The organism is Rhodoflexus caldus (genome assembly GCF_021206925.1).
Lineage (GTDB): Bacteria > Bacteroidota > Bacteroidia > Cytophagales > Thermoflexibacteraceae > Rhodoflexus > Rhodoflexus caldus.
Window position 1 is genome coordinate 286452 of sequence record NZ_JAJPRF010000003.1, and the last position, 115343, is coordinate 401794.

General features: G+C 48.3%; 103 protein-coding genes and 1 tRNA gene (2 of these 104 cut by a window edge). 59 read left to right on the forward strand and 45 right to left on the reverse strand.

The annotated features are described in order from the left end of the window. Window positions 1-52, forward strand: the 3' portion of a protein-coding gene (locus tag NDK19_RS05540) for a hypothetical protein (RefSeq protein WP_250630857.1). The gene continues 215 nt to the left of window position 1, outside the view; the window shows 52 of its 267 coding nt (coding positions 216-267); the start codon falls outside the window, past its left edge; its stop codon occupies window positions 50-52. Window positions 53-126: 74 nt separating this feature from the next. Here the strand turns inward: NDK19_RS05540 and NDK19_RS05545 are convergent, their stop codons facing one another. Beyond that, the gene (locus NDK19_RS05545; RefSeq protein WP_250630858.1) at window positions 127-663 is read right to left on the reverse strand and encodes a 3-hydroxyanthranilate 3,4-dioxygenase; all 537 of its coding nucleotides are present in this window, start codon (window positions 661-663) and stop codon (window positions 127-129) included. Window positions 664-746: 83 nt separating this feature from the next. Here NDK19_RS05545 and NDK19_RS05550 point away from each other — a divergent pair, with 83 nt between their 5' ends. Together NDK19_RS05550 and NDK19_RS05555 are read left to right on the forward strand one after the other, a co-directional pair. Continuing rightward, window positions 747-2117 carry an ATP-dependent DNA helicase gene (locus tag NDK19_RS05550; protein ID WP_250630859.1) on the forward strand — a complete coding sequence of 457 codons (1371 nt, stop codon included), beginning with the start codon at window positions 747-749 and terminating at the stop codon, window positions 2115-2117. 46 nt (window positions 2118-2163) lie between these two features. Next, window positions 2164-3759 (forward strand): two-component regulator propeller domain-containing protein, encoded by a 1596-nt coding sequence (locus NDK19_RS05555; RefSeq protein ID WP_250630860.1) that lies wholly within the window; start codon window positions 2164-2166, stop codon window positions 3757-3759. On the opposite strand, the gene NDK19_RS05560 is transcribed toward NDK19_RS05555, so the two are convergent. From NDK19_RS05560 to NDK19_RS05575, 4 genes are all read right to left on the reverse strand, one after another. Continuing rightward, the gene (locus NDK19_RS05560; RefSeq protein ID WP_250630861.1) at window positions 3749-5383 is read right to left on the reverse strand and encodes an NADP-dependent glyceraldehyde-3-phosphate dehydrogenase; all 1635 of its coding nucleotides are present in this window, start codon (window positions 5381-5383) and stop codon (window positions 3749-3751) included. The two genes, NDK19_RS05555 and NDK19_RS05560, sit on opposite strands and share 11 nt — an antisense overlap. Window positions 5384-5476: 93 nt before the next feature. After that, a complete protein-coding gene (locus NDK19_RS05565; RefSeq protein ID WP_250630862.1) occupies window positions 5477-6442 on the reverse strand; it encodes a DUF3137 domain-containing protein in 966 nt (321 codons plus the stop codon). A gap of 15 nt (window positions 6443-6457) precedes the next feature. Further along, a complete protein-coding gene (locus NDK19_RS05570) occupies window positions 6458-7222 on the reverse strand; it encodes an SDR family NAD(P)-dependent oxidoreductase (RefSeq protein ID WP_250630863.1) in 765 nt (254 codons plus the stop codon). Between the two features lie 57 nt (window positions 7223-7279). After that, complete coding sequence (locus NDK19_RS05575) at window positions 7280-7948, reverse strand: hypothetical protein (protein WP_250630864.1); 669 nt, start codon at window positions 7946-7948, stop codon at window positions 7280-7282. A 362-nt stretch (window positions 7949-8310) separates the two neighbouring features. On the opposite strand from NDK19_RS05575, the gene NDK19_RS05580 reads away from it, so the two are divergent. The 3 genes from NDK19_RS05580 to NDK19_RS05590 all read left to right on the forward strand — a co-directional run bounded on the left by NDK19_RS05580 (window position 8311) and on the right by NDK19_RS05590 (window position 10732). Further along, window positions 8311-9513 (forward strand): CHASE2 domain-containing protein, encoded by a 1203-nt coding sequence (locus tag NDK19_RS05580; protein ID WP_250630865.1) that lies wholly within the window; start codon window positions 8311-8313, stop codon window positions 9511-9513. A 60-nt stretch (window positions 9514-9573) separates the two neighbouring features. Then, entirely contained in the window at window positions 9574-10536 is a 963-nt protein-coding gene (locus NDK19_RS05585) for a hypothetical protein (protein WP_250630866.1), read from the forward strand. Window positions 10537-10659: 123 nt separating this feature from the next. Then, a tRNA-Thr gene (locus NDK19_RS05590) sits at window positions 10660-10732 on the forward strand. Between the two features lie 225 nt (window positions 10733-10957). Here the strand turns inward: NDK19_RS05590 and NDK19_RS05595 are convergent. After that, entirely contained in the window at window positions 10958-11947 is a 990-nt protein-coding gene (locus NDK19_RS05595; protein ID WP_250630867.1) for an aspartate-semialdehyde dehydrogenase, read from the reverse strand. A 102-nt stretch (window positions 11948-12049) separates the two neighbouring features. Between NDK19_RS05595 and NDK19_RS05600 the strand changes: the two genes are divergently transcribed. Both NDK19_RS05600 and NDK19_RS05605 read left to right on the forward strand, forming a co-directional pair. After that, entirely contained in the window at window positions 12050-12523 is a 474-nt protein-coding gene (locus NDK19_RS05600) for a LysM peptidoglycan-binding domain-containing protein (protein ID WP_250630868.1), read from the forward strand. A 5-nt stretch (window positions 12524-12528) separates the two neighbouring features. Beyond that, window positions 12529-13533 (forward strand): ligase-associated DNA damage response exonuclease, encoded by a 1005-nt coding sequence (locus NDK19_RS05605; protein WP_250630869.1) that lies wholly within the window; start codon window positions 12529-12531, stop codon window positions 13531-13533. A gap of 14 nt (window positions 13534-13547) precedes the next feature. Here NDK19_RS05605 and NDK19_RS05610 read toward each other — a convergent pair whose 3' ends face one another. Then, window positions 13548-15509, reverse strand: coding sequence for a peptidylprolyl isomerase (locus NDK19_RS05610; RefSeq protein WP_250630870.1), 1962 nt, complete (start codon window positions 15507-15509; stop codon window positions 13548-13550). A 98-nt stretch (window positions 15510-15607) separates the two neighbouring features. Between NDK19_RS05610 and NDK19_RS05615 the strand changes: the two genes are divergently transcribed. Further along, window positions 15608-16588, forward strand: a complete 981-nt coding sequence (locus tag NDK19_RS05615) for a polyprenyl synthetase family protein (protein ID WP_250630871.1) — start codon at window positions 15608-15610, stop codon at window positions 16586-16588. Window positions 16589-16597: 9 nt separating this feature from the next. Next, window positions 16598-17227 carry a rhomboid family intramembrane serine protease gene (locus tag NDK19_RS05620; protein WP_250630872.1) on the forward strand — a complete coding sequence of 210 codons (630 nt, stop codon included), beginning with the start codon at window positions 16598-16600 and terminating at the stop codon, window positions 17225-17227. Here NDK19_RS05620 and NDK19_RS05625 read toward each other — a convergent pair. From NDK19_RS05625 to NDK19_RS05640, 4 genes are all read right to left on the reverse strand, one after another. Next, window positions 17224-17550, reverse strand: a complete 327-nt coding sequence (locus tag NDK19_RS05625) for a PD-(D/E)XK nuclease domain-containing protein (RefSeq protein ID WP_317207160.1) — start codon at window positions 17548-17550, stop codon at window positions 17224-17226. The genes NDK19_RS05620 and NDK19_RS05625 overlap by 4 nt on opposite strands. Further along, window positions 17487-18833, reverse strand: a complete 1347-nt coding sequence (locus NDK19_RS05630) for an ATP-binding protein (RefSeq protein ID WP_250630873.1) — start codon at window positions 18831-18833, stop codon at window positions 17487-17489. Before NDK19_RS05630 ends, NDK19_RS05625 begins: the two co-directional genes overlap by 64 nt. A 72-nt stretch (window positions 18834-18905) precedes the next feature. Continuing rightward, window positions 18906-22091, reverse strand: coding sequence for a S41 family peptidase (locus NDK19_RS05635; protein WP_250630874.1), 3186 nt, complete (start codon window positions 22089-22091; stop codon window positions 18906-18908). A gap of 292 nt (window positions 22092-22383) precedes the next feature. Then, complete coding sequence (locus NDK19_RS05640; RefSeq protein WP_250630875.1) at window positions 22384-23742, reverse strand: MBL fold metallo-hydrolase; 1359 nt, start codon at window positions 23740-23742, stop codon at window positions 22384-22386. A 435-nt stretch (window positions 23743-24177) separates the two neighbouring features. Here NDK19_RS05640 and pdhA point away from each other — a divergent pair, with 435 nt between their 5' ends. Next, the gene (gene pdhA, locus NDK19_RS05645; RefSeq protein ID WP_250630876.1) at window positions 24178-25209 is read left to right on the forward strand and encodes a pyruvate dehydrogenase (acetyl-transferring) E1 component subunit alpha; all 1032 of its coding nucleotides are present in this window, start codon (window positions 24178-24180) and stop codon (window positions 25207-25209) included. Window positions 25210-25309: 100 nt separating this feature from the next. Here pdhA and msrB read toward each other — a convergent pair whose 3' ends face one another. Continuing rightward, on the reverse strand, window positions 25310-25843 hold the full coding sequence (gene msrB / locus NDK19_RS05650) for a peptide-methionine (R)-S-oxide reductase MsrB (RefSeq protein ID WP_250630877.1): 534 nt from the start codon (window positions 25841-25843) through the stop codon (window positions 25310-25312). Between the two features lie 134 nt (window positions 25844-25977). Here msrB and miaE point away from each other — a divergent pair, with 134 nt between their 5' ends. Together miaE and NDK19_RS05660 are read left to right on the forward strand one after the other, a co-directional pair. After that, on the forward strand, window positions 25978-26559 hold the full coding sequence (miaE, locus tag NDK19_RS05655; RefSeq protein WP_250630878.1) for a tRNA-(ms[2]io[6]A)-hydroxylase: 582 nt from the start codon (window positions 25978-25980) through the stop codon (window positions 26557-26559). Window positions 26560-26670: 111 nt separating this feature from the next. Next, window positions 26671-27933, forward strand: a complete 1263-nt coding sequence (locus NDK19_RS05660; protein ID WP_250630879.1) for a replication-associated recombination protein A — start codon at window positions 26671-26673, stop codon at window positions 27931-27933. Between the two features lie 63 nt (window positions 27934-27996). On the opposite strand, the gene NDK19_RS05665 is transcribed toward NDK19_RS05660, so the two are convergent. The 5 genes from NDK19_RS05665 to NDK19_RS05685 form a co-directional block, all read right to left on the reverse strand. Further along, window positions 27997-28560: a hypothetical protein gene (locus tag NDK19_RS05665; protein WP_250630880.1), complete on the reverse strand. Its 564-nt coding sequence runs from the start codon at window positions 28558-28560 to the stop codon at window positions 27997-27999. A 29-nt stretch (window positions 28561-28589) separates the two neighbouring features. Next, a complete protein-coding gene (locus NDK19_RS05670) occupies window positions 28590-30890 on the reverse strand; it encodes a TonB-dependent receptor (protein WP_250630881.1) in 2301 nt (766 codons plus the stop codon). A gap of 83 nt (window positions 30891-30973) precedes the next feature. Then, complete coding sequence (locus NDK19_RS05675; protein ID WP_250630882.1) at window positions 30974-31519, reverse strand: hypothetical protein; 546 nt, start codon at window positions 31517-31519, stop codon at window positions 30974-30976. A gap of 130 nt (window positions 31520-31649) precedes the next feature. Beyond that, window positions 31650-32327, reverse strand: coding sequence for a zinc metallopeptidase (locus NDK19_RS05680; RefSeq protein ID WP_250630883.1), 678 nt, complete (start codon window positions 32325-32327; stop codon window positions 31650-31652). Between the two features lie 55 nt (window positions 32328-32382). Beyond that, entirely contained in the window at window positions 32383-33402 is a 1020-nt protein-coding gene (locus tag NDK19_RS05685; RefSeq protein ID WP_250630884.1) for a lysylphosphatidylglycerol synthase transmembrane domain-containing protein, read from the reverse strand. A 215-nt stretch (window positions 33403-33617) separates the two neighbouring features. Between NDK19_RS05685 and NDK19_RS05690 the strand changes: the two genes are divergently transcribed. Then, complete coding sequence (locus tag NDK19_RS05690) at window positions 33618-34169, forward strand: hypothetical protein (RefSeq protein WP_250630885.1); 552 nt, start codon at window positions 33618-33620, stop codon at window positions 34167-34169. On the opposite strand, the gene NDK19_RS05695 is transcribed toward NDK19_RS05690, so the two are convergent. Both NDK19_RS05695 and NDK19_RS05700 read right to left on the reverse strand, forming a co-directional pair. Beyond that, window positions 34158-34898 carry a hypothetical protein gene (locus tag NDK19_RS05695; RefSeq protein WP_250630886.1) on the reverse strand — a complete coding sequence of 247 codons (741 nt, stop codon included), beginning with the start codon at window positions 34896-34898 and terminating at the stop codon, window positions 34158-34160. The two genes, NDK19_RS05690 and NDK19_RS05695, sit on opposite strands and share 12 nt — an antisense overlap. Then, window positions 34895-36148: a 3-deoxy-D-manno-octulosonic acid transferase gene (locus NDK19_RS05700; protein ID WP_250630887.1), complete on the reverse strand. Its 1254-nt coding sequence runs from the start codon at window positions 36146-36148 to the stop codon at window positions 34895-34897. Before NDK19_RS05700 ends, NDK19_RS05695 begins: the two co-directional genes overlap by 4 nt. 94 nt (window positions 36149-36242) lie before the next feature. On the opposite strand from NDK19_RS05700, the gene NDK19_RS05705 reads away from it, so the two are divergent. Continuing rightward, window positions 36243-36770, forward strand: coding sequence for a DUF1573 domain-containing protein (locus NDK19_RS05705; RefSeq protein WP_250630888.1), 528 nt, complete (start codon window positions 36243-36245; stop codon window positions 36768-36770). Between the two features lie 18 nt (window positions 36771-36788). After that, the gene (gene pth / locus NDK19_RS05710; RefSeq protein ID WP_250630889.1) at window positions 36789-37349 is read left to right on the forward strand and encodes an aminoacyl-tRNA hydrolase; all 561 of its coding nucleotides are present in this window, start codon (window positions 36789-36791) and stop codon (window positions 37347-37349) included. A 23-nt stretch (window positions 37350-37372) separates the two neighbouring features. On the opposite strand, the gene NDK19_RS05715 is transcribed toward pth, so the two are convergent. Genes NDK19_RS05715 through NDK19_RS05725 form a run of 3 tightly spaced genes read right to left on the reverse strand, consistent with a single transcriptional unit; the run spans window position 37373 to window position 38997 of the window. Further along, a complete protein-coding gene (locus tag NDK19_RS05715) occupies window positions 37373-37900 on the reverse strand; it encodes a YceI family protein (protein WP_250630890.1) in 528 nt (175 codons plus the stop codon). A 4-nt stretch (window positions 37901-37904) separates the two neighbouring features. Further along, window positions 37905-38345, reverse strand: a complete 441-nt coding sequence (locus NDK19_RS05720; protein WP_250630891.1) for a QcrA and Rieske domain-containing protein — start codon at window positions 38343-38345, stop codon at window positions 37905-37907. 28 nt (window positions 38346-38373) lie between these two features. Beyond that, the gene (locus NDK19_RS05725; protein WP_250630892.1) at window positions 38374-38997 is read right to left on the reverse strand and encodes a hypothetical protein; all 624 of its coding nucleotides are present in this window, start codon (window positions 38995-38997) and stop codon (window positions 38374-38376) included. Window positions 38998-39165: 168 nt separating this feature from the next. Here NDK19_RS05725 and NDK19_RS05730 point away from each other — a divergent pair, with 168 nt between their 5' ends. From NDK19_RS05730 to ilvN, 11 genes are all read left to right on the forward strand, one after another. Continuing rightward, on the forward strand, window positions 39166-40305 hold the full coding sequence (locus tag NDK19_RS05730; protein WP_250630893.1) for a cytochrome-c peroxidase: 1140 nt from the start codon (window positions 39166-39168) through the stop codon (window positions 40303-40305). A 545-nt stretch (window positions 40306-40850) separates the two neighbouring features. Further along, window positions 40851-42254 (forward strand): 3-isopropylmalate dehydratase large subunit, encoded by a 1404-nt coding sequence (gene leuC, locus NDK19_RS05735; RefSeq protein ID WP_250630894.1) that lies wholly within the window; start codon window positions 40851-40853, stop codon window positions 42252-42254. Window positions 42255-42286: 32 nt separating this feature from the next. Next, the gene (locus NDK19_RS05740) at window positions 42287-42868 is read left to right on the forward strand and encodes a Uma2 family endonuclease (protein ID WP_250630895.1); all 582 of its coding nucleotides are present in this window, start codon (window positions 42287-42289) and stop codon (window positions 42866-42868) included. 59 nt (window positions 42869-42927) lie between these two features. Beyond that, window positions 42928-43344, forward strand: a complete 417-nt coding sequence (locus NDK19_RS05745) for a hypothetical protein (RefSeq protein ID WP_250630896.1) — start codon at window positions 42928-42930, stop codon at window positions 43342-43344. Further along, window positions 43341-43937, forward strand: coding sequence for a 3-isopropylmalate dehydratase small subunit (gene leuD / locus NDK19_RS05750; RefSeq protein WP_250631003.1), 597 nt, complete (start codon window positions 43341-43343; stop codon window positions 43935-43937). Before NDK19_RS05745 ends, leuD begins: the two co-directional genes overlap by 4 nt. A 247-nt stretch (window positions 43938-44184) precedes the next feature. After that, window positions 44185-45288, forward strand: coding sequence for a 3-isopropylmalate dehydrogenase (leuB, locus tag NDK19_RS05755; RefSeq protein ID WP_250630897.1), 1104 nt, complete (start codon window positions 44185-44187; stop codon window positions 45286-45288). Window positions 45289-45336: 48 nt separating this feature from the next. Then, window positions 45337-46500, forward strand: a complete 1164-nt coding sequence (locus tag NDK19_RS05760) for a 2-isopropylmalate synthase (protein ID WP_250630898.1) — start codon at window positions 45337-45339, stop codon at window positions 46498-46500. Between the two features lie 233 nt (window positions 46501-46733). Beyond that, complete coding sequence (locus NDK19_RS05765) at window positions 46734-47624, forward strand: aminotransferase class IV (RefSeq protein ID WP_250630899.1); 891 nt, start codon at window positions 46734-46736, stop codon at window positions 47622-47624. Next, window positions 47624-49315, forward strand: a complete 1692-nt coding sequence (ilvD, locus tag NDK19_RS05770) for a dihydroxy-acid dehydratase (protein ID WP_250630900.1) — start codon at window positions 47624-47626, stop codon at window positions 49313-49315. The genes NDK19_RS05765 and ilvD overlap by 1 nt, the downstream gene beginning before the upstream one ends. Window positions 49316-49478: 163 nt before the next feature. Continuing rightward, window positions 49479-51173: a biosynthetic-type acetolactate synthase large subunit gene (gene ilvB, locus NDK19_RS05775; protein ID WP_250631004.1), complete on the forward strand. Its 1695-nt coding sequence runs from the start codon at window positions 49479-49481 to the stop codon at window positions 51171-51173. Between the two features lie 92 nt (window positions 51174-51265). Then, a complete protein-coding gene (gene ilvN / locus NDK19_RS05780; protein WP_250630901.1) occupies window positions 51266-51817 on the forward strand; it encodes an acetolactate synthase small subunit in 552 nt (183 codons plus the stop codon). Here the strand turns inward: ilvN and NDK19_RS05785 are convergent. Next, window positions 51814-52566 carry an alpha/beta hydrolase gene (locus NDK19_RS05785; RefSeq protein WP_250630902.1) on the reverse strand — a complete coding sequence of 251 codons (753 nt, stop codon included), beginning with the start codon at window positions 52564-52566 and terminating at the stop codon, window positions 51814-51816. The two genes, ilvN and NDK19_RS05785, sit on opposite strands and share 4 nt — an antisense overlap. A 1-nt stretch (window position 52567) precedes the next feature. Further along, entirely contained in the window at window positions 52568-53848 is a 1281-nt protein-coding gene (locus NDK19_RS05790) for an alpha-hydroxy-acid oxidizing protein (RefSeq protein ID WP_250630903.1), read from the reverse strand. A gap of 174 nt (window positions 53849-54022) precedes the next feature. Between NDK19_RS05790 and NDK19_RS05795 the strand changes: the two genes are divergently transcribed. Then, a complete protein-coding gene (locus NDK19_RS05795; RefSeq protein WP_250630904.1) occupies window positions 54023-56221 on the forward strand; it encodes a sodium-translocating pyrophosphatase in 2199 nt (732 codons plus the stop codon). 407 nt (window positions 56222-56628) lie between these two features. Beyond that, window positions 56629-57096: a sterol desaturase family protein gene (locus tag NDK19_RS05800; protein ID WP_250630905.1), complete on the forward strand. Its 468-nt coding sequence runs from the start codon at window positions 56629-56631 to the stop codon at window positions 57094-57096. Window positions 57097-57153: 57 nt separating this feature from the next. Here the strand turns inward: NDK19_RS05800 and mazG are convergent, their stop codons facing one another. Continuing rightward, window positions 57154-57966: a nucleoside triphosphate pyrophosphohydrolase gene (gene mazG / locus NDK19_RS05805; protein ID WP_250630906.1), complete on the reverse strand. Its 813-nt coding sequence runs from the start codon at window positions 57964-57966 to the stop codon at window positions 57154-57156. A 117-nt stretch (window positions 57967-58083) separates the two neighbouring features. On the opposite strand from mazG, the gene NDK19_RS05810 reads away from it, so the two are divergent. Beyond that, window positions 58084-58722, forward strand: a complete 639-nt coding sequence (locus NDK19_RS05810; protein ID WP_250630907.1) for a hypothetical protein — start codon at window positions 58084-58086, stop codon at window positions 58720-58722. Window positions 58723-58724: 2 nt separating this feature from the next. Here the strand turns inward: NDK19_RS05810 and NDK19_RS05815 are convergent, their stop codons facing one another. The 12 genes from NDK19_RS05815 to NDK19_RS05870 form a co-directional block, all read right to left on the reverse strand. Continuing rightward, window positions 58725-59459, reverse strand: a complete 735-nt coding sequence (locus NDK19_RS05815; protein WP_250630908.1) for a carboxypeptidase-like regulatory domain-containing protein — start codon at window positions 59457-59459, stop codon at window positions 58725-58727. A 205-nt stretch (window positions 59460-59664) separates the two neighbouring features. Beyond that, window positions 59665-62721, reverse strand: coding sequence for a protein translocase subunit SecDF (secDF, locus tag NDK19_RS05820; RefSeq protein ID WP_250630909.1), 3057 nt, complete (start codon window positions 62719-62721; stop codon window positions 59665-59667). Window positions 62722-62859: 138 nt separating this feature from the next. Further along, on the reverse strand, window positions 62860-63261 hold the full coding sequence (locus NDK19_RS05825) for a hypothetical protein (protein WP_250630910.1): 402 nt from the start codon (window positions 63259-63261) through the stop codon (window positions 62860-62862). A 74-nt stretch (window positions 63262-63335) separates the two neighbouring features. Continuing rightward, window positions 63336-64064, reverse strand: coding sequence for a tRNA1(Val) (adenine(37)-N6)-methyltransferase (locus NDK19_RS05830; protein ID WP_250630911.1), 729 nt, complete (start codon window positions 64062-64064; stop codon window positions 63336-63338). Between the two features lie 137 nt (window positions 64065-64201). Then, window positions 64202-64648 (reverse strand): DUF6691 family protein, encoded by a 447-nt coding sequence (locus NDK19_RS05835; protein WP_250631005.1) that lies wholly within the window; start codon window positions 64646-64648, stop codon window positions 64202-64204. Window positions 64649-64750: 102 nt separating this feature from the next. After that, a complete protein-coding gene (locus NDK19_RS05840; RefSeq protein ID WP_250630912.1) occupies window positions 64751-65320 on the reverse strand; it encodes a YeeE/YedE family protein in 570 nt (189 codons plus the stop codon). A 23-nt stretch (window positions 65321-65343) separates the two neighbouring features. Further along, entirely contained in the window at window positions 65344-65637 is a 294-nt protein-coding gene (trxA, locus tag NDK19_RS05845) for a thioredoxin (RefSeq protein ID WP_250630913.1), read from the reverse strand. Between the two features lie 18 nt (window positions 65638-65655). Further along, window positions 65656-65970 carry a rhodanese-like domain-containing protein gene (locus NDK19_RS05850; RefSeq protein WP_250630914.1) on the reverse strand — a complete coding sequence of 105 codons (315 nt, stop codon included), beginning with the start codon at window positions 65968-65970 and terminating at the stop codon, window positions 65656-65658. A 120-nt stretch (window positions 65971-66090) separates the two neighbouring features. Beyond that, the gene (locus NDK19_RS05855) at window positions 66091-66891 is read right to left on the reverse strand and encodes a sulfite exporter TauE/SafE family protein (RefSeq protein WP_250631006.1); all 801 of its coding nucleotides are present in this window, start codon (window positions 66889-66891) and stop codon (window positions 66091-66093) included. A gap of 60 nt (window positions 66892-66951) precedes the next feature. After that, window positions 66952-67575, reverse strand: coding sequence for a Crp/Fnr family transcriptional regulator (locus NDK19_RS05860; RefSeq protein ID WP_250630915.1), 624 nt, complete (start codon window positions 67573-67575; stop codon window positions 66952-66954). A 27-nt stretch (window positions 67576-67602) separates the two neighbouring features. Continuing rightward, window positions 67603-68607 carry a type II TA system antitoxin MqsA family protein gene (locus tag NDK19_RS05865; RefSeq protein ID WP_250630916.1) on the reverse strand — a complete coding sequence of 335 codons (1005 nt, stop codon included), beginning with the start codon at window positions 68605-68607 and terminating at the stop codon, window positions 67603-67605. 6 nt (window positions 68608-68613) lie between these two features. Next, complete coding sequence (locus NDK19_RS05870) at window positions 68614-68961, reverse strand: hypothetical protein (RefSeq protein WP_250630917.1); 348 nt, start codon at window positions 68959-68961, stop codon at window positions 68614-68616. A gap of 222 nt (window positions 68962-69183) precedes the next feature. Here NDK19_RS05870 and NDK19_RS05875 point away from each other — a divergent pair, with 222 nt between their 5' ends. The 5 genes from NDK19_RS05875 to NDK19_RS05895 all read left to right on the forward strand — a co-directional run bounded on the left by NDK19_RS05875 (window position 69184) and on the right by NDK19_RS05895 (window position 72229). Further along, the gene (locus tag NDK19_RS05875; protein ID WP_250630918.1) at window positions 69184-69966 is read left to right on the forward strand and encodes a DUF3050 domain-containing protein; all 783 of its coding nucleotides are present in this window, start codon (window positions 69184-69186) and stop codon (window positions 69964-69966) included. 121 nt (window positions 69967-70087) lie between these two features. Continuing rightward, window positions 70088-70339, forward strand: a complete 252-nt coding sequence (locus tag NDK19_RS05880) for a hypothetical protein (RefSeq protein WP_250630919.1) — start codon at window positions 70088-70090, stop codon at window positions 70337-70339. After that, complete coding sequence (locus NDK19_RS05885; protein WP_250630920.1) at window positions 70336-70959, forward strand: hypothetical protein; 624 nt, start codon at window positions 70336-70338, stop codon at window positions 70957-70959. Before NDK19_RS05880 ends, NDK19_RS05885 begins: the two co-directional genes overlap by 4 nt. Before the next feature lie 9 nt (window positions 70960-70968). Beyond that, window positions 70969-71871: a UbiA-like protein EboC gene (eboC, locus tag NDK19_RS05890; protein ID WP_250630921.1), complete on the forward strand. Its 903-nt coding sequence runs from the start codon at window positions 70969-70971 to the stop codon at window positions 71869-71871. 22 nt (window positions 71872-71893) lie between these two features. Next, entirely contained in the window at window positions 71894-72229 is a 336-nt protein-coding gene (locus tag NDK19_RS05895; protein ID WP_250630922.1) for a DMT family protein, read from the forward strand. A gap of 124 nt (window positions 72230-72353) precedes the next feature. Here NDK19_RS05895 and NDK19_RS05900 read toward each other — a convergent pair whose 3' ends face one another. Together NDK19_RS05900 and NDK19_RS05905 are read right to left on the reverse strand one after the other, a co-directional pair. Continuing rightward, a complete protein-coding gene (locus NDK19_RS05900) occupies window positions 72354-73784 on the reverse strand; it encodes a DASH family cryptochrome (RefSeq protein ID WP_250630923.1) in 1431 nt (476 codons plus the stop codon). 48 nt (window positions 73785-73832) lie between these two features. Then, window positions 73833-74300: a hypothetical protein gene (locus NDK19_RS05905; RefSeq protein ID WP_250630924.1), complete on the reverse strand. Its 468-nt coding sequence runs from the start codon at window positions 74298-74300 to the stop codon at window positions 73833-73835. A gap of 163 nt (window positions 74301-74463) precedes the next feature. Between NDK19_RS05905 and NDK19_RS05910 the strand changes: the two genes are divergently transcribed. Next, window positions 74464-76155 carry a glycerol-3-phosphate dehydrogenase/oxidase gene (locus NDK19_RS05910; RefSeq protein ID WP_250630925.1) on the forward strand — a complete coding sequence of 564 codons (1692 nt, stop codon included), beginning with the start codon at window positions 74464-74466 and terminating at the stop codon, window positions 76153-76155. A gap of 296 nt (window positions 76156-76451) precedes the next feature. Then, window positions 76452-77618 carry an iron-containing alcohol dehydrogenase gene (locus NDK19_RS05915; protein ID WP_250630926.1) on the forward strand — a complete coding sequence of 389 codons (1167 nt, stop codon included), beginning with the start codon at window positions 76452-76454 and terminating at the stop codon, window positions 77616-77618. Here the strand turns inward: NDK19_RS05915 and NDK19_RS05920 are convergent. Together NDK19_RS05920 and NDK19_RS05925 are read right to left on the reverse strand one after the other, a co-directional pair. Next, window positions 77612-79480, reverse strand: coding sequence for a tetratricopeptide repeat-containing sensor histidine kinase (locus NDK19_RS05920; protein ID WP_250630927.1), 1869 nt, complete (start codon window positions 79478-79480; stop codon window positions 77612-77614). The genes NDK19_RS05915 and NDK19_RS05920 overlap by 7 nt on opposite strands. A gap of 172 nt (window positions 79481-79652) precedes the next feature. Next, entirely contained in the window at window positions 79653-82097 is a 2445-nt protein-coding gene (locus NDK19_RS05925) for a heavy metal translocating P-type ATPase (protein WP_250630928.1), read from the reverse strand. 264 nt (window positions 82098-82361) lie between these two features. Here NDK19_RS05925 and glgP point away from each other — a divergent pair, with 264 nt between their 5' ends. Continuing rightward, complete coding sequence (gene glgP / locus NDK19_RS05930) at window positions 82362-84041, forward strand: alpha-glucan family phosphorylase (protein ID WP_250630929.1); 1680 nt, start codon at window positions 82362-82364, stop codon at window positions 84039-84041. A 138-nt stretch (window positions 84042-84179) separates the two neighbouring features. Here glgP and NDK19_RS05935 read toward each other — a convergent pair whose 3' ends face one another. Then, on the reverse strand, window positions 84180-86750 hold the full coding sequence (locus NDK19_RS05935) for a TonB-dependent receptor (RefSeq protein ID WP_250630930.1): 2571 nt from the start codon (window positions 86748-86750) through the stop codon (window positions 84180-84182). A 115-nt stretch (window positions 86751-86865) separates the two neighbouring features. Next, complete coding sequence (locus NDK19_RS05940; RefSeq protein WP_250630931.1) at window positions 86866-87249, reverse strand: RDD family protein; 384 nt, start codon at window positions 87247-87249, stop codon at window positions 86866-86868. A 378-nt stretch (window positions 87250-87627) separates the two neighbouring features. Between NDK19_RS05940 and NDK19_RS05945 the strand changes: the two genes are divergently transcribed. Further along, window positions 87628-88932: a neutral/alkaline non-lysosomal ceramidase N-terminal domain-containing protein gene (locus tag NDK19_RS05945; protein ID WP_250630932.1), complete on the forward strand. Its 1305-nt coding sequence runs from the start codon at window positions 87628-87630 to the stop codon at window positions 88930-88932. Here the strand turns inward: NDK19_RS05945 and NDK19_RS05950 are convergent. Next, window positions 88929-90455: an ATP-binding protein gene (locus tag NDK19_RS05950; protein WP_250630933.1), complete on the reverse strand. Its 1527-nt coding sequence runs from the start codon at window positions 90453-90455 to the stop codon at window positions 88929-88931. The genes NDK19_RS05945 and NDK19_RS05950 overlap by 4 nt on opposite strands. 107 nt (window positions 90456-90562) lie before the next feature. On the opposite strand from NDK19_RS05950, the gene NDK19_RS05955 reads away from it, so the two are divergent. From NDK19_RS05955 to NDK19_RS06035, 17 genes are all read left to right on the forward strand, one after another. Next, complete coding sequence (locus NDK19_RS05955; RefSeq protein WP_250630934.1) at window positions 90563-93160, forward strand: M14 family zinc carboxypeptidase; 2598 nt, start codon at window positions 90563-90565, stop codon at window positions 93158-93160. A gap of 27 nt (window positions 93161-93187) precedes the next feature. Further along, window positions 93188-93628: a peptidylprolyl isomerase gene (locus NDK19_RS05960; RefSeq protein WP_250630935.1), complete on the forward strand. Its 441-nt coding sequence runs from the start codon at window positions 93188-93190 to the stop codon at window positions 93626-93628. Window positions 93629-93712: 84 nt separating this feature from the next. Then, complete coding sequence (locus tag NDK19_RS05965; RefSeq protein ID WP_250630936.1) at window positions 93713-96142, forward strand: penicillin acylase family protein; 2430 nt, start codon at window positions 93713-93715, stop codon at window positions 96140-96142. A 17-nt stretch (window positions 96143-96159) separates the two neighbouring features. Continuing rightward, window positions 96160-96510: a hypothetical protein gene (locus tag NDK19_RS05970; protein ID WP_250630937.1), complete on the forward strand. Its 351-nt coding sequence runs from the start codon at window positions 96160-96162 to the stop codon at window positions 96508-96510. A gap of 147 nt (window positions 96511-96657) precedes the next feature. Continuing rightward, a complete protein-coding gene (locus tag NDK19_RS05975; RefSeq protein ID WP_250630938.1) occupies window positions 96658-97596 on the forward strand; it encodes a phosphoribosylaminoimidazolesuccinocarboxamide synthase in 939 nt (312 codons plus the stop codon). Between the two features lie 27 nt (window positions 97597-97623). Then, window positions 97624-98004 carry an STAS domain-containing protein gene (locus tag NDK19_RS05980; RefSeq protein ID WP_250630939.1) on the forward strand — a complete coding sequence of 127 codons (381 nt, stop codon included), beginning with the start codon at window positions 97624-97626 and terminating at the stop codon, window positions 98002-98004. 74 nt (window positions 98005-98078) lie between these two features. Continuing rightward, on the forward strand, window positions 98079-99137 hold the full coding sequence (locus NDK19_RS05985; RefSeq protein ID WP_250630940.1) for a potassium channel family protein: 1059 nt from the start codon (window positions 98079-98081) through the stop codon (window positions 99135-99137). A gap of 309 nt (window positions 99138-99446) precedes the next feature. Further along, on the forward strand, window positions 99447-100712 hold the full coding sequence (locus tag NDK19_RS05990) for a cytochrome c3 family protein (RefSeq protein ID WP_250630941.1): 1266 nt from the start codon (window positions 99447-99449) through the stop codon (window positions 100710-100712). Window positions 100713-100772: 60 nt separating this feature from the next. After that, window positions 100773-103982, forward strand: coding sequence for a TAT-variant-translocated molybdopterin oxidoreductase (locus tag NDK19_RS05995; protein WP_250630942.1), 3210 nt, complete (start codon window positions 100773-100775; stop codon window positions 103980-103982). Between the two features lie 32 nt (window positions 103983-104014). Further along, window positions 104015-105445 carry an NrfD/PsrC family molybdoenzyme membrane anchor subunit gene (nrfD, locus tag NDK19_RS06000; RefSeq protein ID WP_250630943.1) on the forward strand — a complete coding sequence of 477 codons (1431 nt, stop codon included), beginning with the start codon at window positions 104015-104017 and terminating at the stop codon, window positions 105443-105445. A 14-nt stretch (window positions 105446-105459) separates the two neighbouring features. Further along, window positions 105460-106083, forward strand: a complete 624-nt coding sequence (locus tag NDK19_RS06005) for a DUF3341 domain-containing protein (protein WP_394801674.1) — start codon at window positions 105460-105462, stop codon at window positions 106081-106083. Window positions 106084-106103: 20 nt separating this feature from the next. Continuing rightward, complete coding sequence (locus tag NDK19_RS06010) at window positions 106104-106754, forward strand: c-type cytochrome (RefSeq protein ID WP_250630944.1); 651 nt, start codon at window positions 106104-106106, stop codon at window positions 106752-106754. Between the two features lie 39 nt (window positions 106755-106793). Beyond that, on the forward strand, window positions 106794-108119 hold the full coding sequence (locus NDK19_RS06015) for a quinol:cytochrome C oxidoreductase (RefSeq protein WP_250630945.1): 1326 nt from the start codon (window positions 106794-106796) through the stop codon (window positions 108117-108119). A gap of 84 nt (window positions 108120-108203) precedes the next feature. After that, the gene (locus NDK19_RS06020; RefSeq protein ID WP_250630946.1) at window positions 108204-109238 is read left to right on the forward strand and encodes a cytochrome c oxidase subunit II; all 1035 of its coding nucleotides are present in this window, start codon (window positions 108204-108206) and stop codon (window positions 109236-109238) included. A gap of 28 nt (window positions 109239-109266) precedes the next feature. After that, a complete protein-coding gene (locus NDK19_RS06025) occupies window positions 109267-111135 on the forward strand; it encodes a cytochrome c oxidase subunit I (RefSeq protein WP_250630947.1) in 1869 nt (622 codons plus the stop codon). A gap of 57 nt (window positions 111136-111192) precedes the next feature. After that, the gene (locus NDK19_RS06030) at window positions 111193-111564 is read left to right on the forward strand and encodes a VOC family protein (RefSeq protein WP_250630948.1); all 372 of its coding nucleotides are present in this window, start codon (window positions 111193-111195) and stop codon (window positions 111562-111564) included. Window positions 111565-111659: 95 nt separating this feature from the next. Further along, a complete protein-coding gene (locus NDK19_RS06035) occupies window positions 111660-111908 on the forward strand; it encodes a type B 50S ribosomal protein L31 (RefSeq protein WP_250630949.1) in 249 nt (82 codons plus the stop codon). Between the two features lie 134 nt (window positions 111909-112042). Here NDK19_RS06035 and NDK19_RS06040 read toward each other — a convergent pair whose 3' ends face one another. Then, window positions 112043-112477, reverse strand: coding sequence for an OsmC family protein (locus tag NDK19_RS06040; RefSeq protein ID WP_250630950.1), 435 nt, complete (start codon window positions 112475-112477; stop codon window positions 112043-112045). 53 nt (window positions 112478-112530) lie between these two features. On the opposite strand from NDK19_RS06040, the gene NDK19_RS06045 reads away from it, so the two are divergent. From NDK19_RS06045 to NDK19_RS06055, 3 genes are all read left to right on the forward strand, one after another. Next, window positions 112531-113325, forward strand: a complete 795-nt coding sequence (locus NDK19_RS06045; protein WP_250630951.1) for a PhzF family phenazine biosynthesis protein — start codon at window positions 112531-112533, stop codon at window positions 113323-113325. Between the two features lie 41 nt (window positions 113326-113366). Then, complete coding sequence (locus tag NDK19_RS06050) at window positions 113367-113948, forward strand: DUF4136 domain-containing protein (RefSeq protein WP_250630952.1); 582 nt, start codon at window positions 113367-113369, stop codon at window positions 113946-113948. A gap of 143 nt (window positions 113949-114091) precedes the next feature. Beyond that, a protein-coding gene (locus NDK19_RS06055; protein WP_250630953.1) for a glutamine synthetase III family protein crosses the window boundary here: on the forward strand, window positions 114092-115343 show its 5' portion. The gene runs 932 nt beyond the window's last position; 1252 of the gene's 2184 nt are visible here — the first part of the coding sequence; it begins with the start codon at window positions 114092-114094; the stop codon falls past the right edge of the window.

Genomic DNA, 115343 nt, shown 5'->3' on the forward strand with positions numbered 1-115343 from the left:
CGTTGCCAAAAAATTGCTCGACGACTTGGAGGCCGCTTTGGCTGACAAGTAATTACTGACCAATTATTAAGGAAGAATGTGAATAATGAAAACATATGAAGGGCTGTTTGAGGCAGCCCTTCTCTTTTATGATTCAACAGGTTGCGGTATCGGGCGGTGCATAACGGTTCCGCACTTTTTGCAGGTGCAAAGCGCCTGTGAATCGTAAAACTTATTCATCAGTGGCGGCAATTGTTTTACAATATCGGTCAGTTCAAAATATTCTTCGTAGAGCAAATTGCCGCAGTTTTCGCAAAACCACAGAAACCCGTCTTTTTCTCCCGGGCGGCGGTAGCGCTCAATTACCAACCCGATTGTATTGGGCTTTCGCTGTGGGCAATGTGGTACACGCGCCGGCAGCAGAAAAATCTCCCCCTCGCGAATGGGGATATCTACCGGTTTGCCGTCTTCTATCACGCGCAGGTTCATATCGCCTTCTAATTGGTAAAAGAACTCCTCACTTTCGTTGTAGTGAAAATCTTTGCGGGCGTTTGGGCCGCCTACTACCATAACAATGTAGTCTTCATTGTCGGTAAAAACTTGCTGATTGCCCACAGGCGGTTTGAGCAGATGACGGTGCTCGTCTATCCATTGCTTGAGGTTGAAAGGTCTGGCAAGAGGCATAACACATGATTTTAATGGTGTGCAAAATACACTATCCTTTTATAAAAGAAAAGAAAATCCGTTAATTTTGGGCAAAACAGACTGTGTTGAAACAAGACGAGCCTCACAATCGCGAACTTTCGTATGCGCACACCCTGCTGAAGCATACCGACCACCCGTTCTTTTTGACGGGCAAGGCCGGTACAGGCAAATCTACTTTCCTGCGCGATTCGGTCAGGCACATCAATAAAGAGTTTGTAGTAGCTGCACCTACGGGTATTGCGGCCATGAATGTGGGCGGTATGACCCTCCACTCCTTATTCAAGTTGCCCACGCGCCCGCTGATGCCCGAAGACAAGGGCATTGTCAGGTTTCATGCCGACTCATGGCGCTACAAGGTGCTAAAGCGGATGCAAACCCTCATCATAGACGAGGTAAGCATGATTCGGGCGGATGTGATGGATGCGGTGGATGTGGCTTTGCGCCGAAATTTGGGCAACCCTTTGCCTTTTGGTGGCAAACAAGTGCTGCTCATTGGCGATTTGTTCCAGTTAGGCCCCGTTGTTTCTTCTGTTAAAAATGAAAGGGAACTGCTGGAGCGGTTTTACGATTCGCCGTATTTTTTTGATGCACAGGTTTTTCGCCGGATGGCATCTTCCGGTATGGGGCTTCCTGCCATTGAATTGCAGCAGGTCTATCGGCAGCGCGATATGACTTTTATCCGTTTGTTGGACAGAATCAGGCAGGGCACGGTAGAATGGGACGACCTCGCCGAGCTTAACCTCCGCTATATCGGCAACCACTCGCCACTGGAACCACAGCACTTTCAAATTACCTTGTGCGCAACCAATGCACAGGCAGACCAAATCAATGCGAGGATGCTTGCCCGCTTGTCGGGGCAGTCCTTTGAATATGTGGCGACCACCGAGGGGGAGTTTGAGCAGAAATTATACCCGACCGACCAGCCCTTGGTGCTTAAAGTAGGTGCGCAGGTAATGTTTATTCGCAACGATTCGGAAGGCAGATGGGTAAACGGCACCATTGGTGAGGTATATGCCGTGGACAAAGACGTAATTCAGGTAGTACTGGAAGACGGGGAAGTGCATGAGGTTACGCGCGTTACTTGGGAAAATATCCGCTACACCTACGACAAAGAAAAAGATTGTATTGCAGCCGAGGTGCTCGGTAGCTTTACGCAATACCCCTTGCGGCTGGCTTGGGCAGTTACCATTCATAAAAGTCAGGGGCTTACTTTTGACAATGTGAATATCAATTTGGGTACGGGGGCTTTTGCGGCAGGGCAGTTGTATGTAGCCCTTAGCCGCTGCCGCACACTGGAAGGCATTACCCTCAGTCAGAAAGTAAGAATGCGCGATGTGATTGTCAGCCCCGATGTGCAGCGGTTTGCGCAAACTTTCAATGACGTGCATACTATTGAGCAATTAATCGCCCAAAAAAACATCAAGCCCGAATAGTGCATGGTTCTTGCGCTGTAACTGTTGGGTTTTTCTATCCTGTCGTATGAAAAAATATTTGTATTGGCTGCTGTTGGTGCTGTTTGGTTACGGTCAGGCAGTGGCGCAAACTTTTATGCAATTTACTACCGAATTGCCCTCCGTTAAGGTCAATGCCTTACTCAACGATACACAAGGCAGGCTTTGGGTAGGTACAGATGCGGGGCTTGTTGTGCGCAATGCCGCCGGCGAATGGAAAAAGGTTTCACAGGAAGCAGCCCAATGGCTAACGACCATCAGCGCCATTCAGCAAGATGAACAAGGGCATTTTTGGATAGGCGTAAGTAAACCGGAAGTGCGACTGGTACATTTGGACGAACAAGGCAATTATATCCGCCATTTTGACGTACCTAATTTTCAAAATAAAAATCAGTACATCAACGGCATTGCCATTGACCGCGTCGGGCGCAAGTGGCTTGCCACGGAAAACGGCGGCGTATGGATGATTGATACCAACGGCAAATGGTTTTGCTACGATACTTCCACCGAAGAATATATGCCCAGCAATAAAATCAGGGCGATAGTGGTAGATGAGGAAGATATCAAATGGGTGGGCACCGACCAAGGACTCATCAGCACGATGGATGGCAAACAATGGACGCTGTATGATGTGATTGATGATGTGAACGCCTTGACAGCCGATGGCAAAGGCAACGTTTGCGTGAGCGTGGTGGAGCGCAATAAAAAACAGCGCCTGTATTGCAACAACGAAGTATTCAAAATTATGGGCAAACAGCAGCGCGACAATCTGTTCCGCATCAAAAGCCTGTTGATTGACCCGGAGGATAAAATTGTATGGGCTGCCGGAACAGGACTTGCCCGCTATGCCAAATCCGAAAAGATGCTGTTTGACTGGGACAATTCCGCTTTCAGCAGCAACGCCGCCACTTGTATGGCACTGGGCAGCGGCGAAAACGGGCGCGTATTGTGGATTGGAACTGCCGACCAAGGACTGTTTCAGTTGAGTTTTCCGCCGCAGGCAGTGGCTGCCGCTCAGCCGGAACCCGAACCAATTGTACCGAAGCCCGAGCCTGAACCGCAAAAAGTAGAAACTGCCCCCGTAGTATCGGCTAAGTTGCAGGAGGTTGCCGTACAGCCAACCATCAAAGCTCCCGAAATGAAGAAGGCAGAAGAGGTAAAAATCGTGGCAGAGCTACCCAAAGACGAGGACGAGGTTAAACCTGCCAAAACAGCAGAGCCGGTAGAGGAGAAAACCGTCGTATTGCAAAATCAAACCATTAAGAAAGGCGATTTGGTCAAGTTGCAAAATATCAACTTTGCCAAAGGCAGTTTTAAACTGACCGACTATCGCGGCGCAGACTTGGTTCTGAATTTTCTGCGCGACAACCCCGGCGTAAACATTGCACTTATCGGGCACTCTGATAAAAACCCCGACCCTTCGCATCCGGAATATGAAAAAATTAAAAAAGCACACTACGAATTATCGCTCAATCGGGTGCAAATGGTTGCCGATTATCTGATTGGCATGGGAATCGCCCCCGAAAGAATCACGCTGGAAGCCTACGGGGGCGAGAGACCATTGGTTAATAAAAGCTCCCCCGACAATATGCGGGTGGAGCTGAAAATTCTTTCTATAAAATAAAGCGGGTTGCCAAAAATTTAGATTTGTGTTCTTTCACAATCTCATTGATAATGTGCTTGTTTTCTTCGGTCAGTTTGGTGGCAACTAACGAGCGGATAGAGAAAGACCGCAGCGCATCGCTGACAGAGAGCGTTCCTTCGGCTGAGTCTTTTCTGCCCGTAAACGGAAAGGTATCGGGGCCGCGCTGGCACTGGCTGTTGATATTTACGCGGCATACCTGATTTACCAAGGGGTCTATCAGGTGCGCAATCTGGTCGGTATCGGTGCCAAAAATGCTTACCTGCTGCCCGTGGTCAGACTCTTCCAGATAGCGGATTGGTTCTTCCACATCATCAAAAGGAATTACCGGAATCACAGGGCCGAATTGTTCTTCGCGGTACAATTTCATAGCACTGTTTACGGGATACACAACGGCAGGATAGAAGAGCGATTTGAAATGCGTACCGCCGTTAGGGTTAATCACTCTTGCTCCGTGTGCAATGGCATCATCTATACATTCCTGCAAATAGGCAGGTTTATGCGGTTCGGGGAGCGGAGTAAGCGTTACACCTTCTACCCAAGGCATTCCCATTTTCAGTTTGCCTACCTCTTCGGAAAAACGCTCGAGGAAACGGTCGGCAATTTTCCGATGGACGAATATAACTTTAATAGCTGTGCAACGCTGCCCGTTGAACGATAAAGACCCCAGTATGCACTCTTTAACGGCAGACTCCAAGTCGGCATTTTCCAGTACGACCCCTGCATTTTTGGCATCCAACCCCAAAATGGCTTTCAGGCGGTTTACTTTCGGGTGCTGTTTTTTAAGCGAATCGGCTACGCGGCTCGAGCCAATCAGAGTCAGCACATTGATTTTGCCCGACTGCATTAAGGCCGGTACTACCGCATTGCCTCTGCCGTAAATTGTATTGACTACCCCTGGCGGAAAGGCTTCTTTAAATGCTTCCAGCAACGGAAAATGCAACAAAGTGCCGAATTTAGGCGGTTTGAAAAGTACGGCATTGCCCATAATGATGGCGGGCAACAACGTAGTAAAAGTTTCGTTCAGCGGATAGTTGAAAGGCCCCATGCAAAGCACCACGCCCAAGGGGGCGCGTCGTATCTGACCGACGATTCCTTGTTCAATAACAAATCGGGAGTTGGCGCGGTCGAGGTCTTTCAGAGCATCTATTGTATTGTAGATGTACTCTACGGTGCGGTCAAACTCTTTTACGGAGTCTGCATGTGATTTACCTATTTCCCACATCAGCAACTTAACCACCTCTGCTTTTCGGGCAATCATCAGGCGGGTAAAATGTTCTACGCATTGGATGCGCTCCTCTACCGACATGGTAGGCCAAAGTCCTCTGCCGTTGTTGTAGGCCGCACAGGCAGCTTCCAGCGCTTCCATGGCCTCTGTTTCACCTGTCAGCGGATAGCTGCCAATCAGTTGAGGCACCAACTCGCCGTCAGCCGTGCGAGTATGTACGGGCGAGTATACATCGTGCGTAGTGCCGTTCCATGGCTTCATTTGACCATTTACCAAAAAAGAACGTTGATGCAACGGTTCGATGCGGAACTGTTCGGGAATTTCTTCCGCATGGGGGAACAGCCTGCCAAGCTGTTCCACAAAGGGTTGAGTGTTCATAGTAAAAATTTATAATATGGCAAAAGCAGAACGTTTTAGTTGGCTATATTACAAAAAATAGGCGTTTCGTTGCAAACTTTTCAATGAAATAACTCAAATATCCCAACTGGGCGGTGCTTTGGGCGGAATCAGTTTTTGATTGATGGCACTCACTAACCTGACAGGGAAAGTAAACTTCATCGCCATTTCGTCAATGTAAGACAGGTCGGTGCAGGGCTTGCGCATGGAAAACCGAACAGGCGGGCAATTGTGCAGACCTATGTAAATTTTTCGCCCGATAAATGACATGTAAATGTCTGCCCCTGTCGCTGCCTGAAAGTCTAAGAGTTGTTCCCGTAAATCTTCCGTGATGGTTTGCTGGGCATAGCGGGTGTTTTCACAATAAACGGAAAATTCATTTTCAAATGCTTCATCGAACAACTTGGCGGCAGTACCTCTGAACATGCTGTGCCGTCTGATTTGTTTGCCAATCAGCCCTAATTTTTTTTGCAGGCGGTTGGGTACTATCACAATCGGCGGGTTGTAGTCGCCAAAAGCGCTGAAAACATAGAACATACCGTCAAACACGGCTATCTCCCCGACGGCATCACCTACGTAGGCCTCTATTTCCGAGTACAGGAAGGTGGATTCAAGCGTGCCGCCTTTAACGGCATTGGCACCACCAAAACTGGAAGGAAAATGTAAAAACAACTTACTGTCCTGAAAATACTTAAAAGCGACATGCCGCGCAGGTTCGAACATGGGCGGCAGCGGCAGCATTACGGGTACAAGCGATTTAAAGAGTTGGTCTTTTAATTCCAGTGCCAGCGCTTTGTCGGTAAAAAGTCTGTTGTACATCTGCGAGGCAACTATTGCTGCCAGTGCAGAGGAAATCACGATGTAATAAAATGGTTGTTTAAAAATGATGATAACGGACAAGTGCGTCGCCAGAAATACCACCAAAAAAATGAGCGTGTATTTGATGAACGCAAAAGCACGCTTGCGCCTTTCCTCCAACGGTTCGAGCAAAGGCACAATCGTACCGGCGCGGCTTAGAATGTCTTCTTGGGAAGGAATCAAAGTAATCCTGAAAATTTAAACAGCTCTCATACCGCCGTCAATGCGGTGCTCTGTTCCTGTGATGTAGCGGCTGTCATCACTAAGCAAAAACATGGCTAAGCGAGCAACTTCTTCTGCCGTTCCGTAGCGGCGCATGGGAATCGCATGTTCCAGCCGTTCTTTTCCTTTGGCTGCATCTTTGGGGCTGAGTGCCTGTTCCAGCATACGCACCATATCGGTTTCAATCGGGCCGGGGTGGATGGTGTTCACGCGCACACCATAGCGGGCTGCCTCTATGGCCGCTGATTTGGCAAGCCCGATAACAGCGTGCTTGCTTGCCGAATAGGCTGCGCCTTTGGGCATACCTGCCAAACCGGCTACCGAAGAAGTAATGACGATGCTGCCGCCTTGTTTCATGAGTGCCGGCATGGCAACCTGCATGGTGTAAAGTACGCCCATAAGGTTGATGTCTATTACCGAAGCAAAATCTTGCGCCGGATACTCCCAGAAATTGTATGAATGGCCGCCAATACCCGCGTTACAGAAAACGCCGTCTATTTTGCCGAAAGTTTCCAGCACTTCATCGGCAATTGCTTGAATCTCATCTTTTTGGGTAACGTTGGCTTTGGCGTAAAGTGCGTTATCGGTGCCGAGGCGGTGCATGGCATCTCTGAGGTTGTCGGCATTAATATCGGTGAGAGCTACCTGCGCGCCTTCTGCCAGAAGAAGTTCGGCAGTTGCCAAACCTATGCCGCGCGCCGCACCTGTAATAAGGATGGTTTTATTTTTCATTCGGTCCATGTCCGTGTCCTGTTTTTTTATGGAAATGAAAGATAGAACGGAATGGACAATTATAAGCTATTGCCCTCTGATTTTCTTTTTCAGTTCGGCAATTTTTTTGAGTTTGAGTTGTTTGAGGCGAAGTTCTTGCTCCTCTATCCAGCGTATTTCGTTGTACTTCCCGTCCGGATGTATGTCGCTGTAATATTGGTATTCAACACCAAAGTTGGCAAACTCGTCTTTGAGGGCATCTTCTATCAAAACAAAATTTTCAAATACGTTTCGTTTGAGTTCCGCGATATCGTTGCGTTCCTGCATTATCATGGCTTCTAATTGCGCCAGTTGCTTCATGTCCGACTCGCTGACGGTCTTTGCTTTGGCAAGACTTTTCGGAGAGGCGTAACCGACAAAAAGTGCCTCACCTTTGGCGCTGGCCGTTGGTTGGGCGGCCGTATTATCCAACTCACCAATAATAGATTCCTGTTCGGCAATCGATTGAATATAGAGTTCTTGCCGAATGCGTGCAATATTCTCTTTCTCCTTAGGGGTCATGGCCTTCCATGTTTTCCCTGTATATTTTACCCAAAGGGACGAGTCGTTAGGGTTAGCCTTGATTTTTTTCCATAAATCAGGCTTTTTGTAAGGGTCATCTTTGGTAAAATCAACCTGAGGTTGTGCATAAACGCTGCCAATTGCTGCCAAAAGAAGCAACAGAGAGAGCAACAGCAACTTTTTGTACAGGTTCATCACAAATTCAAAAGTTTAAAATGCAATCGTTTGGGGCAAGTGTTACAAATCGAGCTAAACTAATCAGACTCAAATTTATTACCAAACTTATAACGGTGATTATCAGGCAGGGAACAAATTTGAGAACGGCAGTTGAGTATCTGCTCTATTCTACGCTTAAAAACAGAAATGGGTGGCTAATTATTGTGTGAAAATGCCGATTTAGACAAATTTTTTTCGTCCCTACGTTGTTAAGGGTTTGTTTCTTATATGGTTCGTATAATTTTTTGCACTTTTCCTTGATGAGCTTTCAATCCGCAGCGGAACGGCGTATCTTGTAACCCTATTCAACTACCTGCTGTTCACTATTAGCTACTACGGCTATGCGAAAGATTTTCAACTGGTTCAATATCGGAGGTACGGTATTTATCTTCCTTGTGATATGGCTGCTGCAACAAATTGCCGTCAGTTTGGACTTTTTGAACGTATTTGAGGAAGTGCTCAACGATTACAGCGTTACAGACCTCGCCTTTTCCGACCTGAGAAACCCTCCGGAGGCCGATACAACCATAGTTGTAGTAAATATCGGCAATCTGAGCCGCGAGGGCATTGCCGAGGAACTTTCCATTATTAACCGCTATCAGCCACGGGTTGTAGGGATAGACGTAGAATTTACCAAAGCAAAAGAAGAACCTGTTGATTCTTTGTTGGAGGCTGTATTTGCACAAACAAAAAATTTGGTGCTTTGGAGCAAAGTAGAAGGCGGCCGACGGCAAGAAGATGGCACGGTTGTATGGGATACGCTTCGGAAAGTACTCCCCCGATTTGCACGCCATGCACACACGGGTTATACCAATGCGCTGACAGAGGGCGACAGCCAGTTTGAATCGTGGCGCGAGACCACTGCCGCCGAGAAAATAGCCGACGGCACTACCGAATACAGCTTTGCGACACAAATAGCAATGCTGTACGATTCGGCAAAGGCGCAAAAGTTCATCAATCGCCGCAACGAATATGAGATTATCAATTATCGGGGCAATGTTCCCGATAAGTTTCATGCACTGGACGTAAGCGATGTTTTTGAAGAAAATTTTACTCCCGATTTGCTGAAAGATAAAATCGTGATTATGTGCTACATGGGCGGTGAATATACCAATACAACATGGGATGCCGATAAATATTACACGCCCTTGAACAGCAAGCAAATCGGTCGCAACCCTCCCGATATGTACGGAGGGGTAGCCCATGCCAACATCGTATCTATGATTCTACACGAAAACTACATTGACGAAGCCCCCGAATGGTTGGCCTATGTGCTGGCCGTAGCCCTTTGTTTGCTTAATGTTGCTGCTTTTGCTGCCATTAACGAACACTCTTTCTGGGGGCTGTGGTACGATATTGTTTCCAAGCTCATTCAGTTGCTGGAAGTTGTTCTGTTGGTTTATATCTTATTGTTGGTGTTCATCAATTACAGCCTCAAACTGGATTTTACGGCTACCATTGCGGTAGTGCTGCTTTCCGGCGACATCTTCGAAATCTACAACGCATTGATTGGAAATATTTTTGCTGCTAAAAAAGCTGAATGATATCCTCAACTTTCCCGCACTAATTCCGTTAAATTTTTACAGCACAACTTTCAGATACATATGAACTATCGAAGTAGCATTAAGGCAGGTTTCTTTTTATTCTTCTTTTGCACATGCAGTGTGTTTGCGCAGGATTATGCGTTTAAAGTATTGGCCAGCAAGGGCAATAATACCATAGACGGGCAGACTGTTAAAGTAGGTGCAAAAATTTCCGATAACCAGACCATTAAAGTTTCGGAAGGTGCTTATTTAAGTCTGGCGCATCATTCGGGTAAAGCCATAGAAGTTGCCGCCGGTTCGTACAAGGCAAAAGACCTGAGCAGCAAAATCGGGCAGAATACTTCCATGACAAGTAAGTATGCCAAGTTTGTAGTGAATGAGCTTACGCAGGATGAACAATCAGTAGCTGCCGCACGCAACCGATTTCAGCACATGAATAAGACCGGTTCGGTAGAGCGCGATTTAAGCGTGTCATCGGTAAAAGTATGGTTGCCGCTTAACTCAATGATTATAGGAGAACAACTACTGCTTAAATGGTCTGATGCCAAAGCCGATGACCCAGCTACCGCCTATCAGGTGCAAATTTCCGATTTGAGCGACCAAGTTCTTTTCAGCAGCCAAACCAAAGAGCGGCAACTGTTAGTGAACTTGACAGCGGAGCAACTGGTCGGTCAGCCTCACTTCATTGTAAAAGTATTGCCGATAGATGCGGCTTCAGGCAAGTTGAAAATTGCGCCCGAGCAGATAGACGGTAGCATACTGATTAAACCCGAAGGCACTGCCTTGACGGAACTTTCCAAAGAACTGGCAGACATACGCAAAGAGTTTGGCAATACCTCCGCCATCGGTAAATTGGCCGAAGCTAATTTCTTTGAAGAAAAAGGATTGATTGCGGATGCAGTCGCTGCATATGAAACTGCCATTAAAATATCCGGCAATGCACCGCAGTATCAGGAACTCTACACGGCATTTTTGGTGCGCAATGCCTTTCAGGCCATTAATACGGCAAATTTGAATAAATAGCAACTATTTGAAAATCAATAACAAGGTGCATCCCCGCAAAAGGTGCACCTTATTTTTTTAAAAAAATTTCAAGGAAGGTATTGCATGATATTTTGCGGCATACTACTTTTGCATCACGATTAAGCCTTTGTAGCTCAGCTGGTAGAGCAACTGACTTGTAATCAGTAGGTCGGGGGTTCGAATCCCTCCGGGGGCTCTTAATCAACGAAACCTGTTTAGAAATAATTCTAAGCAGGTTTTTTGTTTTATTCGCCTCAACAACCAAAATAAACCCTGACGGCATGATATTCGGTCAGGGTTTTATTTTTCATGCGCTTATACGGAAGCGCGCAAGATTCTGCAAAAAATGTTTTGTGTAAATTATTGAAAAACAAGTATTTAAACCTGACAAGCCTACAAGGCCTGTCAGGTTTGCGTATATCTATACTAAGTGATGCGCCAGCAAATATTCAGCGATTTGCACGGCATTTGTTGCTGCTCCTTTGCGTAAATTATCAGCTACAATCCACATATTCAGCGTATTGGGCTGGCTTTCATCGCGGCGTATCCGACCTACGAAGGTGTCGTCTTTGCCGTGCGAAATAATCGGCATTGGATAAACATTGTTTTTGGGGTCATCCATTACGACTACACCCGGTGCATGGCTGAGGATTTGTCGTACTTCTTCCAAATCAAAATCATTGGCAAACTCAACATTGACCGATTCGGAGTGGCCGCCGATGGTAGGTACGCGCACGGTAGTAGCCGTTACGCGGATGCTGTCATCGCCCATAATTTTTTTGGTTTCATTGACCATTTTCATCTCCTCTTTGGTGTAGCCGTTATCCAGAAATACATCAATATGAGGCAGAATATTTAAATCTATCGGATGCGGATAGGCTTTGGGGCCGTCTATGCCGGCGCGCTCGTTCATCAATTGGTCAACGGCTTTCTTGCCGGTGCCTGTAACGGACTGGTAGGTGCTCACTACTACGCGCTTTACACCGTAGCGCTTGTGCAGCGGGTTGAGCACTACTACCATTTGAATGGTAGAGCAGTTGGGGTTAGCAATAATCTTATCGTCTTTGGTAAGCGTATGGGCGTTAATCTCAGGCACAATGAGCTTTTTGGAAGGATCCATACGCCAAGCAGAGGAATTATCAATCACGGTGATGCCTGCTTCGGCAAATCGGGGGGCATGTTGCAACGAAGTGCCGCCGCCTGCCGAAAAGATGGCAATTTGAGGGCGCATGGCAATGGCATCGTCCATGCTGCGAACGGTATATGCCTTACCCTTAAAAGTAACTTCGGAACCTACGGATTTTTCGGAAGCTACCGGGATGAGCTCATCTACCGGGAATTGGCGCTCTGCCAATACTTTTAGAATTTCGCCGCCAACCAGTCCGGTTGCGCCTACTACTGCAACTTTCATTCGTTTTACGATTTTTTTATTACTACGTGCGCAAGTTACTATACCCTTGTGAAAACCCGTAACTTAGCCGTAACTTTACACTGCTGCTAACAGGGTACTCTTATGGATAATCGCAAAAAAATATTGTTGCTAATGTCGGCTGTTTTTATGGGTGTGCTGGTTTATTTTACCATAGATATTATGTCGCGAACAACCCCGCCGTGGATGCGGAAGAAAAAACAGGCAGATTCGCTGCTTTCTCCGACAGTAACGGACTCTGTGATTGTTTTTGTTGATACGCTTTACGGGGAGTATAAAGTGCCGGCGGGGCAGGCACTTAGTCAGATTGCCGAACTGTTCCATTTTTCAATGGACTCCATTATGTTGGTCAATGGTCTTACTTCCGACCGGATTCGGGAGGGGCAAAAGTTAAAAGTGCGTATCCGCGCCCGCCATCAGATTAAAGCCGGCGAAGTAGCAGGCAAGGTTGCTATTCGCTATGGCATCAGCGAACAGGCGTTGCTGAAAGCCAACAACATAACCAATCCGGCCAGAGAATTCAGGGAAGGGCGCGTTATTCTTATTCCAAGACCTTAGCAGGTATGCCGCTGCTCGAGTTTTCGCCGAATGGCATCTACTGCCCGCAAGGGGATTTCTACATAGACCCGTGGAAACCCGTAAGAACGGCATTAATTACACATGCGCACTCCGACCATGCCCGATGGGGCAGCAGTTTTTATTTGGCACACAAACGCTCCGAAGCAGTATTGCGCCTGCGGCTGGGGCAGGATATTTCGCTGACAACCGTTGAATTTGGCCAAAAACTGACCAAAAACGGGGTGGAAGTATCTTTCCATCCGGCAGGGCATATCATAGGCTCTGCGCAGATTCGGGTGGCATATCGCGGAGAGGTTTGGGTAGTTTCAGGCGATTACAAAACCCGCGATGACGGCATTAGTGGCGCATTTGAGCCTGTGCGCTGCCACACCTTTATTACCGAATCTACTTTCGGCCTGCCTGTGTTTAAGTGGAAACCGCAGCAGGAAGTTTACGAAGCCATCAATCGGTGGTGGCAGCAAAACCGCAGCGAAGGTCGCGTAAGCGTGCTTTGCGGTTACGCTCTTGGCAAGGCACAGCGACTGATGCACGGGCTGGATGCTTCTATCGGGCGCATATATGCACATGGGGCGATTGCCAACACGAATGAGGTGCTGGAAAGTGCAGGGCTTAAACTGCCGCCATGGCAGCGCGTGGAAACTGTCGGCAACAAGAAGGATTTTGAAGGCAGTATTGTCATTGCGCCGCCTTCGGCTATTCATACGCCATGGATGCGTCGTTTTCAGCCTTACACCACGGCGGTAGCCTCCGGATGGATGCAACTGCGCGGCAATAAGCGCCGCGAAGCCATAGACCGCGGTTTTGTGCTTTCTGACCATGCCGACTGGGACGAGCTGCTCAGTGCAATAGAAGCCACCGGAGCCGAGCGGGTATTGGTTACGCACGGCTACACACACATTTTCAGCAGATACCTGCGCGAAGAAGGAATGGATGCGCAAGCTGTGGAAACCCTGTTTGAAGGGGAACAAATGACGGCAGAGGCAGAATAAACCCTTGTTGCAGCCTATTGCAAAACTACTTCCAGCATCTTATCCCCAACGCCCAGTTTGTGTACGGTTTCCATACCCGATTTTACTTCGGCAAAAATGGTATAGCGCCCGTCTAAGTGGGGTGTGGGAATATGGGAAATGAACCACTGGCAACTTTCGGTGTCTTTTCCGGCAGATGCCAGCCCGACTGCTCCGGCATGGTAGTGCAGCGGTGCAAATTCTGAGCGCAGCGTATAATCCATGCCGCCGTAGCCATCGCCGCGGGGGCAGCCTCCCTGCACGACAAAATCGGGCACTACCCGATGGAACGTTTTGCCGTTGTAGTAGCCTTGTTGCACTAATTTTATAAAACTCACCACCGAGCCGGGGGCTTGTTCGGGCAGCAATCGGAATACGATATCGCCTTGTGTGGTTTTAATGAGCACCTCTTGTCCTTGTTTAATGCTTGCAAGGGTTTTTCGGTCAATCGGATGATTCCAGCCTAATTGGGGTGCTTTGGGAGCAGGGCGGCCTGTAATGTGGGCAATAGCTTTTTCTATCTCAATCAGCGTTTCTATATCGCGGGGCAGTGGCAAACCTTGCTTTGCCTGATATAGCAGGGTAGTATCGCCTTTGAGATATTGTGCGTAGCCGTTGGCAGGGTTTGCAATAGCACCCGCCGCAAGGGCAATCAGTGCTGCATCTTTGCTGCCAAGCGCTGCCGTAATTTGCTGCCTTACAAAATCTTTGTCGGGCAGCGTGGCAAAATCGGCACGGCTTTGTATTTGCAGCAGTCCTTCCAGCGCTGATGTGCGCACAAAAGGGTGGTTGCTGTCTGCCGAAAGATATTTTGCCAGCAGTTGATTGTTTTTGGTATCTTCTGCCAGTGCTTTGAGTAAAAATCCCTGCTCATAAGGGTCTGTGCTTTTTTTGAGCAGGTCTTCTACAAACGACTGTCCGCCGCTGGGGTGAAATTTCATCACTGTTCCCATGACCAAAGCCCTTGCACGCGGGTTGCGCACGCTGTCTATGATGCTGTAAAAGTATTTGATATTGACTTTGTCGGCTTTGTTGCGCACTGCTTCGGCGGCTGTAACGGCAATATTGGGTTGCGTGCTGCACAGCGACCGTCCGATAATTTCTTGTATGGGTTCTAACGAAGCAGGATTTTTCTGCGAACCGATGGCACGGAGTGCCGCCACCCGTACTTCATAGGCTGCATCCTTTTGGATGATTTCCAGTAATTTTTGTTGTACTTCTGCCAAAGCTGAGTTGCCAAGTGCCAGTGCGATGTTCAGCCGCACGTGCGGATGATTGTCGCTAAGGGCTGATAAAAGCTCGCGAGTGATGGGGTCGTAGGCTTTGTCGGGGTTGCGGGCAAAATAGTTGGCAGCCATCACGCGCAGCGAATCGGGATAATTTGCCGCAAGAAAACTCAGTGCTTTGCTGTCTCCCGCCGGAAGGCGCAGGCGTTTCCACGTAAGCGCACGATAAAGCCCCGTCATCTGCCCGTAGCGCTGCGGTGCCTGTTCGGGTGCGTCGTAGCGCAGGGCTGCCAATACTTGCAAGGCTGCCGAATCTGCACATTTGCCCAATGCTTCCGCCGCCGCTGCCGTAACCTCCGCCGCTTTGTCTTTCTGAATGGCAAAAATCAGATGAGCGGCAGATTGTGTGCTGCCTGTTTGCCCGATAGCATACGCTGCCATTTTTCTGACGCGGGGTTCGGTATCGTTCAACAGCCGATAGAGTGCGGAAAGTGCTGCCGTATCTTGCACCGAAGCCAGTGCCAATGCCACCGCCTCGCGGTAAGTTGCCGAAGGATGCTGATGGAGCGCGACGAGCGAATCGGTTGCGCGGTGGTCTTGTAAATCGGTAATCAGCCACAGGGTATCATCGGCAGCCAAGCGATTGGCGGCCTGTTGCTGCACAGCCCCTGTACCACAACCGATAACAGACAGAAAAAGGCAAAAAACAGCGAAAAGCAGTAAGGAGCGCATAGGCAAAACGGGCTAAGGAACTGCACTAAGTTATCAAAAAACTGCCGATTTAGGCTTTTGCAGTTTATATTTGCTTTTGTCCCCCAATTAATGAACGTATGGAATTTGACTTTTTAACCGCTCAGGCTGCTATTGAAAAAGCGATACAACAATTCAATCCGGGCGAAAATCCGGCAGAGTTATATGCCCCGATTCGCTATATCATGTCGCTGGGTGGCAAGCGGATGCGCCCCATGCTGATGCTGTTAGGCAAATATGCTGTTGCCAATGACTGGCAAAAAGAGGTGCAGGCTGCCATTGCGGTTGAAATGTTCCATAGTTTTACGTTGTTGCACGATGATATCATGGACAAAGCGCCTCTGCGACGCGGTCAGCCTACGGTACACGAAAAGTGGAACGACAACATCGCGCTTCTTTCCGGTGATGCAATGCTGGTGAAAACCTATGACCACCTGCTGGAACATACACCTCCTGCTCTTTTGCCGACAATCCTGCACCGATTTGGCAAAACCGCAGTAGAAGTATGCGAAGGCCAGCAAATGGATATGAACTTTGAACAACGCAAACGGGTGGAAATGGAGGAGTATATAACCATGATTCGCCTCAAAACAGCTGTTCTTCTGGGTTTTAGCCTCGAGATGGGCGCGCTGCTTGGCGGGGCATCTCCTGCAACAGTTGCTAATCTTTACGAATTTGGCCTCCAACTTGGCATAGGCTTCCAATTGAAAGATGATATTCTGGATGTGTACGGCGAACCCGATAAGTTCGGCAAGCAGGTAGGCGGCGATATCATTGCCAACAAGAAAACTTTCCTGTTGATTCGGGCATTGGAACTCGCCAACCCCATGCAAACCCGCGAATTAGACTATTGGCTGAGCGTTGACGATTTTGACCCTCAAAACAAAGTAGATGCGGTAAAAGAAATTTATGACCAACTGCATATACGCCAACAGGCAGAGGAAGCCATGAACAGCTATTTTGACAAGGGTTTTGCCGCATTGGCTGCTGCAAACTTAGCACCTGAACGCTTTGAAACGCTCCGTGCTTTTGCTCAATCTGTTATTGAACGCGAAAAATAATCGGCAACCATGCAGCTTTCCCTGACGACCATTTTGCTGTTGATTACATGTGTGGTAAGTATCTACGTTTTTACCCGCCCCGATTTGCAGGAGCGCCTGATGCTTAATCCTTACCGCGTAAACCGCAAAGGTGAATGGTATCGGTTTATCAGTTCGGGGCTGATTCATCAGGGATGGGTGCATTTGCTGTTCAATATGTTCACCTTCTACTTTTTCGGTCGGTGGATTGAGCGCTATTTTGTGATTATACACGGGCAGGAATTGGGCTATTTCTATTTTCTGTTGTTGTACATCGGCGGCATCGTTGTTGCCGATATACCGACGTATTTGAAATACAAAGACAGCCCCTACTACAATTCGCTGGGTGCTTCCGGCGGTGTTTCGGCTATCATTTTTGCCGCTATTTTCTACAATCCTACCGAAGAAGTATGCCTGTATGCATTTTTATGCTTGCCCGGATTTATCTGGGGAGGTATCTATCTGGCATATTCCTACTTCTACGACCGTCAGGGCTCCGACAGTGTGAACCACTCAGCGCATTTCTATGGCGCACTTTATGGCTTTTTATTGGCCGTACTGATTCGCCCTTCGGCTATTGTGCATTTCTTTGATGCGGTTATACATTGGAGTATGTTTTAGCTCAGCTTTTCGGTCTTCATCTCGGCAATGCTTTTGGTTGCCCCCGAAAAACTGATGCCTATTAGGTACACCTCTTTGCCCTGTCCTAAAAACTGCTTGTAATAACCGTGCTCGTGGATTTGCTGCATGGCAACATCTGCCGATTCGTTGAGTTTGAATTCAAAAATGTAAACCTTGTTATCTATCTGCAACAGCGCATCAATGCGCCCCGTTGAGGTAGATACTTCCGAAGTGATGTGATACCCGCAGAGTTTGAAGGTTAAAAAGAAAATGGCATGAAAATATTTTTCCTGATGCCGGTCAAATACTTGGTAAGGGATGATGCAAACAGTGTATTGAAGATGTCCGGTATTGTATCCAAACTATTGGTTTTTAAGGCACGAAGCAGACTTGTTGGTACAGACATGCTCCTCGGGTTTTCCGAGAATCCCGATAAAATGTGCCTAAACATGGATTCGCGCACCTCTTTGTTGGGATAGTCCAGTATATAGTCGCCAAACTCATCTATTTTGCTTACAGTCAGGTAGCCGGTCTGAAAAAATAAAGGCACGAAGTTCACATGCTGAATATCCAGATTTTCGGCCTCTAAGGCACTTACCTCAATCCCCGAAAGGTCATAGACTTCCTCTTTTTTCAACAATTCAATCAAAAACTTTGGCGTGCCGCTTTCAAACCAGAAGTTCTGAAATTCGCCTGCCGTTAAAAAACTCAGGATGGAGTAAGGGTTGTAGAGAGTATCTCTACCGTTCCATGAAAATCCGTTGTACCATTCTTTAACCTGCACAAGCAATTCTTCAAGGCTGATGTTTTTTTCTTGGGCAATGAAATTCAGGTGTTCCGGAAAATATTGCAGCAATTCTTCTTGCGTATAGCCTAAAAAATTGTGGTAGTATTTGTTTTTGGACAAATCCGTCAGATTATTCAAATCTGAAAAAAGCGAAACTTTGGAGAAACGCGCGATGCCCGTCAGAAAGAACAAACGGATATGTGCGGAATTGCCTTTTACTACGCTGTAAAAAGTGCGCAAGATTTCCCGATGTTCGTATGCTTTTTTGTTTTCGCCCACTTCCAGCACATCGGTAATCGGCTTGTCGTATTCGTCTATCAAAATCACGACCTGCTTGCCTGTCTTTTCGTGCAGTTTTTGCATCAGGTCATTAAATTTACTGTCTATGCCGGCTTGCTTGAATTGTACATCATACGCAGCGGCTATTTCGTCTAAGCGGTTGCTGATTGCCTGTTCAAGCCCTTGTGTTCGGAATTGCATTTGGCTGAAGTCCAAATGAATGACGGGGTGCTTCTCCCACTCAATTTTGTCTTCAATGTAAAGCCCTGTAAAGAGGTCTTGCCTGCCTGAAAACAATTCTTTCAAAGTGCTGACAAGCAGCGACTTACCAAAACGGCGCGGGCGGGGAAAAAAGATGAATTTCTGCTGTTCAATAAACAGCAGGCGCTCAATGAAAGGTGTTTTATCTACATAAATGCAATTCTTTTTTCTCAGCTCCTCAAAAGACTGCTCGCCCGTAGAAAGTCGTGGCAGGTGATGCATATGCGCTTTGTTTTCCGTAAAGATAAAAAATGCCTGCCCCAAACGTAATGTTTCCATGGGACAGGCATTCTTAATATTTCAGGCACTAATGTTCCTGAAGAACTGTTAGTGCCTAAGGTTAGAATCTGCTTACTTCAACTCTTTCAGCAAGGTTTCCACTGCTTTTTCCAATTGCTGGTCACGGCCTTGGGCAACTGTTCCGTATTCATTGGCAATTTCAATGTCGGGATATAGTTGCGTATTTTCTAACCAGTTGCCTCTGGGGTCAGCTACGCCAAGGTTGGGGATACCAAACGTAATGGTAGGGTCTTGCATGTTTTCCCACCAGACAAAAGTACAAGTGCCCGGCACCGGCATACCTATCAACTTTCCGATGCCTAATTCTTTGTAGGCAAAGGGGAAGCAGTGCGCATCGGAGTAATTGCTCTCTCCTGCCAGTACTACGCTCGGCTTTGTCCAGCGGCTGGAAGGCTCCAGACCAATGCTGCGTTCTTCGGTGGCATAGTCCATAAACTTGCGTCCGCTGAGGAAAGTAGCAAGGTCGCTTACTAAGTCGCCACCGCCGTTGAAGCGCGTATCAATAACAACCGCCTGTTTCGTAGCCAGTCTGCCCAGTACTTCTTCATATACGGTGCGATAGCTTGGGTCATTCATGCCGCGCACATGCACATAGCCGATTTTTCCGCCCGATAATTTCTCTACCTCATTGCGGTTATTGGTTACCCAGCGGCGATAGAGCAGTTCGTTCTCATCATTCATGGAAATGGGCTTAACGGTTTCCTCATAGCGGGTGTTGGTGGCAGGGTCAAGCATGGAAAGCAGGGTGTATTTGCCTGCTTTGCGGTTGAGCAGTTGTGCATAGTCCATCTGCGGCGTAATTGCCACACCGTCTATCTGTTCAATGATATGGCCGACTTTTATTTTACTGCCTGCACTGATGAGCGGGCTTTTTTCCATGATTTCAACAATTTTCAAACCGTTGCCGTTGTAGCTTTGGTCATAAAAAGCCCCCAGAGAGGCTGTTGCATCGGCATTGGTCATAACGGCACCGCCATAGCGTGCGCCTGTGTGAGAGGCGTTCAGTTCGCCAAGTAACTCGCTGAACATTTCGCTCAGTTCATAATTATTGCTGATGTGCGGCAGATAGGCGGCATAATCCTTGCCCAACGATTCCCAATCTGCACCGTGTAAATCCGATTTGTAGAATTTTTTCTTCACTTGGCGGTGCAGGTGCTCAAACAGGTATTGGCGCTCGGCAGTCAGATTCAGATTCATTTCACCATTGAACGAAATGCCTTCGCGCTTGCCTGCTTCAGGGTCAATTTTTGCCAACTTGCCGTCAGAGAGCAGGAACAGGTTTTTCTGTTCTTTGTCCCACTGCAACTGTCCGCCGTTGTTGGCATCCAATTTCAGCACCATTTTGGTTTCACGGGTGCGCAGGTTAGTACTCCAAAGGTCATAGCCTTTTTCAAAGCGGGTGATGTAGTACAGTTTTTCGCCGTCTTTGGAAAGCACCGCATCCGACAGGCGGGAAGAGTGAATCGTGAGTTTGGCTTTGCGTTCCTGTAAGCCGTCCCAGTCAAAGCGGAGTGGGGCAGTGGCCGCTGTTTCTTTGCTGTCTTTTTTGTCCTTCTCCTCCTTTTCTTTGAGCAGGGCAAATTCTTCTTTGCTCAAACGGAAGCGGTCGTATGCCTCTTGTGTAAAAAACATGCCGTACACATCGGCTTCCTGTGTGCCGCTGGTAGCATAGCTGCGCAAACCGTCGCGGTTAGAAAACCACAGCATCATTTTGCCGCCGTTTACCCACTTAGGACGGCTGTCGTCATAGCCGCTTTGGGTCAGGTTGATAACAGCGCCTTTGCCGTCGGCACTTACCAGCCCTACTTCGCGAATCCAATAGCCCGGATTCAGGAAATTAACTAACAGCCACTTGCCATCGGGCGACCATTGGAAATACTGGTCGCCATCGGTGTGGGAATAGGTGTACGACGAAGGCAATACTACGCGGCTTGCTTTGGTGGCCGTGTTGTACACTTTCAGCGTGGTGCGTTCTTCCAAATAAGCAATTTCTTTGCCGTCGGGTGAATAGGCAGGCTGGAAGGTTTCTTTATCGGTAGCGATAATGGCTTCCTCTTTAATCAGTGTGGCATGGAAAAAATAGCTCTCTTCTTTGCGGGCAATGCTGCTCTGGTAAATTTTCCATGAGCCATCGCGCTCGGCGGCATAGAGGATGCTGCGCCCGTCGGGACTGAAACTGATGCTGCGCTCCTGCGTGGGAGTATTGGTAATGCGCTTAGTGATACCCCCATCTACGGACGTTACGAATACTTCGCCGCGCACCACAAAAGCAATCTCCTTGCCCGAAGGCGAAACGGCAAATTCACGCGCACCGTCGGTAATGCTCAAGGTGTGCTCCGTATTGGCAGTTGCTTCGGTAATGATGCTGATATTGACTTTCTGAGGGTTGCCGCCCGGTTTCAGGGTATAAATTTCACCGTTGAAACCAAAGCACAGCGTGCCATCGTTGGCGGCGCTCAGGAAGCGCACAGGGTGTTTGCTAAACTGCGTAACCTTAGTGTTAGCACCCGGCGCGGCCAGACTCATGCGGTGTACGTTGAAGGTGCCGCTTTCTTCGCTCAAATAATACAATTCATTGCCCACAGGCACAGGGTTGCGGTCTTCACCTTTGAATGTAGTCAGTTTGGTGTGAGTGCCCGCTGCCATATCATACACCCAAATATCGCGGGTGATGCTGGATGTGTGATGTTTGCGCCATTGGTCTTCGCCACCTTTTTTGTCGTGGTAAAATAAACGACTGCCTACAATGCGCACATCTTCGGCAGGTGTGGTGAGCAGTTGGGTTATTTTACCGCCTGTTGCAGGTACGCTGTAGAGTTCGGTCAGCACGCGTGAAGGAAACTGACGGTTAGTAGCTGCATCCATCCGCGCTGCCCCAAAGACAACTTGTTTGCCGTCGGGAGTAAAGCAGTAAGGCAACTCATTGGCCGAATGAGCCGTCAGCCTTTTGGCTTCACCGCCTTGTGCAGGCATCAGGAAAACGTCAAAGTTGCCGAAACGGTCGGAAGCAAAGGCAATTTGCGAACCATCGGGCGACCACACGGGCATGTAGTCATGTGCTTCGTGGAAAGTGAGCGGCATCGCCTGCCCGCCTGACGACGGTACTACATACAGATTGCCTTTGTAGGTAAATGCAATGCGGCTGCCATCGGGCGAAACCGAAGGATAGCGCATCCAACTTTGCGCCTGCACAGCCCAGCCGGACAGGCACAGCAAAAGGGTAGCAAGTATTCTCATGTAATTGGGAATAAATATTGGGATACAATAAAAATGTAAAGACAGGTTGATGCCGCAATATCGCTATTCTCCGTTGCTTTGCAATCAGTATGGGCAGGCGGTTTTTATACACACACCTGAAAGGTTTCTAAGACCTTTCAGGTTTAAGTGCTTGTTCCTCAGCAATTTAAACAAAGCATTTTTCGCAAATCACTTGCACTTTTGTATACATGAGGAGGGACGCACATATAATAAAAAAACAGCCTACCCATTACAGGCAGGCCGTTTTTTCAACCTATCAATCAACTATCAACTAAAACGTGTTAATCGCTTCGCTCAGGTCATAAACCGTAACGCCTTCTTTTGCCAGCAGGTTAGAAATGATACTTGCACCTGCCGCTGAACGATAGCCACCTGCACAGTGTACTACAACGGGCTTATTCTTAGGAATTTCAGCGATACGCTCGCGAAGTTCGGGCAGAGGCACTGCAAGGCTGCCGTCAAAAATTTTCTTCGTATTGATTTCTGACCAGTTGCGGATATCCACAATCGCATAGTCTGAAGGATGCTTGCGGAATGCTTCCACATCAATTTCAGGCGAAGTCAGTTCAGAGTATCCTTCCAATACGAACGCACCTTTGATAGCTTCTTCATAACCGATTTTAGCAGCTTTGGCAATCAGTTCGTTGAGTGTTGCTTCATCGGCTGCCACCAAATAGTACGGCTCTTCCGGATTAACGATGCTACCCAACCATGTTTCAAACTTGCCGCCGTTCATCAGGTTGATTGAGTTGCGCAAATGTCCTTTACGGAAATCTACCTGCGGACGTGCGTCAATAATCAGTACGCTGCGGTCTAATTGCTCCGCATCGGCTGCGCTGCGAACAGGCTTCAAGCGAGGCACTTTGCTGATGTTAGTGCTGTAAGCAGGAGCGCCTTTTTTGTTCATGTTTACGTCAAAGCCGAAATATTTAGGAATAAACGGCTGGTCGGCAATCAGTTCTTTCACAAATTCGTCTTCGCTCATCGGACGCAGGGCGTAGTTGCTCATTTTTTCGGCGCCGATGGTGCTGGAATTAGCACCGCTCAAAGCCTTACCGCAAAGTGAACCCGCGCCGTGTGCAGGGTATACCAGCACGTCATCATCTAACTTCATCAGTTTTTCGCGAGTGCTGTGATACATTTGACGGGCTAATTGTTCGCGCTGAGCAGTCAGGTTGCCTACGTTTTCGCGCAGGTCGGGGCGGCCTACGTCGCCGATAAACAATGTGTCGCCGGTGAATACTGCATGGTCTTTGCCGTTCACGCTCAACACGATGCTGATGCTGTCAGGCGAGTGACCGGGGGTGTTCATAGAACGCAGCGTGAAGTCGCCTAAGGTAATGGTTGCGCCTTCGTCAAATGCAACATGCTCATATTCAGCACCTAACAGTTTGCTTGCATACACCTTCGCACCTGTTTGCTGTGCAATTTCCAAGTGAGAACTTACAAAGTCGGCGTGTGGGTGGGTTTCAATAACGCCCACAATTTTAGCCCCGTGAGCTGCGGCAAAATCATAGTAAGGTTGAGGATTGCGAGCCGGGTCAATCAATACTACTGCTTTGTCCGATTCGCTCAAAATGGCATACGCATAGTGCGCAAGTCCTTTGTCTTCAAACTGTTCTATTTTCATAACTTTAAAAGTGATTGTGTGTGGTTTTCGTTTTTTTGATGATGCAAAGGTAGAAAGTATTTTTTAATAAAACAACATATGTTCATATATATTTTTTTTCATATGTTTTTCTGCCGATTTACGCTTGCTGCTGAGCCGCGATTGGCATACTCCCTGCGCGTTGAACGGTGGGCAAATACATTGGCATCAAACCAACCGAAGCGGGTTTTCTATCGGTGCGATAGCTCATTCTCATATCCCGATATCAGACTTTTCAACGCAACACACGGCAAAAAACCGAGCATTAATTTACGAAATCCGCGAAAAATCCGTATCCGCATCATCGGGAATAATTTACGGGCTATTTAAGTTCATGCGTTTTTACCTATTTTTGCCCGTAGTGTCGGGCTTTTGATGACTGCCTGATTTTCAACGGGAAACTTACGATTAATGAATATGGAACTTGTTTTGACCCCACCTACCAACGTGGTTGATGCCGAAGGAAACTTCACTAAGGATACGTATATGTACTGGTACGAAAGCATGTATCTGATGCGGAAGTTTGAAGAAAAGGCAGGGCAACTCTACGGACAACAAAAAATCAGAGGCTTTTGCCACTTATATATCGGTCAGGAGGCCTGTGCAGCCGGCGCTATTACCGCCCTGACCAAAAACGACAAATGGATTACGGCTTACCGCGACCATGCCCACCCGCTGGGATTAGGTACAAGTGCCCGAGCCGTCATGGCAGAACTCTACGGCAAGGCAACGGGCTGTTCCAAAGGCAAGGGCGGCTCTATGCACATGTTTGATAAAAACGTGAATTTCATCGGTGGGCACGGCATTGTAGGTGCGCAAGTGCCTATGGGGGCAGGCATTGCCTTTGCCGAAAAGTACAACAAAACAGGTAACGTTTGCATTTGCTACATGGGCGATGGTGCCGTGCGTCAGGGTGCATTCCACGAAGCCCTGAACATGGCGATGACTTGGAAACTGCCCGTCATTTTTGTGATTGAAAACAACGGCTATGCTATGGGTACTTCCGTACAGCGCACTTCTAACGTTACCGATTTGTACATCTTGGGTGAGGCTTACGAAATGCCCTCTATGCCCGTAGACGGCATGGACGTAGAAGCCGTGCATCATGCAGTAGCAAAAGCGGCAGAACGCGCCCGCGCCGGCGAAGGTCCCACGCTGTTGGAATTCCGCACCTATCGCTACCGCGGCCACTCTATGTCTGACCCGCAGAAATATCGCACCAAAGAAGAGGTAGAAGAGTACAAAAAGTTAGACCCGGTAGAGCAAGTGCGCGCTACCATTTTGAGAAAAGGGCTGGCAACCGAAGAGGATTTGGCAGCTATTGATGCCCGTGTAAAAGCTATTGTGGAAGATTCGGTTCAGTTTGCCGAGGAGTCGCCCTTCCCTGACCCTTCGGAGGCTTTTACCGATATATATTTGCAGCCGGACTATCCGTTTATCATGGACTAATCAATTATACCACAGAAAACAATAAAGCCTTCGCACTTACCGAAGGCTTTATTTATTATCAAGACTTCATGCCGACAACCGTTTTGCTGCTTGTCGGCGACTATTCCTCTTGCTTGCTTTTGGTATTATCTGCCTTTTTGAAATCAATGGAAACCGAATTTACGCAATAACGCAGCCCTGTCGGGTTAGGGCCGTCGTCAAAAACGTGCCCGAGGTGGCCATCGCAGCGGGCGCACATAATTTCGGTGCGCACCATGCCGTGCGAAGTATCGGTTCTGTACTTGATTCTGCCCTTGCCTATTTCATCAAAAAAACTTGGCCATCCACAGCCCGAATCAAACTTTTGGTCAGAACTGAACAGTTCGTAGCCACAAGCTGCGCAGGTGTAGATGCCCTTTTCTTTGTGCAGGTAAAATTTGCCAGAAAAAGGACGTTCTGTGCCTTTTTCCCGCAAGATGTAATACTGCTCAGGCGTGAGCGACTTGCGCCACTCTTCCTCTGTTTTGACTACTTTTTCTACGTTTGCCAAAGCCTTTTCATCTGCTTTGAGCTTTTTTGAGGTCATGTCCATATTTTGTCCGTTTGTGCAGTTGGCAAAAAGCAATGCCAGAGATGCAATAATCCAATATTTCATGTGCCGTTTTTCTTGATGAAAACGTTTGCGCGTCGGCTTTTGTTTGTAAGAGAGGTGGCTTTAACATCCATTAATATAGGCCTGAATATAGCCAATTCTAACGAAATTTGCCCCATAAATCCCAAATCACTCATATGTTGCACCTCAAACTGCCAACCGACCCGCGCTGGGCTGACATCGCCGAGAAAACGCTGGAAGACATTCTGACCGACCACGCCTATTGCGAGCAAAAGGCTGCCTCTACCTGCATTTCCCTGATTGTGGAATACCCTGATTATGAGAAAATTGTGGAAACGCTTACGCCTGTTGTAACCGAAGAATGGCAACATTTTGAGCAGGTGCTGGCACAAATCAGGAAGCGCGGCTTTAAATTGGGCAAACAGCGCAAAGATGAATACGTAGTTGCCCTAAACCAACTCATCACCAAAGGCGGTTCGCGCGAACAGCGGTTGGTGGATAAGTTGCTCATTTGTGCATTGATTGAAGCCCGCAGTTGCGAGCGATTTAAGATGCTGTGGCAAAACATCGCCGACGAAGAACTTTCCCGGTTCTACTACGAACTCATGGCTTCCGAAGCAGGGCATTATGTCAATTTTATTGAACTTGCCCGCGAAATCATGCCGCGCCCTGTGGTAGATGCCCGCTGGCAGGAATTCCTCAAAGCTGAGGCCGAAATTATTGAAACCTTGGGCGTGCGAGAAGGGAAGATGCACTAAGCCAGCGCACTAAACGCATACAGGAAAAAAAGCGCCAGCAAAACAACCGGAAGGGCAATTTTCTTTGCCCAAACTTTTACATTCGCACCACTGACCCCAAGCCGCCCAATCATGGAACGAACCGTGCCGCTGGCAGAAAGAATGCGCCCCAAGAGTCTGGAAGAATACGTCGGACAAGCCCACTTAACGGGCAAAGACGGCATTTTCAGCAAGATGATTCGCAACAAAAACATTCCTTCGTGTATTTTATGGGGACCGCCCGGGTCGGGAAAAACAACGCTGGCGCTGCTGTTGGCGCAAACCCTGCGTTTCCCGTTCTTTACCCTGAGCGCAATCAGTTCAGGTGTTAAAGAAATCAGAGACATTATTGACAAAGCAAAATTTCAGCCAAAAGCGATTTTGTTCATCGACGAAATTCATCGCTTCAACAAAGCACAGCAGGATGCCTTGTTAGGTGCGGTGGAAAACGGCACGCTGACGCTCATCGGTGCTACGACCGAAAACCCGTCGTTTGAGGTCAATGCCGCTTTACTTTCCCGCTGTCAGGTGTTTGTTTTAAAGCCTTTGAGCGAAGCGGATTTGCTCAATTTGCTGCAACGAGCCGTCGCCCGCGAAAGTGCCGATAAAAAAATCAACATCAGGCTTGCCCAGACCGATGCGCTGATTTCGCTAAGCGGCGGCGATGCCCGCAAAATGCTAAACCTGTTGGAAATGACCGTCAATAGCGCCGATGCCGATGCGGACGAAATTACGATTACCGACCGTGCCGTTGTGGAAGTTGCCCGACAGCGCACCGCCCGCTACGACAAAAGCGGCGAACAGCACTACGATATTATTTCGGCTTTCATCAAATCCATACGCGGCAGCGACCCCGACGCGGCGCTTTATTGGCTTGCCCGTATGCTTGCCGGCGGCGAAGACCCGCAGTTTATCGCCCGCCGTTTGCTCATTTTGGCTTCGGAAGACATCGGCAATGCCAACCCCAATGCGCTGTTGCTTGCCAACACCTGCTTTCAGGCAGTTTCTGCCGTAGGGATGCCCGAATCGGACTTGATTCTGTCGCAAACAACCATTTATCTGGCATGTTCGCCGAAGAGCAACAGCGCCTATAAAGCCATCCGCAAAGCACAGGAAGCCGTTGAAAAATTCGGCGATTTGCCCGTGCCGCTGCATTTGCGCAATGCTCCTACGCAATTGATGAAAAAATTGGGCTACGGCGCAGACTACCTCTATCCGCACGACTACCCCGAAAACTTCACCGAACAGCAATACCTGCCCTATGAGTTAAAAGAGCAGGTATTCTATCAGCCCGCCGACAACGAACGCGAGCAGGAAATGGCAAAACGCCAGAAAAAGCGTTGGAAAAATAAATGATGGATTGAATATGTTTTCCATAGCAAACGGTTTGTAAATCATTTGCTATGGAACGACGGAAGATTACTGCACCGTAACGGGGAAAGTTACGTCAATATCCGTTTCGCCGCCTGCTTGTTGGAAGTTGCTGCTGTTCAAGCCTGCAAATGCCTTGTTCAGGTCGTGGCGCAGTACAATGCGAAGCGAGCCGCTGCCTGCCGCCTGTGTTTCCATCACATTGCGCAAACCCAGCGGGCGATTGTTCTTATCCGCGTCGTCATAGCGATGCGTCATCAGCGTAGGGGGGGTGATGATGAAAAAGAACTGATGCTCATCGGCTTCGGTGCGGATTTCCGCCGTTTTGTCTTCGCGTTTGTTGCCTTCGTCTTTGGCAAGCGTCAGCGTTACGTTGTAGGCAGTGCGGGCGCGAAGCGGCGGCGCGGTAATGGTAGGCGGATTGCCGCCGTCACCGTCGGGGTCGCTGAACAGGAAAGTAACCGAAGCCCCGCCCGTAACGGGCGTAAACACCACTTCCATGCGGTTGATGGACTCTTTTTCATTTTCGGGTTCAGGGTCTTTGCGATTGCAACCGCTCAAAACAACAACAGTAAACAGCAAGGCATACAAGCCTGTACGCAAATTGAACATGGTTAAAATGGGTTTTAAGTGAATAAAATTTACAAACTGTATTTCAGGTAGAGTTGAAAATTTCGTCCCTGTTCGTCGGCGAAATAGCGGAATCGGTTCATATAGTCGCGGTAGGCAAGGTTGGCGAGGTTATGCACCGAAAAACCGATGTGCAACGCCTGCCTGCCGTGTTCGTAGCGGATGCCGCCGTCAAAGTTGAGCAGCGTATAACCTTTGGGTGGCGGGGCAAAGTCGCGTTCCGTTTCCGTGCGCCGTTGTTGCGCCGTTAAAAGGCAGCTAAGCGCGGCGTAAGCGCCCTTCCAGCAGCTTTCCGAAGGCATCGCAAGGTTGCGCCGCAGGGTTGCCGAGGCTTGGTCGGGCGGAATCCACGGCAGAAATGCGCCATTGGTCAGGTCGCGGGCGCGCACCATCGTGCCTTTCAGCAAGGTTTCCCACGCGGCGGAAGGCTGCCAGCGCAGGGTAAAATCCGCACCCGCAAGTTGTGCGTCGGTTTGTTCAAAATAAAAAACGGGAAATGCGCCGCGAATGGTCAGCCGCGTTTCGGCTTGCGGGGCAAGGTAGATGTAGTTGCCGATGTATTGGGCAAAGCCGCTGATTTCCAGACTGATGTTGTCGGTTTTTAGGCTTATGCCGTTTGTCCATTTCCACGATTGTTCCGATTTGAGGCTGTCGCTGCCAAACTCTAAGGCTGCCGCGCCGTGGTGCAGTCCTTCGCTGTAAAGTTCGTTGGGCGCGGGCGGTCGCCATGCAGAGGCTAATTGCGAGCGCAAGGTTAGTTTTTCGTTGATGTAATAAGCCGCGCCAATGGTTGCCGAAACGTTGTTGAACAGCCTTTCGGTGCGCTGCAAAACGTTATTGCGGTCAAATCGGCGCACTTCCATGTGGCGCAGGTCGTAGCGAATGCCTGCTTCGGCATCCCAACGGGCTGCCGAGTATTTCCAAATGGCAAAAGCACCTGCCGCCGTTACCCAATAGTTCGGCACTAAGGGGCGGATGCCCGTGCCGGGCGTGTTCAGGTTGCTTTGCAAAAGTCCGTTGAAACCGAATTTCCGATGCAAGGCAGTGCCTTTGCCTGATTCATAAACCGCGTCCAAAGTATGCGTGAACAAATTCAGGTCGAGGGCGGGGATGTTGTCGCGACCGCCGCGGCGGATGTCAAACTCTTGCCGTCGGTTGTGCTGAAAGCCGTATTGCCACTGCCATTCGCCTTGCGTTTGTTTAAGATATCCGTTGATTTTCAGTAAATTATGTGCAACTGCCTGCCGCGGGTTGCTGATTTGATAGCTGAAATCGGCACTGACGACGGGCCGCGGGCTGCTCATGGCAAATTGCAAATCGGTTAGGTTGCCGATGTGCGCACCTCTGAAAATACCCAAGTCGGTATTGAAACGGCTGAAAAATACTTCCGCGCCGTAGCGTTCTTTTTGGTAGCCTGCTGCCAGCGAAAAGTTGATTTCGCTTGCGCCCGTGTTGGCAAGAAAATAATCGGGTGTGTGCACATTGCCGCTGCGTTTGCCCGTCAGTTGCGCCCGCCAACCGATGCCGCCATGGTAGCCGCTCACTTGCCCCGAGGCAATGCCCTGCCTGCCGTTGCTTGCCCCTTGCAAGTGCCATTCGCTGCGGATGCCTGCCTGCACAGGCAACTTCGGCGGATTGACCAGCACCACGCCGCCCATCGCTTCGGCGCCGTATTGTACGGCTGCCGCACCTTTTACTACGGTCAGTTGCGATGCCGTGAACGGGTCTATTTCGGGGGCATGGTCTAAGCCCCATTGCTGCCCTTCCTGTCGGATGCCGTTGTTCAAAATCAGGATGCGATTGCCGTGCAAACCCTGAATAACGGGCTTGGCGATGGTTGCGCCGTTGCGCAACACCTGCACCCCGCTGATGTCGCCAAGGGCTTCGGCAAGTCCTTTGCCCTGCGTGCGTGCAAGTGCTTCATCGGAAACCGTGGCAAGCGTTGCTGTAGCCTTCCCGATGCCGATTTTTTCGTCTGTTACGGTAAGCGTTGCAAGTTCCAGCGTTTCGGGAATCAGCGGCAGCACTTTTTCCTCACCTGCGGGCAGCGTATAAACGGCATCTTTGAAACCTTCCTTGCTGATAATGATTTGTACGAATCGCTCACACCCGTTAAAGGCAAACGTTCCGTCGGCATCGGTTGTCAGGGCTTTGCCGCCGTCGTTCATCCGTTGCACCGATGCGCCCGCTACGGGTTGTTGCGTGTAGCCGTTGATTACCCTGCCTGCAATACGCCCGCTGCAAGGCGACTGCTGCGCCTGCACATGTAGGACAAGTATTTGTGTAAGTAGCAGGGAGAACAGTAAGCGCATCTATTTTTGCAATTGAGTTGCAAAAATAAATAAATGCAACTCAATTGCAAATAGCAATTAAAAATATCGGGTGAAGCCTTGCTTTACCATTTAACAATGTAGGTACATTCCATCGCACCGTTTTTTCGCGTAGGCTTATGATGGTCAAGCGATACGTTTACAATGGAAAAAGCAGGTTTAAATTTTCGTGCCATTGCCGTAATAATACCGCGGTCAAATTCGCTTGGATAAGGGTTGCGACATTCCATAACGGCTGTTTTGCTTTTTTCATCAAAAGAAACCAGTTTGTAGTAGCCGATTTCGCCGTTGCGGTGATTCATGTGGTAGGCAACATCAATAGAAGCCAAGGCACTTTTTAAATCGTTGATTTCGGGCGGGAAAGCAGCATTTTCAGGGATGGCTTTACCTACCGAAAACAGGGTGTTATCGCCAAAATTTTCGCCAATAGTGCGAAAGGCGTTCAACCAGTAAATCTGCGGATACCATCCATTTGGTTCAACATTGGGTAATTGATGCTGTGCCAAAATGGATAACATTGTGTCCCGATAAGCAGGAATCGCATTTACGAAGGCAAGAATTGTACGACCATTTACTTCTACAGCAGGGTCAAAAGGAATGTATTGAGCCATACCTGATACAATAAGGCGGAAAACAAAAAAGAACCCATGCGAAGTGTTTGTCAGGTATGGTGTTAAATTTCTAAAAAAAAAGGCAAACAGCCAATAAGCCGTTCGCCTTTTTTAGATATACTAAGTCTGATTAGTCGTCGTTTCTGCCGCCGAAGAGCATCATTATGTAGTAAAGCAGTGTAGCTATGGAACCGATAGCGGCAACTACGTAGGTCATGGCTGCCCACCAAAGAGCATCCTTAGCCATTCCATACTCTTCTCTGTTGACAATGCGGGCATTGTTTAACCATTGCACGGCGCGATTGCTTGCGTCAAATTCTACGGGCAGCGTGATGACGCTGAACAAGGTAATCATGGCAAACAAGCCTACACCAATGTACAATGGCAGAGGTGTTACCTGCATCAGGAAGATGCCTGCCAGCAAAATCCATGTTACCCAGTTGGAAGCAAAGCTTACCACGGGAACGAGCTTAGAGCGCATCTCGAGGAAACTGTATGCGGTTGCATGTTGCACGGCGTGCCCTGTTTCGTGAGCAGCTACGGCAGCGGCAGCAGCATTGCGGCCATAGAATACCTCCTCGCTCAGGTTGATGGTTTTATCGGCCGGATTATAGTGGTCGGTCAGTTGACCGGGTACGCAAGTGATTTCTACATCATAAATGCGGTTGTCTATCAGCATTTTGTGCGCAATTTCAGCGCCGCTCATGCCGGAACTGAGCGGGGTCATGGCATAGGTGCGGAATCTGTTTTTCAGCCTTGCCTGTACTGCCCAGCTAACCGCCATAATAATTAACGAAAGTATCAACATAGCTTTTTCTCCTTGTTTAACTGTAATAATATACAACGCAAATCAAATGCGCAAGTTACGATGCTGCCATTTTGTCATTTTTTGCCGCTGGTTTGAAAAGCAGGCTTGCACCCAGTGCCAACACGCCAAAAACAATGTAAGACAGCAATTGTGAGCTGTGTGCCATAAAAGCAAACTCCTGCGCAGGGGGTTGTGCAATGCCATAAGCTGACAGTGTGGCAGTTACAAACAAATGGTAAACTCCGATGCCTCCCTGCACGGGTGCTACAATGCTAATGCCACTCATCATTAAAATGGCAAGTGCGCAGTGCCAGTCTAATTGCTCGGTGGCCGGCATGGCAAAAAACAGCACATACGAAGTCAGGTAATAACAAGCCCAGATAACGACTGTATGCAGCAAAAAGCCGATGCGTTGGGCTGTGGAAAGTTGCAGCACGGATAGTACGCCGTCTTTCAGCCCTTTGAGAAAACCAATGATTTTTTGTGCCCACATGAGTTGCATCCAGTAGGAGCGGGTAGCATATGCAACTGCAATACCGCCAAGGGCAACCAATGCCACACCTCCGAGCAAGAGGCCTTTGTTGAGTGCATTACCTTGTGCATTACCACCGAAAATTTGCGTGAGAAAATCGCTGAGGCGGTCAAATTCCAGCCATAACGCCCCGAGCGTAAACAGCACAAGCATAAATAAGTCAAAAACGCGCTCGGCAATGACCGCACCGAAAGATACTTGGAAGGGAATGCCTCTCATGCGTTGGAGTACGGCACTGCGGCTCACCTCGCCCATCCTCGGCACAACTAAGTTGGCCAGATAACCTATCATCACGGCAATAAAGGCAGGCACGGCACCGGCGTTATAACCCAAAGGTTTGAGCATGATAGCCCAGCGAATGCCCCTGCTCAGGTGTGCAGTCAGCGACAAGATGATGGATACGGCAATCCACTCCCAGCGGGCTTGTGAGAGGTTGCGCCAAAGTTCGCCGAAGTCCTGATTGCGGTAAAGCATCCAGAACAACCCAATGGCTATGGCAAGTGTGAGAATATATTTAAGTGCCGAAATGGCTTTTTCTTTCATAAAGCAAGCAGATGTGAAGCAGCAAAATTCGCGGATTTTATATCACTGCCCAAATCATGGCGGGTTATAAAAAAGTTGCGCAAAAATTAGCTTTTTTCGTTTTTTGTTTGTACTTTAATCACATGGGGCTGTTTTTCTGTTTGATTTGCCCGTAACTCATTTTTAGCCTTAACGCACTTGCCTGCTTTTTTCACTAAACAACCTTTAATTATACCATGGAGTCATTGCTTTTTCCTTTTCCCTTTTTATTGTGGATTGCGCTGGCAGCAATCTTCGGTGCAGTTTTAACCTATTTTTTTACGCAACAGCGTTTGGCAAAGTTGGAGAATGATTATGAACAATTGCAAATGGAAGCCGATGAGTTGGAGGATGATGCCAATCGCAAAATTCGCGAATCATCGCAGCAGGTGTCTGTTATGAGCCGCAAATTGGAAGAGGCACAGCAGGAATTGCTGATGTACAAACTCAATGCGGAAAAAGAAAAGCAAAGTATGGCCAACGAAATCAGACAGTTGAATATTCAGTTGGATGCCGGTGAGAACGAAATGGAAGTGATGCGTGTTTATTGGGCACGCAAAGAACAGGAGTGGAAATCGGTACAGGAGGGGCTAAATGCTCTTTTGTCCGAAAAAGACCAAATCATAGCAGATTTGCACGCATCTTTGGCACGGCTTGCCGCCGGTCAGGCACAGCAATCGCTGCAACGCAAAGAAGAAAAAGCCGTTATCGGGCAATCGGCCGAAGATATTCAGTCTTCATTGTTGTAAACCGTAACATTCCTCAAACGACAAGCCTTCATTGAGGCATTGGCAAAGCATTAGCAATCCTTGTTGCTGTTGTTTGGCATACCAGCTATTTACTTCGTGGCGTGCGGTCAGGTAATTCAGGTATACGTGGTGCGGGTTGCCGAAAAAATGGCGGTTACTGCTGATGGTATGCAGCGGCGGCGCGTATCGGCCGTTTTGGGTGAATGATTCCCACTCGGCTTCTGCTTCGGGAAAACGCTCGTCGAGCAACATAGCAAGCCCTTCATCAAACCAAGCGGGTACTTCAAATGTGCGATTCCACCAGCCCACCCGTGCCATCAGTTCGGCGTGGCAAAGTTCGTGCGCCAGAACGTCCGTATTGATACCGTCCGGTTCTAACACGATGTAAGCCCCCGTAACGGCTAAATGTGTAAGTCCGGTGCGTGCATTCACTGCGCCAAAGTAGCGGATGGCCTGCAAGTCATGCCCGGCAATGACCACGGGCTGTGCTTGCTGCGAGCCAAAGAAATCGCTGATTCGCTTGCTTGCTTTTTGCAAATGCAGCAACAGCGTATCGCGCATTTCCATCGGCATCTGCGGCGTAACGTACACGTTGGGTGCAATCATTTCCACTTTTTCACGGCTGATATTCAGGCAGCGGAAATAGCCGGGTCTTAGCACAATGTAAATGCCTATTGCTGTCAGCAACAGCAGGAAAAGCAACAACAATATGCGAAAAAACCATTTCAAGGCTGTAATGAGTGATTCAGACAGGCTTGTATGCTTGCCATTACTTTCTGCGTAGCACCTGCATTTCGCTTGACATAAGCCTCACATGTCGCAGATGCTTTTTGGTAGGCATCTGCATCATTCAACCATTTGCTGATGATGGCGGCGAGCTCGCCTGTGCCGGCAATGGTGAAGGCGCCTCCTTGTGCCAGCAATTCATTGGCTTCGCGAAACTGTCGGTATTTGCGGTTGCCAAATACGACGGGTACACCAAAAGCAGCCGGTTCCAGAATATTGTGCAGGCCGTCTTTAAAGCCACCGCCAACATAGGCAACGGTGCCGTATATGTACAGGCGGTTCAGTAAACCTACGTTGTCAATCAACAAGGCGCGGGTGTGGTGCAGACCTTCTGCGCCTGTTTGCAACAAGGCCGAATAGCGGACAGCGCCTCCCTGCCCGAATACTTTTTCTATGTCTTGCAGGAAACTTTCGCTGATTTCATGCGGTGCAATAATGAACTTACAACGGGTAATCAGTTGCTGCACGTCCTTGCTAATAACGTCCCAGTCATCAGGCCAGAGGCTGCCAATAACTACGACCTTGCTTTCATAGGCAAAGTGTGCGGCAATACTTACCGGTGCTGCTGCATCCGCAATTTGTGCCACGCGGTCTATGCGCGTATCGCCCGATACCGTTACATGGTTGATGTGGATGGATTGCAGCAATTGCTGCGAAGTATCGTCCTGCACGTGTATTTCGCGGAAGAAATGCAGCATTTGCCTGTAAAATCCGCCATAGGGCTTAAAAAACAATTGTGAGGGGCGAAAGATGGCGGCAAAAAGCAATACAGGGACATTTTGGCGGCTCAATTCACGCAGGTAGTAATACCAAAACTCGTATTTTACGAACAGCACCAACTCAGGGCGAACCAGATTGACCAATCGCCGTGCCTGTTGGGGAGAATCGAGCGGCAGGTAGAGCACCCAGTCTGCCTGTTCATAGTCTTTTCGTATGTGGTAGCCGCTTGGCGAAAAAAAAGTGAGCAGTACCTTGTGGTTCGGATATGCTTTGCGAAAAGCCTCAATAACAGGTCTGCCTTGTTCAAACTCTCCCAGCGATGCACAGTGAAACCATACAACCCGATGGGAGTGATTGGCAAAAATTTCTTCCCATAGACAAGTCTGTTGTTTGCGGCCTTCCAAAAAATCCGATGCTTTTTGGTTAAACAGCGCAGCAATCCGCAAACCGATGCGATAAATAAGCAAAAACAAATTGTAAAGCAGCAATGAGCAGGATAATTTTGTGAAGTGTACAAAATTAGCACAAGCTCAACAACTTGAAAATCGGATTAATCAATCATTGCATATGAAAACTCAAGCAATTATCTGCCTGCTTGCCGGCGCAATTGCATTGGCACAAGCAGGCTGTTCGCCTAAGGCAGAAGAACAACAAAGCGAGGCCGCTGCTGCAACGGAAGCATCGGTAGGCCAGCCGGTAGCCACCGAAACTACTGCGCCGGCAACTTCGGAGGCTGTCGCTCAGCCCGCTGAGTTTGCTCAGTTTCAGTTTGAAACGCAGGAGTACAATTTCGGCACAATTGAGCAGGGTAAGAAAGTTCGCTATACCTATCAGTTCACCAACACAGGAAAAATTCCGTTGGTGATTTCGCAAGTGCAACCGCAATGCGGCTGTACGGCGGCAGATTATACCAAAGACCCTGTTCCTCCGGGCGGCAAAGGTCAAATTGTATTGGAATTTGACAGTAGCGGCAAAGAAGGGCAACAAAATAAAATTACCACCGTGTTTGCCAATGTGCAGGGTGGCAGCACTATTTTGGGTATGACAGGGGTCGTGCAACCGCTCGGCGATGGTCGCCCGTTGAGAAGAAACTAACCTCCGTTTTTTTTGGTCATGAAATACCTGATAGCAGGTTTGGGCAACATTGGCCCTGAATATCATGAAACGCGCCACAATATCGGCTTCATGGTGGTTGATGCGCTGGCTAAGTACCATGAAGCCTCTTTTTCCTTTGAAAAGTTGGCTTATACTTCCGAATTCAAACAAAAAGGGCGCGCCATTTACCTCATCAAGCCTACAACCTACATGAACCTAAGCGGCAAAGCCGTGAACTATTGGTTGCAGCAATACAAAGTGCCTGTGGAAAATCTGCTGGTGATTGTGGACGATTTGGCACTGCCTTTCGGCAAGATGCGTCTGCGGCCTTCGGGCAGCAGCGCCGGGCACAATGGGTTGAAGGATATAGAAGCCGTTTTAGGTACGCAACAGTATGCCCGCTTGCGATTCGGCATTGGCAACAACTACCCCAAAGGCCGTCAGGCCGACTATGTATTGAGTAAGTTCAATGCCGAAGAAATGGCAGAGATGCCGCTGCTGCTACAACGGGCGCAGGATATAGTATTGTCGTTCTGTACAGTAGGCATTACACCTACCATGAACCAATACAACCAGTAACGGTAGCGGTTTGATTGCCAAGATTAAATCGCGAACTCCATATAAAACTCCAAATCCATGCGGTCATCAATCGGGACGAGCATAAATGAAGGCCGTTCTACCCGATAATCCGTTAGTTGTATGGAGAAGTTGCCTTTTACTTGCAGGTTTTTGCCATTCCGCACAAGCGCCACAGGGAAACTGACCGAGCGGGTGATACCGTGGAAAGTCAGGCTGCCCTGCACCTCTGCCAGAGTGTCGGAACTGTACGTAATTGCATTGCTCACAAAAGTTACTTTGGGATATTTCAGGGCTTCCAATACTTCCAGTGCGTGGCTGTCGCGGTTAGAGTTGCCGCTGTCAAAATCGGCAATTTTGGCGGCAACCGCTACTTTCTCTATACGCCCGATGCCGTCGTTATAGACGATGATACAATCAGCCTGCTTGTTTTTCCCTTCCCATGCGTGGAGCGCATGAACAGCTTTGTAGGAAATATAAGAACCGGCCTTGTCTGCCCTAATGGTGCGATTGGTTGTGGCAAACAGCATCAGCCACACAGATAGCCAGAGCATACGCTTAGTTATTTCGGATGGTCAGTCGGTCGCCGGTGGCATTAATTTCAGTTCGGTAGGTGCGTAAACCACCCGAGCCAAATGAGTTCAGCCCTCTGCCGTTGGTGTCAAATTGGGCACCGTGTACATCGCAGAAGAAAATATTCTGTGTCGGGTTGAATGACACCCGTTCATTGCCCTCATGGCTGCAAATGCGCGTAACGGCAACATACGCACCTTGATTGGTGCGTGCCACTACTATTTTTTGTGCTTGCAGAATAACAAAGCCTCCGTTGTTTCGCAAAACATTGTAGGAGGCAGTGGTCAGGTCAAGTGTAAGTCCGTCTGCCGGCAACGATGTAGGCTCAGGGGCATTCTTGTTACTGCTGCAACTGCCAAGGCATACGGTTGCCAACAGGGCAGCGCCGCTCAATCCCAGCGATTTGAGAAATTCGGTTCTGTTCATAGTAGTGGTGTGTTTAAAGAAACAGGTATTAAAATTTCATGATAACCATAGACACCGCCAATCCGCCAAAAGCAGTAAAAGCAGCAGCGCGATGATAGGGTTTATACTCAGGAAGTGAGGCTTTTTCGGCGAGCGCCAGCGTGGCAATCATGCCTGCCATATGCAAAAACGCCAACCGTTTATGCCATTGGGTCGTGCTGTTGCGGTCTTTTTTTCGGTTAATCATTGGCGGCGGTGCAAGCAAGGAAAGCGCCGCAGTAGAAAAATATGTTACCGTAATGCCCGTGGCAAGTCCTTCGTGTGCATTGCGCAGTTCTCTGCTGTAATTGTTGTATAGTCGCTGCCCTACAATACCCTGCGCAACCATGCCGCCCAGCGTAGCATACCCCAGCGCTTGATGTAAAACAAGCATGGTGCGACGTGCTTTCAGTTCGCGGGTGCGTGCGGCTTCTGTCAATGGAGCAATACCGGAAATGCGCAACAATCCCTTTTTACCCCAAAGCAGCCCTTGCGTCAGCATCATTCGTTCGGGCAGCAAAACTGTGGCTGTATCTTCTTGTTCCAGCAGATTTAACAGCGAATCGGTTTGGGCATGGGCAGCGGGCAGCCCCCAACACAGCAACCAGACAACAATCAGGCAAAATTGTTTCATAAAATGCACCCCTAAACATGTAACTTAAAGTCTGCAATGCATGTTTTATTAAGAGAACAAGCCGATTATCCGGTTTAGATATTAAGCCGTTACATCTTCCCGGCGTATAATAACCTAAGTACGCTGTTAAATATTTGTTGGTTGCATGGCCTTTTTAATTTTGAAGCAATGAAACACGGTCGTTTTCTGATTTTTTTTGTAGGCATCATTGCCATGTCTTGTAGCAAAGGCAATTTGCAAGAAGACCCGCAGGCTGACTTAAATGCCCCCCTTCGTCCGTACAATCTGCAAATTCCGGACTATTTCAGCCGTAATTTTCAGATGCCGGCCGACAATCCTCTCACCGAACAGGGGGTAGAACTTGGCCGCATGTTGTTTTATGACACCCGTCTTTCATCCGACAATCGCGTTTCCTGTGCTTCTTGTCATCAGCAAAGCGCTGCTTTTTCCGACAATAACCGTTTCAGCCGTGGCGTACAAGGGCGCATAGGCGTGCGCAACAGCATGTCGCTGGCCAACCTGATGTGGGTCAATCGCCTGTTTTGGGACGGGCGCGCAACCTCGCTGGAGCAGCAGGCACTTGTTCCCATCGGCCATCCCGATGAGATGAATTTGCCACCCGACCAAGCCGCAGCTAAGTTACAGACGATTCCCGAATATCCGCCGAGGTTCAAGCAGGTTTTTGGCTCTGAACAAATTACTCCGATGAATATTGCCAAAGCACTGGCACAGTTCCAGCGTACACTTATCAGCGCTAACTCGCGCTACGACCGCTATCTGCGCGGCGAATATCGCCCTACCTCATTAGAGTTGCAAGGTATTCAACTGTTTTTCACTCACCCGATTCCTGAAATCGGGCTGCGTGGCGGCAACTGCGGCGATTGCCACGTGGGGCCGCTTGTGCAGGGCGACCCGGCGGCTTTCAGAGGGTTTCACAACAACGGGTTAGATACCGATGCTACGCTGTCTCCGGGTTTGCAGGCTGTAACCAATAACCCTAACGACCGCGGTAAATTTCGCGCCGTATCGCTGCGCAATATTGCCTTGACAGCGCCTTACATGCACGACGGCAGATTTCGCACACTTGAAGAGGTATTGGAACATTATGACCAACACGTGCAAATGAGCCGAACCTTAGACCCGCTGATTATTGAAGCAAGCAATGAAATTCGGACAGATGACAATGCGCCCGTGAAACTGCATTTGACCGCACAGGAAAAACGCGCCATTCTGGCGTTCCTCCACATGCTCACCGACAGCACCTTTATTCAAGACAGACGTTTCAGTAATCCTTTTGTAGGCAGGTAAGCATTGCAATAGGTGTTTCGGAAGCCCGATTTGCAACTTCAGAATTAAACAAACAAGGCGATATGTGGCGCGTGCAACGGCGCGTGCAACGGCGCGTGCAACGGCGCGTGCAACCTTCTGAACGAAAGAATAGAAAATTTACACGGCTGCTTATTTAGATTAAGTCTTAATTGATACTATCTTTGCGCCGCAATTTTTTTACAAACCATGTTAAAGCCTCAGCAAGTTTCTCCTCAGGTAATCCCTGCCGACATATTTTGCCCGTTCAGTTGTCATGAAAGCATTTGTCAGGGTAAAGACAAGTGTTGCAAAAAATACAAAAAAGGCAAGCGCTGCAAAAAGTGCCCTGATGCATAGCCCTATCAGGCTCTTTTGAAACTCATTGTACGCTTTTGAATTATCTTTCAAAAGTTTGTAATTTTTTTGCCTTGTTTTTACTACATTGCGAAAATCACTGCATGAATGTTGTCATTCTTACAGAAAATAGTTAATGAGGTTAACTATTTGTCGCACTCAGACGTTTTCGCCTGTTGTAAAAACTGATTATGAAGCCGCGTACTTTATTTGACAAAATTTGGGACAGTCACGTTGTTGCAAGCCGCCTCGGGCATCCCGACGTACTGTATATTGACAAGCACTTTATCCACGAAGTAACCAGCCCGCAGGCATTTGCAGGCTTGCGCAAGCGCGGGCTGCCTGTATTCCGAACCGACCGCACGGTAGCCACTGCCGACCACAACGTACCCACCAAAGACCAGCATCTGCCCATCAAAGATGCACTCTCACGGATGCAGGTAGAAACCCTGACAAAAAATTGCGCCGATTTCGGGGTAGAACTGTACGGGCTTGGGCATCCCTATCAGGGCATTGTGCATGTTATCGGCCCCGAATTGGGCATTACGCAGCCCGGCATGACCATCGTTTGCGGCGACAGCCACACCAGCACGCACGGAGCTTTTGGTACTATTGCCTTCGGCATCGGTACAAGCGAAGTGGAACAGGTGCTGGCCACGCAGTGCATCCTGCAATACAAGCCCAAACGCATGAAAATAGAGGTCAATGGCACGTTGGGCAAAGGCGTAACAGCAAAAGATATCATCCTCTATATCATATCCAAAATTTCGGCAAGTGGCGGCACAGGCTACTTCGTGGAATATGCCGGCAGTACCATCCGTTCGCTGAGCATGGAAGCCCGCATGACCATTTGCAACATGAGCATTGAAATGGGCGCACGCGGCGGACTGATTGCCCCCGACCAAACCACGTTTGACTATATCAAAGGCAGAGAATTTGCCCCCAAAGGTGAGGAATGGGATAAGGCACTTGCCTACTGGCAAACCCTCTACACCGACGAAGGCGCAGAATTTGACCGCGTGCTGACTTTTGATGCCGCCGACATAGAACCCATGATTACCTATGGCACCAACCCCGGCATGGGCATCAAAGTAACCGACCGCATCCCGACGGCGGAGGAACTGGCAGATATTTCCGAAGTACCTTCTTTCCGCAAATCATTGGAATACATGGGTTTGCGCGAAGGCAGCCCCATGCAGGGGCAACCCGTGGACTATGTGTTCATCGGCTCTTGCACCAATTCGCGCATAGAAGATTTGCGGCAGGTTGCCTCTTTCGTGAAGGGCAAGAAAAAAGCCCCTAATGTAGAAGTATGGGTCATTCCCGGTTCGCAGCAGGTGAGCAGACAGGCACAAGCCGAAGGATTAGACAAGATTTTTGCCGAAGCAGGCTTTGAAATGCGTGGTGCGGGCTGTTCTGCCTGTCTGGGCATGAACGAAGACAAAATTCCTGCGGGCAAATATTGCATCTCTACCTCTAACCGCAATTTTGAAGGCAGGCAAGGCCCCGGCGCAAGAACCTTCTTGGCAAGTCCGCTTTCTGCCGCCGCCGCCGCCATCACAGGCAGCGTAACCGATGTGCGCGAAATGTTGTAAATTGTAGGATAAACATCAGTAAGGACAGAACCATGACAGAGGCTATCACATTGTCGTTCAAATCAATAGGCGGGCTTTCGCAAGAGGAGTTCATGCAGTTCTGTCTGGAAAATCCCGACCTGAAATTTGAACGCACATCCGAAGGACAAATCATCATTACGCCAAATACGGGAGGACGAACGGGAGATTTAAATTCCGAAATCAACATGCAATTGCGCCTTTGGAATAAGGCGACTAATCTTGGAAAAGTATTTGACTCATCTACCTCTTTTCGTCTGGCAAGCGGTGCGGTGCGTTCACCCGATGCCGCGTGGATAGCCAAAGAGCGGTGGGAGCAATTGTCGGAACAGGAGAAAGAGGAGCATCCACCGCTTTGTTCTGACTTCATTGTTGAGTTACGTGGGGAGACGGAAACTATCGGCGAGCTAACGGAACGCATACAAGAATTTATTACCAACGGCTGCCGTTTGGCATGGTTGATTGATGCCGATGCACAAACGGTTTACGTGTATCGTCCCGATGCTGTACCGGAAACGGTGCAGGGTTTCAATCAACGCCTTAGCGGCGGAGATGTACTGCCCGGCTTTGAGTTAGACCTTTCGCAGTTGCAATGAAACAACTATTGCGGACATATCAACTTGTACATACCGACCTAACGGTTGCGCGCATAAACTTGACGGGTCTTCAAGCCCCGTCAGGTTTGGGTAGCTACTTCTATATATGCTTGCTCGTACTTGCCTTTACAACTGCAAGTTGTACACCGCAAGGCGAAACGCTGCGCGGACGGCTGATGCCTAAGTCATGGAGCAAAACCATCCAAAGCTACTGCGCGGGTGGCAGCGGCTATTGGGTGCTGCAAAAATCTGACAGCAGCGAAGTAATCCTGTTCATTGCTGAAACGGGCACGCTGACAACGCAGGCAGAAAAGCTGACAGGGCAAGCGGTAGAACTGCGCGGACAAATGCAGCAGTACACCGTAGTGTCTTCCCCCAACCCAATGGAACAAAAGCCCATCGGCATGGACGGCAAACCCGCTGCCGTTTCATGCGAACGATTTGAAGTAACAGCCATTCAACCTTTGGAAAACTGATTATGCAAAAATTCACCACACTCATAAGCACTGCCGTGCCTTTGGCAGTGGAAAACATAGACACCGACCAGATTATTCCGGCGCGATTTCTTAAAGCGACTACGCGCGAAGGCTTCGGCGAGAACCTGTTCCGCGATTGGCGATATAATCCCGACGGCAGCCCCAAACCCGACTTTGTGCTGAACAATCCGCAGTACAAGGGCGAAATATTGGTGGCAGGCAAAAACTTTGGTTGCGGCAGCAGTCGCGAACATGCCGCATGGGCAATTGCCGACTACGGTTTCCGCGTGGTAGTATCCAGCTTTTTTGCCGATATTTTCAAAAATAACGCCCTGAACAACGGCATTTTGCCCGTAGTCGTTTCGGATGCTTTCCTGAAAAAACTCTTTGCCGCCGTTGAAGCCCATCCGCAAACGCAAATTGAGGTCAATCTGGAACGGCAAACCATTACGCTCTTAGAGGACGGTTCGCAGGAATCGTTTGACATCAACCCCTACAAAAAAACATGCCTGATAAACGGCTACGACGACATAGACTATTTGCTGTCGCTCAAAGCAGAAATTGAAGCCTTTGAAAATCAAAGAGCAGTTTAAATCAACTTTCAAATCCTCTGACAGGGCTTGCAGCCGCGCTTGCAGCCGCGCTTGCAGCCGCGCTTGCAGCCGCTGTCAGGGATTTCAAAAAGCCTGTTAGCCACCCGCGTTGCACGTCGCAGACGCTAACAGCGCTTTTAACAACCAAGGACAAATATTGGCACTCAAAACACACACAACACCATTAAACACACATAGCTCACCTTCACTTTTTCCGATGTATTCAAAATGAGGTACACCTGATTTCATGTCTCAACAGAAGATTCTGATTATCCCCGGCGACGGCATCGGGGCGGAAGTAACCGAATGGGGCAAGCAAGCGTTGCAAGCCATCGGCGAAATTTTTGGTCATCGCTTCACCTTTGACTATGCCCTGCTGGGTCATGCGGCGATAGAGGCAACGGGTTCGCCCCTGCCCGAGGAAACCCTTGCCAAAGCCCGAGAGTCGGCAGCGATTTTGTTCGGTGCTATCGGGCATCCCAAATACGACAATGACCCTTCTGCCAAAGTGCGCCCCGAACAGGGCTTGCTTGGCTTGCGCAAAGCCTTGGGGCTGTACTGCAACATCCGCCCAATTCAGTTGTTTGATGAACTCATCGGCGCGTCCAGTCTGAAACCCGAAGTGTTGCGCGGTGCGGACATCCTCTTTTTCCGCGAACTGACGGGCGATGTGTATTTCGGGCAACCCCGCGGGCGCACCGAAGACGGCTTGACTGCCTACGACACCATGATTTACAGCAAGTACGAAGTGGAACGCATTGCCTGCAAAGCCTTTGAAGCCGCCCGCTTGCGTCGCAAAAAAGTCCATTCGGTGGACAAAGCCAACGTGTTGGACAGCAGCCGCCTGTGGCGCGAAACAGTCAATGAAGTTGCCAAAGACTATCCCGACGTAGCCCTGCACCACATGTTTATTGATACTGCCGCCATGGCACTCATCAAAGACCCGCGACAGTTTGACGTAGTACTCACGGGCAACCTTTTCGGCGACATTCTCACCGATGAGGCTTCGCAAATTGCAGGCTCTATGGGGATGTTGGCTTCGGCTTCCATTGGCGACAGCACAGGCTTCTACGAACCCATTCACGGTTCCGCACCTGACATTGCAGGCAAGGGCATCGCCAACCCCATGGCAAGCATTCTTTCCGCGGGCATGTTGCTTTCCTACGCCTTCGGGCTGCACGCAGAGGCAGCAGCCATTCAGAAAGCCGTGGCACTCACGCTCAAACAAGGTTGGCGCACGGGCGACATCGCCGACGGCAACACCCCCGCCGACCGCATTTTAGGCACTGCCGAAATCGGCAAAAAAATCGTTGAGAACATCATTCAGGTAACACAGGCGGTAGCTGCATAGCACATCGCCACTCAAATTTGGTCATCTATCCATCTAAAAAATAAGCAAATGAGTAACCGAGTCTATGTGTTTGACACCACGCTGCGCGACGGCGAACAGGTGCCGGGATGTCAGTTGAACACACAGGAAAAAATCATGGTCGCCCGCGAGTTGGAAGCCTTGGGCGTGGATATTATTGAAGCAGGTTTCCCGATTTCCAGCCCAGAAGACTTCCGTTCGGTACAGGAAATTTCCAAAGCCGTCAGTGAACCCGTGATTTGCGGGTTGAGCCGTGCCGTAGAAAAGGACATCAAAACCGCAGCCGAAGCCTTGCAGTATGCTAAGCGCAAGCGCATACATACGGGATTGGGTGCTTCGGATTTCCACATTGAGCACAAATTCCGTTCTACCCGCGAGGAAATGTTGGAACGCGCCGTTCGCGCCGTTAAATACGCCAAATCGTTTGTGGAAGATGTGGAATTTTTTGCCGAAGATGCCGGACGCGCCGACCCTGTCTATCTGGCGCAGATGATTGAATTAGTTATTGCCGCAGGTGCAACCGTGGTCAATATTCCCGATACGACGGGCTACTGCCTGCCGCATGAATACGGAGCCAAAATCAAGTATTTGGTGGAAAACGTAAAAGGCATAGAAAAAGCCACCATTTCGGTACACTGCCACAACGACTTGGGGCTGGCTACGGCAAATTCCCTGTACGGGCTGATTAACGGTGCGCGGCAGGTAGAATGTACCATGAACGGCATCGGCGAACGTGCCGGCAATACTTCACTGGAAGAGGTGGTAATGATTCTGAAAACCCACAAATACCTCGGATTGGAAACCAATATCAAAACCCAACAACTTGGGCCGTTGAGCAAACTCGTTTCGCGCCTGATGCGGATGCCCGTGCAGCCCAATAAAGCGATTGTGGGAGCAAATGCATTTGCACACTCATCAGGTATCCATCAGGACGGCGTATTGAAGCACCGCGAGAACTACGAAATTATTGACCCTGCCGATGTGGGCGCAGGCAGCAGCAGCATTGTACTCACTGCCCGCAGCGGACGTGCCGCACTGAACTATCGCTTGGAAAACATCGGCTTCAAGTTAGACCGTGCCGAGCTGGACATGGCCTATGAGCAATTCCTCATCTTGGCAGACCAATATAAAAACATCAACGACGACCATTTGCAACAGCTCATGGCAAAAATGCAGCTTAAAGCCGAAGTTTAAAAATTTTCAAAGAAACATGGCCAACCCTTTGGACTTTTCAATGCGGATGCGTAATTTTGAGAAAATCGTTAAAACTGATGTTGTTCAATATTGTTGTGCTGGTCATTATTCTTCTGCCGATTGTCGGATGAGAAGTGGCCTGTTGCACACATAAATAGAAGCCTTTCCATCCGACCTGATGGAAAGGCTTTTTTATAAGTATTCTTCGGCAACCTTATCAAAACCATACAACCATGTATTACAACGACAAGACCGTTTCATTTTTTGACGGCAAATTTTTGAAAAGTAAAGACACAGGCATTAGTCCCTATTCACAAAGCCTCCACTATGGACTGGGGGTTTTTGAAGGACTGAAAGCCTATCAGACACAGCACGGCGTGCGCATCTTCAAGCCAATGGAACATTTTGCCCGCATGAAAAAAACCGCGGAAGCCTTGCACATGAAGTTTGACTACGACACAGCCGAACTGGAAAAGATTGCTTATGAATTATTGGAACGCAACAAACTGAAAAATGCCTATATACGCCCCATACTCATTGCAGCCGACAATATGGGGCTTATGGCAGGAGGCGATGCCAAGTTGTTTATGGCTGCTTGGAAGTGGCCGCGCTACCTTGGCGACCGACTGCTCAATACTTGTATCAGCCCATATGTGCGCATTAGCCCCAAGGCAATGCCTGTGATGGGTAAAATTACCGGCAGCTATGTACCCAACATTATGGCAAGTACCGAAGCCAAACAACGCGGCTTTGACGAAGCTATTATGCTGGATGAAACCGGCTGTGTGGCACAAGCGCCGGGTTCTAATATTTTCATAGAAAAAGACGGCATACTCATCACCCCTCCTTTGGGATATATCATGCCCGGCATTACCCGCGCAACAGTAATGGATTTGGCAAAATCCCTGAAAATAGAAGTCCGCGAACGCATCATTACAGTAGAAGAACTTTTGGAAGCCGATGCTGCCATATTTACCGGAACGGCAACCGAAGTGGCAGGTATTGCCTCTGTGGATGGCAATTTACTGAAACTGCCTTTTAACAAATCGCAATGTGCCCGTATCGCAGAGGCTTACAATGAATTGGTACATTCTGTTCACGAACCGGCCTATACAATCATCTGATGGAACTCAATAAATTCAGTCGCACTTTTACTCAGGACGAAAGTCTGCCTGCTGCCAAAGCCATGCTCTACGGCGTGGGGCTTACCGATGAGGACATGAATAAAGCCCAAATCGGGATTGCCAGCACAGGCTACGAGGGCAATACCTGCAACATGCACCTCAATGCACTTGCCACACGCGTTAAGGCAAGTTTGAATGCAACCAATAAACTCATCGGCTTAACTTTTAATACGATTGGTGTTTCGGATGGCATGACCAATGGCACGGATTGGATGCGCTACTCGCTGCCCAGCCGCGATGTGATTGCCGATTCCATAGAAACCATTGTCGGCGGGCAATGCTACGACGGCGTGGTTGCCCTCGTCGGCTGCGACAAAAACATGCCCGGTGCCATGATTGCCATCGGCAGATTGAACCGCCCCGCCATTGTCGTTTACGGCGGTACCATCAACTCGGGACGCTACGACTACGGGCAATACAAAGGCAAAAAATTGGACATCATCTCGGTTTTTGAGGCTTACGGAAAAAAAGTTGCCGGAACTATTACCGACGAAGAATACAAAGGCGTTATCAAAAACGCTATTCCGGGTGCAGGTGCTTGCGGCGGCATGTACACCGCCAACACAATGGCAACAGCCATTGAAGCCTTGGGCATGAGTTTGCCCAACAGCAGTTCGTTTCCTGCCATCAGCCCGATGAAGCACGCCGAATGCGACCAGATTGGTGAGGCGATGTTCCGGGCCCTGCAACTGGATTTGAAGCCTCGCGACATCATGACTTTTGAAGCCTTTGAAAACGCCATTACGATGGTTATGGCGTTGGGAGGCTCTACCAATGCCGTGCTGCACCTGTTGGCAATGGCAAAAACCGTAGGCGTAAAACTCACCCTTGCCGATTTTCAGCGCATCAGCGACCGCACGCCCTACATTGCCGATTTGAAACCGAGCGGCAAGTATTTCATGGAAGACCTTTGCAACATTGGCGGCGTACAGGCAGTGATGAAAATGCTCCATGCCGAAGGACTCATCCATGGCGATTGCATGACCATTACAGGCAAAACCATTGCCGAAAACCTTGCTGCTTCGTCAGGTTTGCAAGAAGGGCAGGATATCATCCGCCCGCTCAGTCACCCGATTAAAGCCACCGGTCATATCCAAATTTTGCAAGGCAACCTTGCTCCCGAAGGGGCGGTAGCCAAAATTACAGGCAAAGAAGGCGAACGCTTTGAAGGCAAAGCCCGTGTATACGATTCGGAACAGGCATTGAACGAAGGCATCGCCCGTCAGGAAATTCAGCCCGGCGATGTGGTTGTTATCCGCTATTGCGGACCCAAAGGCGCGCCCGGCATGCCCGAAATGCTCAAACCGACTTCGGCTATCATGGGCTCGGGCTTGGGCGATAAAGTGGCACTCATCACCGACGGGCGTTTTTCAGGTGGAACGCACGGCTTCGTAGTCGGACACATTACGCCCGAGGCACAAGTCGGCGGCCCTATTGCCCTCATCCGCAATGGCGACACCATCATTATTGATGCGGTCAATCGCCGATTGGAGGTGCTGGTGAGCGACGAGGAACTTGCCCAACGCCGCCGCGAGTGGCAGATGCCACCCTACAAAGTCCAAAGCGGGGCACTTTGGAAATACATCAAAAATGTAAGTTCTGCTTCCGAAGGCTGCGTTACCGATGCATAAAAAAGCATAACGGAAGCCGTTATGAGGTTTACCAACGAAAATCTATCAACAAAATAGTTAATGAGGTTAATCAATTTTAGGCAATTTTATGGGAATGCTTTTGCAGGAAGAGGCTGATTTGTCCACAGCCATCCATTCACAAACCGTATTAGGGGAGTGCATCATGGAGAAAAAAGGAATCAGCGGGGCGGAAGCGGTGGTGCTGTCGCTGCTGGCTGAGGGAGTTGAGTGTGTATTTGGCTATCCGGGCGGTGCCATTATGCCGGTTTATGATGCGCTGTATGACTACCGCGACCGATTGCAGCACTTTTTGGTGCGACATGAACAAGGCGCAGCTCATGCCGCGCAGGGTTACGCAAGGGTGCAACGCCGTGCAGGCGTTTGCATGGCAACTTCCGGGCCGGGGGCTACTAACCTCATCACCGGTATTGCCGATGCGATGATTGATTCTACCCCGATTGTCTGCATTACGGGGCAGGTCGGCAAGCATTTGCTCGGCACGGATGCCTTTCAGGAAACCGACGTAATTGGTATTTCTATGCCTATTACCAAATGGAACTATCAGGTTACGCGTGCCGAGGAGATTCCCGAAGCAATTGCAAAAGCATTCTACATTGCCCAAAGCGGTCGCCCGGGGCCTGTGCTGATTGACATTACCAAAAATGCCCAAACCGAATTTTTTGATTTTCAGTACCGCAAGTGCACCAAAATCCGCAGCTATTTCCCCAAGCGAAAAGTGGATTTGAGCTCCGTAGAACGCGCCGCTGACCTGATTAACAACGCCGAGCGTCCTTTTATGCTCATCGGGCAGGGGGTAGTGCTGTCGGGTGCGCAGGCCGAAGTAAAAGAAATGGCCGAAAAAGCGGGCATCCCTGTGGCAAGCACCTTGCTGGGGCTTTCTGCCATGAGCGTACACCACCCGCAATACGTAGGATATTTGGGTATGCACGGCAACTACGGCCCCAATGTGCTTACCAACGAATGCGATGTACTCATTGCAGTCGGTATGCGATTTGATGACCGCGTTACAGGTCGTTTGGACGGCTACGCCAAGCAGGCAAAAGTGATTCACATAGAAATTGACCCTGCCGAAATTGATAAAAACGTAAAGACCGAAGTTGCCGTTGTGGCAGATGCCAAAGAAGCATTACAGGCACTGTTGCCACTGTTGGAAGTAAAGCGCTACCCCGAATGGATGGCCAAGTTTAAGGAATGTGATGCAACCGAGCGGGAAAAAGTTATTTTGAAAGACTTTGCACCCACTACATCGCTGCCAAAAATGGCGGAAGTCATCCATATGCTTTCCCAACTGACACAAGGCAAAGCTATCATAGCTACCGACGTAGGGCAGCATCAGATGATGGCCACGCGCTACTATGAATTTGACGAGCCGTACAGCAATATCACTTCCGGCGGTTTGGGAACAATGGGCTTTTGCTTGCCGGCAGCCATTGGTGCAAAGGTAGGCCGCCCCGACAGGCAGGTAGTGGCAGTTGTTGGCGATGGCGGCTTCCAAATGACTTTACAGGAACTGGGCGTTATCATGCAGTACAATATCCCCGTGAAAATACTTGTGCTGAACAACAACTTCTTGGGTATGGTGCGCCAGTGGCAACAGTTGTTTTTTGACCGGCGCTATTCCAGCGTGGATATTCAGAACCCCGATTTTGTGAAGTTGGCAGAGTCGTACTATATCCCTGCGCGCCGCGTAGACAACCGCGAAGAACTGGGCGAAGCATTAGAAGAAATGCTCAACAGCCAATCCGCCTATTTTCTGGAAGTAATGGTAGAAAAAGAAGATAACGTATTCCCGATGGTGCCTGCGGGGGCTTCGGTTGCCGAAATTCGGCTGGAATAGTTGTCAGGGTGCGCCGTAGAGACAACAGGTATGCCCTCTCCCTCCATCAATAACAATATTAGTATCACGGCAACAACATCAACACCTGATTTATGCAAGCCTTAGAAGAAAATCAGCAGCGATATACTGTATCTATTTTCACAGAAGACAAAGTCGGCCTTTTAAGTCGCATCACGGCCATTTTTACGCGCCGTAAGATTAATGTGGACAGTTTGACCGTTTCCGAAACGGAAAACAAAGGCATCAGCCGATTTACGGTAGTTATCCGCACCGCTCCCGACCGCATCGGCGTGATTGTGCGACAGATTGAAAAACAAGTGGAGGTATTGAAAGCCTTTTATTACAACGACGAGCAGATTGTTTATCAGGAATTGGCATTGTACAAAATGCCGACGGAAGCATTTGCAGGCAGCCAAGTAGTAGAAAAAATCATCCGCGATAACTACGCCCGCGTCATTACGATTGAGCCGGAGTTTATAGTGATTGAGAAAACAGGCCATGAAGAGGAAACCATGAAACTGTTTAATGAACTTAAACCCTATGGCGTACTGAGTTTTGTCCGCTCCGGCAGAATTGCCATAGCCAAGCCGATGAAACTGTTAAAGGTGCATTTGGAGGAATTGGAAAATATCTCGGCGTTTTAGTAGCGCGCTGCCTCGTGCCAGTGCATGAGTAAACGCCTGAATTCTCTTCCCCAGAAACTTTCATTATGGCGGCCTCTGTCCCGCACGGCAACATACAGCCGACTGTCGGGGCGGTGGCCGCTTTTCAGTGCCTCATAGATGCGGTGCAATGCGGCTGCCATATAGCGGCTTTCGGTGCGACTGCCGACAACATACCACCGCGTTGGATGCTTTTCATGCAATGCCAGCAATTCTGCCACCTGTGGATTGAACCAGAGCGAGGGCGACAGGGCAGCTATGTTGCCAAAAGTTTCCGCAAAAGCAGCACCTGCATAGAGTGCCAGTAAACCTCCCATTGAGCTGCCACACATGGCCGTATGCTCCCGATGGGGGAGTGTGCGGTAATTGCTGTCTATAAAAGGTTTGATAAACACCTGAATATCGTGCAGGAACGGATGCGCCAAACCGCCGCCCATTCCTTTCCGCTCGAAGGGTGCGTATTCATTGAGCCGCTCGCCGCCGCCGTTTTCTATACCGACCAATATCCATCCGTGCTTGGTTCGGTTGCTGTGGTGGTTCATAATGCGGTCTGCGTGCCAAGCCTTGGCATATGCTTTTGCCTCGTCAAAGAGATTTTGGCCGTCGTGCATATACATGACCGGATAATGGCGAACAGAGGTACGGTAGTCCGGCGGCAAGCAGATGTGTATCGTGCGCTTGCGCCCGAGGCTCGGCAGGTAAAAATCGGGCAGTGTGATGATTGGGTTCATGCTAAACTTTCCGCAACGTACTTTGCCTGATTTCTTCTACATTTTTGCAGCCTGCCAGCCCCATATTGAGCTCAAAGTCGGCCAGAAAATGTTGAAGCACTTCGCGGACTCCTGCCTCTCCACCGACAGCCAACCCAAAGGCATAAGGTCGGCCAATGCCGACGGCCGTTGCGCCCAAGGCAATTGCCTTGAAAGCGTCTGCACCGGAGCGTATGCCGCTGTCCATAAAAACAGGGATTTGACCGCCTACTGCCTGTACTACGTCGGGCAGGGCATCAATAGCGCCCACGGCACCGTCCACTTGCCTGCCGCCGTGGTTAGAAACCATGATGCCGTTGATGCCTTCGTCCACTGCCCGTCGTGCGTCGTCGGGGTGCAAAATGCCTTTTAATACAATCGGCAGTCGGGTATGTTCGCGCAGGAATCGCAGGTTGTCCCATGTGAGCGAAGGCCGCGAATAGATATTGACGAACAGCCGAACGGCAGCACGCGGCAAAGGCGAAAATAAATTGGCCAAAGGATTGCCCGGGAAAGCGCTTGCCATTTTCCAAAGCCCCGCAATAGCCTGCAAAGTAGGTTTGGGTTTGGTTTCCAAAGCCTGTGGCTGATGGAGTTGCTCCTGCACCAATCGCATGAAAACCGGGTCGGAGGTATATTGAGCAATGCCTTTGCCTTCCATGAACGGCAGATAGCCCAAGTTCAGGTCGCGGGGTCGCCAGCCAAGCATGGTGGTGTCCAATGTTACGGCGATGGCATCGCAGCCGCTTTTTTCGGCACGTTGTACAAGGCTTGTCACCAACTCATCGGATTTGCTCCAATAAAGTTGAAACCAGCGGGGGCTGCTGCCCATTGCGGCGGCGGCTTGCTCCATGGGTACGGATGCCTGATTGGAAAAAATGAAAGGAATGTTGAAAGCTGCTGCTGCTCGCGCCACTGCCAAATCAGCTTGGCTATGTACCATTTCAAGCACGCCTATCGGGCTGAGCAAGAAGGGGGAAGGCAGTTTTCTGCCAAAAACGGTGATGCTTGTATCGCGTTGCTCAACATTGCGCAGCATGTGCGGTACAATCTGCCAACGGTCAAATCCGCGGCGGTTGGCTTCCATCGTTTTTTCCAGCCCTGCCCCTCCGGCGATGTAGGCAAATGCTTTTTCCGACATGGCTTCTTTGCCTGCCCGGTATAGTTCGTTCCAATGTGCAGGAATCATCGGTGATTGTCCTGCAAAACCGTTTACATAAATGGTTCGCTGCCAGTTGAGAGCTGAAAAAAGAGACTGAGCCATAAGTAAAAGTCAATATTTGGGCAGTCAAATTATGGAAAGTGTGGCAACTCTGCAACCTCGCGGCCGAATCGGCACAGGGAATGCGTATTTTCTTGCAAATCAGTACACTGTTCCCTTATCTTTGCGAACTTTCAAGATTACCAAACCTGATTTACATAACGAAACCTAATCTACATGGAAAATTTGATTTACGCATTACCGGCGTTAGGGGCAGTAGGTCTCCTATACGTATTTATCCGCTCGGCGTGGGTAAATAAACAGGATGTCGGTTCACCAAAAATGGAGGGAATTGCAGCCCGCATTGCCGAAGGTGCAATGGCATTCCTGAAAGCCGAATACAAAATATTGGCAGTTTTTGTGGTAGCCGTGGCTATTTTGCTGGGTGTTTCTGCCAATGACCAAAACTCTTCACCGTTGGTGGCTGTTTCTTTCATCCTCGGTGCATTTTCTTCTGCATTGGCCGGCTTTATCGGTATGCGTGTGGCTACCAAAGCTAACGTGCGCACCACTGCCGCTGCCCGCACCAGCCTTGGCAAAGCCTTGGAAGTTGCTTTCGCAGGTGGTTCGGTAATGGGCATGGGCGTAGTTGGTCTGGGGGTGATTGGCCTGAGCATCCTGTTCATTGTGTACAGCAACATGTTCGGTGCTGACTCTGCCGAAAATGTAACCCGTGTAATTACCGTAATGACGGGCTTCTCTTTCGGTGCTTCTTCCATCGCGCTGTTTGCACGCGTAGGCGGTGGTATCTACACCAAAGCAGCGGACGTAGGTGCTGACTTGGTAGGTAAAGTAGAAGCCGGTATCCCCGAAGACCACCCGCTGAACCCTGCTACCATTGCCGATAACGTAGGTGATAACGTAGGCGACGTAGCCGGTATGGGCGCAGACCTTTTTGAGAGCTATGTAGGCTCTATCATCGGTACAATGGTGTTGGGCGCAGCCTTTATGAACGCCGAGTTCATCGGTTTAGACCAAAACTTTAAAGGACTTTCTGCCGTATTGCTGCCTTTGATGCTGGCTGGTGTAGGTATTTTGGTGTCTATCATCGGCACTTTCTTCGTGAAAGTAAAAGAAGGCGGCGACCCTCAAAAAGCGCTGAATATTGGCGAATTTGGTTCTTCCGGTATCATGGTAGTGCTTTCTTACTTCATCATTACAGGCATGCTGCCTGAAAAATGGGTGTTTAACGATGCCCTCTATGGCGTACAGCGCGAAATGACTGCCATGGGTATTTTCATTGCTACCGTGGTGGGTCTGATTGGCGGTGTTTTGGTAGGTATCATCACTGAGTACTATACCGGTATGGGCAAAAGACCTGTATTGTCTATCGTTCGCCAGTCTTCAACAGGTGCGGCTACCAACATTATTGCAGGTTTGGGTGTGGGTATGATGAGTACTGCACTGCCTGTATTGATTATTGCTGTTTCTATCATTTTGGCTTTCAACTTTGGCGGCCTGTACGGCATCGCAATTGCTGCGGTAGGTATGCTTTCTAACCTCGGTATCCAGTTGGCGGTAGATGCTTACGGTCCTATTTCCGATAACGCGGGCGGTATTGCCGAAATGAGCGAATTGCCTAAGGAAGTTCGTACACGTACCGATAAGTTGGATGCCGTAGGTAACACGACTGCCGCTATCGGTAAAGGTTTTGCCATTGCTTCGGCAGCCTTGACTGCTCTTGCGCTGTTTGGTGCCTATATGACTTCTGCCAAACTGCCTTCTATTGATATTTCTAAGGCTAACGTAATGGCCGGTCTGCTGATTGGCGGTATGTTGCCCTTCGTATTCTCAGCCTTGGCAATGGGTGCAGTAGGTCGTGCGGCAATGTCTATGATTCAGGAAGTTCGTCGCCAATTCAATGAAATTCCTCAACTGAAACGCGCCCTGGAAGTAATGCGTCGCAATGGCGATAAAGACCAGAAAGACTGGAGCGATGCCGACGTGAAGACATTCCAAGAAGCAGACGGCAAAGCCGAATACGGCAAGTGTGTGGCAATTTCTACACAAGCTGCCATCCGCGAAATGGTACTGCCCGGCTTATTGGCAGTGGCTGTTCCTGTTGTTATCGGTCTGATGCCCGGCATGGGCAAAGAAGCCCTCGGCGGTCTGCTGGCAGGTGTAACCGTTTCAGGCGTACTGATGGCTATCTTCCAGTCTAATGCAGGTGGCGCATGGGACAACGCGAAGAAGAGCTTTGAAGAGGGTGTAGAAATCAACGGTCAGATTTACTACAAAAAATCAGACCCGCACAAGGCAGCCGTAGTAGGCGACACCGTAGGCGACCCATTCAAAGATACTTCCGGCCCTTCGTTGAACATCCTGCTGAAACTGATTTCTATCGTAGCATTAGTACTTGCTCCGTTTATTGTGTAATTAATCAACAGGCATAAATCCGATTGCTGCAAGAGCCATCCTGAACCATTCGGGGTGGCTCTTGTTTTTCGTCCAAAAATTTTCAAGCGATATTTGCAGTGGTAAATCAACCGAAAAAACGACGAATCAAACACATTTTGCCTATTTGCTGTTATAAATAGGGTTAGCATTTCGGGATTCGGATTTTAAGCAGGTGAGCAGATTAACGCGTTCTTTTTCACCGTGGAGTGCGCAAAGGTTTAACCGCAGTGTACACAAAGAAAAAATTCATCATAAAAACACTCAGCGGCTCTTCGCGTAATACTCAGCAGACTTTGCGGTAAATTTGAAAGGTCGTTTTAAATTACTCACTTACTTATCGGGAAACAAACTGAACCCGAAAGGTTCGGAATTACATACATCAACACATGGAAAACAACTGGTTAATCAATACGCTTGCTCTGCTGGGCAGCTTTTTGGCGATGGAAGGCGTTGCATGGGCGCTGCACAAATATGTCATGCACGGCTTTTTATGGATACTGCACAAGTCGCACCACCAGAAAGACCACAGCCATTTTTTTGAGTGGAACGATTTGTTCTTTCTCTTTTTTGCCGTTCCGGGGGCTTATTTTATCTATCAGGGTATTGCGCAGTCCGATTTTCAGCTCTACATCGGCTTAGGTATTGCACTTTACGGGCTTGTTTACTTCATCGTGCATGATGTATTCATTCATCAGCGCTACCCGCCTTTGTTGCGGTACAGCAACAACCGCTATTTCAGGGCACTGCGCCGCGCACACCATGCGCATCACAAGCACATAGAAAAAGAAGACGGCGAGGCGTTTGGCTTATTGTGGGTAAGCCGCATGTATTTTGAAAAAGAAAGCCGCCAATAGTCAGTAAAATTTGCGCAAATAATTCCTGTCGGAGTTTCAAACCTGACAGGAATTACTTTATAAGCCCAGTTCCTTTGCACGATTCCAGTAAACATCCATCTCGGCCAGTGTCATCTCGGCCAGTGATTTCCCGTCTTTGCGGCTTTCGCTTTCCAGAAAATTGAAGCGGCGCGTGAATTTGAGGTTGGTTTTTTCCAATGCCGTTTCGGGGTTAATGTTGATAAACCGCGCATAGTTCACCAAAGCAAACAGCAGGTCGCCAAACTCACTTTCTATCTCCTGCTGATTGACGGTAGTTCCACTCTGCAATTCGCTTTTCAGCTCGTTCATTTCTTCCTCTACTTTTGCCCATACGTCGGCAGGTTTGTCCCAATCAAAGCCGACGGCGCGCGCCTTTTCCTGAATACGGATGGCTTTTACCAATGCAGGCAGCGACTGCGGAACACCGCTCAAAACTGAGGCTTTTTCTCCGGCAGCTGCTTTTTCGGCCATTTTCAGTTGTTCCCAATTGCGTTTGACCTCGTGTTCATCGGCGGCCTGCACGTTGCCGTAAATATGCGGGTGGCGCCGAATCAGCTTCTCGCACACCTGATGGATAACATCGGCAATATCAAAAGCAGATTGTTCGGCAGCTATGCGAGAGTAAAATACGATGTGCAGCAACAGGTCGCCCAGTTCTTTTTTGACTTCTTCCAAGTTATTGTTCAGGATGGCGTCGGAGAGTTCGTATGTTTCCTCGATGGTCAGGTAGCGCAGCGATTCCATCGTTTGTTTTTTGTCCCAAGGGCATTGTTCCCGCAGGTCGTTCATGATGCCCAGCAAACGGGCAAAGGCTTCTGCATACTTGGGGTGATGAGGTTCTACGGGCATGGATGTGTGAAATATGGTGAGATGAGAGGCAAAATTACGTTCAATCGGTATAAAATTGCAGCAAGTTTAAACAAGGCTTGTGCATACATAGTTAATTACCAAAATCAAATCAACAGCATGTGCCCCAAACAGGCGGAAGCCTATACATTCGTAGCATTAGAACCTTATCTGCGCGAGCAGGCATTTGTGCTCATGCCCGAACTGAAGCAGTTTCGGAAAACAACCGATGTCGGTTTTCAAAACCTGATTCTGTCGTTTTCCGGGCGCAATGAAACTTTTCTGGAAGTAAACATTGGCGTGCGTCACCATGCGGTTGAAGAATTGGCGCAGCAGTTTTTGGACAACTTGCCCGAATTCAGAAAAGAGGCTAACACACTGGTGGTTTCTATCGGCAAACTGTCCGATACCAAATATTTCCGCTACAAAATCAGTTGTCAGGACGATATTCACAACAGCGCACAGCAAATCATGGACTTTATGAATGAACGCGGCTTTCGCTTCTTGAATGAGTCCTGTTCGCTTGCCAGCCTGAATAAGATATTCAACGATAAACCGCACCTGCCCGTTAAGTACCTGTACAACCAAATCCACCGCTGTTTCAAGGCGATTATAGTAGCCCGCATGTGCCACCACCCGCAATTTATGGATTTGGTAGAATGTTACTTCGGAACGCTGCAAAAGTTGGGTGCTCCCGAACGCTCTCTGATGGAATACGACAGGCTTGCTAATTATCTGTTGCACTATTGCCCGAACTAATCTTACCGCGGCAATCGGAAGGCAATTACGTTAGATGCCAGAGGATTTAAACCCGTGAAAATCTCTACGCCGTTTTGATTGATGTAGCTTTCTCCGACTCTAGAGGAGCCGTAGCCGACTGCATAAACCATTTCTCCGCGCGCAAAACCGCGGCGAATAAAATCGCCAACCAGCAAATTCAACAAAAAAGCATCACTTTGAATGTTGATGGCCGAAACAGAGGCTTGATAATTGGTAGGCGATACGTTGGGTGTTTTGCCGAAAAACAAGCGCACTTCGCGACGCTGCAAAAAAGTACCTGCCGGCCTGATAGTTCCCGTAAAAGTTACAATTTCAAACTCTTCGGCAGGAGGAAAAAACATGTCTATTTCGGAGGCGATGGTAGTGGAAGGCTGCACCATGCGGATGGTACTCATGTCGGTTGTATTGTTGGACAGCACTCTGATGCCAAATTTGCGATACATGCTTAGGTTGGGGTGAGTGGCCTGCAACCAATAAGTGCCGGGCGGAACACCCTGAATATCAAAACGCCCCTCCGCATCTGTTCTTCCGGTAAAGTTTTCAATACCGTTCAGTTCAATATCTACCGAGGACTTGAAAGGCACTTCGCGCCCGAATTCATCAAAACTCGTGATAATGCCTTTTACTCCTCCGGGCGGCACAGGGATATTGTCATTGCGTGTGCAGGAAAAAAACAGCAGCACAGATGCCGATAATACGATTCGCAGGATATACATACTGCCTCCTTGTTTTCAGTTTTCGGAATTGACCTGTTGGCACTAATGGCAGCATGTTCTTTTGAGCCTGTCAATCGGTTCTAAGAAAGGACGCTGCACATGCAACTTTACCTAAGTTAGCAAACAATGCGTAGGCTTCAAATGTTGCGAAAAAAAAACAGCCGGACAAAATTGCCCGGCTGTTCGTATAGTTAATGGTTGGGTATTATGCTTTGGCACGTGCCACTTTTACAGGCGTTTTACCGGTTGTTGCAGCGCTTTGTTGCGGTGCGGCAGACGGCTCAATGCTGTCCATTGTATCGGTAACGATAGAGCTTGCTATGAAGATAGAAGAGTAAGTACCGAAAATAACACCCAGTAACATGGCAAACGAGAAGCCGCGCAGAACTTCACCACCGGCTATGAAGAGTACGAATACTACAAGGAAAGTGGTAAGCGCTGTGATAATCGTACGGCTGAAAGTATCGTTTACGGCCTTGTTCATGCCTGCAATCAGCTCGCCTTTGTTGGCAGCACCTCCCGACAACGACTCGCGAACGCGGTCAAATACAACCACCGTATCGTTGATGGAGTAACCGATAATTGTCAGAATTGCAGCGATGAATACCTGGTCTATTTCTACGCTGAAACCGAATACGCGGGCAATTGCCACACATGACAGTACGATGAGTACGTCGTGGAACAACGCCAATACGGCACCCAGACCAAACTGCCACTTGCGGAAACGCAGGAAGATATAGGCAAAAATGGCCAGCAGCGATGCAATGATGGATTCCAATGCAGAGTCGCGAATATCGCTGGCAATGGTTGCACCTACTTTAGATGAACTCAAAATCTGAGGGTTCAGGTTGCTGTAATTTTTCAAACCTTCGTTCAAGGCAGCCAGTACTTTTTCATCTGCCGCATCCGAATCATCGTCAATCAGGTAAGTGGTTGTAACTTTCACCTTGTTGTCGGTGTCGTAAGTTTTTACTTCGGTGCCTTGTCCGCCAAACGAAGCAGTCAGTTTAGAGCGAACATCGGAGGCAACCACATTTTCCTTAAATTCAACCACATAGGTTCGGCCACCTTTGAAGTCCACACCCAAATTCAGCCCCTGTGTCAGCATCAGCACAAGACCGATGGCAATCACAACACCGGAGAAAGCATAGGCAATTTTGCGCTTGCCGATGAAATCAACACCTTCAATGCGGAAAGCATTCAGCGTGAACGGCGTAGCAAATGAAAGTTTGCTTTCCGCGCCCTTGCGATGAGTCAGCATGTACACAATCACACGCGATACGTACACAGCGGTAAAGAATGAGCAGAAAATACCGATAATCAAGGTGATAGCAAAGCCTTTAATCGGTCCCGTACCGAGCGTGTAGAGGAAAAACGCGGTGAGCAAAGTGGTCAGGTTGGAGTCAAAAATAGACCAGAAAGCACGCTCATAGCCTAACTCGATGGCTTCCAAGAGCGGTTTTTGGTTGCGGATTTCTTCGCGGATGCGTTCAAATACAAGCACGTTTGCGTCCACCGCCATACCGATGGTCAGCACGATACCTGCAATGCCGGGCAGTGTCAGGGCTGCTTCAAAGTTGGCAAGAATACCCACAATGAAGAAAATGTTGAACAACAGTGCGCCGTTAGCAACCAAGCCCGAACCTGCGTAGTAAATCGCCATGAACAGTACGACAGCCAAGAAACCAACCACAATTGAAATCAAACCCTGCTGAATGGCTTCGCGACCCAATGAAGGCCCTACAACGGCTTCTTCCACAATGCGCGTAGGAGCAGGCAGTTTACCTACTTTGAGGATGTTGGCAAGGTCTTGTGCTTCCTCTATGGTGAAGTTACCCGAAATGGAAGAGTTACCGCCTGCAATTTCAGACTGCACTACGGGGGCAGAGTACACGTTGTTGTCCAACACAATGGCGATGCGGCGGTTTACGTTAGCGCCTGTGAGTTTTTTCCAGATTTTGCTGCCTTCGGCATTCATCACCATTTGCACATCGGGTCTGCCGCGGTCGTCGAAGCCTTGCCGTGCGTCTTTGATAGCTTCGCCGTCCAAAGGTGCTTGGTTGCCGCGCGATTTTTTAATCACATACAACGTGTAATATTGCTTGCCCTGCTCTTCAAAAGTAGGCTTCACGCCCCACAAGAACTTAACGGTCGGCGGGATTGCCGGCGCCATTGCAGGGTCAAAAATGATGTCGTTTACCGCAGCGGTATCTTGTGCTTCATAAATGAGTTCAAAGTAGTTCGGATTGACGCGCACCAACTTGGTAAACAACGCTGATGCATTCTGACTCATGGCATTGTTCAATGAATCAATCATGCGTTTGGCAATGGCGGCAGAGTCTTCCGCAGGGGCAGGTTTAGCAGCCACTTTTGCGCTGTCGCCCGCAGCTTTGAGCGTATCGGCGCCGTCGGTGAGCGATGCCAGCGCATTATCGGTGGCAGGCGTAGCAGATGAAGCGGCTGCACTTGTTTTTTTCTTGCTTACGGCAAAATCGTTGATTTTTTGCAGGAATTCGCCGTATTCGTTGGGTTCGTATACTTCCCAGAATTCCAATTTGGCAACGCCTTGCAAAAGTTTACGCACGCGTTCGGGGTTATCAACGCCCGGCAATTCTACCTGAATGCGACCCGTTCCGGGGATGCGCTGTACGTTCGGGTTGGTTACACCGAATTTGTCAATACGAGACTTCACGATGCGGTAAGAACGCTCAATAGCGCCTTCAACTTCGGTAGTAATAATGCGCTTGATTTCCGGTTCAGGTGTTTTGAAATCAATAACGCCTTGGTTAGCAGAGTTTGCAAAAATTTTGCTCAGCTGATTAGGCCCTGCCAATTTTTCGTACTCATCAAAGAAAATTTCGGTGAAAGTACGCTGACTGCCGACTGCCAACTTTTGCGTATTGGCAAGTGCCTGTAAAAAGTTAGGGTCTTTGCTGTCGCCCGACATGGCTTTGATAACGTCCACAGGCGAAACTTCCAGCACTACGTGCATACCACCTTGCAAGTCAAGCCCTAAGTGCAGTTCAAAATCTTTTACTTCTTTGAGCGTAAACTTGGCAAAGCCTAAGTTGTACACGGGCAAATTCCACAACGAATCGTAATAACGTTGGCGCTTGTTGTAATTGATGTTGCCTTTGCTGTCCATGGCGTAGGCGTTGGCATCTTTCTGAATGTTGTACGATACCAGCGAAAACGACAGATAGAACAAACAAAGCAGCGTTATAATCACGGTAAGCGTGATGATAAAACCTCTGTTTCTCATGGTTTGAAAGTTGGAAATAAAATTTGGTAAACGGATTTACAAAGTTGAAAATAAGTTTGCCTGAAAGGCTTCGGGTTAAAAATGCGGAATACAGTCGGCAGAATTTACTGCCGAAGGCTGAATCGGTTGGCTCACCTGCTACGGTGCATTGGGAAGAATCAGCGTTTCAAACAACGCTTCTACATATACGGGAAGCGCAATCTGATGCAAGGGCTTTGGGGCGGGCAGTTCGCATACCGCCGACAAGAGGAAGAACAAAGGCACTTGCAAATGCCACTTGGGAATGGCACATTGTACACCGCTGCTAATAACTGCCTCTAAATCAGAGGCTTCGCTGACAATCGTGCGCTTGCCGCTCTCTTCGGGCGAATCGTTTGCGGCAGCCTCATCGCTTGCCTGCGCCGCTGCAACGGCATCTTTCTTCTTAACGGGCTGTACCTGATGAACCTGCAACAACGATAGCGGATACACCGCCAGCGTGTAAAATACCAGCAGCAGCATCCCGATGCTTCGTCCTATCGCCAATTTCGTCTGTTGCATGTTTCGGAAAGGTCGGCAAATGTAGGTTTTTTCCGACATTTCGCAAACGGTACAGCGTTTTTGACTCTCAACTCTCAAAAATGCAGGTAATAATCGGCAAGCAGTTGGCGCATGGCGGCCGAATAGCTGCCGTCGGGCAAGTGGATATAATGATGGACTTCTACGCTGTTTACACACGGCATTTTACCGAATTTGAGCAATGCAATGTGTGGCGGCTGCCCTTCGCGCGCTGCCCAATGCTGCGATTCGTGCAACAGCAAGCCGCTGCGGGCTGCCTGCAAAACAAACCCGTCGGCAGCAGCGGCAGGCAGCAACACAAAAAAACAGCCGTTCGGATGCAGGTGGGCGGCTGCTATGCTTGCCAATTCTTCATGCAGCAAAGTAACGGTATGCCGTGCCGCGTTGCGCTGTTCCTGCGGCGAGTGCAGGCTGCGATGAAAAAACGGCGGATTGCTGAAAATAGCATCGTAGGGGCTTGTTGCGTTTGGCAAAAAGTCTTGCACCGATTGGGCAAATACGCAGATTTGTGCGCCGAAAGGCGATTCGGCAACGTTTTCCCGTGCTTGTTCGGCGGCGGCGCTGTCTAACTCTACGGCATGAATCAGCAGGCGGGGGGCTTGTTGCGCCACCATCAGCGAGAGCAGCCCCGTACCCGTACCGATGTCTAACGCCGTGCCGATTGCGCCTTGCAACCGTTCAGCCACCCACGCCCCGAAAATGCAGCCATCGGTACTGACTTTCATGGCGCAGCGGTCTTGCGCTATGCGAAACTGTTTGAATGCAAAAAACGGATTTTTAGGCATTGTCCAAAGTTAAGCAACAGAGTAGATTAAACCCGACAAGTCGGGAAAAACCTGTCGGGTTTGTGCATAAATACAAATCTCTGCCAAGGTTAGCCCCCGACAGAGATTTTGAACGGAGAATCTTACGTAAATAGCAATTAATGCGGCAGTTTTTCGCGGAAGAAACCGTAAACCCATGTGCCCGCAATGGCGCTGAGTAAGGTTACGATGATGGCAGTAGCACCTGTGCCGATTTGGGCAAACAGCGGACCCGGACATGCGCCGGTAATGCCCCAGCCCAAACCAAACAGCAAACCGCCAATGATTTGTCCTTTGTTGAAGGTTTTCGGATGGAACGTAATTTCCTCGCCCTCAATGGTTTTAATTTTGAATTTCTTAATCAGCCAAATACTGATGACACCGACCATTACCGCACTGCCAATCACGCCGTACATGTGGAATGATTGCAGTTTGAACATTTCCTGAATGCGGAACCAGCTTACGATTTCGGCTTTGACGAACACAATGCCAAACATGATGCCTACTACCATGTATTTCAGGTTATCGTACCATTTGTGCTCAATATGGCTTTCATTGACGCACATGGCATCCAGCGAACGCACTTCAAAGTCGGTATTTTCCGCTACTTGTTGTTCTGTTGTTGTATCTGTGGGTTGTTGCAACATAATCTTTCAGTTTTTAAACGATTAGAGAGAAAGGATATAAGGCAGAATCACGTTTACCATTGTAAAGCCGCCAATCATGAAGCAAATGGTTGCCACCAATGAAGGCCATTGCAAAGTGGAAAGACCCATAATAGCGTGTCCGCTTGTACAGCCGCCTGCATAGCGCGTGCCGAAACCTACCAAAAAGCCGCCCACTACCATCATCACAAAGCCGCGCGGGGTAGTCAGTGCTTCCCAATTCATGAGTTGCATGGGCACTAAGTTGCTGTAATCGGTGATGCCGTATTTGGCAAGGTCTGCCACCAAATCGGGGTGTACAACCATAGGTTCAGGATTCGCCAAGAAATGCGCCGCAATGAAGCCGCCTACTAAAATACCTGCCACAAAAAATAAGTTCCACAATTCCTTTTTCCAATCATACTTAAAAAATGGGATGTTGGCAGGCATACAGGCAGCACATACGTGCCGCAACGAAGACGATATACCGAAAGATTTGTTACCTAAAATCAATAAAGCCGGAACAGTCAGTCCAATCAATGGCCCTGCTACGTACCAAGGCCATGGTTGTTTAATCAGTTCAATCAAATTCATGCAGTACAGTTTTTTTAGATTAATTAAGCAAATTGTTTGATGATGCGTGTCAGTTCGTGTTTAGGCACTACGCCGCTTTGTCGCCACAGCACTTTGCCGTTTTTAAAAAGCATCAGCGTAGGAACACCTCTGATTTGATAAGCCTGCGCCGCATGCGGATTTCTGTCCACGTCAATTTTGATGATGCTTGCCGCGTCGCCTACTTCGCTTTTCACTTGGTCAAGAATCGGCGCCATCATTTTGCATGGGCCGCACCAAGTGGCAAAGAAATCTACCAGCACAGGCTTGTCGCTGTTAATCAGTTCATTAAATTTCATAACGGATAAGAAGTTAGTTTATTGGACTAACGCATTGACGTTCTGCCAAGTTCCCCCGTTGATAACATTTGTAAATCCGTTTTGCTCCAAGATGGCTTTGGCTTGGCTGCTGCGGTTGCCGCTGCGGCAGAACACCACAATGTGCTTTTTACCTTTGAAAGAAGCTAATTTTTTCTGCACTTGGTCTAACGGAATATTGACTGCGCCTTTGGCTGTTCCTTGCGCAAATTCGGCAGGGGTGCGCACATCTACCAAGAATGCGCCTTCTTTGATAGCAGCGGCTAATGCGCCGTCATCGGTCTGAGCAAACAGGTTTTTAAACAAGTTGAACATAAGTATGAGTGTTATGGTGATTACGATTCCGAAAATAAATTTGCGATTTTGCATAATTCTGACACAAAATTAGAGGGTTGAAAAAATTCGGTCAGCTACTTTGGTTACACAGCAGCTGACTTAGGCAAAAACCGTTTCTTTGATGATGATGTAGATGCCCATTACCAGCACAAACCAGCCGAATGCAGGCTTGAGTTTTGCGCCGTCAATGCGTTTAGAAAGTGCAGTGCCTACGAAAATACCGCCAATGGCAAAGGCGGAAACTAATGCCAAAAAGCCCCAGTGAATCACCGTTTCGCTGCTTTCACCGAAAAACCCGATGAGCGACTTGGCAGCAATGATGACAAGCGAAGTGCCTACTGCCTCTTTCATGGGCAGTTTGCTCAGCACGACCAATGCAGGAATAATCAAAAAGCCGCCGCCTGCACCAACCAGCCCCGTAAGCGCACCCACAACCAAGCCTTCAATCAGAATCAGCGGGTAGTTGAATTGCTGTTCGCCGTTGGTTTCTGTGGCAGCAGGCTTATTGTCTTTTTTAATCATGCTGTATGAGGCAGCAATCATCAGCACGGCGAATAAAACCATCAGCAACAGGCTTTTGGTAACGGTAAATTCACCGATGGAAAAAATTTCTTTGGGAATGGCGGGCACAATGTAAGCGCGGGTCAGGAACACTGCCACAATAGAGGGGATACCGAACACAATCGCAGTGCGGATGTTTACCAACCCTTTGCGGAAGTAATCAAAAGAACCGACAGCACTTGTCAGCCCGACGATAAAAAGTGAGTAGGCAGTGGCAGTAACTGCGTCCACTGCAAAAAGATAAACCAAAACGGGCACGGTCAGGATGCTGCCGCCGCCGCCAATCAAACCAAGCGAAATACCAATGAGGATTGAAGCCAGATAGCCGATATATTCCATATTTGTCGTTTTTTCTGCCGCAAAGTTCGGCAATATCGGCACGGCGAACGGTTACTTTGGTTACAGAACCGTGATTTTGTTCCGCCCCAGCTGTACGGTGCCGTTTTCTTCCAACTTTTTCAGCAGCCGCGAAACCACCACGCGGGCAGTACCCAACTCATTGGCTAATTGCTCATGAGAAACGTTCAGCGTTTTGCTGCCTGTGAGCGCTACCTTGCGGTTGAGCAACGACAGCAGGCGCTCGTCTACCTTGTGGAAAGCAATTTCGTTGATAATTTCCAGCAGTTCCTCAAAGCGCTTGTGATAGAGTCGGAAAATGTAGTCTAACCACTGCGGAAACTCTTTCATGAGCGACATGACCTTATCCAACGGCAGAAAAAGGATTTCTGCATCTTCTTCCACTTCGGCGCGCACCTTGCTTTTTTCGTTGTGGATGCCGCCCAAAAACGACATGATGCAACTTTCGCCCGCTTTGATGTAGTACAGCAGGATTTCGCGCCCGTCTTCTTCGGTGCGAATCACGCGGATGCTGCCCTCTGCCACAATCGGGATGGCTTTGATGTAAGAATTTTCACTCAAAATTACGTCGCCCGCCTTGTAGTGCTTGATTTTGCTGTACTCATAGAGCTTGGCAGTCAGTGCGGGGGACGATTTAAAAGCGGAAACACTGTCGGAATCGTACATGGCGGTTATATAGACGGGAATAATTGATTAAATATGATGCAATTCAAACGCAAATTCGTAGCTGATGACGCTTTTTTCCTTCTGATTTTTCTTCCAAGCCTCTTCCGAATGACTTAGCTTGATAATATCGGCGGTGCTTGTTTCTTTGAAAATTGCAGCAACTTTTTCCAAAGTTTCCAACTCTTTTGCCGTAAACAGCGATGCATTAAACGGACGGTCTTTTCTTGCAACAAATTGTTCGCCTGTGTATCCCTGCGGAAATTCGGTCATCAGAATATCAACTTCGTTCCGATTGGCTAAGTATTCAAACAAGCCTTGAAAATTGTTGGGAACAGGTCCCATGCTGATGGCTTTGTAACGCATGCCGCTGATGGAAAAGCAACTTTCCCGAAACATTAAGAAATCTGCATAAAACAGCAGTTTGTTCATTTTTGTTTTAAACGGCGAAATTTTTTCGGCAAAAAAGACAACCATTTCCGTAAATTTTTCAAAGCACGGATTTCTGTATCCTGAGTAAATATCTGCCGCATGACCGCCCGAAAGATACTCTTTCAGGCTTCGGTCAAGAAGGGTGCGTTGGCGCTCTTCTGCCAACTCTTGCGCTTTGCGGATATATTTTGCTTTGGTTTTATCGTCTAAAGTGGTGCATAATTCCGTCATCTCAATAAAAACCTTCGGGTCGCTTACCATTTGAATCAGTTTTGCATTTGCCGTGCTTGGTATTTCGCCCGCCTCATATTGGCGATAGGTATTGATGCCTAACCCCAAAATTTCGGACATTTTAGCCGCCGACAGTCCGTACATTTTTCTGATGCCGATAATTTCATCGGGAAAAGGGATGTTATGCTTTGCACGGTATTGGTTGTAAACCTGATTGGTATTGATTTCGTCTAATGCGGTGGTAGTAAATTGTTCCCCGCTGTCTTCACATTTGTAACAGTGGAAAACAATTTCAAATGATTCCTTTCTGAAATCTACTGACCTGCGCTCTTTGGTCAATATCATTTCCTTACCTGTAATTGGGCTTTTCATGGTTGGTTACTTTAACGGGTAATTCATTTTGCGCTCTGCCGGATGAAAGGAAATACAGATAACACTGCTGCCCGGAATACCCATCGTAATTTTAATGTACACTTCCTTTTTCTTTATCTTTTTGCCAAATACCCACATTTCAGCACCTTTGTATAGTTTGTCTTCCAGTGGTCCTTCGCTGTAATCTTTGGGTTGCAAGGCTTCAAGAACGGCTTTGCGGTCGTTGGGGCGAAGTTCCAAATCAATGAGAGCCTGTATGTTTTTCCCGCGTTCATCGCGAAAAACCACATCCCAAATTTTCATTTTTTCTTTGAAGTCTTTCAGAAAGGCAGCAACCTCTGCTTCCGTGCGCATAAATCAGGCTCTACAAATATATGAAACGATTTCATTAATCCAACTTTAAAGTGATTAAAGGCGTATGAAAACAGTTTTTTGCAACTTTAAAGTAATTTTAGCGGTGCTTGTACGATTCCCTGCCCACCGTAAAATAACCCCAAAAACCGCATTCTCAAATACCGTTTGTTCCTAACAAAACCTGCTGCCGTTAGTTTTGTGGTAAACAAGTGAAGATTCCCTATGAACCCTTATATCAGCCGATTGCAGGCTACCATAGAACCTGTGCGCCAACAGGTAATTCATCACCCGACCTATGCAGCCATCCGCGATGCGGAAAGTTTGCAAAAATTTATGCAATATCATGTGTTTGCCGTGTGGGATTTTATGTCGCTTTTGAAAGCGCTGCAAAATAACCTGACTTGCACGCGCACGCCTTGGTTTCCCGAAGGCAATGCCGATACGCGCTTTCTGATTAACGAAATCGTAGTGGGCGAAGAGTCGGACGTGGACTTTTACGGCAATCGCAAGAGCCACTTTGAAATGTATCTGGATGCGATGCAGCAATGCGGTGCGGATATTTCAGCCATTGAAATGTTTACCGCCACGCTGCGCCAAACGGGCGATATGGAAAAAGCCTTTGAAGTGGCACGCGTTCCCGAAGCTGCCCGCCAATTTGTGCGCTATACCTTTGAGGTGATTAACGGCAATGAGCCGCACGTACAGGCTGCCGTGTTTACCTTCGGACGCGAAGACCTCATCCCGCAAATGTTCCTTTCCATTATCAACGAAATTTTTCAGGATACCCCCGAAAAAATCAGCCTGTTCAAATACTACTTGGAACGCCATATTGAAGTGGACGGCGACCACCACAGCCATTTGGCGCTGGAAATGACCGCCCACCTCTGCGGCGATGATGCCTTGCGCTGGCAACAAGCCACCGAAGCGGCACAAAAAGCCTTGCAAATGCGCGTCGCCCTCTGGGACGGCGTACTGGCAGAAATTGAGCAGACAATGGAAGTGTAAAAGAATTAGGATTATCGGATGGCGGATTGTCGGATTAGGCGGCAATCCGCTTTTTGTTTAGTGTGGGGCAAACTTTATTTATTTCGTCTTTTATTCGTAGACAAAAAGTTTGTCAATTAAGATGACGGCAATCGCTCAATCCGACCGAATGGTACGCACAACTGTGCGGATTGCACTTGTCGTCATTGTTTTTGTAGCAGCGCTGTTGCCGTTTTCTAAAAGCCGCAACCGCATCAGGTCTGATGAGTTCATTAATTGGACAGACCAAGAAATTCTACACGCTTACGATACAACCACCAATTCGGTATTGAAGGAAAAACTTAGAAAGGAACAAAAAGCACGCGGATTGCGTAATCAAAGAAAGCAAAGATGATGCACGATTTGGCATTCATAGAAACACAACTGCAAAGCCCTTCGTTGAAGCGGCGCACGGATTTTATTGCAACCTATGATTTTCCCGAACAATACAATGCTTTCTATCGTGATTACATTCGCCGAAACCTGCAAAATCCGCCCCGCGACAGTTGGTTTTTGATTGCATTGATTGAACTTGCGGAAGATATTCATTTTTTTGAGCCTGATATTCCAACTCTGCTGTGGCAACTGTACGACAGTCGGCGCACGGCAGTGTATTTAAAATTAACCGTTTTGGATTATTTTCTTGCCTATCCCGTTGTATCGGGCGAATCGGCGGAATGGGAAAAAAACTATCGCAAGCGACTGCAAAAGGCGACAAATGAGCTTATCAAATGCCAATTGTTGGTGAATTTATTGAAAATCAATCTCTTAAAAGAGCCGTATTGGCATAAGTTGCTAACCGTTGTCGGCAGAACAAGCGATTACCGCGTAATTATTCGCACGCTAAACAGCCTGCAAAAATTACCCGACCTCTTGCCTATTCATCGCAAAAACCTCACGGCAGTTGTTCGGGAAAATCCCTTGTCGCAATTCCGCGCAGTTACCGATGCGCTGCTTAAATTTGAGGCATATTAAGCCCTCATCATGAAGCCGTACTTGCAACTGATGCGTCCGCCCAATTTGCCGACTGCCATGTCCGACGTGGCGGCGGGGGCTGCCGTTGCTGCTTTTTTTGTCAGCGAACAACTGCCCGACTGGGCACTGTTGGAAGAACTTTCGTGGGGGCATTTGTCGTTGCTGCTCTTTGCTACGGTCTGCCTCTATGCGGGCGGCGTGGTGATGAATGATGTATTTGACGCCGATATAGACGCGGTAGAACGTCCCGAACGCCCGATTCCTTCGGGGCGCGTGCCATTGGAAAATGCCCGAACCATGGGGCTGACGCTGCTGCTGGCGGGCGTGCTGGCATCTTTCACCGTGAATGCACTTTGCGGCGGGGTTGCACTTACGGTTGCACTGCTGGCACTTGTTTACGACCGCTACGCCAAACATCATGCTTTCTGGGGACCGTTTACCATGGGGCTGTGCCGTGCAGGAAATCTGCTGTTGGGCATGAGCTGGACGGGGCAATGGCAACCGATTTACATGCTGATTGTGACCGCGCCACTGGCATACATCGCTTCCATTACCTACGTCAGCCGTTTTGAGGTGCGCGGCGGCAATGCCCAAAAACTTGGCAGAACTTTTATGTGGGAATTATGGGCAATCACTGCACCGAATATATTAGGCAACAGCGTTGCAAACAACCTGTGGCAACCCATACCTTTTGTCATACTGCTGATGGTGCTCATTACCCCGCCGCTTGCCAAAGCGCAAAAAGAACCTACCCCCGAAAACATCAAAAAAGCGGTCAAATCGCGCGTGATAGGGCTTATTGCGCTCAATGCTGCATGGGCTGCGGCTTTCGGCGGCTGGCAATGGGGCTTGGCGGTGCTGATGTTGATGCCCATTTCGCGCCTGCTGGCAAAAACTTTTGCCGTTACTTAGTCATTGTTTCTCTCATATTCTTATGCGCTTCACAGTCGTTATCCTGCTGTTGATTTCCAACTGCTTCATGACCTACGCGTGGTATGGTCATTTGAAAGATTTCAAAGACAAACCTTTGTTCTACGTCATCCTGATTTCGTGGGGCATTGCATTTTTTGAATACATGGTGCAAGTGCCCGCCAATCGCTGGGGCAGCACGATTTACAACCCCGTAGAGTTGAAAACCATTCAGGAAGTCGTCAGCCTGCTGATTTTCATGCTGTTTTCGGTTTTTTATCTCAAACAGCCTTTTCAGTGGCAGTATTTGGCAGGCTTCACGCTGATTTGCGCGGGTGCCTACCTGATTTTTGCAAGGTGAGAAAGTGAACGGTTTCAACCGAATTTATTCAAATCCGCCGGCAGGGATTCCATAAAAGCCTGTTAACCGTCAGAGACGCTAACAGCGCTTTCAACAAAAACGACGTTTGAAATTGTTCAAGTCCTTACTTCATCCATTTGCTGTTTTTGACCATCGGGAAGGGGTAATTGCTGCCTAAGCGGATGCCGTAGCGCTGCAATTCATCGCGGCTCAAATCGCCGACCACGTGGACGGTTGCCGCAGGAACGGGTTTGAGCACGGGCAGCCAATGTTTAACAAATTCGCCGTTGGGGTCGTATTGCTTTGCCTGTTTCAAAATGTTGAAATAGCGGTCTTCGCGCGGGTCGTTGCCGATGCCCGCTACGTAGTTCCAATTCCCCCAATTGCTGCAAACGTCGTAATCCAGCAGGGCATGTTCAAAGTACATAGCCCCCCATCGCCAATCAATTTTCAGGTCTTTGACCAAAAAACTTGCTACGTTCTGCCTGCCGCGGTTGCTCATAAAGCCCGTAGCGGCTAATTCCTGCATATTGGCATCAATGAACGGAATGCCTGTTTTGCCTTCCATCCACTTTTGGAAAAGGCTTTCGTTTTGTATCCACTGTTGCGCCTTTATGTCTTGCTTGATTCCGCCTTTTTTGAACAAGCGCGTGCCGTATTTGAGGGCTACAAAGCGGAAATAATCGCGCCAAATAAGCTCAAAAATCAGCCAGTAGGTGCTGTCGTTTTTGACGCGTTTGGCTTCGTATTGCCGCACTTGGTCAAAAACATAGCGCGGCGAAAGGCAGCCCAAAGCCAGCCAAGGCGAAAATTTGGACGAAAAATCAGCCCCCAGCAGCCCGTTGCGGGTTTCTTTATAGACTTTGAGCAGGTCTTGTTTCCAGAAATATTGTTGCAGCCGTTCCAATGCAGCCGTTTCGCCGCCTTTGAAAGTTACCAGCGTGCGGCTGTCTTGTTCGGGTGTTAGTAATCCCAAGTCTTCAAGGGTAGGAATGTTGCCGATTTCCACCGTAACGGGGTTGGGTTTGGCAGGTACGGGGAAAATATCGCGCACACGGGCGGCTTTTTCGGTCTGTTTGCGAAATTCCGTGAACACGTCGGGCAGCAACCCGATATTGCGGAACGGGATGTCGTCCACGTGGTAAAGCGTGCTTTGCCAAAAGGTGAACATGCGCGCCCCGCGCTGTTGCAAAACACTTTCAACGGCTTGCTCATCAGCTAATTCTTCGGAAGTAACTTCCTGCGAAGTATAGAGCAAGGTTGCGCCCGTAGCACTTTGCAGTTCGGCGACCACGTCGGCGGGCTGCCCTATGCGCACCACCAAGTTGCTGCCGATGCTTTGCAGCCTTTGGCGCAAGTCGGCAACGGATTCTAACAGAAACTGCGCCCTTCGCGCCCCCGTTTTGGTGAATCCCAAAGGGGTAGAGGCAAATTGGCGCGGGTCTATGCAAACAAAAGGAACAACGTTTTTTGTGCGAACGGCGGCTTTGTAGAGTGCTTCGTTATCGTGCAGGCGCAAATCGTTGCGCAGCCAAACCAATACAGTATTTTCCATCAGGGGTAATAACCAATGTGGAGGGGAATTGTTAAATCATTTGAACCCTCACCTCCACCTGTGAAATACGATATCTCCCACAATCTCCGGTTGGCGGTAGGTCATTTGACCAAACTCATCGGGATGCAGGCGACTGACGGCACGGGCGCTCAACGGATTGTCCGCATCTAAACGCGCGCCAAGCAGTTCGGCAGGCAGTACAGTAAAAATGGGCGTAAAAAAGCCTTTTAATTCAGGAATATCTGCATATTGCCCGTTCAAAACAAAGCCAATGTAAGGATGGAACAGATTGCACAAAACAATCAGTTCATCATTGGGTTGCATGAGAAAAACGGCCGCATCGTGGTTGCCGCCATAGCCCTGCGAAGCCCTGACAAAGCCTTGCAGTACAAAGCGACTGTCTGCATGGGCAAGCGTTTCGCAAATATCCGCAAATGCCAGCGATGTTTCTGCCGTACCTGTCCGTCCATTTGCAGGCGCGTATCCCGTAATCCCCAAAGGGAAAATGATTTCCATGCTTTTTGTTAAGTCGCTTTTTCGGAATTGTTAAAAATTGGTTGCTTTCTTTGCCAAACGGTGCAATAAGGTCAAATTCGGAATAATTTTTTCGCAAAACAAGCAAAAGTAGTTAAACATCCGACAGCTTTCTACGTTAATACTTAAAATCAAAATGCTCGTCATGCATACTTTTTCTGTGGCGCAACGCGCTGACCTGTTGCACGTTGTTTCGGAACAAAATTTTGAACTTATCATTATCGGCGGCGGCATTACAGGCGCGGGCATTGCGCTGGATGCAGCAGCAAGAGGCATTAAGACCCTATTAGTAGAAAAAGGCGACTTTGCAGGCGGAACAAGCAGCCGCTCTACTAAGCTCATTCACGGCGGATTGCGCTATTTGAAGCAGATGGAAGTCGGGTTGGTGATGGAAACGGGCAGAGAGCGCGAAGTACTGCACCGCAACGCCCCGCATTTGGTTGTGCCTGAAAAAATGCTTTTGCCGCTCATTAAAAACGGCACTTACGGACCGCTGGCAACTTCTTTCGGTTTGTGGGTGTACGACAAGTTGGCGGGCGTAAAAGACAATGAGCAGCGTGTCATGTTAGACAAAGCGCAAACCGAACAGCAAGAGCCGCTATTGCGCACTGACATATTGGAAGGCGGCGGACTTTATATTGAATACCGCACCGACGATGCCCGACTGACCATAGAAGTTATCAAACAAGCCGTTGCGCACGGGGCAATTTGTCTCAACTATTTGCAGGCAAACGGCTTTACTTACAACGAACAAGGAAAAATCAACGGCGTAGTGCTGGCTGACCAACTCGGCGGCAAAACCCTGACTGCCTACGCCGATGTGGTTGTCAATGCCGCAGGGCCTTGGGTAGATAAGGTGCGCGCCAAAGACACCACTAAGCCCAATACCAACAAACACCTGCACCTGACCAAGGGCGTGCATGTGGTTGTGCCTTACTACCGCATTCCGCTGCGGCAGTCGGTGTATTTTGATGTTCCCGGCGGACGTATGATGTTTGCCATTCCACGCGGGCACGTGGTGTACCTCGGCACAACAGATACTTCTTACTATGACTCTCCCGACCAACCGCAGGCGACGCAAGAAGACGTGGACTATATCCTCTCATCAGTGAACAGTATGTTCCCTACGGTACAACTCTCGGTAAAAGACGTGATGTCGTCGTGGGCAGGTTTGCGCCCGCTGATTCATGAAGAGGGCAAATCGCCGTCGGAACTGTCGCGCAAAGACGAAATTTTTGTTTCCGAAGGCGGGTTGATTTCCATTGCAGGCGGCAAACTGACGGGCTATCGCAAAATGGCTGCCCGCGTTTGCGACCGCGTAGCCAAGTGGTTGCAGGCGCACCGAGGCAAGACAACACATCCCGCCGCTACCGACCAAATCAGCCTGTGCAACAATGCCTTTGCCGATAGGCAAGCCGTAGAACAATACACGGCACAAATTGCGGCACGAATCGTGCCCGATGGCTTGGATAAATCCTATGCGCAGTTTTTGGTGTTCAACTTCGGTGCGGCAACCGATGCCATTTTGGCAACTTTTGACCGCATCAAATCGCAATATGACGATGTACGGGTAGCAGTTGCCATTGCCGAATTAGACTACTGCTACCGCCACGAAATGGTTGCCACCGTTAGCGATTTTCTGATTCGCCGCACAGGGCGTTTGTACTTCCATCGCCGCACGGTTGAGCCGCTCGTTCGCCCGTTGGCTTTGCAGTTGGCTGCATGGCAAAATCTGCCCGCTGCCGTCGCCGAAACTTGGGAAGCCGATTTTCTGAAAACCTATCGGGCAGCCGTTGAGTTTTTACCTGCGGAAGCCGACTCGGCAATGGTGGCGTAAGCAATCAAGGTCTCAATCCGCTGACGGGGCTTTCAGCCGCCGACAGGGATGCTGCGAAAGCCTGTTAGCCGTTGCAGACGCTAACAGTGCTTTTAACGCGAAATATTTGCTAATCAAAATGAAACATTAGCGCAAAAATGCACACCTTTAAATTGTATTTTTCCGATGCGGGTAAATTTGTAGAGCCAACGCATGAGTTGTCCCTAGACGTACTACACAAAACAGTATCAAACTTTTCCAAGACGATATCGCGAAACTCGCGTTAAAAATGTAACCCCAAAAAAACCAATTCACACATGGATAAATTCACATTTTACAACCCCACAAAAATTGTTTTTGGCGTTGATACAATTGCAACGCTGCCGGAGCATTTGCCCGCGGGTGCAAATATTATGTTGCTTTACGGCGGGGGCAGCATCAAGCAAAACGGTATTTATGAGCAGGTTAAACAAGTACTTGCCAACTTTACACACACCGAATTTTCGGGCGTAGAACCCAACCCGAAATATGAAACCCTGATGCGTGCCGTAGAACTTGGGCGTGCGGAAAAAATCAATTTTATTTTGGCAGTAGGCGGCGGCTCGGTGCTGGATGCGGCAAAGTTTATTGCCATGGCAATACCTTACCAAAAAGGCGACCCTTGGGAAGTTTTGGTGAAGCGCATCGGCAGCACCATTAAAGAGGCTGTACCCATCGGCACCATTCTGACGCTGCCCGCAACAGGCTCGGAGATGAACCCCAACTCGGTTATCAGCCGCGAATCTACCCGCGAGAAGTTGTCGTTTGCTTCGCCTGCCTGCTATCCCGTGTTTTCTATTTTAGACCCTGCGGTTGTGCGCAGCATCCCGCAGCGGCAGATTGCCAACGGTATTGTGGATGCTTTTACGCACGTGATGGAGCAATACCTGACCTACCCTGCCGATGCGCCGCTGCAAGACCGCTTTGCGGAAAGCATCCTGCAAACGCTGATTGAAGAAGGGCCTAAGGTACTTGCCAATTCTAACGATGCGGTGGCAGCGGGGAACTTCATGTGGTGCACCACCATGGCACTGAACGGCTTGATTGGCAAGGGAGTACCTAACGACTGGGCAACGCACATGATTGGCCACGAACTGACAGCTCTGTTCAACATTGACCACGCCCGCACGCTGGCGATTATTGCGCCGAACCTCTACCGCGTACTGTTTGCGTTCAAGAAGGAAAAGCTGGTACAATACGCCGCCCGCGTGTGGAACATCACCGAAGGCAGCGAAGAGGAGCGCGCTCAAGCCGCCATTAGCCGCACGGTGGAGTTTTTTCACAGCCTCGGTATTCAAACCCGCCTTTCGGATTATACATCGGACTATGCGGGCACTGCCGAAGAAATTGTCAGCCGATTTACGCGCCGCAACTGGCTCAAATTGGGTGAAAACGGCAACGTTACCATTGAGCGGGTAAAAGAAATTGTGGAAATGAGCTATTGATTATCCAAAGGCAGCGTGAAACAAAACATGCTGCCTTTGCCTTCTATACTCTCAGCGCGGATGCTGCCGCCATTTTTTTTAACCATATTTTTCACCATTGCCAAGCCCAACCCTGTGCCTTTTTCTCCTGCTGTTCCGCGTGAACTGAGGCGTTCACCGTTGAAAAGCCGTATCAGGCGCTCGGCACTGATGCCTACACCGGTGTCTCTGACAATAATTTCGGCCATCTGATTTTTTGCGGTAGCCTGTATGGTTACAACGCCGCCCGACAAGGTGAATTTGATAGCATTGGCAATCAGGTTGCGAATAATTGCCGACAGGTGGTTGGTATCTGCCCGAACTTTTATATCGGGCGGCACTTCGTTGCGCACGCTGATGTTTTTGGCTTGTGCCACGTTACCCAAAAATTCGGTGATTTGCCGAACGGCATCTTGCAGATTGATACCTATGGGGTGCAATACCTCGCCTTCCATTTGGCTTTGCGTCCATGCCAGCAGTTCCTGCAAGGTTTCGTCGGTGGCGTTAAACTGCCGTTGCAATTCTTTGCGAATCATTTCCAATTCCTCGCCCTTCAAAATATCGGGGTTGAGAACGTCTATGGTAGTTTTCAGGGCTGCCATCGGGCTGCGCAAGTCGTGGGCAATCATCAGGAAAAGCCTGTTTTTGAAGTCGTTCAGTTCTGCCAGTTTTTGCGATTGGCGCTCTATTTCGGCACTTTTTTGGATTAAATCGCGGCTTAATCGGCGTTTTTCCAACATACTGCGCGTCATCAATACGGCAAAAATCAGGATGATGACAATTGTAGCAAGGAGCGCGTAGTTATAGCGTTTTTCTTCCTGAACAGCCTTGTCTGCCAACTCTTTTTCCTTGGTCAGCAGAGCTATTTGTGTTTGTTTGAGTTCATTCTGAAATTGTGCATCCAGAAAAGCGATAGTTTCTTCGTTCTTTTCGGCGAAAATGGAGTCCTTTAATGAGGTGTATTGCTTGTAGTAGTGAAGCGCTTCGGCAAACTGTCGTTGTTTTTCGTAGGTGTTTGCCAAGCCGATATAAGCGCGCTGTACTTCCAATCTGATACCTGTACGTTTGGCAATTGCGAGTGCATCTTCAAAAACAACCTGCGCGCTTGCCGGAATGTTGGTTGCCAAATAAGCCTCTGCAAGGCTGTTGAGTGCTTCGGCAAGCCCATATTGATTATTGATTTCGCGGTGCAAACGGGTTGCCTCTTGGAGGGTTCGGATGCCGATAGGGACTTCTCCTCTGCGCGTGTAGAGTTCTCCCAAATACAGATAGACATAGCCCAAAATGCGTTTGTCGTTAATTTCTTTGGCCAAAGCCTCTGCTTGGTTCAGATAAATCAGTGCGCTGTCGTAGTTTTTTTGCCGCAGGTAAATCATACCCATGTTGCGGAAACTGGTGGCAATCCCTTCCTTGTCGTTGAGTTTTTGCTTAATGGCGAGCGATTTCTGATTATAAAGCATTGCCTTTGCCCAATCACCTTTGTCTAAGTACACATTGGCAAGGTCGTTATACCGAAAGGCAATAAGTTGGCGGTCGTTAATGCTGTCCGCTATGTCCAGCGACTGCAAATGATAGGTAATGGCAAAATCGTATTTTCCCTGTCGGTATGCCATCATGCCTTGGTAGCCGATGGCACGTGCCAATCCTCTGGCATATCCTATTTTTTCGGCAAGTTCGCGTGCTTGACGGGCATAAGAGGCAGCCCGCACTACTTCAATATTTCTCAGTGCAAAGGCCAAATTGTTGAGCACCTGCACCCGCGAGGAGTCGGTAAGGGTATAAGTTGGCGATGATTGCAGCAATATTTTTTCTAAACTGTCGGCATAGCGCTTTTGTGCCTGCATAACTCCTATTTGCAGACATAGGAAGATTACAATTGCGTACCGCACCGAAGGAATCATCAATGCTAAGTTAGTGCAAAAATGCCAAACGCTTGCTTTGGTTTTACCTTCAAGTTTGTGGCACGGAAAGACAGTTTAAACGCTGTAATTCCCAAATCCGTAATTCCCAGCCCTTTTACCGCAGCAGTTGTGAGGCTTTGTAGCGGGTCATCAGCGTAGCAAAAGCTACTACCGAAACAGAACTCAGCGGCATGAGAATAGCGGCAATTACGGGCGAGAGGTCGCCGCGCACGGCAAAACTCAACCCGACGGCGTTGTAGCACAGCGAAAGGGCAAAGCATGCCTTCACTACCCAAACTGCCTGTTTGGAAAAATGTAGAAACTGAGGCAGTTTCGGGAAAGCACGAGCATCCAGAATGCCGTCGGAGGCGGGAGAAAATGCCAGCACGTCTTCTGCCAGCGCGATGCCCACATCGGCTTGTCGCAATGCTCCGGCGTCGTTCAGCCCATCGCCGAGCATCACCGGATGATTGCCTGCCTCTTGCAAAGATTTCAGAAAAGCCAGTTTGTCGTGCGGGCTTTGGTGGAACAACATCGGTATTTCCCGTTGCTGCTGTTTTTGTACTTGTGCAAAGAGTTTTTCCAAACGCGGGCGCTCTTGTTCGCCATCGCCGGAAAGTACTGCTACTTTGTAATGGGGGACTACCTGCGCCAGCATGTCGGCCAAATCTTCGCGGAATCGGTTTTGAACAATGAATTTACCGCGAAGGGTTTCATTGAACGCGACATGCACTCCCGAACGCGTATCGGAACTTTCGGCTGCTGCGCCCGCAAATGCCGCCGAACCGATTCGCAACAAACGGTTGCCAACATAGCCTTTTATGCCCTTGCCTGCATACTCCTGCACGGATTGTAAAGCAATGGGCTGTTGGTTGCCCAAAAATCGGGCGATGGCCTTGCTCAACGGGTGTGTGGATTGGGCAGCCAATGCGGCTATTTGCGCCTGTTCATCCTCCGAAAGCGGAGAACCTTCCCACGTTACCTCTGCTTCCTGCGTATTGGTCAGTGTGCCTGTTTTGTCAAATACGAGCGTATCGGCGGCGGCTAATTGCTCTATCACCTGCGTATTTTTCAGGTAGAACTGATGCCTGCCAAAGTAGCGCAAGGCCGTTCCCAGCGCATAGGGTGCTGCCAGCGCAATGGCACAGGGGCAAGCGATAATCAAGACGGAGGTAAATGCACGCAAAGCGGTGGTAGTATCCTGCGGCAGCCAGTACAAGGCAGCAGCAAAGGCAACCACTAACACGTTGGTAGTGAAAGTTTTGCTGAATCGGTCAGTTACTTGCTGGATGCGTGTATGGCGGTTTTTGGAGAAAATTTCGTTGTTCCAGAGTTGCGTCAGGTAGCTTTGCGAAAAATCTTTGACTACTTCCAATTCAATGGCTCCGCCAACTTGCCTGCCGCCTGCATAAATGAGTTCGTTTTCCTTTTTGACAACGGGCTCGGCTTCACCCGTTACAAAGCTGTAATCAATCAGTCCTTCGCCGCTGCGCAAAATGGCATCGGCAGGTATCAACTCTTGATGACGTACCACAATGCGGTCGCCTTTTTTCAGTTCGCTGACCTGCACAAACCGCTCTACGCCGTCTTTTTTCAGGGTAATGGAAATGGGGAAGTAAGATTTGTAGTCGCGTTCAAACGACAGCGCCTGATAGGTTTTTTGCTGAAAAAGTCGTCCTGTGAGCAAGAAAAACAGCAGCCCGCCCAGCGAATCCATGTAGCCCGCGCCCGTACCGCTCAGGATTTCCCAAGTGCTGACACCAAACAGGCAGACAATGCCCAGCGTAATGGGTACGTCTATGTTCATTTGTCGCTGACGGAAGGCGTGCCATGAAGAAATAAAATAATCCTGCGAACAGTATAGCAGCACGGGCAGCGCCAGCAGAATGTTTAAATAGCCGAAAAACTGCCGGAAATTTTGCTCAACATAGTCGCCAAAGGTGAGGTACTCGGGCAGGCTGATGAGCATCATATTGCCGAAGCAAAAAAACGCAACTCCTGCCTTGTAAATCAGGCTGCGGTCAGTCGTTGGTTTTTGCTGTTTGTCCGAATCTTCCAACGTAATCAGCGGCGGATAGTTCAGTGAGGCCAGCAGTTCGGTAACTTGTCGCAGCGAGGTTTGTTCGCGGTTAAAGGTTATGGAAACCTCGCGTTTCATAAAATTCACGCGCGATTGCAGCACGCCCGCATCCAATCGTTGCAGGTTTTCCAACAACCATATGCAGGATGCGCAGTGAATTGCCGGTACAAAAAAACGCACCTTGGCGGTTGTTCCTTCGGCAAAGTCCAATAGTTGTGCCGCTACTTTTTCATCGTCCAGAAACTGATAAGTCTGTTTATTGCGCTGCCTGCCGTTGGCACCGGGCTTGTTGGCGATGTCGTAGTACTGACACATTTCGTTATCGCGCAGCAGTTCGTATACCGTTGCGCAGCCTTGGCAGCAAAAAGGATGTTCATCTACAACAATAGGGGCTGCTTCGCAAGTCTCTCCGCAGTGGTAGCAGGATTCCTTTCCGTCGGTTGCCGTTGTTTTTTTAGATTCAAGTGAAAGAGGTTCCATAGCAGTAGTCTTCCGGGCTGATTCGCAATGAAGGAGAAAAGTTTGTTTGTCGGTTTATGGGCGCAATTTCTAACAATGTGCTACCCCAAACAATGATTTAGGTCATCATTCGGGGAATGGAACAGGCATTTATCCATCGCACATCATCCGCCGCATATGGTTTGCAAACTATGGATAGGATGAGGCACGTTCGCTCAAATCCGTGTTGCCGATATTTTGGCAGCATCGGAAAAAATTTACCATATTCGCTGAAAATCTCCTGTTATGATTCATACGCTGCCTGAAATTGCTCAATATAGCCACTGGCGACATCCGTACACCCCCGACCCGAAATACAACCAAAGAGTAGCTTATTTTTCCATGGAGTTTGCCATTGACCAATGCCTGAAAACCTATGCGGGGGGGCTGGGTTTTTTGGCAGGTTCGCACATGCGCAGTGCCTACGATTTGAGGCAAAACATGGTCGGCATCGGCATCCTTTGGAAGCGCGGCTACTATGACCAAACCCGTCAGGAAAACGGACACATGAACGTGTTGTTTCAGGAGAAGCATTACAGCTTTCTGGAAGATACAGGCATCAAAGTAGGTTTGAAGATTACCCATGCACACGTGTATGTGAAAGCCTATTGCCTGCGCCCTGAAACTTTCGGTACGGTGCCGATTTATTTTCTGACAACCGATATTCCCGAAAATGATTACCTCTCGCGCACCATTACCGAGCGGCTTTACGACGACAACGAACTGACCCGCGTGGCACAAAGCATGGTTTTGGGCATTGCGGGGGCAAAAGTGCTGGAAGCGCTTGGCGGTGTGGACGTGTACCACATGAACGAAGGGCACGCCCTGCCCTTGGCCTACTACCTCTACAAGCAGCACCACCGCAATATTGAAGAGGTGCGTAAACGTTTGGTTTTCACTACACATACGCCTGAAAAAGCGGGCAACGAAACCCACGAAACGCACCTGATGCAGGTAATGAATTTTTTTTACGGCATTGATACGGATGAAGCCATGCGCATCAGTGGGCAAGAAGGAAGCCCTGTGCTGGACTATACGCTGGCGGCACTGCACCTGTCGCGAAAGGCTAATGCCGTTTCTAAACTGCACGGCATTGTGAGCAACCAAATGTGGGGGCACGACGATGACATTTGCCCGATTATTTCCATTACCAACGCACAGAACAAGCACTATTGGGCAGATACCGAATTACAAAAGGCATTGGAAAATGACGATGACCGCGCATTGATTGCCCGAAAAAAGCAGATGAAAGCCGAACTCTTCCGTTTTGTTGCCAATCAAACGGGTAATTTGTTTTCTCCCGATATCTTGACAATTGTATGGGCGCGTCGGTTTGCGGGCTACAAACGGGCAGACCTAATTCTGCGCGATTTAGGCTACTTTGAGCGTATCCTCCGCGACCGCAACCGCCCGATTCAAATGATTTGGGCGGGCAAGCCCTACCCGGGCGATTCCAATGCGGTTAATACTTTCAATTATTTGGTGGATTTGTCGCGCACGCTGCCCAATTGTGCCGTGCTAACGGGCTATGAGCTGCATCTTTCGCGCCTGTTGAAAAACGGAGCGGATGTTTGGCTGAATACGCCGCGCCGCACCCGCGAAGCCTCCGGCACCAGCGGCATGACCGCCGCCATGAACGGAGCCATCAATTTTTCCATTTCCGACGGGTGGATTCCCGAATTTGCCATAGATGGTGTGAATGCATTCATTATTCCGCCCGCTGACCTGCGCTGCACCAACCCCGAGCAGGATATGATTGACCACGACAACTTGATGGAAATTCTGACGCGGCAGATTATCCCGACTTACTACAACTACCCCGAACAATGGCTGAAAATAATGAAGCAAAGCATGAGGGACGTTACGCCGCGTTTTGATTCTGACCGCATGGCAGATGAGTATTACCGTTTGATGTATCAGCAGTAAATGACACAAAACAGTGTTTAAACCATAATCGGCATTATCCGTGTGCTTAAAATCAAAAGGACACAAGGCTTTTGTTGTGCACTTGTGTCCTTGGATGAATCAACTTTTGGCTATGTTTCAAATTTGCCAACCGACTTTCTATTTTTTGCCGATGCGCACGTTCAGGCGTGCATAATAAAATGCACCGTTGTTGCCCATTTGCACAGGGTCCCAAGCGCCGCCCGATTCGGTCAGGCTGGGCAGCGAACGGTCAGGATAGACGTTGAAAATGTTGTTTGCACCAACGGCAAGCGCTACCTGCGAGTTGAACGTATAGCGCAACCCTAAGTCGGTAGTTACTTTGGGCGAATACACGTCAAGTGCGTTTTCGTCATAGTCCCAGTTGGCAAGCACCACTTCGCCGAAGCGGACAAAACGCAGCAAGGCGCTGAATTTTTCTACCGTATAGTCAAAAGTCAGGTTGATTTTTGACACGGGGGCAGCGGCTTTGGCAAAATAGCGTTCGCGCAGGTCAAAGTAAATGTCTTCTTTGCCTGCCAAGCGCGGGCTTGTTTTCACTTCGTCAATGGTCAGGTTATTGAAGTTCATGGCAAGTGTGGAAATCAGTTTGCCTTTGCCGATGTTGGCGTTGTGAGTAGCCACCACGTCTAAGCCGCGCGTTGTAGTGCTGATGGCATTGGTAAAGAATTGTGCTTTGCCTACGCGCAGACGTTGCAGTTCTTGCCCGATGTCGGGGTCATCGTCGCTGAACTGACCTGTCAATACTACGCGGTTGTCAATTTTCACGTAATAGCCGTCCACCGTAAAGGTCAGGTTGTTCAGCGGGGTAAAGGTCAGCCCCAAGCTGCCGTTGAGCGAAGTTTCCTGTTTCAGCGGCGGAATGCCCAGCGCCTGCGTTACGGGGCTGTTGTTGCGGGCAATCAGCACCTCAACGGGTTGCGCATTGACAAAGTTGGTAACGGTAGAGTTGAAATAAATCTGCGGCAGCGAAGGCGCACGGAAGCCCGTACTCAACGTTCCGCGAATGGCGGCTTTTTCGCCCAAAGCAAGGCGCGAGGCAATTTTCCCGTTCAGCGTGCTGCCGAAATCACTGTAATTTTCAAAGCGCAAAGCAGCGCCAATCATGAACGAGCGGGTAATATCGGCTTCCGCATCGGCAAACAAACCGATGTTGGTGCGGCTTGCCCGAATTTCATCCGAAGGTCGGAAACCGGGGAAGCCCTGCGAGCCGCCCGGGAAACGGGGGTCGTAGTTGTCCCACGATTCGCGCTGCCCTGCAACAATGTTGTAGTTTTCGGCGCGGAATTCCGAACCAAAGGCTACGTTCAAACCTTTGAAGGTATTTTTGAAATAGCGGTTGAATTTTACGCCGCTGTTCAGTTGCCCCAGCCCAAAGCCGCCCGCGTCAAAGTTGCGGGGCGTAGCCGTTCCCATAGAGCGGTTCAGCGTATTGCTGACCGAATACATAAATCGGTTGTGTCCGTAGGTGGCAAACAGGTCAATGTCCCATTCTTTGGCAAGGGTGCGGAAGCCCAACGTGTAGCCGTGGTCGGTAATGTCCGCCCCGATGATGGGGTCAAAACCGTTGGGATAAATGGAAGGAATGTTGCGTTCGCTGTCGGCAAAGCGCGTCCATGCGTAGGCTTCGCCCTTGCGCAGGTTCGTTCCGCCGAAGGCATACAAGTAGCTTTTCGCGCTGACGGGCAGGCGTGCGTTCAGGTAAAGGGACGCATTGCGCACGCGCGGGTCGCCGTATTCGCGGCGTGCCAAGTCGTCGGGGTCGGTGTTGGCGCGGTTCGTATGGTCGCGGAAATTAAAATCGCCTGTCAGGTTCACAAAACCTTTCTGCCCGACGGTAAAGCCGTAGTTGGCGTTGATATTATAGTTTAATCCGTCAAAATTTTTGTCATCAAACCGATATTTTGCCTGATACATCCCCGCGTTGGCATTAACGGTGAGTTCGTTGGTGGACTGTTTCAGTACGATATTGATAACCCCTGCAATGGCATCCGAGCCGTATTGCGCCGCTGCACCGTCGCGCAGAATTTCAATGCGTTCAATAGCAGCGGCAGGGATGGCGTTTAAATCCGTGCCTGTGTTGCCGCGCCCGCGTGTGCCGTAGATGTTCACCAAAGAGGACTGATGTCGGCGCTTGCCGTTGATGAGCACCAGCGTTTGGTCGGGTCCGAGTCCGCGCAGCGAGGCAGGGTCAACGTGGTCGGTGCCGTCCGAACCTGTTTGGCGGTTAGAGTTGAACGAAGGGGCTACAAATTGCAGCAGTTGGTTGATGTCCAGTTGTCCGGTTTTGGCGGTAATGGCGCTGATGTCAATCACATCCACGGGGGCGGGGGTTTCCGTAACGGTGCGGTTCAGGCTGCGCGTACCTACAATTTCCAATTCGGCGAGCTTGGTTACGTCTTCTTCCATCGTAACATCCAGTGTTGCACCTTCCTGCCCGACACTTACTTCGCGAATTTGCACGGCATAGCCTACAAAACTAAACCGCACGCGATAGTTGCCCGGTTTGAGCGTCAGGCTGTAAACGCCTTCCGAATTGGTAACGGTGTTTTTGTTGGCATCCAACACACTGACGTAAACACCCGGCAGCGGCTCATTGCCCGTTCCGACGACTTTCCCTTTGAGTTCCTGCGCATAGGCTTGCATCAAACAGCCTATTACGCAACCGACGATGAGTAAAAGTTTGCGCATAAAAGTTGGGGGTTGAGATGTGTACAAAAAAAGCCGATTGAAAAACTCAATCGGCAGCTAATCTACGCAAATTATCAGGATGTCAAAATATGCAGACAACTTGCATCAATTTTTTTTACTCTTGCACGACTACGGTTTTTGCCCACTTGTCGCCAAAGCGGCGGCGGTCACCTGAAAATACCATGAGTGCATCTATGATGTTAAAAAACGGAATCAACAGAGAAACATAGCGAATGATGCTTGTTCCCCAGTCGCCGGTAATCATTTCGCCCGTATCTTCTTTTACGACCTTAATTTTCATGGCTTTTTTGCCGATGCTTTGCCCGCCAAGTTGCGGGATGGCATCCTTGGTGAGTTGATAACCAAGCCCCAGCAGGTTTACTACTGTGCCTAAGCTTGAATTGATAGCACTTGCCGCCAGTACGGCAACAGTAACAACAAGTCCATCAATCAGGGCTGCCAGAAAGCGCTGCCCGGGAGTAGCTAATTGGAATTCCATAATTTGTTTGATATGTGGTGGAATTTGAAGTTGAAGAAAAACGCAATGAAAAACAAATTATCGTCGGTGAAATTTCAAGCGGCAAATGTTGTTCAATAACGGACAAGCGATGTGCTGATTGTGGACAATAAAAGGCAAGCAGGAAAATGTGTCCTGAAAATAAAATACTGCAAATCAGTTGGTTGTGAGTATCGGCATTGTGCTTGCCAATTATTGGCCTGAGACGTTAATAAATCGCTTCATCGTCAAGTTAGTTTATAAAAGCAGGGCTTTGCTCTGCTTTTGTATTTTTGTGGCTGTACAATCTTTTGACTCATTTTGTTACGCCGATTTTTCCGTGGCATTTTATATGTCGTTATAGCTGTCTTATTGTTAGCAGTGGGTTTATTTGCCCCTATTGATAACCGCCATTATGCCGAGCAAGATTTTTATCAGGCCGATTTGCAGGCAATAGATGAGGCAGACTGGTCAGTCGCACGGTCGGCAGGTGGTATCCGCGTAGGCTGGGCAAGAGCAGCCATCGTTCCGACAAGTCCTACACCAATGGCAGGTTATGGCATCAGCCGTGGCGATTTTCAAGCCGTACACGATTCTGTTTATGTGAATGCAGTGGTGCTGCAAAACGGTTCGGAGCAGTACGCCATCGTCAGTGTCGATTTGTTGGTGTTCCCTCCTGCGGTTGCTGACTATCTGCACGAAAATGTACAGCAGCAGACGGGCATAGCCTTTGAAAAATTATTTCTAACGGCTACTCACACGCACAGCAGTATAGGCGGTTGGGCAGATAGACTGGCCGGTAGGTTGATGGCAGGGGGCTATCGTCGGGAAATCGTAGAAATGATTGCCCGAAAAATCATGGATGCATTAAAGCAGGCGCAAAGTACCGCACGACCTTTGGCGGGTATCGGATTTGGCAAAACCGATGCGCCCGAACTGATGAGTAATCGCCTGTCCAAAAAGCAGCGGGCAACCATAGACGGATATTTGCGCTGCATCCGCTGGGTGCGCAACGACGGCAGCAATGCCCTTTTAGCAGCTTATCAGGCACATGCCATTTGCGTACATCCGCGCCTGCACGACCTCAGCCGTGATTATCCGGGGTATTTTACCGATTCATTGGAGCAAAGCGGTAAATCAGATTTTGCCCTGTTCGGTTCGGGCATGGTTGCCAGCCACGTTCCGAACTACAACTGGGGCTTAGACAGCTACGACCTTGCCCGCGATTTAGGTAAAAAACTTGCTGCACGTTCAATTTCGCTGTTAGATAGCGTGGCAACAGATACTTTGCAAACAATAGCGGCGTGGCAAATTCCCATTTCAGTAGGTGAGCCTCAACTGCGAATTACAGACGCGATTATTGTGCGCCCTGCTGTTTTTAAATGGCTTTTTGGTGAGCAGCGATTGTATTTGTCTGTGCTGCGGCTGGGAAAGATATTATTGATTGGCGTTCCATGCGATATTTCGGGGGAGTTTGCCACCGAGTTGATGGAAAAGGCTGCGGCTAAAAATCTGGATTTGGTAGTAATGAGTTTCAATGGGGGATATATTGGCTACATCACCCCCGATGAATACTACGAACAGTACGCCCCCGAAGTGAGGGAGATGAATTGGGTAGGGCCTCACAAAGGAAGTCTTTTTAAAGAACTTATCAGTCGCATCATTGAAAAGCAGCGTAAAGGTTAGCCCAAACTTTCTGTTATCAACTCCTTAACCTCCTTATCCGCACAACCCAAGCCGATGAGCACCACTTCGCGGTTTTGGTGCAAATATTTTTGATGATATCCCTTCGCTTTGATTTGTGCCAGCGCTTCCGCCGCGCTGCCGTTCACCTTGAACTCAATCACAAAGAACGCATCGGGTGTATATACCACTACGTCAATCCTGCCTTTGGCGGTTTGCACTTCGGTCTGCGTGTAAGTTTGCATCAGCGAAAACGCCATGAAGAAAATGGCATGGTAGAACGCCTCGTAGCGTTCCATGAATTGTTCGTAGGGAATGTTGGCCAGCAGTGTGTTGAGCGCATCCTGAAACTGTTCGTAGTTCCGCTGTTGTAGGTGTTGCAACATGTTGAAAATCAACGGGCTGATTTGCTTTTTACCGCTAAAATCGCTCAACATGAATTGCAACAGTGCGTGCCGTACTTCCCGATTGGGGTAAGAAAGCGTGTAAATGTCCTCTATCTTGTTTTGAATCGTCAGGTAGCCCGTTTGGAACAGCAAAGCCATTTCATCCACGTTTTCCACCTGAAAATTGCCTAATTGGATTTCGGAAAGTTGTACTTCTTCCAAGTTATAGGTAAACTTTTCGCGCAGCTTTTTGACCAAAAACGTGGGCGTACCCGTGGCAAACCAGAAGTTACCGAACTGCTGTTGCGACATGAGGTTCAAAACCGAAAACGGATTATACACGGTTTCCTTGCCGCCCCAGAGGTAGCCGTTGTACCACGTGCGGATTTTTTCCAGCATCTCATGGCGACTTACGCCTTCGTTTTGTGCCAAAAGGTCAATTTCACGGTCAAAATATTGTTCCAGTTCAGCCTGTGTGTAGCCCAGCAACGTGGCATATTGCGGGTGAATGGTAATATCGTGCAGATTGTTCAAATCCGAAAAGATAGACACCTTGCTGAACCTCGAAACGCCCGTGAGGAAGAAAAAGCGAATGTACGGGTCTAAACCTTTGACGGGTGAATACAGGTTTTTAAGCAGTTCGCGATGTGCAACGGCGCGGTCGGTATCTTCCAAAAAGTCGATAATCGGCTTGTCGTATTCGTCAATCAGAATGGCAACCTGTCCGTATTTTTGATAGACTTGTCTGATAAGTTCGCGCAGGTAGTCGCCCGCATCGATGCCGCTGACCGATACTCCATAGTCGGCGGCAATTTTATGCAGTTCGGCAATGATTTTGGTTTTCAGGTCGGTAGCCTGATAGGTCAGTTGGCTGAAATCTAAATGAATCACGGGGCTTTTGCGCTGCCAGTCTATCTTATCTTCAATCCAAAGCCCTTTGAACAGTTGTTGATTGCCCAGAAATATCTCTTTCATCGTGCTGAGCAGCAACGACTTACCAAAGCGGCGCGGACGGGAAAGGAAATAGTACTTACCTTGGTCTATCAAACGGAAAATATGCGGGGTTTTATCAATATAGACATAGCCGCCCCTGCGCAACTCGCCAAAATCCTGAATGCCGATGGGGTATTTCTGAATCATAGCTTAAAAATACGGTTTTCGCCTCATTTCAGCTGAAAAATTGCGATTTGTGTGGCAAGCGGCTAAATTGAGGTTTTAAATTTATTCACCTTTTGTTGTCAGTACATATGAAGCAATTTTTCTATGGCATTTTGTTCACGCTGGTGGCCGGCATTGGACATGTGCAGGCACAGGAACTATCCTATTATCTGCCTGATTCGGTTAAATACAATTCGGCAATACCAACGCCGGAGTCGGTAATGGGGCATAAGTTTGGTGAGTGGCATATGACTCACGATAAACTGGTTTATTACTTCCGCGCATTGGCGGCAGCCTCCGACCGCATCAAAGTAGAAGAGTTTGGACGCACGTATGAAGGTCGTCCGCAGTTATTGGTTATTATTTCATCTGCCAAAAATCAGGGCAACATGGAGAGTCTCCGCCAGCAGCATCTGCAACTTACTGACCCTGCAAAATCGGCTGCTCTGAATCTGGAAAGTATGCCTGTGGTGGTTTGGATGGCGGCAACTATTCACGGCAACGAACAGAGCGGCGTAGGGGCAATGGTGCTAATGGCCTACCACTTGGCAGCAGCACAAAACGCCCGAGTGGAGGAAATGCTCGATAAAACCATCATTGTGATGGAGCCTTGCCAAAATCCTGACGGCATGAACCGCTTTTCCACTTGGGTGAATATGCACAAAAGCATTGGCACTACCGTATCGGATGCTGCTGCACGGGAATTTAACGAAAATTGGCCCGGTGCCAGAACGAACCATTACTGGTTTGACCTTAACCGCGACTGGCTGCCTGCACAACACGTAGAAAGCCGTAACCGTTTGGTGAAATATCACGAGTGGAAGCCTAACGTAGTAGCCGACCAGCACGAAATGGGAACTAATGCCACTTACTTCTTCATGCCCGGTGAGTCGGCAAGAACCAACCCTATTACACCGCCTGTCAATCAGGAACTGACAGTGAAATTCAGTCGCTACCATGCGGCGTTTATGAACCGCATTCAATCGCTTTACTACACCCGTGAAGGTTTTGACGATTTCTATTACGGCAAAGGCTCAACTTACCCCGACGGCAATGGAGCAGTGGGTATTTTGTTTGAGCAGGCAAGTTCCCGAGGACATGCACAAGAGAGTGAAAACGGTATTGTAACCTATCCGTTTACTATTCGCAACCAGTTGGCGACTTGTCTTTCTACTTGGCAGGCATCTTATGACTTGCGGTTAGATTTGCTGAAAATGCAGCGCGACTTCTATCAGTCGGCTATCCGCGATGCGAACGCTTCAGCCGTTAAAGGCTATGTGTTTGGCGATGCTTACGACAAAGGTCGCAACTATCATTTTGTGGAATTACTGCGCCGTCATCAGATAGAAGTTTATGAACTGAAAAACAGTGTGCAAGCCGGCGGTATCACGTTCCCGCCTGCCACGAGCTATGTAGTACCAACCGCACAGCCTCAATACCGTTTGGTGCGTGCCATTTTTGAAAAAACATTGGGTAACTACTACAAAGATAGTCTGTTCTACGATGTTACTACTTGGACAATGCCGCTTGCGTTTGGGTTGCCCTATGCCGAACTGCAAACGCCTGTAACTGCTTTGCTGGGCAATAAAATTGAGGGAATGCCCCAAATGCCCAAAGGTGAAATGGTTGGCGGCGTGAGCAGCTACGCCTACATTTTTGAATACGATGAATACTATGCGCCAAAGGCATTGTATGATATTTTGAACAGGAACATAACGGCGCGAGTGGCTGCACAACCGTTTGAAATAATGCTGGCCAACGGGACTAAGCGCAAATTCAACACGGGGGCGGTGATGGTGATGGCAGGTGCTAATCCTCAAATGACACACGACCTGCTGAAAAACATTGCCGAGCAAACAGGTGTAACGGTTTTTGCCGTCAATACGGGTTTGGCAGACGCAGGCCCTGATTTGGGTGGCCGCTACTTCCAAAAAGTGCGCAAACCTTCCATTTTGTTGTTTGCCGGCCAAGGAACAAGCAGCTACGATGTAGGCGAAATCTGGCATTTATTTGATAACCGATTCCGTATGCCTGTTTCTGTGGTAGACCTCCGCGATGCTTCACGTGCCAACCTCGACCGCTACAATACCATCATTATGGCTAACGGCAGCTATTCGGAAATAGGTCAGGCGTTGCAAGCGCGTCTCAAAAGCTGGGTGCAAAACGGCGGCACGCTCATTGCCATAGAAGATGCGGTTTCATGGGCAGTACGCAACGGCCTCACCGATGCTGCTTTTAAAACCGAAAAGAAAGATTCCGCACAAGTGAACGTGCCTTATGCAGGTTTGGAAAGTCTGGCCGGTGCACAACAAATCGGCGGCAGCATTTTTGAAACCCGCTTAGACTTGACCCATCCGTTGGCCTACGGCTACCGCAATGCTTCTGTCAGCATATTCAAAAACAACAAACTGTTTTTGAAACGCGGCAACAATTCGGCAGTAAGCCCGCTCAACTACACGGCGAACCCGCTCCAAAGCGGTTATATCTCTAAGCAAAACTACGAGCAGATTAAAAACAGCGGTGCTGTTCATGTAAGTGCACAAGGCAGAGGCAGGGTTATCAGCATGACGGAAAGCCCTAATTTCCGTGCTTTCTGGTACGGCGGCACCAAGTTGTTCATGAACAGTGTGTTCTTCGGCAACCTGATTCGCACCTCATTTAGTACCTTTGGTGAAGAAGAAGACTAATTTTGCGGCAATCACTTTATTTATTCCATGAAAACAGCAGAAATCCATACCAAATACGGTGTGATGAAGGTGGAATTCTTTGAAAAGGATGCCCCCGGAACGGTAGCTAACTTTGTAAAACTGGCAAAATCAGGTTTTTACGACGGGCTTACCTTTCACCGCGTTATCCCCGGCTTTGTTACGCAAGGCGGATGCCCTAACGGCATTGGCAACGGCGGCCCCGGCTACAAAATCCCTTGCGAACTGGACGGAGACAATCAGTACCACGATACAGGCGTGCTTTCTATGGCACATGCAGGCCGTAATACAGGCGGTTCCCAGTTCTTTATTTGCCACAATCGCGAAAACACGAAGCACTTAGACCGCAACCATACCGTTTTTGGCAAAGTGGTGGAAGGTCTGGATATCATCCCTAAAATCAAGCAGGGTGATAAAATGGACAAAATCGTGATTCACGAAGAAGCATAGTACCACAACACCCGAGGGGTTTCTAAAACCCTTCGGGTGTTGTATTTTCAATCATTTCCAACCCGGTATTAACCGACTGTAAATATGAAATACATTAAACTACTGCTTTCGCTGGCCGTAACGGCAGCACTCACTTTTGCCCTGAACAGCAAGTTTGGACAAGTCCCTCCTTTGGGCAAGTTCTTAAACCCTTTTGACGGTTTCTGGCAAAATGCACAGAACAAAGACCATGTGCAAGGTGCCCCTGCCGATGTCAAACTGGAAGGTTTGAAAGGCAAGGTACAAGTGATTTATGACGACCGCTTAGTGCCGCATATTTTCGCCGAGAACGAAGAAGACCTGTATTTTATGCAGGGCTATGTAACCGCTCAACATCGCCTTTGGCAAATGGAATTTCAAACCCATGCCGCTGCGGGGCGTGTATCCGAAATTGTAGGAAAGGCCGCCGTGGACTTTGACCGTGGCAACCGCCGCAAGGGCATGATGTATGGCGCAGAGCGCGCTATCCGCCAAATGGATACCCTACCTTTGGCAAAGATGATGCTTACCAACTATACAAAAGGGGTAAACGCATATATTAACAGCCTGAGCATCAAAGATTTGCCGGTAGAGTACAAACTGCTTGACTACCGCCCCGAAGAGTGGCAGCCCGTAAAAACTGCCTTGCTGCTGAAATACATGGCCAATACGCTGGCTTCGGGAGATGATGCTATTGAAAACACAAATGCACTCAAACTGTTGGGGCGTGAAACGTTTGACTTGCTCTTCCCCGATTATCATCCCGAGCAAGCCCCCATTGTGCCTACCGACGGCAAATGGAAGTTTGAGCCTTTAAAAGTAAATACGCCCAATGTGCAATTCTCCGATAAATTTTACCATGTTATCCCGATGCCCAAAACCGAGCCGGGTGTAGGAAGCAATAACTGGGCTGTGGCAGGCAGCAAAACGGCTTCGGGGAATCCTATCCTTTGCGATGACCCGCACCTAACCCTCAGCCTGCCTTCTATCTGGTATGAAATGCAATTAGTTGCCCCGGGTGTCAATGTATACGGCGTAACGCTTCCGGGAGCGCCCAATATCATTATCGGCTTCAATAATGATGTGGCTTGGGGTGTAACCAATGCACAGCGTGATTTAGTGGATTTATATGCGATTCAGTACAAAGACGGTTCGCGCAACGAGTATTTTCTGGACGGCAAATGGGAAAAAACCACCAAGCGCATTGAAGAAATCAAAGTGCGCGGCGACAAAACCTACTACGACACAGTGGTTTACACCCACTGGGGGCCTGTTGCTTACGATGAAACCTTCCATCAGGACAAGCAACATTCCGACCTTGCCATGCGATGGATTGCCCACGACCCTTCGCTGGAACTGCTGACGTTTTACTACCTGAACCGTGCAAAAAACTATCAGGACTATGTGCGCGCCCTAACTTACTATGACTGTCCGGCTCAAAATTTTGCCTTTGCAGCCACCAACGGCGACATTGCCATGCATATTCAGGGCAAGTATCCCCTCAAATGGCGAGAGCAGGGCAAGTTCATTTTAGATGGTACCACAAGCGCCTCCGCTTGGCAAGGATATATTCCCGATGAACAAAATGTACATGTTCTCAATCCGCAGCGCGGCTATGTAAGCTCTGCCAATCAGCACCCGTCAGATACGCTGTATCCGTATTATGTCCATGCCAATAACTTTGAGTATTACCGCAACAGGCGTATCAATCATCTGTTGGATTCCATGAAAAACATTACTCCGCAGATGATGATGGACATGCAAAATGACAATTTCAACCTGAAAGCCGCCGAGAGTTTGCCTTACTTTTTGGCGCAGGTAGATGAGAACAGCCTCAATGCACAGCAAAAGTCGGCCTACCAGCTGTTGAAAAAATGGGATTTTTACAATCATGCCGATGTAGAAGCCCCAAGCTACTACGAGGCATGGTGGGATAAACTTTTCCCCTTGGTTTGGGATGAACTGCTGGGCAAAGAAATACCCTACAACCGCCCCGATGCGTTCACTACCATTAAACTGTTGAAAACCAAACCGCAACACCCAATGTTTGACAATAAGAGCACGCCCGATGTAGAAAGTGCAAAGGAAATTATCGCCAAAGCCTTTCTGCAAGGTGTGGACAGTGTCAATAATTGGAAAAAAGCAAATGACAACAAAATGCCGCTTTGGGCAGACTACAAATCAACTTCTGTACAACATTTGGCGCGGCTGGCGCCTTTCAGCGTGAATAACGTGCGCAATGGCGGCAATCACAATATCGTCAATGCAACCAGCGAACGGCACGGCCCTTCTTGGCGTATGGTGGTAGAATTGGACAAAAAAGGTGTGAAAGGATGGGGCGTATATCCCGGCGGGCAGTCGGGCAACCCGGGCAGTCCTTATTATGCCGATATGATGGACACATGGCGCGACGGCAAGCACTACGAGCTGTTGTTCATGCAAAGCCCGACACAAACGGCAAAAAACATCCTCTTCCGTCAAACTTTTTCTAACTAAACCCATTCTGCACGACCATGTTTTTGATTCAGGTAATTACGCTTTCCGTAGTTTGTGCCGTTTTTCAGATATTATTGCCCGGCTATGCAGTATATGTTGTAGCTGCTGTGTCTTTGGTTTTTGGCTTAATTTTCGGACAGAAGCCCTTTCAGGCATTTGCCATGGGGTTGCTGGGTGTAGGGCTGTTGTGGGGAGGCTACGCCGCATGGCTTGACCAAATAACCGACTCCATTTTAGGTGCAAAGGTTGCTGCCCTGTTTTCTTTGCCCAATGCACTGGTTCTGGCACTTGTTACCGGACTTATCGGCGGCTTGCTGGGCGGTTTTGCTGCTCTTACGGGCGCATTGCTGCGCAAGTTAGTGAAGTAATAAAACAGCGGATTTCGGATAGCGGACTTGGGGATTTGGACACATAAAAATTCGCAATCCGAAATCTGCCACTCACATAAAAAATGTCGGACTTTGGGATTTGGGCACATAAAATCCGAAATTCGCAATCCGAAATTCCAATCGTTCATGCAGGCGCTCAAACAGACCGATTTTCAATTTCCCGCACAAACGGGCTTCTATCGCGGCAAAGTGCGCGATGTGTATTTTTTTGGCAACAGGCTGGCAGTAGTGGCCTCTGACCGCATTTCTGCGTTTGACGTAGTACTGCCCCGTGCCATTCCCTACAAAGGGCAGGTGCTCAACCAAATTGCAGCGCACTTTTTGCGGGCTACCGCCGACATTGTGCCTAATTGGCTGGAAGCTACTCCACATCCGCAGGTAAGTATAGGGAAGCGCTGCGAACCGTTTCGGGTAGAGATGGTTGTTCGCGGCTATTTGGCAGGCCACGCATGGCGCGAGTACAAGGCCGGTAAGCGCACCATTTGCGGCGAGGCTATGCCCGAAGGCATGCGCGAAAACGACCCTTTCCCGCAGCCTATCATTACGCCGACCACCAAAGCCGAAGCCGGACATGACCAAGACATTTCCGAAGCAGAAATTATTGCACAAGGCATCGTAAGCCCCGAAGACTACGCCGTTCTCAAAAAATACACATTGGCACTTTACAAACGGGGCGCTGAAATGGCAGCCGCACGCGGGCTTATTCTGGTAGATACCAAATATGAGTTCGGCAAATGGAATGGGCAGATTTACCTCATTGACGAGGTACATACCCCCGACTCCTCCCGCTACTTTTATGCGGAGGGCTATGCCGAACGGCAGGCAAAAGGCGAACCGCAGCGGCAACTTTCCAAAGAGTTCGTACGCGAGTGGCTCATGGCAAACGGTTTTCAGGGAAAAGAAGGGCAACAAATACCCGAAATGGACGATGAGCGAGTAGCGGCCATCTCCGACAGATACATAGAACTTTTCGGGCAAATTACGGGGCAACCTTTCCAAAAGCAGGATTATGCTAATATCACAAACGATATTAAGTCTGCCATTCAAAATTTTTTGGAAGACTGAGTATCTTTACGGGAAACCACAAAGAGTATGCAGCATACCATTGAGAAATTTGATAGATATACCTTACTGACCGTTCAGGAAGAAAAACTGGCAACCACTATCTCCCCACAGCTGAAAGCAGAAATTGTCAGGCTTTTCCAAGAAGACGGAACAATCAATCTGATGATTGATATGTCAGCCGTGAAGTACGTAGATTCATCGGGGCTGAGCGCCATTTTGGTAGCTAATCGTTTAGCAAATGAATCCGAAGGAACCTTGGTTTTGGCCGGCGTAACAGACCATGTGATGAAACTCATCAGCATTTCCAAATTAGACAACGTACTCACCATTGTACCGACAATTGCAGAAGGCGTAGATGCCATTTTTTTAAATCAAATTGAGCGGGATTTGAATGCGGAAGACGAATAATTCTTATAACAATAGCACATTGATGCAGAACCCTAAGGATAAAAACAAATCCTTAGGGTTTTTTTTAAGTTGCCATGAAAACAATTAATCCTATACTGAGGCGCCTGATATGGTTATTAATGAATCCACAGTTTCAGCGCTTGCTGAAAGCCGGCGCTTTGTTGTTGCTTTGTGCTTTGTTTGGTACAGTTGGCTATGTGCTGATAGAGGGTCGCAGCTTTACTGATGCCTTTTTTCTATCCATGATAGTCATTTCAACGGTTGGTATGAACGAAGTAGGGCCGTTGAGTTTAGAGGGGCGTATTTTTACCTCTATCTTCATAGCTGCCAATTTGGTGGTAGTAACTTACATCGTTTCTATATTTACACGATACCTGTTTGAGGGCGAACTGCAAACCATTTTGAAGAACATTATGCAAAAACAACATGTCAGGGAAATGCATCATCATATTATTGTATGTGGTTTTGGGCGTTATGGCAGAAAAGTTTGCGAACATTTGGAAGCCAATCATATTCACAACTTTCTCATCATAGAGCGGGAAAGAAACAAAGTATTGGAAAAATATCCGGACTTGTCCCAAATCTCATTTATTGAAGGTGATGCAACGGCAGACGATATACTGAAACAGGCCGGCATAGAAAAGGCTAATGCCGTTATAACCTCACTTACCGAAGATGCAGGCAATGTATATGTAACCCTAACCGCACGTGAGCTGAATCCGGCCATCAAAATTGTTGCACGTGCTTCGGGCGAAGCAGTTGCTAACAAACTATATCGTGCAGGTGCTAATTATGTAGTAATGCCCGACGTTATGGGAGGCATGTACATGGCCAACCTTCTCATCAGACCTGAGGCCGTACAATTTATGGAACTGTTGAATGGCATTGGTGAAGAAAAGTTGCGAGTAGATGAGTTTCACTATGAGCGATTCAAAGACAGCTACAAAGGAATGTCGCTTGGCGATTTACTGAAACAAAACACATCAGGCGCAGCAGTGATAGGCTTTAAGGATATTACAAATGGTTTTGAGGTAAATCCTCCCGAAACACGCCTACTCAGTCAGGGAGATGTGCTGATTGTGATAGGGAAAGATGCCCAACTTAAAGTATTTAGCGATATTTATTTACGATAACTATAACAAATAACTTCAACAACGATTTCATTTATTACATGAGTGCGCTCCGACCTTGATGGCTATCAGGGATAATTTAAAAATTTAGAACTATTCTAAATTACCTTGTTTGGTTGTATGTTTCCTGAAAAAAGCCTCAAAATGAATGTTATGAGCAATTATTTTTCCGTTTACGACGGCTGTTAAAGTTTGTTATCAGTATTTCGGCAATTACCTTTGCAAAGCGAATGAAAGCGTATTAGTGCGAATTATAACATTAACATACTATTCAACTACATAACGATGCTCAGGTTTAAGTTCTCATCTCTAATGGCGTTAGTTGTTTGGTGTGCTCTTGCATTTTCTGTTCCAACGTTTGCACAAGACGGCGGAGGAGATGGAGGGGCTGCCGATAGTGCGCCTGCTGCTGCAAGCGGTGCAGCGGGATTGTCTGCTGACCAGGCTATTATTGACCAAGGAAAGGGTCTTTTTGATGCTAACTGTAAGCAGTGCCACGCGGTACATGAAAAAATCGTTGGCCCTGCTTTGGCAAAAGTATATGAAAGGCGTACTGTACCTTGGTTAGTTAACTTCATTAAGTATCCGCAGAAAACCATTGAAAGCGGAGATGCTTATGCAGTTGCTCTTTACAAAGAGTATCAGCAGTACATGCCTAACCACGATTTTTTGAAAGACGATGAAGTAAAAGCCATTCTTTCATGGGTGCAGGCCGAAACCATCAAAGGCCCTGCAACAGCTGCTACCGCTCCCACAGCCGCAGGCGGAGATGCTGCCGCTGCTGCGGGTGGAAGTTCTAACTCTGGCCTGCTGACAGCTATTGTAGCCGGTTTGGCGTTCCTACTGATTGTTACGCTTGCCGTACTTGCCCTGATGGCCGCTACTCTGAGCAAATATTTGAAGAAAGAAACTAACCTTTCTGAGGAAGACCAAGAGTTGCTTAACCAACGCACAGACTGGGCAGGCATATTCAAAAGCCAAGCATTCATTGGCATTACTGCCTTCATTTTTGTAGCGTTAGTATTGAAAGCAACCGTAGAAGGACTTATCACCATTGGTGTGCAACAAGGCTATGCGCCCACGCAGCCTATTCCTTTCTCCCACAAATTACATGCAGGTCAATACGAAATTGATTGTAAGTATTGCCACACAGGGGTAGAAAAAGGAAAGTCGGCAAATATTCCTTCTGCCAATATCTGTATGAATTGCCACAACGCAATCAAAACAACCTCGCCTATTATTCAGAAAATTTACGAACACATTGAGAAAGATGAGCCTATCCAATGGGTACGTGTACACAACTTGCCCGACTTGGCATATTTCAATCACCAGCAACACGTTAAAGTAGCCGGTCTGGATTGCGAAAACTGCCATGGCAATATCAAAGAAATGGAAGTTGTTCAGCAGGCATCCCTGCTTACAATGGGTTGGTGTATCGATTGTCATCGCAAAACAGAAGTAAATGCGAAAGACAATGCTTACTATGACAACTTGGTACAATTACATGCCAAGTCTTCAAAATCTCCGATGAAAGTAGAAGACATTGGCGGTTTGGAATGTGCGAAGTGCCACTATTAATCACAGACAAACCCAAGACAACTTAAAATCACTGTTTCGTAAAACTTTGACGACTGAGTAATGGAAGAGACAAAAAAAATATATTGGAAAGGTATTGAAGAGCTTACGAACGATGCAGAGTTCGTGAAGTATGCAGAAAAAGAGTTTCCGCATTACCTTCCTATCAAAGACAGCTATGGCGACAACGAATCCGCAGAACCTACCCGTCGCGACTTCTTGAAGTTGATGGGTTTCAGCGTAGCTGCCGTATCGCTGGCTGCTTGTGAAACACCCGTTAAAAAGGCTATTCCATGGCTGAACAAGCCTGAATCGGTAGACCCAAGCATATCTAACTACTATGCCTCTACATTTTTGGATGGCAGCGACTATTGCTCCGTAGTAGTAAAAGCTCGCGACGGCCGTCCTATATTCATTGAAGGAAATACTTTCTCCAATGTTACCAAAGGCGGTATAAGCGCTACGGCCACAGCTTCTATCATGTCGCTGTATGATATTGAGAAAGCCAAGGCACCTTCAAAAGGCGGCAAAGAAACCGACTGGGCTACCATAGACAAAGAAATTACCGACCAATTGTTGCAAATTGCACAGGCGGGCGGTCAAATTCGCATTGTGAGCAATACCATTATGAGCCCTTCTACGCAAGGAGTTATTAATGAGTTTATTGCCAAATACCCTACTACCAAGCACGTATCATACGATCAAGTTTCTGCACACGGAATTTTGCAAGCCAATGCGCAGCAATTCGGCAAAGCCATGATTCCTTCTTATCACTTTGATAAGGCTGAAACCATTGTAACATTTGGTGCTGACTTTTTAGGAACATGGATTTCTCCTGTTGAATATGCCAAGCAATTCAACGCAACCCGTAAAATCGGTAAGGACAAGAAAACCATGTCGCGCTTGTACGCTTTTGAGTCTATCATGAGCATTACAGGTGCTACTGCCGACTATCGCACACCAATTAAGCCTTCTCAGGAAGGTTTGGCAGTTGCTAAACTTTACAATCTGATTGCTCAGAAAGCCGGTAAAGCAACTGTTCAGGTGTCAGATGTAAAAGTGCCTTATTTGGAGGCCGCCGCCGACAAACTTTGGAGCACCAAAGGCAAGTCGTTGGTAGTAAGCGGCTCAAACGATGTGAACGTTCAGTTGATGGTTAATGCCATTAACGAGATGCTGGAAAGCTACGGCTCAACCATTGATACTGCCGTTCCTTCTTTCCAAAAGAGAGGCAATGATGCCGAAATGGCCGCCTTCGTAAAAGAAGTGGAAAGCGGTGCTGTACAGGCTGTTATTTTCCTGAATGCAAACCCTGTGTACGACCACCCGATGGGTGTTTCTTTGGAGGCAGCGTTGAAAGGCAAAAAAGTGCAACTGACCGTTGGTATCTCCGACCGCTTGAATGAAACCACTTCACTCTGCGGCTACCATGCACCGGACAGCCATTTCTTAGAATCATGGAACGATGCAGAGCCTAAAAAAGGTCATTTCAGCCTTGGCCAGCCTGCCATTGCCCATATTTTCAACACACGTCAGGCGCAGCAATCGCTGCTGACATGGGCCGGTTCTACTACCGACTATTATACCTTTATCCGCAACTTCTGGAAAGCCAACCTGTTTAAATTGCAGAATAAAGAAACAGAGTTCGAGTCTTTCTGGAATCGCTCATTGCACAACGGTGTATTTGAACCTGCCGAGTTGGGCGGATATACTTCTGTATTTGAAAAATCTGCTGCTGCCGGCGCTGTTGATATGAATGCGGTAGCGGCACAAGTAGAGGCTAACTACAAAGCCGGAAACGCTATGGAGTTAGTTATCTATCAAAAAGTAGCGATTGGTACAGGTACACAAGCTAACAACCCTTACTTGCACGAAACACCTGACCCGATTTCTAAGGCTTGCTGGGGTAACTATATTTCTATCCCTGTTTCTTTGGCTACCCAATTAGGTTTCTCTCAAAAAGAAGGTAAAACCCAGATGGGTAAACTGACCGTAGGTAAGCACACTGTTGAATTGCCTGTGCTGATTCAACCCGGTCAGGCAAAAGAAACCGTGGCAGTCGCCATTGGCTTTGGCCGCAAAGATGCAGGTAAAGTAGCTACCGAAGCCGGTGGTGCCAATGCCTATCCTCTGGCCTCTATGCTGGGCGATGCGGTTCGTTTTGCCAACCTGAAAGATGTGAAGTTAGAGAAAGTTGAAGAGCGCGTTCGTTTGGCTCAGACACAAACGCACGAAACCTTCATGGGTCGCGAAAGCATCATTCAGGAAACAATACTGGCAGAATATGTAAAGAACCCCAAAGCCGGTCGTTACGAGCCGATGATTGCTACCTACAAAGGCACAGAGCGTCCGACAGATATTTCTATGTGGGATATCCGCGGCGATGGCTATGGCAAAAAATCGGGCGAACTGACCGATTATGAGAAAACCTTGTGGGAAAATCGCAAAGAAGCCCTTGGTGTTTCTTCCGGTGCAGCAGATATTCACGTATATGCTAACCACCACTGGGGTATGGCGATTGACCTGAACTCTTGTACAGGTTGTTCTGCCTGCGTAGTAGCCTGCCACATTGAAAACAACGTACCGATTGTTGGTAAGAAAGAAATTATCAACCGTCGTGAAATGCACTGGATTCGCATCGACCGTTATTACAGCTCCGACGGTGCTCCCAAAGATTACGATGCTTTGGAAATTGCCTCCGAAAATCCGGAAGTAGTATTCCAGCCGATGATGTGCCAGCATTGTAACAATGCACCTTGCGAAACAGTATGTCCTGTGGCTGCTACCACACACAGTTCAGAAGGCTTGAACCAGATGACATATAACCGCTGCGTAGGTACGAAGTATTGCGCAAATAACTGCCCATACAAAGTGCGTCGCTTTAACTGGTTTAGGTATCATCAGAACAATGAGTTCGACTATCACATGAATAACGATTTGGGTCGTATGGTATTGAACCCGGATGTTACCGTTCGTTCACGCGGTGTGATGGAAAAATGTTCATTGTGTGTGCAGCGCATCCAGTCTGGCAAGTTGAAAGCCCGTAGCGAGCAACGCCGCCCGGTAGATGGAGAAATCAATACGGCATGTGCTTCCGCTTGTCCTTCAGATGCAATCGTATTTGGCGACTTGAACGACCCTTCATCTCGCATTTCCAAGCTGCTTGATAACGAAGTGAAAGAGCGTGCATACAATGTTCTTTCCGAAATCAGCACCAAACCAAACGTATATTACCTGACCAAAGTCCGCAACAAGGATAAGGCACAGGCATAATCAACATTAGGGGAAATTAAAACTTACAGCATATGCAAATTATATCTGAAGTAAGGGAACCATTGGTAACAGGCGGAAAAACCATTAAAGACGTTACCAATGACATTGCCCGCCACGTAGAAAATCAGCCTACTCGGTTGTGGTTTATCTGCATGGCTATCTCAATCATCTTATTAGGTACAGGTGGTTACTTTGTAGGCGATTTGGCTTGGAACGGCATTGGTCGCTGGGGGCTTAACAAGACCGTTCAGTGGGCTTGGGACATTACCAACTTCGTATGGTGGGTAGGTATTGGTCACGCGGGTACACTGATTTCAGCTATCTTGTTGTTGTTCCGTCAGAAGTGGCGTACGTCTATCAACCGCGCAGCAGAAGCGATGACTATTTTTGCCGTTATCTGTGCGGCATTCTGGCCGGTAATCCACATGGGTCGTCCGTGGGTAGGTGCCTACTGGGTATTGCCATTGCCCAACACGTTTGGCTCTCTGTGGGTAAACTTTAACTCACCGCTTTTGTGGGACGTGTTCGCGATTTCTACCTACTTCTCAGTATCATTAGTGTTCTGGTACGTAGGCTTGATTCCGGATTTTGCAACCATCCGCGACCGCGCTACTTCAGCAGCATCACGTTTCTTCTATGGTATCCTTAGCTTCGGATGGACAGGTTCTGCCAAAGACTGGATGCACTATGAAGCAGTATCTCTGATTTTAGCAGGTCTTTCTACGCCGCTTGTACTTTCTGTACACACCATCGTAAGTTTTGACTTTGCAACCTCTGTTATTCCCGGTTGGCACACCACCATCTTCCCTCCATACTTCGTTGCCGGTGCGATTTTCTCCGGTTTTGCAATGGTATTGACGCTGATGCTGGTAATCCGCAAGGTGTATCGCTTGGAAGACTATATCACAATGGAGCACATTGAGATGATGAACATCATCATTATCGTAACAGGCTCTATCGTAGGTATCGCCTATACAACAGAGTTCTTTATAGCATGGTATTCCGGTGTGGAATATGAACAATACGCATTCATCAACCGCGCTACCGGGCCTTACTGGTGGGCTTATTGGGCAATGATGACCTGCAACGTAATTTCTCCTCAGTTGTTCTGGATTAAGAAAATACGCACCAGCTTGGTTTGGACATTCTTCCTGTCTATTATTGTGAATATCGGTATGTGGTTCGAGCGTTTTGTAATTATTGTTACTTCTCTGCATCGCGACTACCTGCCTTCAAGTTGGGTATATTTCACTCCGACTATTCACGACATCATGTCATATGTATTCACCTTTGGCTTATTCTTCTCCCTGTTCTTCCTGTTTGCTAAATTCTTCCCGGTAGTAAATATGGCAGAAGTAAAAGCTGTTTTGAAAGACAGCAATTCCAAAGTTTATCGCGCGCGCCGCACACTTGTGAATGAACCTTTACCACAGTTAGAAGAAAACACAGTAGAAGCCAAATAAACAACGTATCAATCATGGCAATGGAAAAAGATAAGCACTATTTAATCGGCGTATTCAGCGACCATGACGATTTGTTGCATGGCATTGAAGATATGCGCGCCAAAGGTGTGAAAATACATGAAGTATATTCACCGTATCCTGTACACGGTCTGGAACATGCGCTTGGCTACAAGCGTTCGTGGATGCCCAAAGCTGCATTTGGTTTTGGTGCGTTAGGAACAACGCTTGCCATTACTATGCAGGTTTCAATGATGGCTATTGACTGGCCAATGATTATTGGCGGTAAGTCTTACTTGGCTGTTCCGGACTTTGTGCCAGTTAGCTTTGAAATGACGGTACTGCTTGCAGCTTTCGGAATGGTTGGTACTTTCTTAGTTACCAGAGATTTGAAACCTTACAAAGTACCTCGCATTTTTGATATTCGGGCAACAGACGACAAACACATTGTAGCTGTTGATTTGGCTGCCAATAAGCTATCCGAAGAACAAATTTCATCTTTGTTCAAAGAGGCTCACGCAGAGGAAGTATATCGCCGTGATTTTGCAGATGAAGAGAAATCTCCTTCTTTCATCAGCTATATGGTAGATTTATTTACCAACGGTGTAACTCGTTCAAGCCGAATTTCAACTCATCGTTAATTCCAAGCTCGTTTATAATCATGTTTAAGACATCATATATCACATTGTTTGTTGCTGCTTCTGTGCTGCTGGCCGGCTGCACGGGAGCAAGTGGCGATGACCCCGGCGTAGAATATGCCCCGCAGATGTATCATTCGGTCGCATATGACCCACTGTCGCAAGTAGTGGACGAGACCAGTCCTTACTACAATTCTGCTCCTTTCAACGACTATCAGGGAAAGAAGAAAATCAACCTGATGACTCCTGTTGAAGGGGTCGTGGCGCGTCAAAATTATGTAGGTGCTACGCAGTCTGTTTTGCCTTCCGAAGACCAACCGCTGCTGATTTATGAGCTGCATAAAGACAGCCTCGACATGGCGGCTCGCATTTTGAAAAACCCTGTTGCGTTGGATTCTGCCGGCAAAGTAATCGAGCAAGGTAAGCATTTATATCTTGGCTTCTGTGCGCCATGCCACGGGGTAAATGGCCAAGGCGACGGCAAAGTAGGCGAACAGTATAAAGGCGTTCCTAATTATTCTGTTGGCCGTTATAAAACCCTGTCCGAAGGTCATATTTTCCATGTAATTACACACGGAAAAGGTCGTATGTGGCCTCATAAGAGTCAGCTTTCGCCCGAAGAACGCTGGAAAGTTGTTCATTATGTACAAAAATTACAGAAAGGCGAATCGTAACAGAGCGCTGATGGTTAGACTTTAATTATGATTAATGCGATGAAAGCTGAAGTACATCATCATAACATAGAAGAAAACTTTGTGTTTTCCGACACAGCCAAAAAGTCAATTTTTACTGTGCTCGTGATTGGCATCATCATGTTTGTTATTGGCGTGGCAATGCTGGCCTTAGGCGGCGATTCTCATGCTCATGACAGTCATGCCTTAGCAAACAACGGCGGCGATTTCGTTACCGTATCGGAAGGACACGACCACGGCCATGGGCACGCCTATCACTGGACAAATCGCCTGAAAGTAACTTTTTGGCATAATAGCGTATTCTTTATAGGTCTTACGATTGTCGGTATTTTCTTTACAGCTATTCAGTATGCGGCACATGCAGGCTGGTCTGCGGTATTGAAACGCGTGCCTGAAGCATTTGGCAGTTTTCTGCCTTATGCAGCCGTATTGCTGATTGCGTCATTTGCTTGGGGCTATCATGAAATTTTCCACTGGACAGATTCTTCTCTGATGGACCCTAACAGCCCTAATTATGACCCGATTATTGCCGGTAAGAAAGGCTTTTTGAATTTGCCGTTTTACATAGGCCGCATGATTGTATTTATTGCCGGCTGGTACGGATTCTATTTCTTCCTTCGCAAAAATTCTTTAGCAGAGGATTTGGAAGGTGGCACACACCGTTTCTGGAAAATGAAAGTAATTGCCACTTTGTTCATTATTTTCTTTGCTATTACAACTTCAATAGCTGCTTGGGACTGGGTAATGTCTATTGATACGCACTGGTTCAGCACCATGTTTGGTTGGTACAACTTTGCAAGCTGGTTTGTTGCAGGTCTTGCTACCATTACGCTGGCTGTGCTGTACCTGAAAGATGCAGGCTACTTGAAGGCAGTTAATGAAAACCACCTGCACGATTTAGGTAAGTTCGTATTTGCATTTAGCGTATTTTGGACGTATATTTGGTTCAGTCAGTTTTTGCTGATTTACTACGCAAATATTCCTGAGGAAACTATCTACTTTGTAGAACGCTTGCGCAGCGACCAATACGGAAAGTTCATTTTTATTAATTTGTTCTTGAACTTTTTCTTTCCATTTTTGGTATTAATGACACGCGATGCTAAGCGCAAAGCAATTATCTTAAAAATCGTGTGTTATGCGGTTATCATCGGGCACTGGTTAGATTTCTACCTGATGATTACCCCCGGAACCTTGAAAGAACATGGTGGCTTGGGGCTGTTAGAGATAGGTTTAGCACTTATTTACTCCGGTGCATTTGCTTTCGTAATAGCACAGGCATTGGCTAAGGCGCCTCTGATAGCTAAGAACCACCCGATGTTGCAAGAAAGTTTGCATCATCATATTTAAAAAAATTCGTGTGCAGGCAAAAACCTTTTGCCTGCACACTTTGTCAAGCATTTAGTGTTTAATTTTATTTCTAAATAAAGCAACATGACAGGTCTTCTTCTTTTAACGGGTGGCATTTTGGTAATTGCCGTGTTTGCTTTGGTATATCGCATACTTTCTTTGGTAAATATTGCCAAAGGTAACCAAGGAAAGCGCGTCGGTACCAGCAATGCCGTAAACAGTTTTTTGTTTATTCTGTTTTTCTTTGTAGGCTTTGGGCTTATCTTCTGGTACTCAGGCAAGGCAAGTGAAAACTTCCTGCCCGAAGCTGCTTCTGAGCATGGTAAGCTGACCGACAAACTGTTTTGGATAACAACAGCCATCACATTTGTTGTATTTTTTCTGACACACATTGTCTTGTTTTTTTCGCCGTATTTCTTCCGCTATCGTGAATCTCGTACTGCCTACTGGTGGCCGGATAATACTAAGTTGGAAGTTGCATGGACAGTAGTTCCTGCAATTGTTCTTACGGTGCTTGTACTCACCGGATGGTGGGCATGGCGCGATATTACTGCACCTGCTCCCGATGACAGCTTGCAAGTTGAAATTGTTGGTAAGCAATTTAACTGGATGACTCGTTACGGAGGCAAAGACGGTAAGATAGGTAAGTATGACTACCGTAAAATTGATGCTACTAATCAGTTAGGTATGGACTTCGCTGCTGACAAGTCTAATTTTGATGATTTTACTCCACGCGAAATCCATTTACCAAAAGGGAAAAGCGTATTATTGAAAATCCGCGCACGCGATGTATTACACAGCGTTTTCATGCCTCACTTCCGTGTAAAAATGGATGCTGTGCCGGGTATGCCTACTAACTTCTGGTTTACACCCACTAAAACTACCGAAGAAATGCGCAAAGAGTTAAATGACCCCAATTTCAATTATGAGTTAGCTTGTACCGAAATTTGTGGTCAGGGACACTTTGCCATGCGCATGGTAATCGTCGTATCAGAACCTGAAGAATTTGAAAAATGGTATGCTTCTCAAGAGCCTTGGGCTAAGCAAAATGCAGACTATATTGCATCATTAAATCTCGAGAACAGCAAAGAGTTAGCTAGTCTTTTCAACCAGAAATAAATTTTTGCATTATTAAACATTATCTGTTATGGCAACAGTAGATATTGACTTGCACAAGTCAGTTGGTGAGCATGCTCACCACGATGACCATCATGAGGAGCATCACCATCATGAGGAGACGTTCATCACCAAGTATCTTTTTACGGAAGACCATAAAATGATTGCCAAGCAATTCCTGCTTACAGGTATGTTTTGGGCAATTGTCGGTGGTATTCTTTCCATTCTTTTCCGTTTGCAACTCGGCTTCCCCGATGCAAATTTGGAATTTTTGCGTCCGTTGCTGGGTGATTGGATTACTACCCAAGGTAAATTAGACCAGAATTTCTACTTGGCTCTTGTTACCATGCACGGTACCATCATGGTGTTCTTTGTATTGACCGCCGGCCTGAGTGGTACTTTCAGCAACTTCTTGATTCCGCTGCAAATTGGTGCACGCGACATGGCTTCTGGTTTTATGAACATGCTTTCGTATTGGTTCTTCTTCCTTTCAAGCGTTATCATGTTCATTTCTCTGTTCATTGAAACAGGGCCTGCCAGTGGCGGTTGGGTGGTATATCCTCCATTGAGCGCTCTGCCTCAGGCAATGCCGGGCTCAGGTTTGGGTATGACGCTTTGGTTGGTCAGCATGAGTTTGTTTATTGTATCGTCTCTGCTGGGTGGTATTAACTACATTGCTACTGTTATCAACCTGCGCACAGACGGCTTGTCTTTCTCTAAGTTGCCACTGACCATCTGGGCGTTCTTCCTGACAGCCGTTTTAGGTTTGTTGTCATTCCCTGTGTTGTTTGCTGCGGCTCTGTTGCTGATTTTTGACCGTAGCTTTGGTACAAGTTTCTATCTGTCAGAAATTTACATCAACGGCGAGCCTTTGCATAACATGGGTGGCAGCCCTGTATTGTATCAGCACTTGTTCTGGTTCTTGGGACACCCTGAAGTATATATCGTAATGTTGCCCGGTTTGGGTATTACTTCTGAGATTATTGCTACCAATGCACGTAAGCCAATTTTCGGTTATCGTGCGATGATTGGTTCTTTGCTGGCAATTGCTTTCTTGGCATTTATCGTATGGGCACACCACATGTTCGTTTCAGGCATGAATCCATTCCTTGGTACAATCTTCATGTTCCTGACGCTGATTATTGCGGTGCCTTCTGCGGTGAAAGTGTTTAACTATTTGGCTACTTTGTGGCGCGGTAATATCGTATTTACTCCTGCGATGTTGTTCTCTATCGGTCTGGTATCGTTCTTTATCTCCGGTGGTGTAACAGGTATTGCGCTGGGTAATACAGCAATTGACATCCAGTTGCACGATACATACTTCGTTGTAGCGCACTTCCACTTGGTAATGGGTTCTGCTTCATTCTTCGGTATGCTGGCTGGCATCTATCACTGGTTCCCCAAAATGTTCGGACGCATGATGGATGAGAAGTTAGGCTATGTACACTTCTGGATTACTTTCATTGGTGTTTACATGGTATTCTTCCCAATGCACTATATCGGTATTGCAGGTTTCCCTCGCCGCTACTATTCATGGACTAACTTTAATGCATTTGATACATTCTCCGATTTGAATGCATTTATCAGTACTGCCGCGATTATCACATTGAGTGCACAGTTGATATTCTTGTTCAACTTCTTCTATTCAATGTTCAAAGGTCGTTTGGCTCCTGAAAATCCATGGCGTTCCAATACATTGGAGTGGACAACACCTCGCTTCCCCGGACACGGCAACTGGCCCGGTAAGATTCCTACCGTATATCGTTGGCCATACGATTACAGCAAACCCGGTGCGAAGGAAGATTTCATCCCTCAAACTGTACCATTCTCTGCTACTCCAGAATCAAACCTTCCTCATGAAAATGAGATGATTGAACTGGAAAAAGAGTTTGCAAAATAATTGACGTAATCATTTGAAAATGACCCACTCGCAAAAGTGGGTCATTTTTTTGTACCTATGGAAATAAAGGGTTTAGACCACATATCGCTACATGTGGCAGACGTACGGCAAAGCGTCGCATTTTATGAAGAAGTAATGGGTTTAATGCAGGTGAAAAGACCCGATTTTGATTTCCAAGGTGCATGGTTTAGCTTGGGCAACGGGCAGACCTTGCATTTGATAGAGGGAAGAACAATGCCGCCGCATTGGGGCAGTCGGGCGACGCACATTGCTTTCGCTGTGCCCGATATAGCACTTGCGGCAAAGTACTTCGCGGGCAAAGGTGTTTTTCATACACCCATTAAGGAGCGTCCGGATAAGGTGAAACAGTTTTTCATTACAGACCCTGACGGGTATTGTTTAGAGATTTGCGAGGCGGCTTATGTTTAATCGCTGATAAAATTTTGAATATTAGCGAGATATACCTACATTTGCACTCCTTTTCCGAACATCAGGCATAGCATAAGTATTTTATTCATACAGTCATGAAGAAAGACATCCATCCAAACTACCGTGAAGTTGTATTTCTGGACACTCAGAGCAACTTTAAGTTCATCACCCGTTCTACCATTGAAACAAAAGATACGATTGAGTGGGAAGATGGCAAGACTTATCCTTTGGTGAAAATTGAAATCAGTTCTGCTTCACATCCTTTCTATACAGGCAGTACAAAAGCATACGTGGCAACTGCCGGTCGTGTGGAGAAATTCCTCAAGAAGTACAACAAAAAATAGTCGTTTTATTGCGTAAAAATGAGTCCTTTCGGCATAACTACACCGAAAGGACTCATTTTTTATACAAAAGGTACATTGTTTTTGCGTCAATTATTCAAAATCAGATACTGCATCCGACAGGGCGCAATGGCTTGTCAGGTTTGTTCAGGTGTGGTTGGTAAAATTTCAAAGCTGTGCGAAATTTCAGCCGTAGAGCGTAGCATGGCAGCTACGGAGCAGTATTTGTCCACAGAAAGCGTAATGGCTCTTGCTGCTTTTTCATCGGGGATAGCACCTGTTAAGACAAAATGCATGTGAATGTGCGTAAATACAGCAGGGATAGCATTTTCGGCTCTTTTGGCACTGATTCGCAGGCGAATATCTTGCAGGTTGAGCCGTTGTTTTTTCAAAATATCAATCACATCTATTGCGGAGCAGCCACCAAGTGCCGCCAGTACCATTTGCATGGGGCGCATACCTGCATCGTGGCCGCCAATTGCCGGAGCGGCATCTATTTCAACCGTTCGGCCTGACTCATTAACTGCCCGCATGTGAAAGGCATCATCTATGCGTTGAATATCTATAATCATTTGCGGTTTCGTGTTTGATTTTACAAATTACGTGAAAATACACAGTAACCTTTATGCAACGAATACCGATTTATCAGATAGATGCTTTTACGCGCAAGGTGTTTGGGGGTAATCCTGCTGCGGTTTGTCCTTTGGAAGAGTGGTTGCCGGAGGCTGTTATGCAGGCAATCGCCGCTGAGAACAACTTGGCTGAAACGGCCTTTTTTGTTCCGCGCGGCCGCGAGTTTGAAATTCGCTGGTTTACGCCTGAGGTAGAGGTGGATTTGTGCGGACATGCTACGCTGGCGGCTGCTTACGTGATTCTGAATGAGTTGGGAAGTCCGAATAACTACGTGCATTTCCACTCGCAAAGTGGTTTGCTGAAAGTATATCGGAAGCATGATTATTTGGAACTGGACTTTCCGAGTCGTCCGCCGCAACCTGCGGAGTATCCTCCGGGATTAATTGCAGGATTGGGCGCAATGCCGCAGCATATTTTGCGTTCGCGCGATTATGTGTGTGTATATGAAACAGCGGAGGAAGTGGCAGCGCTGGAGCCGCGGTTTGAAGAGCTCGCGAAATTAGATGTACTCGGCATTATCGCCACTGCACCGGGCACAGATGCTGACTTTGTTTCCCGTTTTTTTGCTCCCGGTGCGGGTGTAAATGAAGACCCCGTTACAGGCTCGGCGCACAGTACGCTGATTCCTTATTGGGCAGAGCGCTTAGGCAAGCAGAAAATGTTTGCCCGTCAGATTTCAAAACGAGGCGGCGAACTGTTCTGCGAATTGCATGGCGAGCGTGTGAGAATCGGAGGATATGCCGTTCCTTATTTAAAGGGTGAGATATTATTGCCCAAAAGCGATTGATACCACATTTGACGAAGTAATAATTTCAAAGACAACCAACAATGAAGCGATTAATCATACTTTGGACAATAATAGCACTATTGGTTGCTGCCTGCAACCCCATGAAAGTATATGTGCGCAAAGATGAGGCGGCTGATTTCAGCAAATACAAAACATTTGCTTTTTTGCAGCGTCCTCCCGATGAGCGTGTGTACGGCAGTTTGCTTGCCGAAAATGAAATGATTTACGGTATTCAGGAGGAGTTAGAGGCGCGCGGACTGAAAGCAGATACGACTGCGCCTGATTTATTGGTTTCGTTCAAGTCTAATGCACAGGTTTCCCAAAAGCAGGTAACAAGCGTGCCGCCTATGTGGGGAATGCCCATGTGGGGTTTTTATGACCCGTTTTTTTGGGGGCCGGCCATGATGAACCCATGGAATCAACGGCAAACGCAAACCATCACAGAGGCCAAAGGAACTATTGAGTTGTTTTTGTTTGAACGAATTACCAAAAAACCGGTTTGGCAGGGTGCGGCTATCGGAAACGCCGATAACCCCTATGAAAATGTGCGATTGTCGCTTCAGAAACTGTTTAGCCGATTCCCGTTGAAACGGCAGCGGCCTTACCCGAAGTACGACTTATAGCAGATGTGTTAATTTTAAGTGAAAGCGCCTAAAAAAGGCGCTTTTTTGTTTTTTTATGCTGAAATTTGAAGGCTATTTTGTAAAATGGTGCCTGTATTTGCGAAAATCAAGTAAAATTTCATACCACTTAACGCTATTCAACAATGTCCAGACTAAGATTTATTGCTTTGGAACAAGCCGCCTCCCGCGGTATTGTAGATGTGGCAGCGCCTTCCAAGAAGGTATCTGACTACTATGGAATGAACGTATTCGGCGACGAAGCGATGAAAAGCTATCTTTCATCGGATATGTACAAAAAACTGAAAGCACATGTGCAGAAGGGTGAAACGCTGGATGAGGCGCTGGCAGATGCCGTAGCGGCTGCGATGAAAACTTGGGCTTTGGAGCGCGGTGTTACGCATTATACCCACTGGTTTCAGCCTCTGACGGGTTCTACTGCCGAAAAGCACGATGCTTTTTTTGAACCTTCGGACAACGGCAAAGTTTTGGAAAAATTCAAAGGCAGTGCGCTGGTGCGTCAGGAGCCTGATGCGTCTTCCTTCCCGAGCGGTGGTATCCGTAATACGTTTGAGGCGCGTGGTTACACTGCATGGGACCCTACATCGCCTGCTTTTATTATTGAAAACGGCAGCAGCAAAACGCTTTGTATCCCTACGGTTTTTGTATCTTACACAGGTGAGGCACTCGACCACAAAGCTCCTCTGCTGAAATCTCTGGCATTGATTGATAAAGCGGCTACCGCTGTTTGCGAATATTTTGACAAAGATGTTACACATGTTTATGCCACATTGGGCGTAGAGCAGGAGTATTTCCTGATTGACCGCGCGCTGTATTTCGCGCGCCCCGACTTAGTGATGTCCGGTCGTACACTGTTTGGGCATACGCCGGCCAAAGGTCAGCAATTGGAAGACCATTATTTTGGCTCCATTCCTTCGCGTGTGCGCGCCTACATGCAGGATTTGGAGATTGAAGCCTACAAACTGGGCATTCCGCTGCGCACCCGCCACAACGAAGTTGCTCCCAGCCAGTTTGAATGTGCGCCTACTTTTGAGGAAATCAACCTTGCCAATGACCACAACCAGTTGTTGATGGATATTATGGAGAAGGTTGCCGAGCGCCACAACTTCAAAGTTTTGTTGCACGAAAAACCCTTTGCCGGTATCAATGGCAGCGGCAAGCATAACAACTGGTCGCTGGCCACTAACACGGGCGTAAATCTATTGCAACCAACCAGCAAAGCCAAAGAAAACCTGCAATTCCTGACCTTCTTTGTCAATATCATCAAGGCGGTATATGAAAATGCGGATTTGTTGCGTGCTTCCATAGCTTCTGCCGGTAATGACTTCCGCTTGGGTGCCAACGAAGCTCCGCCGGCTATTATGTCGGTATTTATCG

Excerpts from the sequence above, each read along its gene's own strand:
- NDK19_RS05545 (WP_250630858.1), bottom strand. The coding sequence starts at position 663 with ATGCCTCTTGCCAGACCTTTCAACCTCAAGCAATGGATAGACGAGCAC.
- NDK19_RS05555 (WP_250630860.1), top strand. The coding sequence starts at position 2,164 with ATGAAAAAATATTTGTATTGGCTGCTGTTGGTGCTGTTTGGTTACGGT.
- NDK19_RS05560 (WP_250630861.1), bottom strand. The coding sequence starts at position 5,383 with ATGAACACTCAACCCTTTGTGGAACAGCTTGGCAGGCTGTTCCCCCAT.
- NDK19_RS05570 (WP_250630863.1), bottom strand. The coding sequence starts at position 7,222 with ATGGACCGAATGAAAAATAAAACCATCCTTATTACAGGTGCGGCGCGC.
- NDK19_RS05575 (WP_250630864.1), bottom strand. The coding sequence starts at position 7,948 with ATGAACCTGTACAAAAAGTTGCTGTTGCTCTCTCTGTTGCTTCTTTTG.
- NDK19_RS05580 (WP_250630865.1), top strand. The coding sequence starts at position 8,311 with ATGCGAAAGATTTTCAACTGGTTCAATATCGGAGGTACGGTATTTATC.
- NDK19_RS05585 (WP_250630866.1), top strand. The coding sequence starts at position 9,574 with ATGAACTATCGAAGTAGCATTAAGGCAGGTTTCTTTTTATTCTTCTTT.
- NDK19_RS05595 (WP_250630867.1), bottom strand. The coding sequence starts at position 11,947 with ATGAAAGTTGCAGTAGTAGGCGCAACCGGACTGGTTGGCGGCGAAATT.
- NDK19_RS05600 (WP_250630868.1), top strand. The coding sequence starts at position 12,050 with ATGGATAATCGCAAAAAAATATTGTTGCTAATGTCGGCTGTTTTTATG.
- NDK19_RS05605 (WP_250630869.1), top strand. The coding sequence starts at position 12,529 with ATGCCGCTGCTCGAGTTTTCGCCGAATGGCATCTACTGCCCGCAAGGG.
- NDK19_RS05610 (WP_250630870.1), bottom strand. The coding sequence starts at position 15,509 with ATGCGCTCCTTACTGCTTTTCGCTGTTTTTTGCCTTTTTCTGTCTGTT.
- NDK19_RS05615 (WP_250630871.1), top strand. The coding sequence starts at position 15,608 with ATGGAATTTGACTTTTTAACCGCTCAGGCTGCTATTGAAAAAGCGATA.
- NDK19_RS05620 (WP_250630872.1), top strand. The coding sequence starts at position 16,598 with ATGCAGCTTTCCCTGACGACCATTTTGCTGTTGATTACATGTGTGGTA.
- NDK19_RS05630 (WP_250630873.1), bottom strand. The coding sequence starts at position 18,833 with ATGGAAACATTACGTTTGGGGCAGGCATTTTTTATCTTTACGGAAAAC.
- NDK19_RS05635 (WP_250630874.1), bottom strand. The coding sequence starts at position 22,091 with ATGAGAATACTTGCTACCCTTTTGCTGTGCCTGTCCGGCTGGGCTGTG.
- NDK19_RS05640 (WP_250630875.1), bottom strand. The coding sequence starts at position 23,742 with ATGAAAATAGAACAGTTTGAAGACAAAGGACTTGCGCACTATGCGTAT.
- pdhA (WP_250630876.1), top strand. The coding sequence starts at position 24,178 with ATGGAACTTGTTTTGACCCCACCTACCAACGTGGTTGATGCCGAAGGA.
- msrB (WP_250630877.1), bottom strand. The coding sequence starts at position 25,843 with ATGAAATATTGGATTATTGCATCTCTGGCATTGCTTTTTGCCAACTGC.
- miaE (WP_250630878.1), top strand. The coding sequence starts at position 25,978 with ATGTTGCACCTCAAACTGCCAACCGACCCGCGCTGGGCTGACATCGCC.
- NDK19_RS05660 (WP_250630879.1), top strand. The coding sequence starts at position 26,671 with ATGGAACGAACCGTGCCGCTGGCAGAAAGAATGCGCCCCAAGAGTCTG.
- NDK19_RS05665 (WP_250630880.1), bottom strand. The coding sequence starts at position 28,560 with ATGTTCAATTTGCGTACAGGCTTGTATGCCTTGCTGTTTACTGTTGTT.
- NDK19_RS05670 (WP_250630881.1), bottom strand. The coding sequence starts at position 30,890 with ATGCGCTTACTGTTCTCCCTGCTACTTACACAAATACTTGTCCTACAT.
- NDK19_RS05675 (WP_250630882.1), bottom strand. The coding sequence starts at position 31,519 with ATGGCTCAATACATTCCTTTTGACCCTGCTGTAGAAGTAAATGGTCGT.
- NDK19_RS05680 (WP_250630883.1), bottom strand. The coding sequence starts at position 32,327 with ATGTTGATACTTTCGTTAATTATTATGGCGGTTAGCTGGGCAGTACAG.
- NDK19_RS05685 (WP_250630884.1), bottom strand. The coding sequence starts at position 33,402 with ATGAAAGAAAAAGCCATTTCGGCACTTAAATATATTCTCACACTTGCC.
- NDK19_RS05690 (WP_250630885.1), top strand. The coding sequence starts at position 33,618 with ATGGAGTCATTGCTTTTTCCTTTTCCCTTTTTATTGTGGATTGCGCTG.
- NDK19_RS05705 (WP_250630888.1), top strand. The coding sequence starts at position 36,243 with ATGAAAACTCAAGCAATTATCTGCCTGCTTGCCGGCGCAATTGCATTG.
- pth (WP_250630889.1), top strand. The coding sequence starts at position 36,789 with ATGAAATACCTGATAGCAGGTTTGGGCAACATTGGCCCTGAATATCAT.
- NDK19_RS05715 (WP_250630890.1), bottom strand. The coding sequence starts at position 37,900 with ATGCTCTGGCTATCTGTGTGGCTGATGCTGTTTGCCACAACCAATCGC.
- NDK19_RS05720 (WP_250630891.1), bottom strand. The coding sequence starts at position 38,345 with ATGAACAGAACCGAATTTCTCAAATCGCTGGGATTGAGCGGCGCTGCC.
- NDK19_RS05725 (WP_250630892.1), bottom strand. The coding sequence starts at position 38,997 with ATGAAACAATTTTGCCTGATTGTTGTCTGGTTGCTGTGTTGGGGGCTG.
- NDK19_RS05730 (WP_250630893.1), top strand. The coding sequence starts at position 39,166 with ATGAAACACGGTCGTTTTCTGATTTTTTTTGTAGGCATCATTGCCATG.
- leuC (WP_250630894.1), top strand. The coding sequence starts at position 40,851 with ATGAAGCCGCGTACTTTATTTGACAAAATTTGGGACAGTCACGTTGTT.
- NDK19_RS05740 (WP_250630895.1), top strand. The coding sequence starts at position 42,287 with ATGACAGAGGCTATCACATTGTCGTTCAAATCAATAGGCGGGCTTTCG.
- leuB (WP_250630897.1), top strand. The coding sequence starts at position 44,185 with ATGTCTCAACAGAAGATTCTGATTATCCCCGGCGACGGCATCGGGGCG.
- NDK19_RS05760 (WP_250630898.1), top strand. The coding sequence starts at position 45,337 with ATGAGTAACCGAGTCTATGTGTTTGACACCACGCTGCGCGACGGCGAA.
- NDK19_RS05765 (WP_250630899.1), top strand. The coding sequence starts at position 46,734 with ATGTATTACAACGACAAGACCGTTTCATTTTTTGACGGCAAATTTTTG.
- ilvD (WP_250630900.1), top strand. The coding sequence starts at position 47,624 with ATGGAACTCAATAAATTCAGTCGCACTTTTACTCAGGACGAAAGTCTG.
- ilvB (WP_250631004.1), top strand. The coding sequence starts at position 49,479 with ATGGAGAAAAAAGGAATCAGCGGGGCGGAAGCGGTGGTGCTGTCGCTG.
- ilvN (WP_250630901.1), top strand. The coding sequence starts at position 51,266 with ATGCAAGCCTTAGAAGAAAATCAGCAGCGATATACTGTATCTATTTTC.
- NDK19_RS05785 (WP_250630902.1), bottom strand. The coding sequence starts at position 52,566 with ATGAACCCAATCATCACACTGCCCGATTTTTACCTGCCGAGCCTCGGG.
- NDK19_RS05790 (WP_250630903.1), bottom strand. The coding sequence starts at position 53,848 with ATGGCTCAGTCTCTTTTTTCAGCTCTCAACTGGCAGCGAACCATTTAT.
- NDK19_RS05795 (WP_250630904.1), top strand. The coding sequence starts at position 54,023 with ATGGAAAATTTGATTTACGCATTACCGGCGTTAGGGGCAGTAGGTCTC.
- NDK19_RS05800 (WP_250630905.1), top strand. The coding sequence starts at position 56,629 with ATGGAAAACAACTGGTTAATCAATACGCTTGCTCTGCTGGGCAGCTTT.
- mazG (WP_250630906.1), bottom strand. The coding sequence starts at position 57,966 with ATGCCCGTAGAACCTCATCACCCCAAGTATGCAGAAGCCTTTGCCCGT.
- NDK19_RS05810 (WP_250630907.1), top strand. The coding sequence starts at position 58,084 with ATGTGCCCCAAACAGGCGGAAGCCTATACATTCGTAGCATTAGAACCT.
- NDK19_RS05815 (WP_250630908.1), bottom strand. The coding sequence starts at position 59,459 with ATGTATATCCTGCGAATCGTATTATCGGCATCTGTGCTGCTGTTTTTT.
- secDF (WP_250630909.1), bottom strand. The coding sequence starts at position 62,721 with ATGAGAAACAGAGGTTTTATCATCACGCTTACCGTGATTATAACGCTG.
- NDK19_RS05825 (WP_250630910.1), bottom strand. The coding sequence starts at position 63,261 with ATGCAACAGACGAAATTGGCGATAGGACGAAGCATCGGGATGCTGCTG.
- NDK19_RS05830 (WP_250630911.1), bottom strand. The coding sequence starts at position 64,064 with ATGCCTAAAAATCCGTTTTTTGCATTCAAACAGTTTCGCATAGCGCAA.
- NDK19_RS05835 (WP_250631005.1), bottom strand. The coding sequence starts at position 64,648 with ATGTGCGTCAATGAAAGCCATATTGAGCACAAATGGTACGATAACCTG.
- NDK19_RS05840 (WP_250630912.1), bottom strand. The coding sequence starts at position 65,320 with ATGAATTTGATTGAACTGATTAAACAACCATGGCCTTGGTACGTAGCA.
- trxA (WP_250630913.1), bottom strand. The coding sequence starts at position 65,637 with ATGAAATTTAATGAACTGATTAACAGCGACAAGCCTGTGCTGGTAGAT.
- NDK19_RS05850 (WP_250630914.1), bottom strand. The coding sequence starts at position 65,970 with ATGTTCAACTTGTTTAAAAACCTGTTTGCTCAGACCGATGACGGCGCA.
- NDK19_RS05855 (WP_250631006.1), bottom strand. The coding sequence starts at position 66,891 with ATGGAATATATCGGCTATCTGGCTTCAATCCTCATTGGTATTTCGCTT.
- NDK19_RS05860 (WP_250630915.1), bottom strand. The coding sequence starts at position 67,575 with ATGTACGATTCCGACAGTGTTTCCGCTTTTAAATCGTCCCCCGCACTG.
- NDK19_RS05865 (WP_250630916.1), bottom strand. The coding sequence starts at position 68,607 with ATGAAAAGCCCAATTACAGGTAAGGAAATGATATTGACCAAAGAGCGC.
- NDK19_RS05870 (WP_250630917.1), bottom strand. The coding sequence starts at position 68,961 with ATGCGCACGGAAGCAGAGGTTGCTGCCTTTCTGAAAGACTTCAAAGAA.
- NDK19_RS05875 (WP_250630918.1), top strand. The coding sequence starts at position 69,184 with ATGAACCCTTATATCAGCCGATTGCAGGCTACCATAGAACCTGTGCGC.
- NDK19_RS05880 (WP_250630919.1), top strand. The coding sequence starts at position 70,088 with ATGACGGCAATCGCTCAATCCGACCGAATGGTACGCACAACTGTGCGG.
- NDK19_RS05885 (WP_250630920.1), top strand. The coding sequence starts at position 70,336 with ATGATGCACGATTTGGCATTCATAGAAACACAACTGCAAAGCCCTTCG.
- eboC (WP_250630921.1), top strand. The coding sequence starts at position 70,969 with ATGAAGCCGTACTTGCAACTGATGCGTCCGCCCAATTTGCCGACTGCC.
- NDK19_RS05895 (WP_250630922.1), top strand. The coding sequence starts at position 71,894 with ATGCGCTTCACAGTCGTTATCCTGCTGTTGATTTCCAACTGCTTCATG.
- NDK19_RS05900 (WP_250630923.1), bottom strand. The coding sequence starts at position 73,784 with ATGGAAAATACTGTATTGGTTTGGCTGCGCAACGATTTGCGCCTGCAC.
- NDK19_RS05905 (WP_250630924.1), bottom strand. The coding sequence starts at position 74,300 with ATGGAAATCATTTTCCCTTTGGGGATTACGGGATACGCGCCTGCAAAT.
- NDK19_RS05910 (WP_250630925.1), top strand. The coding sequence starts at position 74,464 with ATGCATACTTTTTCTGTGGCGCAACGCGCTGACCTGTTGCACGTTGTT.
- NDK19_RS05915 (WP_250630926.1), top strand. The coding sequence starts at position 76,452 with ATGGATAAATTCACATTTTACAACCCCACAAAAATTGTTTTTGGCGTT.
- NDK19_RS05920 (WP_250630927.1), bottom strand. The coding sequence starts at position 79,480 with ATGCAGGCACAAAAGCGCTATGCCGACAGTTTAGAAAAAATATTGCTG.
- NDK19_RS05925 (WP_250630928.1), bottom strand. The coding sequence starts at position 82,097 with ATGGAACCTCTTTCACTTGAATCTAAAAAAACAACGGCAACCGACGGA.
- glgP (WP_250630929.1), top strand. The coding sequence starts at position 82,362 with ATGATTCATACGCTGCCTGAAATTGCTCAATATAGCCACTGGCGACAT.
- NDK19_RS05935 (WP_250630930.1), bottom strand. The coding sequence starts at position 86,750 with ATGCGCAAACTTTTACTCATCGTCGGTTGCGTAATAGGCTGTTTGATG.
- NDK19_RS05940 (WP_250630931.1), bottom strand. The coding sequence starts at position 87,249 with ATGGAATTCCAATTAGCTACTCCCGGGCAGCGCTTTCTGGCAGCCCTG.
- NDK19_RS05950 (WP_250630933.1), bottom strand. The coding sequence starts at position 90,455 with ATGATTCAGAAATACCCCATCGGCATTCAGGATTTTGGCGAGTTGCGC.
- NDK19_RS05955 (WP_250630934.1), top strand. The coding sequence starts at position 90,563 with ATGAAGCAATTTTTCTATGGCATTTTGTTCACGCTGGTGGCCGGCATT.
- NDK19_RS05960 (WP_250630935.1), top strand. The coding sequence starts at position 93,188 with ATGAAAACAGCAGAAATCCATACCAAATACGGTGTGATGAAGGTGGAA.
- NDK19_RS05965 (WP_250630936.1), top strand. The coding sequence starts at position 93,713 with ATGAAATACATTAAACTACTGCTTTCGCTGGCCGTAACGGCAGCACTC.
- NDK19_RS05970 (WP_250630937.1), top strand. The coding sequence starts at position 96,160 with ATGTTTTTGATTCAGGTAATTACGCTTTCCGTAGTTTGTGCCGTTTTT.
- NDK19_RS05975 (WP_250630938.1), top strand. The coding sequence starts at position 96,658 with ATGCAGGCGCTCAAACAGACCGATTTTCAATTTCCCGCACAAACGGGC.
- NDK19_RS05980 (WP_250630939.1), top strand. The coding sequence starts at position 97,624 with ATGCAGCATACCATTGAGAAATTTGATAGATATACCTTACTGACCGTT.
- NDK19_RS05985 (WP_250630940.1), top strand. The coding sequence starts at position 98,079 with ATGAAAACAATTAATCCTATACTGAGGCGCCTGATATGGTTATTAATG.
- NDK19_RS05990 (WP_250630941.1), top strand. The coding sequence starts at position 99,447 with ATGGCGTTAGTTGTTTGGTGTGCTCTTGCATTTTCTGTTCCAACGTTT.
- NDK19_RS05995 (WP_250630942.1), top strand. The coding sequence starts at position 100,773 with ATGGAAGAGACAAAAAAAATATATTGGAAAGGTATTGAAGAGCTTACG.
- nrfD (WP_250630943.1), top strand. The coding sequence starts at position 104,015 with ATGCAAATTATATCTGAAGTAAGGGAACCATTGGTAACAGGCGGAAAA.
- NDK19_RS06005 (WP_394801674.1), top strand. The coding sequence starts at position 105,460 with ATGGCAATGGAAAAAGATAAGCACTATTTAATCGGCGTATTCAGCGAC.
- NDK19_RS06010 (WP_250630944.1), top strand. The coding sequence starts at position 106,104 with ATGTTTAAGACATCATATATCACATTGTTTGTTGCTGCTTCTGTGCTG.
- NDK19_RS06015 (WP_250630945.1), top strand. The coding sequence starts at position 106,794 with ATGAAAGCTGAAGTACATCATCATAACATAGAAGAAAACTTTGTGTTT.
- NDK19_RS06020 (WP_250630946.1), top strand. The coding sequence starts at position 108,204 with ATGACAGGTCTTCTTCTTTTAACGGGTGGCATTTTGGTAATTGCCGTG.
- NDK19_RS06025 (WP_250630947.1), top strand. The coding sequence starts at position 109,267 with ATGGCAACAGTAGATATTGACTTGCACAAGTCAGTTGGTGAGCATGCT.
- NDK19_RS06030 (WP_250630948.1), top strand. The coding sequence starts at position 111,193 with ATGGAAATAAAGGGTTTAGACCACATATCGCTACATGTGGCAGACGTA.
- NDK19_RS06035 (WP_250630949.1), top strand. The coding sequence starts at position 111,660 with ATGAAGAAAGACATCCATCCAAACTACCGTGAAGTTGTATTTCTGGAC.
- NDK19_RS06040 (WP_250630950.1), bottom strand. The coding sequence starts at position 112,477 with ATGATTATAGATATTCAACGCATAGATGATGCCTTTCACATGCGGGCA.
- NDK19_RS06045 (WP_250630951.1), top strand. The coding sequence starts at position 112,531 with ATGCAACGAATACCGATTTATCAGATAGATGCTTTTACGCGCAAGGTG.
- NDK19_RS06050 (WP_250630952.1), top strand. The coding sequence starts at position 113,367 with ATGAAGCGATTAATCATACTTTGGACAATAATAGCACTATTGGTTGCT.